Annotated in this window: 95 protein-coding genes and 1 pseudogene (1 of these 96 cut by a window edge); 38 read left to right on the plus strand and 58 right to left on the minus strand. The window is 44.8% G+C overall.

The window, feature by feature from the left end; translation table 11 throughout:
- The first annotated feature begins 57 nt into the window (after positions 1 to 57).
- The gene (locus FTW16_RS11110; RefSeq protein WP_146491101.1) at positions 58 to 456 is read left to right on the plus strand and encodes a DUF1090 domain-containing protein; all 399 of its coding nucleotides are present in this window, start codon (positions 58 to 60) and stop codon (positions 454 to 456) included.
- Positions 457 to 633: 177 nt separating this feature from the next.
- Here the strand turns inward: FTW16_RS11110 and FTW16_RS11115 are convergent, their stop codons facing one another.
- A complete protein-coding gene (locus FTW16_RS11115) occupies positions 634 to 1,728 on the minus strand; it encodes an HDOD domain-containing protein (protein WP_146491191.1) in 1,095 nt (364 codons plus the stop codon).
- A gap of 410 nt (positions 1,729 to 2,138) precedes the next feature.
- Positions 2,139 to 3,260, minus strand: coding sequence for a multidrug effflux MFS transporter (locus FTW16_RS11120; protein ID WP_146491102.1), 1,122 nt, complete (start codon positions 3,258 to 3,260; stop codon positions 2,139 to 2,141).
- A gap of 97 nt (positions 3,261 to 3,357) precedes the next feature.
- Between FTW16_RS11120 and FTW16_RS11125 the strand changes: the two genes are divergently transcribed.
- A complete protein-coding gene (locus tag FTW16_RS11125) occupies positions 3,358 to 4,131 on the plus strand; it encodes an AraC family transcriptional regulator (RefSeq protein ID WP_146491103.1) in 774 nt (257 codons plus the stop codon).
- Between the two features lie 100 nt (positions 4,132 to 4,231).
- Here the strand turns inward: FTW16_RS11125 and uxuA are convergent, their stop codons facing one another.
- The 3 genes from uxuA to FTW16_RS11140 form a co-directional block, all read right to left on the minus strand.
- Positions 4,232 to 5,419 carry a mannonate dehydratase gene (uxuA, locus tag FTW16_RS11130; protein WP_146491104.1) on the minus strand — a complete coding sequence of 396 codons (1,188 nt, stop codon included), beginning with the start codon at positions 5,417 to 5,419 and terminating at the stop codon, positions 4,232 to 4,234.
- A gap of 208 nt (positions 5,420 to 5,627) precedes the next feature.
- Positions 5,628 to 6,410, minus strand: a complete 783-nt coding sequence (locus tag FTW16_RS11135; RefSeq protein ID WP_146491105.1) for an FCD domain-containing protein — start codon at positions 6,408 to 6,410, stop codon at positions 5,628 to 5,630.
- A gap of 107 nt (positions 6,411 to 6,517) precedes the next feature.
- Positions 6,518 to 7,501 (minus strand): TRAP transporter substrate-binding protein, encoded by a 984-nt coding sequence (locus FTW16_RS11140; RefSeq protein ID WP_048610358.1) that lies wholly within the window; start codon positions 7,499 to 7,501, stop codon positions 6,518 to 6,520.
- Positions 7,502 to 7,800: 299 nt separating this feature from the next.
- On the opposite strand from FTW16_RS11140, the gene FTW16_RS11145 reads away from it, so the two are divergent.
- The 9 genes from FTW16_RS11145 (at position 7,801) to FTW16_RS11185 (ending at position 17,638) form a co-directional block, all read left to right on the plus strand.
- A complete protein-coding gene (locus tag FTW16_RS11145) occupies positions 7,801 to 8,313 on the plus strand; it encodes a TRAP transporter small permease (RefSeq protein ID WP_048609952.1) in 513 nt (170 codons plus the stop codon).
- Positions 8,314 to 8,328: 15 nt separating this feature from the next.
- Positions 8,329 to 9,636 (plus strand): TRAP transporter large permease, encoded by a 1,308-nt coding sequence (locus FTW16_RS11150; protein WP_048609953.1) that lies wholly within the window; start codon positions 8,329 to 8,331, stop codon positions 9,634 to 9,636.
- A 96-nt stretch (positions 9,637 to 9,732) separates the two neighbouring features.
- Positions 9,733 to 11,196, plus strand: a complete 1,464-nt coding sequence (locus FTW16_RS11155; protein ID WP_146491106.1) for a fructuronate reductase — start codon at positions 9,733 to 9,735, stop codon at positions 11,194 to 11,196.
- 12 nt (positions 11,197 to 11,208) lie between these two features.
- The gene (uxaC, locus tag FTW16_RS11160; RefSeq protein ID WP_146491107.1) at positions 11,209 to 12,621 is read left to right on the plus strand and encodes a glucuronate isomerase; all 1,413 of its coding nucleotides are present in this window, start codon (positions 11,209 to 11,211) and stop codon (positions 12,619 to 12,621) included.
- Positions 12,622 to 12,624: 3 nt separating this feature from the next.
- The gene (locus FTW16_RS11165; protein WP_146491108.1) at positions 12,625 to 13,602 is read left to right on the plus strand and encodes a sugar kinase; all 978 of its coding nucleotides are present in this window, start codon (positions 12,625 to 12,627) and stop codon (positions 13,600 to 13,602) included.
- Positions 13,603 to 13,611: 9 nt separating this feature from the next.
- Positions 13,612 to 14,238 carry a bifunctional 4-hydroxy-2-oxoglutarate aldolase/2-dehydro-3-deoxy-phosphogluconate aldolase gene (locus FTW16_RS11170; protein WP_060980716.1) on the plus strand — a complete coding sequence of 209 codons (627 nt, stop codon included), beginning with the start codon at positions 13,612 to 13,614 and terminating at the stop codon, positions 14,236 to 14,238.
- A gap of 130 nt (positions 14,239 to 14,368) precedes the next feature.
- On the plus strand, positions 14,369 to 14,872 hold the full coding sequence (locus tag FTW16_RS11175; protein WP_146491109.1) for a YgjV family protein: 504 nt from the start codon (positions 14,369 to 14,371) through the stop codon (positions 14,870 to 14,872).
- Positions 14,873 to 15,144: 272 nt separating this feature from the next.
- Complete coding sequence (locus tag FTW16_RS11180) at positions 15,145 to 17,193, plus strand: glycoside hydrolase family 3 protein (RefSeq protein ID WP_146491110.1); 2,049 nt, start codon at positions 15,145 to 15,147, stop codon at positions 17,191 to 17,193.
- A gap of 64 nt (positions 17,194 to 17,257) precedes the next feature.
- A complete protein-coding gene (locus FTW16_RS11185; RefSeq protein WP_146491111.1) occupies positions 17,258 to 17,638 on the plus strand; it encodes a hypothetical protein in 381 nt (126 codons plus the stop codon).
- 101 nt (positions 17,639 to 17,739) lie between these two features.
- On the opposite strand, the gene FTW16_RS11190 is transcribed toward FTW16_RS11185, so the two are convergent.
- Positions 17,740 to 19,194, minus strand: coding sequence for a glutathione synthase (locus FTW16_RS11190; RefSeq protein ID WP_146491112.1), 1,455 nt, complete (start codon positions 19,192 to 19,194; stop codon positions 17,740 to 17,742).
- A gap of 117 nt (positions 19,195 to 19,311) precedes the next feature.
- Positions 19,312 to 20,259 (minus strand): LysR family transcriptional regulator, encoded by a 948-nt coding sequence (locus FTW16_RS11195; RefSeq protein WP_146491113.1) that lies wholly within the window; start codon positions 20,257 to 20,259, stop codon positions 19,312 to 19,314.
- 127 nt (positions 20,260 to 20,386) lie between these two features.
- Between FTW16_RS11195 and add the strand changes: the two genes are divergently transcribed.
- Together add and FTW16_RS11205 are read left to right on the plus strand one after the other, a co-directional pair.
- Positions 20,387 to 21,385: an adenosine deaminase gene (add, locus tag FTW16_RS11200; RefSeq protein WP_146491114.1), complete on the plus strand. Its 999-nt coding sequence runs from the start codon at positions 20,387 to 20,389 to the stop codon at positions 21,383 to 21,385.
- Between the two features lie 167 nt (positions 21,386 to 21,552).
- Positions 21,553 to 22,137 (plus strand): sugar O-acetyltransferase, encoded by a 585-nt coding sequence (locus FTW16_RS11205; RefSeq protein WP_146491115.1) that lies wholly within the window; start codon positions 21,553 to 21,555, stop codon positions 22,135 to 22,137.
- A gap of 121 nt (positions 22,138 to 22,258) precedes the next feature.
- Here FTW16_RS11205 and FTW16_RS11210 read toward each other — a convergent pair whose 3' ends face one another.
- From FTW16_RS11210 to FTW16_RS11220, 3 genes and pseudogenes are all read right to left on the minus strand, one after another.
- Positions 22,259 to 23,092, minus strand: coding sequence for a hypothetical protein (locus FTW16_RS11210; protein WP_146491116.1), 834 nt, complete (start codon positions 23,090 to 23,092; stop codon positions 22,259 to 22,261).
- A 37-nt stretch (positions 23,093 to 23,129) separates the two neighbouring features.
- Positions 23,130 to 23,753, minus strand: a complete 624-nt coding sequence (locus FTW16_RS11215) for an HAD family hydrolase (RefSeq protein WP_146491117.1) — start codon at positions 23,751 to 23,753, stop codon at positions 23,130 to 23,132.
- A 223-nt stretch (positions 23,754 to 23,976) separates the two neighbouring features.
- Positions 23,977 to 24,160: pseudogene (locus tag FTW16_RS11220) on the minus strand (helix-turn-helix domain-containing protein); the annotation flags it as partial.
- Positions 24,161 to 24,836: 676 nt separating this feature from the next.
- Between FTW16_RS11220 and FTW16_RS11225 the strand changes: the two are divergent.
- The 3 genes from FTW16_RS11225 (at position 24,837) to FTW16_RS11235 (ending at position 29,597) form a co-directional block, all read left to right on the plus strand.
- Positions 24,837 to 25,601 carry a transcriptional regulator gene (locus tag FTW16_RS11225; protein WP_086714731.1) on the plus strand — a complete coding sequence of 255 codons (765 nt, stop codon included), beginning with the start codon at positions 24,837 to 24,839 and terminating at the stop codon, positions 25,599 to 25,601.
- Between the two features lie 263 nt (positions 25,602 to 25,864).
- Positions 25,865 to 28,555 (plus strand): alpha-glucosidase, encoded by a 2,691-nt coding sequence (ygjK, locus tag FTW16_RS11230; RefSeq protein ID WP_146491118.1) that lies wholly within the window; start codon positions 25,865 to 25,867, stop codon positions 28,553 to 28,555.
- A gap of 334 nt (positions 28,556 to 28,889) precedes the next feature.
- Positions 28,890 to 29,597 (plus strand): GntR family transcriptional regulator, encoded by a 708-nt coding sequence (locus tag FTW16_RS11235; RefSeq protein ID WP_146491119.1) that lies wholly within the window; start codon positions 28,890 to 28,892, stop codon positions 29,595 to 29,597.
- 120 nt (positions 29,598 to 29,717) lie between these two features.
- On the opposite strand, the gene FTW16_RS11240 is transcribed toward FTW16_RS11235, so the two are convergent.
- Positions 29,718 to 30,812, minus strand: coding sequence for a carbohydrate porin (locus FTW16_RS11240; RefSeq protein WP_146491120.1), 1,095 nt, complete (start codon positions 30,810 to 30,812; stop codon positions 29,718 to 29,720).
- Between the two features lie 755 nt (positions 30,813 to 31,567).
- Positions 31,568 to 32,767: an enolase C-terminal domain-like protein gene (locus tag FTW16_RS11245; protein ID WP_146491121.1), complete on the minus strand. Its 1,200-nt coding sequence runs from the start codon at positions 32,765 to 32,767 to the stop codon at positions 31,568 to 31,570.
- A 260-nt stretch (positions 32,768 to 33,027) separates the two neighbouring features.
- On the opposite strand from FTW16_RS11245, the gene FTW16_RS11250 reads away from it, so the two are divergent.
- The 3 genes from FTW16_RS11250 (at position 33,028) to FTW16_RS11260 (ending at position 36,171) form a co-directional block, all read left to right on the plus strand.
- The gene (locus FTW16_RS11250) at positions 33,028 to 34,461 is read left to right on the plus strand and encodes a PTS transporter subunit EIIC (protein WP_146491122.1); all 1,434 of its coding nucleotides are present in this window, start codon (positions 33,028 to 33,030) and stop codon (positions 34,459 to 34,461) included.
- A 107-nt stretch (positions 34,462 to 34,568) separates the two neighbouring features.
- Complete coding sequence (locus tag FTW16_RS11255; RefSeq protein ID WP_146491123.1) at positions 34,569 to 35,537, plus strand: sugar kinase; 969 nt, start codon at positions 34,569 to 34,571, stop codon at positions 35,535 to 35,537.
- 4 nt (positions 35,538 to 35,541) lie between these two features.
- Positions 35,542 to 36,171, plus strand: coding sequence for a bifunctional 4-hydroxy-2-oxoglutarate aldolase/2-dehydro-3-deoxy-phosphogluconate aldolase (locus FTW16_RS11260; protein WP_146491124.1), 630 nt, complete (start codon positions 35,542 to 35,544; stop codon positions 36,169 to 36,171).
- 98 nt (positions 36,172 to 36,269) lie between these two features.
- Here FTW16_RS11260 and melR read toward each other — a convergent pair whose 3' ends face one another.
- Entirely contained in the window at positions 36,270 to 37,274 is a 1,005-nt protein-coding gene (gene melR / locus FTW16_RS11265) for a transcriptional regulator MelR (protein ID WP_146491125.1), read from the minus strand.
- 327 nt (positions 37,275 to 37,601) lie between these two features.
- Between melR and FTW16_RS11270 the strand changes: the two genes are divergently transcribed.
- Positions 37,602 to 38,954, plus strand: coding sequence for an alpha-glucosidase/alpha-galactosidase (locus FTW16_RS11270; protein WP_146491126.1), 1,353 nt, complete (start codon positions 37,602 to 37,604; stop codon positions 38,952 to 38,954).
- Between the two features lie 72 nt (positions 38,955 to 39,026).
- Entirely contained in the window at positions 39,027 to 40,454 is a 1,428-nt protein-coding gene (gene melB / locus FTW16_RS11275; protein ID WP_146491127.1) for a melibiose:sodium transporter MelB, read from the plus strand.
- Positions 40,455 to 40,549: 95 nt separating this feature from the next.
- Here the strand turns inward: melB and FTW16_RS11280 are convergent, their stop codons facing one another.
- The 3 genes from FTW16_RS11280 to FTW16_RS11285 all read right to left on the minus strand — a co-directional run bounded on the left by FTW16_RS11280 (position 40,550) and on the right by FTW16_RS11285 (position 41,890).
- Positions 40,550 to 41,101: a disulfide bond formation protein B gene (locus tag FTW16_RS11280; RefSeq protein WP_146491128.1), complete on the minus strand. Its 552-nt coding sequence runs from the start codon at positions 41,099 to 41,101 to the stop codon at positions 40,550 to 40,552.
- Between the two features lie 9 nt (positions 41,102 to 41,110).
- Entirely contained in the window at positions 41,111 to 41,266 is a 156-nt protein-coding gene (locus FTW16_RS24490) for a DUF5993 family protein (RefSeq protein WP_017061085.1), read from the minus strand.
- 363 nt (positions 41,267 to 41,629) lie between these two features.
- Positions 41,630 to 41,890, minus strand: a complete 261-nt coding sequence (locus FTW16_RS11285) for a DUF5062 family protein (RefSeq protein WP_054542576.1) — start codon at positions 41,888 to 41,890, stop codon at positions 41,630 to 41,632.
- A gap of 449 nt (positions 41,891 to 42,339) precedes the next feature.
- Between FTW16_RS11285 and FTW16_RS11290 the strand changes: the two genes are divergently transcribed.
- Positions 42,340 to 42,555 (plus strand): hypothetical protein, encoded by a 216-nt coding sequence (locus tag FTW16_RS11290; RefSeq protein ID WP_086714724.1) that lies wholly within the window; start codon positions 42,340 to 42,342, stop codon positions 42,553 to 42,555.
- 109 nt (positions 42,556 to 42,664) lie between these two features.
- Here FTW16_RS11290 and FTW16_RS11295 read toward each other — a convergent pair whose 3' ends face one another.
- The 7 genes from FTW16_RS11295 to FTW16_RS11325 all read right to left on the minus strand — a co-directional run bounded on the left by FTW16_RS11295 (position 42,665) and on the right by FTW16_RS11325 (position 49,139).
- Positions 42,665 to 43,411 carry a phosphatase gene (locus tag FTW16_RS11295; protein WP_146491129.1) on the minus strand — a complete coding sequence of 249 codons (747 nt, stop codon included), beginning with the start codon at positions 43,409 to 43,411 and terminating at the stop codon, positions 42,665 to 42,667.
- A gap of 15 nt (positions 43,412 to 43,426) precedes the next feature.
- Complete coding sequence (locus FTW16_RS11300) at positions 43,427 to 44,161, minus strand: nucleoside/nucleotide kinase family protein (RefSeq protein WP_146491130.1); 735 nt, start codon at positions 44,159 to 44,161, stop codon at positions 43,427 to 43,429.
- Between the two features lie 10 nt (positions 44,162 to 44,171).
- Positions 44,172 to 44,690, minus strand: coding sequence for an MltR family transcriptional regulator (locus FTW16_RS11305; protein WP_186728053.1), 519 nt, complete (start codon positions 44,688 to 44,690; stop codon positions 44,172 to 44,174).
- A 52-nt stretch (positions 44,691 to 44,742) separates the two neighbouring features.
- On the minus strand, positions 44,743 to 46,014 hold the full coding sequence (locus FTW16_RS11310; protein ID WP_146491132.1) for a zinc-binding dehydrogenase: 1,272 nt from the start codon (positions 46,012 to 46,014) through the stop codon (positions 44,743 to 44,745).
- Between the two features lie 48 nt (positions 46,015 to 46,062).
- Positions 46,063 to 47,466, minus strand: coding sequence for a PTS mannitol transporter subunit IICB (locus FTW16_RS11315; RefSeq protein ID WP_146491133.1), 1,404 nt, complete (start codon positions 47,464 to 47,466; stop codon positions 46,063 to 46,065).
- Positions 47,467 to 47,495: 29 nt separating this feature from the next.
- Positions 47,496 to 47,939, minus strand: a complete 444-nt coding sequence (locus tag FTW16_RS11320; RefSeq protein ID WP_146491134.1) for a PTS sugar transporter subunit IIA — start codon at positions 47,937 to 47,939, stop codon at positions 47,496 to 47,498.
- A gap of 543 nt (positions 47,940 to 48,482) precedes the next feature.
- A complete protein-coding gene (locus FTW16_RS11325; RefSeq protein ID WP_048664479.1) occupies positions 48,483 to 49,139 on the minus strand; it encodes a Qnr family pentapeptide repeat protein in 657 nt (218 codons plus the stop codon).
- A gap of 320 nt (positions 49,140 to 49,459) precedes the next feature.
- Here FTW16_RS11325 and FTW16_RS11330 point away from each other — a divergent pair, with 320 nt between their 5' ends.
- Positions 49,460 to 50,038, plus strand: a complete 579-nt coding sequence (locus FTW16_RS11330; protein WP_146491135.1) for a TetR/AcrR family transcriptional regulator — start codon at positions 49,460 to 49,462, stop codon at positions 50,036 to 50,038.
- A gap of 112 nt (positions 50,039 to 50,150) precedes the next feature.
- Here FTW16_RS11330 and FTW16_RS11335 read toward each other — a convergent pair whose 3' ends face one another.
- The 21 genes from FTW16_RS11335 to FTW16_RS11435 form a co-directional block, all read right to left on the minus strand.
- The gene (locus FTW16_RS11335) at positions 50,151 to 51,398 is read right to left on the minus strand and encodes an anaerobic sulfatase maturase (protein ID WP_146491136.1); all 1,248 of its coding nucleotides are present in this window, start codon (positions 51,396 to 51,398) and stop codon (positions 50,151 to 50,153) included.
- 119 nt (positions 51,399 to 51,517) lie between these two features.
- Positions 51,518 to 53,263, minus strand: a complete 1,746-nt coding sequence (locus tag FTW16_RS11340) for an arylsulfatase (protein ID WP_146491137.1) — start codon at positions 53,261 to 53,263, stop codon at positions 51,518 to 51,520.
- Positions 53,264 to 53,338: 75 nt separating this feature from the next.
- Positions 53,339 to 53,755, minus strand: coding sequence for a tetratricopeptide repeat protein (locus FTW16_RS11345; RefSeq protein WP_146491138.1), 417 nt, complete (start codon positions 53,753 to 53,755; stop codon positions 53,339 to 53,341).
- Between the two features lie 160 nt (positions 53,756 to 53,915).
- Positions 53,916 to 55,121, minus strand: coding sequence for an iron-containing alcohol dehydrogenase (locus tag FTW16_RS11350; RefSeq protein WP_146491139.1), 1,206 nt, complete (start codon positions 55,119 to 55,121; stop codon positions 53,916 to 53,918).
- A 177-nt stretch (positions 55,122 to 55,298) separates the two neighbouring features.
- The gene (locus FTW16_RS11355) at positions 55,299 to 55,742 is read right to left on the minus strand and encodes a hypothetical protein (RefSeq protein ID WP_146491140.1); all 444 of its coding nucleotides are present in this window, start codon (positions 55,740 to 55,742) and stop codon (positions 55,299 to 55,301) included.
- Between the two features lie 43 nt (positions 55,743 to 55,785).
- Positions 55,786 to 57,201, minus strand: a complete 1,416-nt coding sequence (locus tag FTW16_RS11360; protein WP_146491141.1) for a coniferyl aldehyde dehydrogenase — start codon at positions 57,199 to 57,201, stop codon at positions 55,786 to 55,788.
- A gap of 289 nt (positions 57,202 to 57,490) precedes the next feature.
- The gene (locus tag FTW16_RS11365) at positions 57,491 to 57,973 is read right to left on the minus strand and encodes a MarR family winged helix-turn-helix transcriptional regulator (protein WP_017061075.1); all 483 of its coding nucleotides are present in this window, start codon (positions 57,971 to 57,973) and stop codon (positions 57,491 to 57,493) included.
- Between the two features lie 486 nt (positions 57,974 to 58,459).
- Positions 58,460 to 59,671, minus strand: coding sequence for a choline ABC transporter ATP-binding protein (gene choV, locus FTW16_RS11370; protein ID WP_146491142.1), 1,212 nt, complete (start codon positions 59,669 to 59,671; stop codon positions 58,460 to 58,462).
- Positions 59,672 to 59,673: 2 nt separating this feature from the next.
- Entirely contained in the window at positions 59,674 to 60,516 is an 843-nt protein-coding gene (gene choW / locus FTW16_RS11375) for a choline ABC transporter permease subunit (protein WP_048610272.1), read from the minus strand.
- A gap of 95 nt (positions 60,517 to 60,611) precedes the next feature.
- A complete protein-coding gene (locus tag FTW16_RS11380) occupies positions 60,612 to 61,589 on the minus strand; it encodes a choline ABC transporter substrate-binding protein (RefSeq protein ID WP_146491143.1) in 978 nt (325 codons plus the stop codon).
- 105 nt (positions 61,590 to 61,694) lie between these two features.
- The gene (gene betA / locus FTW16_RS11385) at positions 61,695 to 63,407 is read right to left on the minus strand and encodes a choline dehydrogenase (RefSeq protein WP_146491144.1); all 1,713 of its coding nucleotides are present in this window, start codon (positions 63,405 to 63,407) and stop codon (positions 61,695 to 61,697) included.
- Between the two features lie 72 nt (positions 63,408 to 63,479).
- Complete coding sequence (betB, locus tag FTW16_RS11390) at positions 63,480 to 64,940, minus strand: betaine-aldehyde dehydrogenase (RefSeq protein ID WP_146491145.1); 1,461 nt, start codon at positions 64,938 to 64,940, stop codon at positions 63,480 to 63,482.
- Between the two features lie 119 nt (positions 64,941 to 65,059).
- Positions 65,060 to 65,662 carry a transcriptional regulator BetI gene (betI, locus tag FTW16_RS11395; RefSeq protein ID WP_004732441.1) on the minus strand — a complete coding sequence of 201 codons (603 nt, stop codon included), beginning with the start codon at positions 65,660 to 65,662 and terminating at the stop codon, positions 65,060 to 65,062.
- A 427-nt stretch (positions 65,663 to 66,089) separates the two neighbouring features.
- The gene (locus tag FTW16_RS11400; protein ID WP_146491146.1) at positions 66,090 to 66,599 is read right to left on the minus strand and encodes a hypothetical protein; all 510 of its coding nucleotides are present in this window, start codon (positions 66,597 to 66,599) and stop codon (positions 66,090 to 66,092) included.
- A 9-nt stretch (positions 66,600 to 66,608) separates the two neighbouring features.
- The gene (locus FTW16_RS11405) at positions 66,609 to 68,291 is read right to left on the minus strand and encodes an LruC domain-containing protein (protein ID WP_146491147.1); all 1,683 of its coding nucleotides are present in this window, start codon (positions 68,289 to 68,291) and stop codon (positions 66,609 to 66,611) included.
- A 208-nt stretch (positions 68,292 to 68,499) separates the two neighbouring features.
- Positions 68,500 to 69,684, minus strand: coding sequence for a M24 family metallopeptidase (locus tag FTW16_RS11410; RefSeq protein ID WP_146491148.1), 1,185 nt, complete (start codon positions 69,682 to 69,684; stop codon positions 68,500 to 68,502).
- Between the two features lie 37 nt (positions 69,685 to 69,721).
- A complete protein-coding gene (locus FTW16_RS11415; RefSeq protein ID WP_146491149.1) occupies positions 69,722 to 71,065 on the minus strand; it encodes a TRAP transporter large permease in 1,344 nt (447 codons plus the stop codon).
- Entirely contained in the window at positions 71,062 to 71,604 is a 543-nt protein-coding gene (locus FTW16_RS11420; protein ID WP_017111213.1) for a TRAP transporter small permease, read from the minus strand. Before FTW16_RS11420 ends, FTW16_RS11415 begins: the two co-directional genes overlap by 4 nt.
- 121 nt (positions 71,605 to 71,725) lie before the next feature.
- Positions 71,726 to 72,769 carry a TRAP transporter substrate-binding protein DctP gene (gene dctP / locus FTW16_RS11425; RefSeq protein WP_146491150.1) on the minus strand — a complete coding sequence of 348 codons (1,044 nt, stop codon included), beginning with the start codon at positions 72,767 to 72,769 and terminating at the stop codon, positions 71,726 to 71,728.
- 171 nt (positions 72,770 to 72,940) lie between these two features.
- Positions 72,941 to 74,152: a M20 aminoacylase family protein gene (locus tag FTW16_RS11430; RefSeq protein ID WP_146491151.1), complete on the minus strand. Its 1,212-nt coding sequence runs from the start codon at positions 74,150 to 74,152 to the stop codon at positions 72,941 to 72,943.
- Between the two features lie 101 nt (positions 74,153 to 74,253).
- Entirely contained in the window at positions 74,254 to 75,048 is a 795-nt protein-coding gene (locus FTW16_RS11435) for an Asp/Glu racemase (RefSeq protein WP_146491152.1), read from the minus strand.
- A 295-nt stretch (positions 75,049 to 75,343) separates the two neighbouring features.
- On the opposite strand from FTW16_RS11435, the gene FTW16_RS11440 reads away from it, so the two are divergent.
- Positions 75,344 to 75,835, plus strand: a complete 492-nt coding sequence (locus tag FTW16_RS11440) for an Lrp/AsnC family transcriptional regulator (protein ID WP_146491153.1) — start codon at positions 75,344 to 75,346, stop codon at positions 75,833 to 75,835.
- Between the two features lie 153 nt (positions 75,836 to 75,988).
- On the opposite strand, the gene FTW16_RS11445 is transcribed toward FTW16_RS11440, so the two are convergent.
- Both FTW16_RS11445 and FTW16_RS11450 read right to left on the minus strand, forming a co-directional pair.
- Complete coding sequence (locus FTW16_RS11445; protein ID WP_146491154.1) at positions 75,989 to 77,188, minus strand: diaminopropionate ammonia-lyase; 1,200 nt, start codon at positions 77,186 to 77,188, stop codon at positions 75,989 to 75,991.
- A gap of 315 nt (positions 77,189 to 77,503) precedes the next feature.
- A complete protein-coding gene (locus FTW16_RS11450) occupies positions 77,504 to 78,598 on the minus strand; it encodes an alpha/beta hydrolase (protein ID WP_146491155.1) in 1,095 nt (364 codons plus the stop codon).
- Between the two features lie 279 nt (positions 78,599 to 78,877).
- Here FTW16_RS11450 and FTW16_RS11455 point away from each other — a divergent pair, with 279 nt between their 5' ends.
- From FTW16_RS11455 to FTW16_RS11495, 9 genes are all read left to right on the plus strand, one after another.
- Entirely contained in the window at positions 78,878 to 79,582 is a 705-nt protein-coding gene (locus tag FTW16_RS11455) for a response regulator (protein WP_146491156.1), read from the plus strand.
- Between the two features lie 37 nt (positions 79,583 to 79,619).
- Positions 79,620 to 80,939: a sensor histidine kinase gene (locus FTW16_RS11460; protein WP_146491157.1), complete on the plus strand. Its 1,320-nt coding sequence runs from the start codon at positions 79,620 to 79,622 to the stop codon at positions 80,937 to 80,939.
- A gap of 91 nt (positions 80,940 to 81,030) precedes the next feature.
- Complete coding sequence (locus FTW16_RS11465) at positions 81,031 to 81,306, plus strand: hypothetical protein (protein WP_146491158.1); 276 nt, start codon at positions 81,031 to 81,033, stop codon at positions 81,304 to 81,306.
- A 562-nt stretch (positions 81,307 to 81,868) separates the two neighbouring features.
- Entirely contained in the window at positions 81,869 to 84,253 is a 2,385-nt protein-coding gene (locus FTW16_RS11470) for a M4 family metallopeptidase (RefSeq protein ID WP_146491159.1), read from the plus strand.
- Between the two features lie 143 nt (positions 84,254 to 84,396).
- Positions 84,397 to 85,953: a M28 family metallopeptidase gene (locus FTW16_RS11475; RefSeq protein WP_146491160.1), complete on the plus strand. Its 1,557-nt coding sequence runs from the start codon at positions 84,397 to 84,399 to the stop codon at positions 85,951 to 85,953.
- 692 nt (positions 85,954 to 86,645) lie between these two features.
- On the plus strand, positions 86,646 to 88,538 hold the full coding sequence (locus FTW16_RS11480) for a methyl-accepting chemotaxis protein (protein WP_146491161.1): 1,893 nt from the start codon (positions 86,646 to 86,648) through the stop codon (positions 88,536 to 88,538).
- Positions 88,539 to 88,755: 217 nt separating this feature from the next.
- Positions 88,756 to 91,365, plus strand: coding sequence for a hypothetical protein (locus FTW16_RS11485; RefSeq protein WP_146491162.1), 2,610 nt, complete (start codon positions 88,756 to 88,758; stop codon positions 91,363 to 91,365).
- 12 nt (positions 91,366 to 91,377) lie between these two features.
- The gene (locus FTW16_RS11490; RefSeq protein WP_146491163.1) at positions 91,378 to 92,127 is read left to right on the plus strand and encodes an ADP-ribosyltransferase; all 750 of its coding nucleotides are present in this window, start codon (positions 91,378 to 91,380) and stop codon (positions 92,125 to 92,127) included.
- A gap of 15 nt (positions 92,128 to 92,142) precedes the next feature.
- A complete protein-coding gene (locus FTW16_RS11495; protein WP_146491164.1) occupies positions 92,143 to 92,916 on the plus strand; it encodes an ADP-ribosyltransferase in 774 nt (257 codons plus the stop codon).
- 84 nt (positions 92,917 to 93,000) lie between these two features.
- On the opposite strand, the gene lhgO is transcribed toward FTW16_RS11495, so the two are convergent.
- The 4 genes from lhgO to FTW16_RS11515 all read right to left on the minus strand — a co-directional run bounded on the left by lhgO (position 93,001) and on the right by FTW16_RS11515 (position 99,225).
- On the minus strand, positions 93,001 to 94,218 hold the full coding sequence (gene lhgO / locus FTW16_RS11500; RefSeq protein WP_146491165.1) for an L-2-hydroxyglutarate oxidase: 1,218 nt from the start codon (positions 94,216 to 94,218) through the stop codon (positions 93,001 to 93,003).
- Between the two features lie 26 nt (positions 94,219 to 94,244).
- Positions 94,245 to 96,422, minus strand: a complete 2,178-nt coding sequence (locus FTW16_RS11505; RefSeq protein WP_061021047.1) for a TRAP transporter permease — start codon at positions 96,420 to 96,422, stop codon at positions 94,245 to 94,247.
- A gap of 127 nt (positions 96,423 to 96,549) precedes the next feature.
- Positions 96,550 to 97,563, minus strand: a complete 1,014-nt coding sequence (locus tag FTW16_RS11510) for a TAXI family TRAP transporter solute-binding subunit (protein WP_146491166.1) — start codon at positions 97,561 to 97,563, stop codon at positions 96,550 to 96,552.
- Positions 97,564 to 97,884: 321 nt separating this feature from the next.
- Complete coding sequence (locus FTW16_RS11515; RefSeq protein WP_146491167.1) at positions 97,885 to 99,225, minus strand: sigma-54-dependent transcriptional regulator; 1,341 nt, start codon at positions 99,223 to 99,225, stop codon at positions 97,885 to 97,887.
- A 208-nt stretch (positions 99,226 to 99,433) separates the two neighbouring features.
- Here FTW16_RS11515 and FTW16_RS11520 point away from each other — a divergent pair, with 208 nt between their 5' ends.
- Positions 99,434 to 101,497 carry an ATP-binding protein gene (locus tag FTW16_RS11520; protein WP_146491168.1) on the plus strand — a complete coding sequence of 688 codons (2,064 nt, stop codon included), beginning with the start codon at positions 99,434 to 99,436 and terminating at the stop codon, positions 101,495 to 101,497.
- A gap of 119 nt (positions 101,498 to 101,616) precedes the next feature.
- Here the strand turns inward: FTW16_RS11520 and FTW16_RS11525 are convergent, their stop codons facing one another.
- The 7 genes from FTW16_RS11525 to FTW16_RS11555 form a co-directional block, all read right to left on the minus strand.
- Positions 101,617 to 104,067: a family 20 glycosylhydrolase gene (locus FTW16_RS11525; protein ID WP_146491169.1), complete on the minus strand. Its 2,451-nt coding sequence runs from the start codon at positions 104,065 to 104,067 to the stop codon at positions 101,617 to 101,619.
- Between the two features lie 77 nt (positions 104,068 to 104,144).
- The gene (locus FTW16_RS11530) at positions 104,145 to 104,798 is read right to left on the minus strand and encodes an oligogalacturonate-specific porin KdgM family protein (RefSeq protein ID WP_240699163.1); all 654 of its coding nucleotides are present in this window, start codon (positions 104,796 to 104,798) and stop codon (positions 104,145 to 104,147) included.
- Positions 104,799 to 105,014: 216 nt separating this feature from the next.
- Positions 105,015 to 105,644, minus strand: a complete 630-nt coding sequence (locus FTW16_RS11535) for a bifunctional 4-hydroxy-2-oxoglutarate aldolase/2-dehydro-3-deoxy-phosphogluconate aldolase (protein ID WP_146491170.1) — start codon at positions 105,642 to 105,644, stop codon at positions 105,015 to 105,017.
- A 19-nt stretch (positions 105,645 to 105,663) separates the two neighbouring features.
- The gene (locus tag FTW16_RS11540; RefSeq protein WP_146491171.1) at positions 105,664 to 106,611 is read right to left on the minus strand and encodes a sugar kinase; all 948 of its coding nucleotides are present in this window, start codon (positions 106,609 to 106,611) and stop codon (positions 105,664 to 105,666) included.
- A 92-nt stretch (positions 106,612 to 106,703) separates the two neighbouring features.
- The gene (locus FTW16_RS11545) at positions 106,704 to 108,218 is read right to left on the minus strand and encodes a sodium:solute symporter family protein (RefSeq protein ID WP_146491172.1); all 1,515 of its coding nucleotides are present in this window, start codon (positions 108,216 to 108,218) and stop codon (positions 106,704 to 106,706) included.
- A gap of 206 nt (positions 108,219 to 108,424) precedes the next feature.
- Positions 108,425 to 108,817, minus strand: a complete 393-nt coding sequence (locus FTW16_RS11550) for a RidA family protein (RefSeq protein WP_061016111.1) — start codon at positions 108,815 to 108,817, stop codon at positions 108,425 to 108,427.
- A 104-nt stretch (positions 108,818 to 108,921) separates the two neighbouring features.
- The gene (locus FTW16_RS11555; protein WP_146491173.1) at positions 108,922 to 110,355 is read right to left on the minus strand and encodes an N-acyl-D-amino-acid deacylase family protein; all 1,434 of its coding nucleotides are present in this window, start codon (positions 110,353 to 110,355) and stop codon (positions 108,922 to 108,924) included.
- A gap of 176 nt (positions 110,356 to 110,531) precedes the next feature.
- On the opposite strand from FTW16_RS11555, the gene FTW16_RS11560 reads away from it, so the two are divergent.
- Together FTW16_RS11560 and FTW16_RS11565 are read left to right on the plus strand one after the other, a co-directional pair.
- On the plus strand, positions 110,532 to 111,806 hold the full coding sequence (locus FTW16_RS11560) for an amino acid deaminase (protein WP_146491174.1): 1,275 nt from the start codon (positions 110,532 to 110,534) through the stop codon (positions 111,804 to 111,806).
- Positions 111,807 to 111,998: 192 nt separating this feature from the next.
- Positions 111,999 to 112,862 carry a MurR/RpiR family transcriptional regulator gene (locus tag FTW16_RS11565; RefSeq protein ID WP_017062019.1) on the plus strand — a complete coding sequence of 288 codons (864 nt, stop codon included), beginning with the start codon at positions 111,999 to 112,001 and terminating at the stop codon, positions 112,860 to 112,862.
- Here the strand turns inward: FTW16_RS11565 and FTW16_RS11570 are convergent.
- Positions 112,859 to 113,398, minus strand: a complete 540-nt coding sequence (locus tag FTW16_RS11570) for a hydrolase (protein ID WP_146491175.1) — start codon at positions 113,396 to 113,398, stop codon at positions 112,859 to 112,861. The genes FTW16_RS11565 and FTW16_RS11570 overlap by 4 nt on opposite strands.
- A 189-nt stretch (positions 113,399 to 113,587) precedes the next feature.
- Between FTW16_RS11570 and FTW16_RS11575 the strand changes: the two genes are divergently transcribed.
- Positions 113,588 to 114,169 (plus strand): porin family protein, encoded by a 582-nt coding sequence (locus FTW16_RS11575; protein WP_146491176.1) that lies wholly within the window; start codon positions 113,588 to 113,590, stop codon positions 114,167 to 114,169.
- A 226-nt stretch (positions 114,170 to 114,395) separates the two neighbouring features.
- Positions 114,396 to 115,343, plus strand: the 5' portion of a protein-coding gene (locus FTW16_RS11580) for a phosphoethanolamine transferase (protein ID WP_146491177.1). It continues 675 nt past the right edge of the window; the window shows 948 of its 1,623 coding nt (coding positions 1-948); the start codon lies at positions 114,396 to 114,398; the stop codon falls past the right edge of the window.

Below are 115,343 nucleotides of genomic sequence, written 5' to 3' on the forward strand. Positions count from 1 at the left end.
AAGTAATACTCAACAAAAAATAACACAAGCTAAACAGCCATAATAAGAAGGTAAACCATGACTCGACACTTAAAAGGCTCATTACTGTTTCTTTGCGCATTCTCTTTTAACAGCATGGCGAGCACCCAATGCGACGCACTAACTGGTTGTGAAAAGAAATTCTGTGAGATCGAATATCAAATAAAGAAAGCGGAGCAGTACGATAATCAGTACAAAGTGGAGCGATTAACCACGGCGTTAAAAGCCGCGAAAGAGAACTGCACTAATGAAGGCTTGAAGGATGATCTCCGTGAGAAGATTGAATCCAATGAAGAAGATTTGGCCGAATACAGAGCCGACTTAGAAGAAGCAAAAAGAGACGATAAAGCGGATAAGATTCAAAAATACCAACATAAGATCGAAAAAGAACTGCATAAAATCGATCGCTCAAAGCAAGAGTTAGCAGAGCTCCCTTAAGCAGCAATTGTTTTCAGCTAAGCCCCTTGTTCTAAGCTACTCCCTAGTTTTGATACATCATTTAGCTACCAATGATGTATCAAAACTAGAAACAAAAATGGCCTTACATATTAATAAGGCCATTTAAAGCATGCTGATTTAAACAACATCCACAATTAACAAAGCAAATTCGACAGCTTATCCCACCAACGCCAATTCAGACTCTTTATAGATGCGATTAGCTATCTTATACGCTGCCGGTGACGTCAGCCTCTCCTTGCATCGACTCTTAAACTGCTCGATGTCGATCGCCTGTTCTTCCAATAAGTACGTCAGCTCACTCAAAGAGTTAGCCTCAAACACAGCTTGGCCAAGTGGGGTGCATGCGTATCTGCTCGACTCTTGATAACCAATCACAGTCAGTACCGATTCAGGCAGATCCCAGAACTTTGCAATCGTGTAAGTCAGGCGAATAGAATAGCTATTAATCAAGCGCTTCAATGCCAACGAGTTAGGCGGAACTGAAGGGTCAACATGCTTGAAAGCTTCCACCATCATTTGGAAAATGATCATCTTGCCTAGGTTACGGATCAACCCAACAAAATATGCGGTAGCTTGGTCTTCTTGAGATGGCGACTCTTTCATTAACTCCTTAGAAAAAGAAGCAGTTTGAACACTGTGATTCCAAATTTTCTCACCGAAATGACGCCAGTAAATATTATTGCCCGGTGTGAAGTTCTTCATGTAAGAATTCACCACCCCCTCAACAAGGCCTTGAGAGCCCATATTTAAGAATGCGGTTTTTAGGTTCGTCACCTGCTTTTCATTACGTTTGTAGAACGCACTGTTAGCCAGTTTAATCACATCGGCCGCCATACTCGGCTCGCGCTCAATCACTCTTAACAGTGCATCGACATCAAATTCGTCGCTCTGTAATTCTGCCATCAATGTAGTCACTGAGGCTGGCATCACTGGCAATTCATTGAGCAAGGCTTTTGGAGAGCGAATCAAATGTTCGATCTGACAAGCGACAAAATCGCTAAATGGGTCTGACTCTGTTCGAAGGCGAGACTCTCCAAACAAGTAATCAAGAAACTCACCATCGTGAAGGCTCATCGCTTTGTCGACGATTAATGATGATGGTTGAGCTGACGAAGGCGGAACAAAGATTGAAGAGCGAACAGAATCAGTAGCAACGATTTGTTGTTGCTCTTTTTGGGCAGGCTCTGCAGAGGGTTTGTTTTTTGAATCAACAAAAGGCGAGAATAGTGCCTGCAATACCCTTTTAAACATCAATACGGCTCCTAGATGAATACAAAACAGAACGGGATATATAACGGCGGCGATTATTACATAGCAGACTCATAAACCATACAATGATAAATAAATCATTAATTTTTCAGCTGTATAGGATCTGTTACTCATCAAGTTGTTAAACCAAACTTACGTATCTCCCAGAAACAAAAAGAGCGAGCTATTAACGCTTGCTCACTCTTCCATCAATCTAAATCGTAAAGCTGACTAAAACTAGCGCTCTGCCACTTCTAGCACAATCTTGCCCATAAACCTCAGTCAAACAAGGCTCAATCAGAACACGTTCGCCAATACTTCGTTGCCAACGGCTACGAATCAAGAAAATGAAAAATTCCGCACCCAATAGAATGCGGAATTTATCGATATCGATCAGAAAGTTACCGTTTAAGCTAGAGTCGACTGCGTATCGTCACCAACACAGATAACGCGCCACAAAGTACCAGTACCACGCCTAGATCTTGAATCATTCCCGCTAAAGCGAGCCCTGTACCGATCAAGGTGTAGTACATCAAACCAAACAGTGCGCCAGCGCTTCCTGCTTGAGATTGGTAGCGAACCAAGGCACGGCTCAATACATTAGGAATCGCGATTCCAAACGCCATCACCACCAGCATCATCGGAAGTAAAAACCATATTGACTGCTGTGAAAAATAGACACCCACCGCACCTAATGTTTGAAGCCCTGCCGCTAAGCTAATCAAAGAGATAGATGACACTTTTCGTTTCAATAGTGCCTTATTAACCAAACTTCCCAACAAGGTTCCGAACCCAAGCACAACACCACTATAACCAAACTGCTCGATGCTGAATCCAAGCTGTAAGAAGGTGAATGAACCCAATTGGTAATACGAAAACAACGCAATATTGAACGATGCGACAAGCAGCGCTGAAATCCAAATACTGCCGTCTTTGGCCATGCGTATACCGAGCGATTTTAACTGCAACGGTTGCTTAGATTGCTGTGTTTCCGGCAAAGACCACAAACTGTGTGCTATTAGTGCCAACACCATAATTAGTAAGGCAGTAAATACGTATTGATGCCCGCCTGTTTGACTTAATTGACCACCCAGCAACAATCCGATGATTGGACTAATCGATAGCCCCATCCCCATGTAACCAAATACCTTAGCTAGCTCTGTTCCACTAAAAGCATCTCGAAGCATGGTTTGAGTGACGACAGAGCCAACTGCAAGTCCGAAAGCCCCCATCGCTCTTGCTATCATCAACCACGTAAAACTGTCGGTTTGCATGGCTATGAGTGCAGAACAGGCGAATAATCCCATCCCCAATAACATGGTGGGACGACGTCCCCATTTATCCGCTAACACGCCCCATACCACCACACCCAGCGCAAATGCAGAGAAGTAAATCGATAGAGTTTGAGCGGCTTGTGTGTAACTAACATCAAAGGATTTCGATATTGAATCCAGAGTCGGGCTATAGATGGTTTCTGCGATTTGCGGGAACATCAACAGCAGCACCATTTGCCACAAAGAAGGTTTTGTTTTCATCATTTTTCCAAGACCAGTGAACTTGACGCGAAGTCTAGAGGAAACTAACCTTGACCCGTTAACAACATTAAAACCAAAAACAACAAGATTGGGACAAATGGCATTAATTAGTGAGACCATCGAGTTTGATGCAGATAGTTTACCCGCGCCTGTAATTGGCATTGCCGCAGAGCTAGGCAAACATGACTCGGGTATACATCACCACGTTAAGGGGCAACTTCTGTATGCTCCGCAAGGCTGCATCACCTTGACCTTAGAAAACGCCCTTTGCATTTTACCGCCGACCAAGGCCGTGTGGATCCCGCCCTATACCAAGCACCGAGCGCAGATGACCAATGTGGTTGCCTATCGCTCGCTCTATTTCGACAGTGGTATTTACACATGCCCAGAAAACATAGAAATTGTAGAAGTAAATGAGCTACTAAAGGCTCTGATCAACAAAATGGCTTTTTGGGATTGGGACATTGCGTCCGAGCAAACCACCAATACTGCCAACCTGTTTTGGGAAGAGTTTTACAGCGCCAATCAACACTCGTTTATCTTGCCGCTACCAACAGATCGCCGCTTTAAAAGCTTTTGCAAACGAGTCCGAACCGCCTCGTTTCTTGCCCCAGCCCTGTCGACATTAGCGAGCTCGGTTGGCGCAAGCACCAAGACGATTACTCGATTATTCAAAGCCGAAACAGGCATGACCTATCAAGAATGGCGTCAGCAATGGCGCTTGTTTAAAGCGATTGAACTGCTTTCAGAAAACCGACAAGTTGGTGATGTGGCACATCTGCTAGAGTTCTCGTCCAACAGTGCATTTATCGCTTTTTTCAAACAGCAAACCGGACAAACGCCACTGGCTTTTACCAAGTTAGGGACGTGATCGCTGTAATACAAACTCTTAGATTTTACTTAGCTCAGATACAAAAAAACCAGAGCATGAGTTCTGGTTTTTAAGAATATTTTAAAGCTAGATGCAATCGTTATTTGGTGTAGAAAGCGCGTTTCAAGGCCATCTCTAAACCACGAACTTCAGCTAAGCCTTTCAACCGACCAATCGCAGAATAACCTGGGTTAGTGGTTTTCTTCAGGTCATCCAGCATTTGGTGACCGTGATCCGGACGCATTGGAATTAAGCGGTGATCGCCCACTTCTGCGCGACGATTTTCTTCATCCAAAATGGCCATCACAACATTGTACATGTCCACATCACCATCTAGGTGCGCTGCTTCGTGGAATGTCATTGGGTTGCTCTCTTCACGCTTAGTTGAACGCAGATGCGTAAAGTAAATTCGGTCACCGTGCTTTTTGATCATATTAACCAGATCATTGTCGCCACGAACACCGTATGAACCCGTACACATCGTCAAGCCATTCATTTTGCTCGGTACATGCTCGGTCAACCAATCAATGTCTTCGATCGTTGAAACGATGCGAGGCAAGCCTAGAATTGGACGCGGTGGATCGTCTGGGTGAACCGCCATCTTCAAACCACTCGCATCACAGATAGGCATCAGCTCAGCGAGGAAGTAAGACATGTGCTCACGTAGCTTGTCTTTGTCGATTCCCGCATACCGATCCAGCTGTGCTTGAAACGCTTCTAGTGTATAGCCTTCTTCAGCGCCCGGCAGGCCAGCGATGATGTTATTGGTCAGCTGTTGGATTTGGTCTGGCGTCATGTTGTTGAAGTAATACAACGCTTGCGCTTGCTCTGATTCTGAATAGTCCGATTCTGCCCCCGGACGCTTCAAGATATGCAGCTCAAATGCCGCAAACGCGATTTGGTCAAAACGCAGTGCGCGAGAGCCATCTGGCATTTCAAATTCTAAATCAGTGCGCGTCCAGTCCAACACTGGCATGAAGTTATAGCAAACTGTGTCAATGCCACACTCAGCAAGGTTAGCCAGAGTTTGCTTATAGTTATCAATCCATTGCTGATAGTTGCCAGTTTGAGTTTTGATCTCTTCATGAACAGGCACACTTTCTACTACCGACCACGTTAAACCTTTCTCTTCGATGATGGCTTTACGCTTCAGGATTTCTTCTTTTGTCCAAACTTCACCATTTGGAATATGGTGCAGTGCATTCACAATACCAGTTGCGCCCGCTTGACGAATATCGTCTAGCGAAACTTGATCATTAGGGCCGTACCAACGCCACGTTTGTTCCATGAGACTTACCTTTCTTTAAGACGCACTTAGCCGGCTCGAATTAATCAAGCTAAATGCAATAACGACTTCTTAATGACAGCAATGACAATTACTGCCCGAGATAGCACCGGTCTACGCCGGTCTAAAGACGATTACCTATCTACAACCTAGTGAATGAATCAGCTTTCAAGAGGAACCTTGTCGCTAAATTCAACGTTAGCTTTCAGAACTAACTTTCTGTGCTAAGCAGTACCACTGGGTTAGAACTAAATAAGTAGCCATCAAAGTTTGGGTCATCAATGTCTGACAGCGCTAACAAACGCTGTTTAACATTCTCAAGGTGTTGCCACATTGCGTTCTTAGCAGCGACAGGGTCTTTGCGCTGTAAGGCGGCGAGGATACGAGCGTGATCATCTAACCATTCTTCACGGTAATCTTGACCACTGATGTGAGAGTGGAGTTTATTCCACATTGGACTCTTTTCGCGTCGATCCCAGGATTGCTTCAACATGTCTACTAGCACAGAGTTTTGAGTAGCCTCTGCAATACACATGTGAAATTTTTCATCTCCGCTACAATCGGTGGTGCCGCTTGCAAGCTCTTCGCGCTCGAGTTCGAGTGCAGAGCGCATCTTAATGATGTCGCCCGGAGTGACCTGAGTTGCCGCAAACTCCGCAATATTACTTTCCAGCAATTGACGGGCTTGCAGCATCTCGAATGGACCAGCATCATCGCTGACCACATTCTCGCGAGAATGAGTAGGAATGTTCAGGACATAAACACCTGACCCTTTTTTTACCTCAACTAAGTTTTCAAGCTCCAGCATGATGATCGCTTCACGCACCACAGTGCGGCTTACATCTAGACGATCAGCAATATCGCGTTCTGGAGGTAACCTATCTCCGACCTTATACAGGCCTTCAATAAGTTCTTTTCTTAGTACTAACCCTATCTCCTGATAAGGTCTTTTCGGCTCGAAAGGCATCATGATGATATTGTCACTTCTTTCCATTGTATTTCTCTCGCCATCATAATGACCAAATATAATTGGTCAACCTCTATATCCTAAAATGCAGTAACACCTTGTTTTTGTATTACTCTTTTTTCTATATTTGCTCGTTATTCAACAGCCTGAATACGGTCAATCAATGCACTCAATTCTGGGTCCGCTTTATCTAGCGCGTCGTACATAGGTTGAACCGCTAGTGCGAACGCAGCCTTGTCTGGTTCCACAAAAGTAACACCCATTTCCTCGGCTTTAGCACGCTCTTTTGCTTCCGATTCAGCCCACAATTTTTTCATCAATTCAGATGAATCACTTGCCGCTTTCATTAGCGCATCTTGTTGCTCTGTAGTCAGTTTGTCGTATGCTTTGGTTGAGATAACCAACACATCCGGAACCATCGTGTGCTCATCTAAGCTGAAGTATTTAGATACTTCACTGTGACGGCTCAAGCTGAAAGAAGGAATGTTATTTTCAGCCGCATCCACTACACCTTGCTGCAGTGCTGTGTACAACTCACCGTAAGCTAGTGGCGTTGGGTTACCGCCTAACGCTTTCACCATCGCAATTGCTGATGGGCTTGGTTGAACACGAACTTTCAAACCTTTCAGATCTTCTGGTGTGTTAATTGGCTTGTTGGTATAGAAGCTACGCGCACCAGCGTCGTAGTAAGTCACACCAATAAAGCCGCTATCACGAGAAGAGTTAAGAATGTCACGGCCTACTTCACCATCAGTCACACTGTAGTAGTGCGCTTGATCGCGGAATAAGTAAGGCATGTTGAATGATGAATAAGCGGGAGAAAAAGCTTCTAGCTCAGCAGCATTACTTTTCACCATATCTAAAGCGCCGTTCTGCATCAGCTCCATAGATTCACGCTGTGTACCCAATTGAGCATCAGGGTAAATACGAATACGCACCTCACCATCCGTCAATTCACGTACTTCTTTCGCCATAAACGTCATCGCTTCATGTACTGCATGGTCACGAGGGTGGTTATGGCTCAGTTTCAATGTTGTCGCTGCATAAGCAGAAGCTGTTGCTCCAAAAGTGAAAGCAGCACCGACAACCGCACTAATCAAAGTTTTACGCGTCATCATCATTCTTATTCTCCGTGGATTGGTTATCCAAAATGTAGGGTGTTTTTTGTTATGGGCTCATATTGGGGCTCAAGAAAGGAACCGTCAAAGCGAAATTTAAAATTGATTGACCAATATCACAATAAAAACCCACAAATTGGTTAACCAAAATCATTTGTGAAGTTGCTCACGCCAACCAAAAAATGAATAGCTTATGATTCAGCCAGATTTTTGAACATCCCATCCCTACATAGAAACAATTTCTTACATTGGTAAACCAATTGTTATGAGATACGCAATTTTGTTGAAAGGAAATAAACATGAATAAATTGGTCAGTTACATAAATAGAGGGTTGGCCGCCTTTACAGTGTCTCTATCGTCTTTCTTAGTACTGTGTGTGATATGGCAGGTCTTATCCCGCTATGTTATTGGCAAACCAAGTACTGTTACCGACGAGCTCGCGCGTTATCTCTTTATGTGGGTAGCCTTAATTGGTGCTGCTTACACTACGGGTCTGAAACGCCACCTTGCCATCGACCTGCTTACGATGAAGCTGACTGGCAAACGCAAATTAATCAACGAAATCGTTATCCAAATAGCCATCGCTTCTTTCTCTTATATCGTTCTGGTACACGGTGGAAGCCAACTTGCTGCTAAAACGCTTGCGATGGGACAGCTGACTCCCGCTCTAGGTTTAGAAATGGGCTACATCTACTTCTGCTTACCGATTAGTGGCGCTTTGATGATTTTTTACTCCGTCGTATTTACCTACGAACGCGTTAAACAATTAATGTCAGGTGACGATTTGATCACCGACTCACAACTTGATTGATAGAAGGATTTCACAATGGAATGGCAAGTAATACTGACCTTATTCGGTAGTTTCGCTGTACTGCTTACAATCGGTGTACCGGTCTCTTTTGCGATTGGTTTATCGTCACTGGCAACCATCTTGATGAGCTTACCGCTTGAGCCTGCAATCGCTGTAGTTGCTCAACGTATGGCTGCTGGCCTTGATAACTTTGCTCTACTGGCAATCCCGTTCTTCATTTTGGCGGGCAACATCATGAACCAAGGCGGCATCGCGCTGCGTTTGATCAACTTCGCGAAAGTGTTGGGTGGTCGTCTACCGGGTTCATTGGCACACGTAAACGTGATGGCAAACATGATGTTTGGTTCTATCTCAGGATCAGCGGTTGCATCGGCTGCTGCAGTTGGTGGCACCATGTCTCCTCTACAAAAGAAAGACGGCTATGATGAAAACTTCTCTGCTGCGGTAAACATTACTTCGTGCCCTACTGGTCTATTGATTCCGCCAAGTAACACGCTGATCGTTTTCTCATTGGTTTCTGGTGGTACTTCAATTGCGGCGCTGTTCTTAGCGGGCTACATCCCAGGTATCTTGATGGGATTAAGTATCATGATTGTGGCGGGTATCATTGCGAAACGTCGCGGTTACCCAGTAGCAGCGCGTCCTTCATTATCAATGGTTTGGGATACCTTCCTAAAAGCGGCACCTTCTTTAGCACTGATCGGCATCATCATGGGCGGCATCATTGGCGGTATCTTTACTGCAACTGAGGCTTCCGCAATTGCTGTGGTATACACGTTTGTTTTAGCTGTGCTTGTCTACCGTGAAGTGAAATGGGGTGATATTCCAAAGATTATCCTTGAGTCTGCAGTAACAACATCTATCGTTCTATTACTTGTTGGCGCATCAATGGGGATGTCTTGGGCAATGGCGAACGCCGATGTGCCTTACATGATTGCTGATGCATTATTGGCGGTTTCTGATAACCCGCTAATGATTCTATTGATCATCAACATCATCCTGCTGATTGTGGGTATCTTCATGGATATGACGCCAGCGGTACTGATCTTCACTCCAATCTTCTTGCCAATCGCATTGGATCTAGGCATCGATCCTGTTCACTTCGGCATCATGATGACATTCAACCTAGCTATCGGTATCTGTACGCCGCCAGTAGGTAGTGCTCTATTCATCGGTTGTTCGGTTGCCAACATCGCTATCGACAAAGTCATCAAGCCGTTACTGCCATTCTATGCAGCACTGATTGCTGCCCTAATGGCCGTTACTTTTATCCCTGAGCTGAGCTTGTTCCTACCTGAATTGGTACTGGGCTACGGTTCGTAATTTGGTCACAGAGATATTCTAAGACTGCTAAACACTCAAACGTATAATCAAATAATAAAATCCCGTTGGCTCGCTGGCGGGAAAAGGAACTGAATAATGAAGACTGTTGCTAACTCTACGCTGCCAAACACTGTATTACGACCTGACTACGACCGTTCAGCACTCCAAAGCCGTATTGTGCACCTAGGTTTTGGTGCATTTCACCGAGCTCACCAAGCGCTATTCACCAATGAAATGCTCAGCAAAACCAACACTGATTGGGGCATTAGTGAGATAAACCTATTCGGCGGCGAAGACCTAATTAAATCACTTCGCGCGCAAGACCACCTTTACACCGTAGCTGAAAAAGGCGCTGAATCCACAGACGTTAAAGTGATCGGCTCAGTGACAGAATCTCTTCACCCAAGCCTAGACGGCATCGAAACCGTATTAAAAAAAATGGCAGAGCCTCAAGTCGCTATCGTGTCTATGACCATCACAGAAAAAGGCTACTGCGCTGACCCAGCGACCGGAAAACTCGACAAAAATAACCCATTAGTCATCGCTGACCTAGCTAACCCAACTCAACCAAAATCTGCGCTTGGCTATATTGTCCAAGCCCTAAAAATTCGCCGCGAACGTGGCTTAACACCATTCACGGTGATGTCTTGCGACAACGTGCAAGAGAACGGTCATGTAGCAAAAGCAGCGATCATTGAGTTTGCTCAACTGCTTGACCCAGAATTACGTGATTGGATTGAAACCAATGTCACCTTCCCATGCACCATGGTTGACCGCATCGTACCTGCAGCAACCGAAGAGACACTAACTGAAATTGCAGAACTGCTTGGTTGTGAAGACCCATGCGGTATCGCCTGTGAACCCTTCCGCCAATGGGTGATTGAAGATAATTTTGTTGCGGGGCGTCCAGACTGGAATGTTGCTGGTGCAGAGTTCGTAGAAGATGTAGTGCCTTACGAAGAGATGAAACTGCGCATGCTCAATGGCAGTCACTCTTTCCTTGCTTACCTTGGATACCTTGGTGGCTACGACCATATTTCCGACACCATGACAGATGCAGGCTACCGAAAAGCCGCTTTTGACATGATGATGAAATCACAAGCGCCGTCGTTAACGATGCCTGAAGGGACTGATTTAGAAGGTTACGCAAGCTTGCTGATCAACCGTTTCACTAACCCAAGCTTGAAGCATAAGACCTGGCAGATTGCGATGGATGGCAGCCAGAAGATCCCTCAACGTATGGGTGGCAGCTTACGATTCCATTTAGAGCAAGGCTCAGATTTCACATGGCTTGCAACCGCTATTGCTGGCTGGATGCGCTATGTATCTGGTGTTGATGAGCAAGGTAAGGAGATTGATGTTCGCGATCCAATGGCGGATACACTACGCCAGATCTGCGACCAGCATGGACTCAATGTTTCTGTGGTTCCGGCATTGCTTGCTGTTGAAGCGATTTTCCCTGCCGAGCTAGGCAAAAACCCGCAAGTCATAGATGCGGTATGTTCAGCGTACCAATCACTAATTGAACACGGTGCCGTTGCGACCGTGGCTGCGTTATAAGGAGTACAAACAATGAAGAATTTCTTATGTGAAGACTTTTTACTGTCTAATGAGACTGCACGCCGTTTGTACCATGAACACGCAAGCCACCAGCCTATTTATGACTATCACTGCCACCTAAACCCGGCAGAAGTGGCTCAAGACCGTCAGTTCGAAAATATGTCTAAGATTTGGCTTGAAGGTGACCACTATAAATGGCGTGGCATGCGTTCAGCAGGAATTGACGAGCGTCTGATCACCGGAGATGCAAGCGATTATGATAAGTTCATGGCATGGGCTAAAACTGTCCCTCAAACCTTAGGTAATCCTCTTTACCACTGGACGCACTTAGAGCTACGCCGCCCATTTGGTATTACTGGCACTCTATTTGGCCCAGAGACAGCCGACCAAATTTGGCATGAAGGCAACGAGCTATTAGCGACACCGGAATTTAGTGCTCGCGGCATCATGCAACAGATGAACGTTGTGATGGCAGGTACGACAGACGATCCGATTGATTCTCTTGAACACCATAAAGCGATCGCTCAAGACAGTTCATTTGATGTGAAAGTTCTACCGAGTTGGCGCCCAGATAAAGCGTTCAAAATTGAGCTTGATGGCTTTGCTGATTACCTGCAAAAGTTAAGTATGGTTGCTGACATTGAGATCACTCGCTTCCATCATCTACTAAGTGCTTTAGATAGCCGCTTAGCACATTTCAACGCTCATGGTTGCCGTGCAGCAGACCACGGTATTGAAGTGGTTCGCTACGCACCTATTCCATCGGAATCAGATTTAGATTCCCTATTAGCTCGACGCCGCGATGGCGAAACGCTCACAGAACTAGAATGTGCACAGTTTTCAACAGCGGTTCAAGTGTGGTTAGGCAAGCGTTACGCCGCAATGGGTTGGGTAATGCAGCTTCACATTGGTGCTCAGCGCAATAACAACACGCGTATGTTCCAACTGTTAGGCGCAGATGCAGGGTTTGATTCGATTAGCGATAAGACGTTTGCATTCGAATTGGCTCACCTATTAGACGAGATGGATCAAAGCAATGAATTGCCTCGCACCATCCTTTACTGCTTAAACCCTCGCGATAACGAGATGATGGCAACCATGATTGGTAACTTCCAAGGTGGCGGCATCGCGGGCAAAGTCCAGTTCGGTTCTGGTTGGTGGTTCAACGATCAGAAAGACGGCATGCAACGCCAAATGGAGCAGTTATCTCAACTTGGCCTGCTCAGCCAGTTTGTCGGCATGCTGACCGATTCTCGCAGCTTCCTGTCTTACACTCGTCACGAATATTTCCGCCGTATCTTATGTGACATGGTTGGCCGCTGGGCTGAAAATGGTGAAGTACCAAATGATATGTCACTGCTTGGTCCAATGATTGAAGACATCTGTTTTGGTAATGCTAAGCGTTACTTTGAAGAGAGGGCATAACTGATGAAACATATCGCCATTATTGGTGAATGTATGATTGAGCTGAACGGAAAACCATTTGGCTCAATGCATCAAACATTCGGTGGTGACACACTGAATGCCGCGATTTATCTAAGTCGTGGCTGTGAAGCCAATGTAAACCTTGGGGACGTTAAAGTCTCTTATGTCACTGCTCTTGGTACCGACCCCATTAGTAAAGGTATGCTGTCTCGCTGGCAAGATGAGGGCGTTGCGACGGATTTAGTACTCCTTGATGAAACTCGCACACCCGGCTTATACCTAATCCAACTTGATGACCAAGGTGAGCGTACATTCTTATACTGGCGCAACCAATCTGCAGCGCGATACCTGCTTCAACATCCAAGTTTCGCACAGATCAAGCAAGCATTAACTCAAGTAGACGTGGTTTTCTTAAGTGGCATTACCTTAGCTATTTTACCGGAAGAAGATCGTATCTCGTTGCTCAATCTGTTGGTCGAACTCAAAACACAAGGGGTTGAAGTCGCTTTTGATAGTAACTTCCGCCCAGCGCTATGGCCACAAGACGACAATCAGACCGTAAAAAACATTTACCAAGCCATGTATCAACTCACTGATGTTGCACTGGTAACGTTTGATGATGAACAGCTGATTTGGGGTGACAGCTCCCCAGAACAAACGATAAACCGCCTGAAGACATTAGGCGTAAACAAGTGCATCATAAAATTAGGCGCTGATGGCTGCCTAATTCAAGATTCCACGAATCAGGGTTCAGGTACGGTTTTGGCTCCACAACCCGTGCCAACCCAACCTGTCGCACAAGTGGTGGACACCACCTCCGCAGGCGATTCATTTAATGGTGGCTTCTTATCGGCATACCTTGTAGGCGCAGATTTAGCGACCGCATGCCAAAGAGGCAACGCAATGGCTGGCGCGGTGATTCAACATCGTGGCGCTATCATTCCAAAAGCATTCACACAACCGGCGCTTGGCGTCGCTTAAGGACCACACATGTCTAGTATTAAAGAACAACTAAAAGCACTGAAAGTCATTCCTGTTATCGCTATCGACAAGGCAGAAGACATCATCCCTCTAGGTAAAGTTTTAGCCGAAAATGGCCTACCAGCGGCAGAAATCACTTTCCGTTCTGAAGCGGCTGTCGAAGCAATTCGTCTACTTCGTGAATCGCAACCAAACATGTTGATCGGCGCTGGCACTGTGCTCAATCGTGAGCAGGCGATCGCCGCTAAAGAAGCAGGCGCAACGTTTGTAGTCTCTCCTGGCTTTAACCCAAATACGGTAAGAGCCTGCCAAGAGATTGGTATTGATATCATTCCTGGGGTCAACAACCCGAGTACAGTAGAAGCCGCTCTAGAAATGGGCTTAACCACATTGAAGTTCTTCCCAGCTGAAGCATCAGGTGGCATCAACATGGTTAAGTCACTTCTTGCGCCTTACACGGATATTGAGATCATGCCGACAGGTGGCATTAACCCAAACAACATCAAAGACTACCTAGCGATACCTCGAGTGCTCGCATGTGGTGGTACTTGGATGGTGGATAAGAAGCTAATTGAAGAAGGTAATTGGGAACAGCTGGCTCATTTAACTCGTGAAGCCGTTAAGTTAGTCAATTAAACCTAATGCAATAGCACCTTTAGCGTTATATCTAGCCCTCCTTTCGGAGGGTTATTTTATGGTTGAGCATTATTCTCTCAAAGTTAATTATTTAATCGTGCTCGATAGCATCTAAAAATAAAGGCTAAATATGGAAAACTGGATAACACAAGGAGTTGGCGGCCTGGCTTTTTGTATAGGTGTAATGGCCTTTTGGCAAAAAGATGATATGCGTTTTCGCTACCAGATGATGATCTTTTGTTTTGTTATGAGTATCCATTTCATATTAATGGGTGCCATAGTGGCTGCTATAGGCGTAATTATTAATGCTATTCGCAGTTACGTATCGATAAAAACTCAATCGCGCAAAGTGATGTGGTTCTTTATTGGCTTGATGTGGTGCATGACTTTGCCCAACATGAACCATTTCTTTGAGTTTATTACGGTTGTTGGTTCGTCCGTTGCGACATGGGCACTCTTTTCAAGACAAGGCATCGCCTTGAGATCATTAATCTTATTCAATTCCTTCTGTTGGGCTAGCCATAACATTTGGATTGGTTCAATTGGAGGCTCCTTTGTCGAAATCACCTTTATAGTCACCAATATAGTCACTATCTATCGTTTACATCAGCGCAGATTGTTAACTATAAAATAGGCAATAAATTTTTTATTCTAGATTTAAAATATGGAAGTAATACACCACTAATTAAATGGGGGATTAATTGGATATCAAAAAATCAAATCTAATTAAGTTTACGTTATTTAATCGTCGTCAATATATTTCCAGTACTAAATTGAATTAAATCACCAATTAAATTTATATGGTGATCCAAATCTTTAGTTTGCTTTATTTTGGTTAACCAATAATCCGTTAATTATTAAAATTGGTCATGTACTTATTATTATACTAACAATAGGATCGTGACCATGAAGCGTCTTACCCTGACACCTATAGCAATCGCGTTGCTTCTTGCAGGATGCAACTCATCTGATAGCGACAATAACCTCCAGCAACCCCAAGTTCACTCTCGTGTTCATGATGTATTGAACGTTGAGGGTTACCAATTCCGAGATTCTAACGGCAATGGAAAACTGGAACCCTTTGAAGACTGGCGATTATCTCCAGAAGAACGAGCAGCAGACTTGGTTAGCCGAATGACGCTAGATGAGAAAGCCGGCATGATGCTCATTGACACCTTAAACTCAGCCGAGGGTGGACTTGTTAGCAGTGCCGGACAAGACATGATTGCCGATGCCCAAATGACGCGCTTTATCTTCCGTAACAGCGTAGTTGAAACCCCAACTAACACACCTGATTGTGATGCTGGCCGTTCAGGCTGTCAGATAACCCCAACAGAAGCTGCCCAGTTCATGAATAGTGTTCAAGAACTGCGTGAACAGACGCGAATGGGTATCCCCGCTCTATTCAAATCCAATGCTCGTAACCACATAGATCCATCAGCTAAAGCAGGGATCAACGTTTCTTCAGGTGCCTTTTCTGCTTGGCCTAAAGAGGCAGGTTTAGCAGCCACTCGTGACATGGATTTGATCACTGAATTTGCTGGCATCATGAATGACGAATGGTCTTCAATCGGCCTGCGCAGTATGTACGGATACATGATGGATTTGGCAACAGAACCTCGCTGGTATCGAGTGCATGAGACCTTTACCGAAGATGCAGATTTAGCGTCTGACATTATGCGCTCACTGATCAAAGGGTTGCAGGATGGCGGTGAGGTCAACGAAGACAGTATCGCGCTAACCATCAAACACTTCCCTGGCGGCGGTCCACAAGAAAACGGCGGTGATCCACACTATGACTTCGGTAAGAACCAAGTCTATCCAAAGAACAATTTTGATTATCACCTAAAACCGTTTATTGCCGCAATTGAGGCTGGCGCTTCTTCAATCATGCCTTACTACGGCATCCCTGTAGATCAAAAGTGGATGCCAAATGATGTTGGTATGTCCTTTTCAAAAGGCATTGTCACCGATTTGCTCAGAGACGAATTAGGCTACACAGGTAACGTGAACTCAGATACCGGCATTATTGGCGATCGAGCATGGGGTGTGGAACACAAAACGATTGATGAACAGGTTGCAATGGCGGTCGAAGCAGGCGTTGATGTGCTTTCAGGTTTCCATGATAAAGAAGTCATCGTGAAACTGGTCGAAAAGGATCTGCTCACCGAAGAGCGTGTCGACCTATCCGTAACTCGCTTACTTGAAGAACAATTCAAGCTTGGCCTTTTCGAAAACACTTACGTTGATGAGAAAAAAGCCCAAGAGATTTTAGGCAACGAGAAGTACCAAGAACGCGCTGATTACGCACAGAAAAAATCTGTCGTCTTACTTCAAAATACCAATAAGACTTTACCTTTAGCTGAATCAACCGCACAAGCTCCTGTTGCTCTGTATGTCATGGGAATGGACGAAAACATTGCAGGAGACGACAAGTACAACTTTACCGTGACTTCTGGTGATTACGAAACGGGAGAAACACGTCCACCAGTTCCAGCCGATACGGACTATGCGGTTATTCGTGTTCGCGTATCTAACGAAGGTTCAGATCCTGACCTTATCTTTGGTGGTGCAAACCCAGATGAACTCGATATTCTTGCGTTCAGCGAAATGGCTACTGCCGCCTCTTGGCATATCGAACCAAGCCTAAGCGACATTAAAGCCGTCATGAACGAAGTGGGCGCAGACAAAACGGTATTGTCCATCAACTTTAGACAACCCTTCGTACTAGACGATCAAAGTAACCTTAAGCAAGCCGGCGCCGTGATAGCTACATTTGGTGTCTCGGACAGTAACCTAATGGAAGTGCTTTCAGGTAACTTTGCACCTCAAGGAAAACTGCCATTTGCTTTGGCTAATAGCGCGCAAGCCATTCAGAACCAAGACTCAGACTACCCTGGATATGACCAAGCTGACACGCTCTACCCGTTCGGACATGGTTTAAGTTACGAATAATATTTGAGCTAATTCAGGCAGTGTTGAGCACTGCCTTTCCTTCTTAGATACCAAGGACAAAGTCATGGAACATATCTTACAACTGAATTGGGATGATCACGCTATTCCACATAAGATCTGGATAGAACAATACTACGATGGGTGTCGTATCTGCTTGAAAGTCGTAAAGGACGTTGAGCCAGAAATGCTCTCACTGATTGTTCCAAATATTGATGTGCAAACCACTCATAAGGCATGGCAAGGTAAAGCGACGAACATTACACCGGCCTATGATGACGGCGTGTTGTTCACTCAAACTCGCTCGCTATTCAATTTACCTCACGGCTGCGTGATCTGGGCAGTAACACATATCCAGATGCAAAACGGCTTAAAGATGTCGGCAGACAAACTGTGCTTCGTACCAAAATACAGCAATCAAGATTCTTGTTTTAAGGTTCCGGCATAACGCGACTAAGCACTCGTTCAAACCACAAAATCGCGACCAACAAAAAGGCCAACGTTCACATGCTGGCCTTTGTTTTATCTGCTATCTGTCAGAATCAGGAGTTAATCAATCAACACCAGCGAATCGAGAATACCTTTGCCACTGTGGATTCCACCTTCATTTTCGCTAGCGGGTTTGCTGCGGATTAAATAGCCCGCGTAGCCGTCTAGCTCTGTTACTGGCTCACCTTTGTAGTAAGCGGTGAACAAACCCACTTCGCTGACTAAGTCTGTCACGAGCGTTTGTTGGGTATCACGCACTGCAATGGTCGGCACGTCACGCTCATGCGGGTACAAGCGCTGCATCAGAGCCCAAGCGTCGTATTCTTCCGGTTTAAGCTGGTTCAATTGTTCACTGATGTCATCACCAAATACGCAGTGACCGCCGCCCTCACCTTGGTTTTTCAACACCCACTCTTGCTTATTAGCTTGCGTGTTAAACCACTCTATTGATTCACTGGTGATTGGCTTCATATCGGCTAATACACTCTTGGCCAATTCGGCTTCTTCTAACGTTAAACTCCAGCGTGTGTATTCTGTTGCTGGCATCATGGTCAGCAGCATTTGCATGGTTTTACTGGTCGCTAACTGTTGGCTGATGGTCGCGTTCATTGCGACATGGTGTTGTTCCATAAACAAGCGAGTCTGACTTAGCGTGTGGCAACAAATCGATTCGTTGAGTTCTGGAGCCCAGTAATCTGAATACTGATAGCCAGCTCTTAGATACACCACATCGACCGCACCAACATCTTGCAGCAACAAACGTTGGTTATCTCCTGTTGAAAGCTGACAGCTCAATTGTTCAAAGGTACGACGAACCGTGCGAATGCCCTGTTTTTGCAGCTCAACCTCAAGCAAATGTTGGTCATATACATTGTCTTCGTTCTTCTGAACCACCATCAAGAAAACTGGTTTATCTTGCTCATCGAAATCGGTTTTCACTTGCCTTGCAGCATTAGCGATACCATCAGCCAACTGCGTTAAGCCTTGGTTTTCAGCTGGTGTTGCTGACAATTCTTCCAACCAATGGTTATAAACGTTTGGCCATTGGTTTTGCATGAATGAGTGGAACTCTGTAGCGCGTTGACCAAAAGGCGCCATTCCTGCCGCAATGCCATTAAACTCAATCACTTTTGCACCGTGTTGGCGATCGTCCATAAAATCAGTACGCATCAACAACAAAGGTTGTCGCGCTGGATTCAAGCGCTCATCCGCACTGCCGTGTGCTTGTCGGTGCAACTCCATCAAGCGACCAAAAAACGGGTCGGCTTTCGCCATATCGCTCAATGATGACTGTAAAAAGTCGTGGTCTTCAGAAACATTATTGATGAGCTTGGTGATCAGCGGCGTCACCTTCAACAGGCGTTCAAAAACCTCACGCTCAATACTCATTGGAGCAAGGCTAAAAGGGCAATGTCTCGCGGCATTGTCAGACTGACGAAAAGCGACACCGTGCATAATGGCCCACTCACAAGCCTCTTCAATTACTTGCTGCGGAATCAATGGCATTGAATTCATTTAGATATCTCATTCTTGGCGGGCATTTAGCACCCGTAGTAAGACGATGCTCATTCTAAAAAGACGAAATAAATTTCAAAAAGTTATTTCGCCGCTTTGATCATCGTAGCTTGAAGTTTACAGCTGAGGTTCTTGAGTCTTATTAACAATGAGGTCGCGAAGCCATTTGTGGCTTGGTTCAGAGTCAAAGTAACGATGCCAAAGCAAAAACAAACCACCGGGAACCAACTCAATGGGAATCGACTTCATCACCAGCTCGCCACTCTCAATATAGTCACGAACCGAGTTGTACGGATAACACATCAGCAAATCGCTTTGCTTACAAAGCTTTACTGCACTGGTGATGTCCGACACGTTGGCGGCTTTGTTAATTTGAAGCTGTTTGGCTTGTAAGATTTCCAGTAGCAACCAGTCGCCAACGCCACCGGTCACTAACTGAATATGACGGTATTTAAGGAAGGCTTGCAGATTCCACTCTTCTTGAAGCACTGGGTGATCATTGCGCATCAAACACACAGAGTAATCTTGCAGCAATTCGACATAGTTCAGCTCGGCAGGAATGTTTTGAATGTGGGTACTCGCCCTTTCATCGAGCTCAAAAATTCCAATCCCAAAATCGACCTCACGCTTTAGTAAGCGCTTAAAAGTTTCGCTGCTCCAAGTAGTGCTGTTTACCGTAATGTTCGGCGCATCTGCCAGCGCGTTAGGCATAAATTTAGGGTAAATCGCGGTATAAGCGGTTTCAACAAGATCGATATTAAAAGTGCGTTCGCTATCTTTCGGTTCAAAGATGTCCGGCACGGTTAGCTGTTCAACTTGCAGAAGGATCTGATGAATCTTAGGCGCTAAAGAGGTGGCTTTCGGGGTTGGAAACAGACCTTTTGACTCGCGTTCAAACAAAGGGTCATCAAACAAAGAGCGTAGCTTGGTGAGTTGCTTACTCACCGCAGACTGACTAAGGAACAATCGCTCTGCCGTTTTGCTCACACTGCGCTCTTCAAGCAACACGTGTAAACACAGCAGTAAATTCATATCACATTTGAGTAAGCTCTTAACATCTACCATGATATTCCTTAGATTCAGATTAATGATGACTTTATGTCACTTTAAATCATATCACAAACTTGTTAATTTAAGCCCATGTAACCTATGAGTTAATAACTCAAAAAAATAATAGACCTAAGGAATACTCATGAATTTTCTAGCACTCCCTAAGATTGATTTGCACTGCCACCTAGACGGAAGTGTTCGTCCAGACACCATTATTGATCTGGCGAAACAGTACGGAATCGAACTGCCTGAAGATCGCGATGCGGTTGTTCAATCTCTAACGGTGCCAGAAGATTGCAAAAACCTTGATGAGTACCTGGCTTGTTTCAGCTTGCCACTGCAAGTGATGCAGACTGAAGAAGCGATTGAACGTATCTCTTTCGAGCTTTACGAAGACGCTGCACTAGAAAACGTTAAGTACCTAGAAGTTCGCTTTGCACCAATCCTGCACGTAAATAAAGGTCTGTCTCTTGATACGATCATTGCAAGCGCAGTTAAAGGCATGAAGCGTGCTGAAGAGAAATACGACATCAAGGGCAACTACATCATGTCTGTACTGCGTATGTTCCCTAAAGATTCTATCAAGAACGTAATCGACGCAGGCCAACCTTACCTAGGTAAAGGCGTGGTTGCATTTGATATCGCTGGTGGCGAAAAGCCAGGTTTCTGCGCTGAATTCCCTGAATACACGCAATACGCTCTTGAAAAAGGCTACCGCATTACCGTGCACGCTGGTGAGCAATGGCATGGTCAAAACGTTTACGATGCAGTAACTATGTTGGATGCTGAGCGTATCGGCCACGGTGTTCACATCCAAGGTAACGAAGACGCGTACAACATCGTTAAAGAGAAGCAAGTTGCACTTGAGACTTGCCCAACAAGTAACGTTCAAACTAAATGTATTCACAAATTCAGCGACCACCCAATTGCTGAATTCAAGAAAGACGGCATCGTTGTAACGATCAACACAGATAACCGCACTGTGTCGAACACAACCATGACTAACGAAGTGAAGCGTGTGTGTGAAACATTCAGCTTAACAAAAGAAGATTACGTAGAAATCTATAAGTACTCTGTAGAAAGTGCGTTTGCTTCAGACGAAGTGAAACAACACCTAATGGGTTTCGTTGAGCAAATCTAATTTGGCAAAGCGCGCCTTTTACTGAATAGCTGGGCTCACTTAGCATTAGTGCTTAAAGCACAAAATAGGAAGAGAAAGGCTGAGGCTTTTCTCTTTTTTTATGCCCGAAAATCGCTAATCTTGCAGTATTCGTCATTTAGACCGAGACTCTCGGAAAGTGGGCAAGCATGAGTAATACAAACGTTAAAACTGAACTAGAAAAGATGCTATCTGGGCAAGTATATGATGGTGCAGACCAAGAAATTGAAACCGTGCGTTCCAATGCCAGAAAGTCGCTAATGGCTTTCAACAGCCACCAAGACCCAGACCAGCAACACACATTGCAAGAGCAGCTATTTGGTAAGGTTGGTAGCAGCAGCTTAATCCAGCCCCCTTTTCATTGTGAGTTTGGCAAAACCATCGAGATTGGTGACGACACCTTCATCAACATGAATGTGGTGATGCTTGACGGCTCCAACATCAAAATTGGCAACAATGTATTGGTGGGACCAAGTGTCCAGTTTTACACTGCCTCTCACTCACTGAACCACCTCAGTCGTCGCAAGTGGGAAACTTTCTGTCTACCTATCGCAATCGAAGATGATGTCTGGATTGGTGGAAACTCGGTGATTAACCAAGGTGTGACCATTGGTGCTCGCTCTGTGATCGCAGCCAACTCTGTGGTCAACAGTGATGTACCACCAGACTGCTTGTACGGCGGCACACCAGCAAAGCTGATTCGACACTTGAATGCCGAACAAGCCCACGACTAAACAAGCAAGTTGCGTATCCAAATCTAAAAACAAAAAGAGCCATGTTTCAATAACATGGCTCTTAATCTAATAAACAGCGTTGTTCTATCGTACGATTAACTTTCTACACAGTTCATCTCATTCACTGCTCTGAGGCCTGTAATAGGCTCCGTTCTAAAGCCTTCTCATACTCGCTTTGTGGTGAACTAAGATAGGTATTTTTCACAAAATCCTTCCACCCTGAAAATAGCAACTCTATCGGCTCATTCGTTATTCCAGATACATCACCGTTACTCTTTATGAGCTTGATAAAAGCCTCCTCCCCCCAAGAACGCTCGATAAACTCACCGATAGTATAACCGACTTCATAGATTGTTGAACCACCATTAGGGTTGATATATAACTCTTGAACAAGCCCATCAAAACGGGCTTTGATGGCATTCCTGTTATTCATGTGGAACCAATAATCTTCAGATTTATAGATAGCCACCGCTTCCCACAACCAACGAGGGTTATTCGCAAAATTGGGGTTGATTTGAAGTGTCAGTAAGTGCACAAATTCATGCAATGCTGTTCGTTGAATTTCACCACCAAAATAAAGCAGCCTGATTTCATTACTTTTAGGCTCGATGTAGCCTGTAGAAAACGCATATCGCTGTCCAATGCTACGCTCTTGCTCATCTAAGTAGGCCTTTTGGCTTTGCCATACTCTCACTGTTATGACCGGTATTGAGTCCAGGCCGAAGCTCTTCATCAAAGGAGCCTGCTTGAGTAATAGCTCGTTGTGAATACTTGGAATTATCGCAGGTGAAGTTCCATCGTAAAGGACAAACTTGAACTGTCCTTTATCTGATTCATAGCAACCATCACATGCTTGCTCACCGCGAATTTGAAGCACGAAAGCCACGACTAAAACCAGCACCGACATGGTCAAAAACAAGAATGTAACGATAGACTTAGGTGGGTATCTTTTCATTTTCTACATCCTCAAATTTAACTCATTTGCCAAGGTGTCAATCTATTAAATTAACGCCAAGCGCCTGCAAGCTGTTTTCACACTGAACGGCATCAGTAAACTGGATAGCAGCCATACCCACAGATCTCGCACCTTCAACGTTATAAGGCATATCATCGAGGAAGACGGTTTCTGAAGCTTTAAGCCCATAATTAGATAAAAGCGCTTGGTAGATTTCAGGTTGTGGCTTAAGCATACCAAGCTCAGCGGAGACTGCCGCACCATCAAACAACGCCCAAAATTGATAGGTATTTTTTAAGTAATCAACAATCTCGACCACATTGTCGGTAAGCGCATACACACCATACCCAGATCGCTTTACACGTTCGATGAGTTCAACTGAACCGTGCAGTAAAATCTGCGTTTGCTTAACGTAATAAAACAAGCGTTCGCACTCTAACGGGGATAAGTCGAGTTCTTGTTGATAACGAAGCTTGGCCTCACTTTCGGTCAAGAATCCTTTGTTCAAATCCAACCAAATCGTGCTTTGGAAAATAGAACGAGCTCGAGACTCCAAGTCTTCAGTATCACCAAAAGTAAGACGGGCAATTTCCAGAGGTGCCCAACGCACAATGACATTGCCCACATCAAACACCACATTTTTGATTTCATTAGAACTCATACATACTCCCGTGATCGCCATGTTATTGATGGAAAAAAGACACAAAGTGCCACACATCAAGATTCATAGCGAACGTTTATAAATTAAAAGTCTCGAGTAGAATATACAACCAATAGAGTACAAAAAAGACCATCATTACGACGGCCTTCTCAATATTCACTAACGAGTCAATCATCAACATAAATCAGCTTCAGATGGGAATATGGTCGGTGCTTTATAAGCGTTATACGTTTATGTCATCACCTGCACTCTTTTTGTTCTTTTTCCATTGAAGCGGTGTTATCCGTTCGATCGCTTAAACGCTCGTATAAATTGTGAGGCATCTGCGTATCCCAATTGAAGCGCAATATCTAAGATCGAATAATCTTGCTCTGTCATAACCCGCTAGCGAATTCAAAAGACAAAGTCATCTAAAAGCACTCACCAAGTTAAGAAATGAAAACTTAGCCATGTAGCTCGCGACTCAGAAAGCTCAAACATTCAAAGCACGTCCTATTGGATGTGCTTTTTTCTTATCTGCTTGCAGGTAATCTCATCCTTCCGCCTATCAAGCAAAGAGAGAAAGGTGAGATACCAAGTAATTTTAAGATCGAGTAATAAATAGGATAAATATATAGGAAGTTTGGGGAATAACTATATAATATGATTACGCTTCAATAATTACACTCTCCATTTAACTAACCTCCTTACTCCTTATAACAATATTTTTACTGGTCACCTCCTCAATAAAATACCAGTTAATCAAGAATACTTTGTGATATCAATCTAGACTAAATTCCCAAGTACAACTTATTGATACTTCCCACCCAACAAATTAATCTCTCGTAAGAAAACTTTTACTAAAAACCGATATGAACTTAATTTTACGCATCAAAACAATTATACTCACCCCCATACTGATAATGAGTTAAACGTTAGTAACATTGAGTAAAACTTGTTCAATAAACAACAAGTAAAATTCTCAAACTTGCAAAACTCAACTCATAGTTAATATTGAAAATATTTGGAACCAAAATCACAAGAGTAGGATTCTCTTGAATTTATTATCAGGGATGCTGACAAAAATAGAACAGGCATTGTTAGATGAATAATTCTGCAACGTATTTACTTGCTGCTTTACGAGAAAAAATCAAAGAGAAGGGGATTTGTTATTCCGATCTCTCTGCTGGGATGGGAATTCCTCTCTCAACCATTAAAAGACAACTGCACAACACGTCTTTAGGGCTGGATAAAATACTCTCGTACGCGACTCATTTAGATACTGACTTAGTAGAATTATCTATGCGAGGCAAACAGCTACAGCAAGAGAACGAACAGTTTATTACTGATATAAATAGTGAAATATTCCATCAATATCCGTACTTGTTTGATTTTTTGTATCTATTGCGACGAAAAAAATGGTCACCACAAGATATTGCCAATAAATATCAACTGAGTCATACGTCAGTAGCTATATATTTTCGAGCATTAGAAATGATGGACTACGTAGAATTAAAAGGCGAAGATCAATACCGCTTCAAAGATCAAGGCCGTTTTATTTTTGAAGAAGGTTCTAAGCTTGATACGTTGTTTGCTAAGCGCTTTAGAGATGAAGTATTCAGCCATGACGTGCGCCCTCCGATCTGTATAGGACGCATTGCTATTACTGAAGAACAAGAAGAGAAGCTGGCGAACGAGGTGTACAACAAACTGATTGAGTTTGATGTACAAAACAAGAATGGAGAAGGCAGTGAACGGCTCAGAAATGTGTTAATGACCTACACACCAGGCAATCAGATATTTCTTTCTGATACGATTCCAAATATTGACGGTGAATTATTAAAAGCCATATCGATGGCAAACGAATAATGATTAACACGCACTAATAACAAATTATATTTGATTGAGAAAGAATCTAGTCGTAATCCATCAAGGCTACAATATTATTCAATAATTAATAACTTGTTATTTAAACAAGTTGAATAAAGAAAGAATAGACGCAAATAGCGCTCTTTTCTCATACCAATAAGTGAAATAAATAAGGCTGAATCTTCTTCACGAAACTCGGCAGGGCATGTCTCGACCTTTTTTCGCCTGATCAGATTCAAAAACCAATAAATGAAGGATATAACATGCAGTTTAAAACGTCTTTATGTGCGATTGCTGTCGGGGTTGCTCTAACACTAAGCGGATGCAATAGTAGTGATAATAGCTCGAATGTGGATGCTCCACTTAAAGCAACCGAATTCCACAACACCATCGATCGTGCAGGTGTACCAGTGGCGTTACGTGATTTGCACGGCGGCCACCTGCGCTACATTCCAATGTTCGATAACGGCTCATGGCATGGCCACACGTTAGACACCAAAGGTGGTGAAATCACGCTAGGTGGTACAGCGCTATTGACCGAAGAATACGTATCATTCATGGCTGCACGTTTTGACCGTTTGGCTCTGACTGTCGACGGCCAGCCAATGCCGCTAGAACTGACAAACGCATACTCACAACCAGGTGCGTTGATTCAAACGTATACAGGCGATAACGGTATCGAAGCCGAGCTAGAAATGCGTTTTGTGACTAATCGAACTTCTCTTGTGAAAACCACCATCAAGAACCCAAATAAGCTGGATATTCAAGGTGAATGGGATGGTGAGTTGATGCAAAACTATCGTGCGGATGATGGCACGGCATACAAGAATGAAGACAGCACAGTCCGCAGTGTTGAAGAAGCTTATCCAACTTACTCCCGTGAAATTGCAGCGACAGACAGTGGTGTAGAAGTCTCTTTTGGCGCAGTTCGTGATTCATGGTCATTGTTGACATCTGGCGATTCAAAGTTCGAAGTAACGCGTTCTATCAAACCAGAAACTTCTACCATCAATGACGACAAGAAAGGTTTCGTGCAAACGGCCTCTCTAGGTGATGGCGAAGAGATCACGTTATACACGGCTTACACTCACGTTCAAAACACCAAAGAACAAGCGTCTGAGTTTGCAAAACTGTATAAAGTGATGGCCGATCCAAAAGGTTACATGCACGATTCAGCAATGCGTTGGGAAGAATACCTAGAAAACGGTCTCACCAACGATGCGGCTTCAAAAGAGCATGAGTTTGTTGCAGTAAAAGCAATGGAAACATTGAACGCGAACTGGCGTGGTGCTGCGGGTGCGATTGACCACGACACGGTAACCCCTTCCGTTACGGCCCCTTACTTCTCAGGCAACATGACATGGCCATGGGATACGTGGAAACAAGCTTACGCAATGTCACACTTCAACCCAGATGTAGCGATGGAAAACATTCGCACTGTATTCCAATACCAAGTGCAGTCTGATGATCCAGTCCGTCCTTGGGATGAGGGCTACCTACTTGATGTCGTGACTTACAACCTACCAGCTGAACGCTGGCAAGGCATGTCTGCAGAATACAAAAAAGTGTTCCCTCAAGCGACCGATGGCCTGAACTGGAACGAGCGTAATACTAAGCCATCATTGGCTGCATGGGCTGTTTGGGAAGTGTATACGGCACTGAAAGACGAACATAACCGTCCCGAAGAAGCGCAGAAGTGGCTAGAAGAAATGTATCCGAAGCTAGTGGCATTCCACGATTGGTGGTTACGCGCTCGTGATACCAACAAGAACGGAATACCGGAATATGGCGCAGCGAAAGACCCAATTCATACCGTTTTCGAAGATGATGTGAATAACGGTTCTTGGGGACCAGATGCGTTTGTGGACGACATGAAGTTCCAATATAAAGACGAAGCGAATGGCGATACGTGGATCAAAGAAACGAGTATCGAGAAGTACAATGAATTACTGACTTCTGGTGATTACACAGCAATGAGCATACCTGCGAAAGTTGCAGCGGGTTGGGAATCAGGGCGTGATAACGCAGGCGTATTCGGCTTTATCGACACTATCGATAACCTACAAGGATTATCTGAACAACCGACACAAGAAAAAGCGGAAGTGATAGACCAAATGGGTCGTTACGCTCATGACACTAATGGTTTCGACAATACGTATGACATCGCTATGGGCACAGACGGTTCAGTGGTGACTTACCTCGATGATTCAGTTGAGAATATGAACAAGCTGGCTCAGGCGAAGAAAGATTGGGAAGTGAAGTTCAACGAGAACACAGACGATTCAAACAACTTATCAGGTTACTCATTGATGCAAGAGTCAGTAGATCAGGCCTCTTACTGGTACTCAGACAACCTATACCTATCGCAAATCGCCGACGTACTGGGTAAAGCAGACAAAGCCGCTGAGTTTGCAGAAAAAGCAGCGGACACCAAAGAGTACATCAACCGTTGTATGTACGATGAGTCAACGGGCTTCTACTACGATATCGAAGTAATACCAAATGGACTCCCTAATCAATGTGCAGGTCCGGTGTTGGTGAAACGCGGTATGGGCCCTGAAGGTTGGTCACCGCTATTCAACAACGCAGCGACGCAAGAACACGCGGACAAAGTCGTGGAAAACATGCTAAATACTAGCAAGTTTAACTCACCTAAGATTCCGCTAGGTACGGCATCAATGGACAACCCGGCTTACGGCCCAGATATTTACTGGCGTGGTCGCGTGTGGCTAGATCAGTTCTACTTTGGTGTGCGCGGTATGGACAACTATGGGTACGGTGTAGAAGCGCGTCAAATGGTCGACAAGCTATTCCAAAATGCGCAAGGCCTAACAGAAGCCACCCCGATTCAGGAGAACTACAACCCAGAAACGGGCGAGGTTCAGGGCGCAAATAACTTCTCTTGGAGTGCCGCGCACCTTTACATGCTGTACAACGGTTTTGTGGGTAAATAGCAGCCACACTCATTAGATATTAGGCGTTGCAGATGATCCCCCTAGCATCTGCAACCGCTTAAGCCTCTTCAAGTCAGGTTTAAAAGTCACAGTAAATGCTGTGGCTTTTTATTATCTGCTTGCCTAATACCTCTATCTCCCCCTTATCTAATCGAGAAAGAGAATGAAGTCACACCCCTAGATATAACCCTCGAATTCACCCTCCAAAACACCCTATTTCTCATCATCTAATCAGCCTTCTATGTTAGAATTATCGGCTAGTTCGGAATGCGCTGAGTCTCTGATTTAGTTAACTATAATTTAATCACCATGAGTGCTTTTTTAAGTTTTTAGAATGAAAAAATATGAATTAGTTGTTCAAGATATTGTGAGCAAAATTTGTCAAAACAGTATCAGCCATAAGCTTCCTGCAGAAAGAGAACTGTCTGAAATATATGGATTATCTCGTTTCACGATTCGTAAAGCACTAGCCAAGCTAGAAGCTATTGGCATGGTGAAATCTAAAGTGGGTTCTGGTTACTTCGTCAACACTTCTCTCATTGGCACACCACTGGTGTACAACTCCATTACTGAAAACAGTTTTGAAGAGATCTCTTATAAAAAGCTCCAGCTAAATAAAGCGCTACCTAATAACCATGAACAGCAGATTTTCTCTTTAGACGACAATGACTACATTTGGAAAATTAGACGGCTTCGATTGATTAACAACAAAGTAGTTCAGATAGAAGAAGCCAAGATCCCTGTTAGCGTCTTTCCAGAAATGAATGCCGAGATCATTGAAAGTTCAATCCAGAAACATGCATTGGCGAAAGGCCTTCAGATCGATAGCTACTTAACAACGTATCAAGCGATCAACGTTTCTAAAGAAGATGCAGAGTTGCTCGGCTGCAAAAAAAATGCGGCAGCGATGAATATCACCAACCGAGGTTTCTTAGCATCGGGTGAGCTGTTCATCGTCAGCGATATCATTGACATCAACTACCAATGCACCTACCACACGCCTTTTAACAATGAGAGCATGAGCTTCCGAGACAAAAAGTAACAGTTTGATTTGTATTCAGCTACTTTGTCTTCCCACGTTTAATTTCTCTAGTTTCCGTATCTCCCTAAAAACAACAACCCGCACAGTGGCGGGTTGTCAGGAGAATTGAATCAACTGTTATTAGAATTCGTAGTACAAACGTACGCGAGCACCAAAATCATCGTCTTCAGAGAACGCAGATGTATTGGTCGTTTTGTTGTCGACCGTCGTGTAGTAAGTACCAAGAAGAACAGAGAAGTCTTGTACTTCGAGCACATTCTGGAACTCATAAGATGCGTAACCCGTGTTAACCGTCACATCACCTTTCGCCCATGTGGAATCATATTCGTTCGCACCATAGATGTAACCGATACCGAAGTTGTTATAAAGCGCGTTCAAACCCGCAGTTGCATTGGTTTCATCGACAGCATCTAAGTAAGCAAAGTTAGCGTTAACGCTCCAAGAATCATTAGACCAATTACCTGTTAGACCGTAGCCAGTTCGGTCAGAGATATCTTTACCCGAGGTGTCGACAACTGCATCGCTAACTAAGTTAGTTTCCATTGAGGCTGCAACAGTAAAATCACCCATTTTATATGACACAACCGGGCGAACAAGGAAGGCATCTTTGGCGTTGTCGTGGTCTACGTCCACACCATGGTAACTATCAGAGAACAAGTCAGAGCGATCGCCGATCATCGTTCCTACTTCGACATACAGATCCCCAAAACTTTGGCTATACATCAACTGACCATCAGAACCACGACCGCGAGCTTCTTTCATCTGGTACACATAAGCGCTGCCACCCGTATAAAGCTCATTTGAGGTATCACCTGAATACTCTAGGAAAACATCGAGGCCTACAGGGAACATATCGTAGGCTTCAAAACGACCCGCTTTGATCGCCCACCCGTCTTTTTTGCCGAACTCAAAGTAGGCATCATCGAGTGCGACATTGCCTGTGCTTTCAAATAGAGGCTGCGCTTTAACCCCAACATAGTGACCATTACTGGTGTACTTTTCGCCAGCGAACTCAATCAGAACTCGACCATCTTGGTTGAACTCTGCGTTACCATTATCATTCGACTCTCTATCTTGGTAGTTGAAGTTCAGCTCAACGTTACCACCAACAGAGAAGTTACCTTCTTCTGTATCAACAATGGCAATGCCTGCATGAGCCCCCATTGCAGAAGAAACTAAAACAGCAGCTAAAGACAGTTTGAATGTGCTTTTCATATAAACCCTAATATTATTTTATTGTTATTAGTTGCATAGCAACTTTTTGAATTTCAAGTTGAAATATATGGACAGTATTCGACTCGATTTCTAGGGCATATATTGACTAATTAACTCCTCACTCACAATATTATCCATCTGGAATTGCAGACCTAAATCACTGTTTTATATTTATTAAAATAACCTTTAAATTCAACACTTTAAATGTAAAACGCAAAGTTAAAAGCTAAAATAACCTCTATTGCACAACACAAGTTAAATAACAGTCAAACTTGGATGAATTTATAGCAATACGCTCAACTACTTAATTTAAAATCATATTAAACCGTTTTAATAACTATCAGGCTATTTATTTAAATTAATTAAAGGTTAACGAAGCTATATTATAAATATTAACAGTGATAATTAATGTACATCATTACTTTTCCATGAACCGATCAAATAAAACTTAAACTTAAACTTTTATCGAAAAGAAAACCCTAGTAAGTGGGTAAATTAATGTGCACTTATAATGAAGTATTTTCATGATAGTCAGCTTATTATTACTGAACTATTTAAAGTCAGTTAATTGAAGGCATGTGAGAGGTAATACTAATAGTTTGGATATGAAAATTCTGATTACTTGCTGATTGATTAGCTAGGCCAGAAACAGCAACACATCGGGAACGAAGACTGACAAAGAAGCTAAAACTAACGATAAGTTTCAGACAAAAAAAATGGCCGCTATCTGCGGCCATTTTGGTTAACTCAATGAGTTATGGAGTGTGAATCGCGCCATCAGGAAGGCGACTTTGAGTCCACTCGTGGGGGCGATACATAACAGGGAACTCGGCAGCAACCTCTCGGTCGATTTCAACACCAATACCTGCGATTTCCGACGCGTATAAGTAGCCATTAATTGGCTCTGCAGCGTTCGGGAATACCTTGTGCGTATTCTCGTTGTACTCGACATGTTCTTGAATGGCGGCATTGTGTAAATGCACATTCAAATGCGTGTTTACCGCTGCACCAATTGGCGTCATATCTGGTGGGCAATGCCATGCAATACGAACACCAAAGTTCTGACATAGATGGCCAAGTTTCAGAGCTGGCGTAATACCACCGATTTGTGAAACATGGCAGCGGATAAAGTCGATACGACGATTCGCGATCAGAGATTTCCACTCTTCAGGGTTATTAAATAACTCACCTAAACCTAATGATACCGAGCTTTGGCTACGAATGTTATCCAACCATTCCGTTTGATTTGGCGGCAGAATATCTTCAATGAAGTACGGCTTATATTGCTCGACTTCCTTCGCAAATTGTATTGCCTGATTTGGGAAAAGGCGCTCATGCACATCGTGAAGAATATGGAATTGATTACCATATTTCTCTCTCAGCGACTTAAACATCGTTAGAGTATTGTCCATGTACTGATCTTGATCGTAGTACGAACCTTCAGTCGGATTTTCAGTGGTATGCAAATCGGTTGGAACACCGCCATAGAAACCAAGCTGACAACGAATGTGCTTGTAGCCTTTGTCTAGGAAAGATTCCACCAGCTCATAAATGCCTTCCATCGTGTCGCTAGTCGCGTGTGTGTATACAGGAATAGCATCACGAGACTTACCACCAAATAATTGATGTAACGGCATACCCGCCAATTTGGCTTTAATATCCCACAGTGCCATATCAACACCGGAAATTGCATTATTGATAACAGGGCCATTTCGCCAATAAGCGTTGACCATCATCATTTGCCATAAGTCTTCAATATTATTGGCGTTTTTACCAATAAGAATAGGTTTTAAATATTCATCGACCATTGTTTTTACAGCAAGCGGTCTTTGTTGGAATGTCGCACAACCAAACCCAGTCACGCCTTCATTCGTTTCAACTACCACGGTAATGAGATTGTGCCTGTCTGGTTTAGTAATAATACAGTGGATATCAGATATAATAGTTTCTTTCACAATTAAATAACCTAAACTTAAGTCAACTCCTATTATCTAACCGCTTTAAAAACCACATTTCAAGCGCTAATTTTGCGTAAAAATAATTGGTACGTTAAGTGATTTTTTTTGATAAACAAAACATACCAATTGGCCAAAAACGGTGAAAAAATAATTTTTCGGATTTTAAGTGTGATTGAGATCTCTTTTTACTCCGTTGGATTTAAATTGGTTGTCGTTATGATTGCTCGAGTTAAATATATTCCAATAACAGGTGTAGTATGCAAATGGTAGAAAAGAATGATGCCGTTATTAATAACTCGAAGTCATCATCGAAGAAGAAAAATTTCAAAGAAAATATACAGTTATTAATCACTGCACTTGGTGGTGAAGACAATATCGTGAGTATCACGCACTGTATGACAAGGCTGAGATTCAAATTAGCCGACGAGTCTCTGGTAGACGAAGAGGCTATCAAGCAGATCGCTGATGTGAAAGGTGTGGTACTTCAACAAGGCCAAACCCAAGTCATCATCGGTGTTGAGGTCGAGAAGTGGTTCAACGCGCTATCAAACACTCAACAAGCTGACGCTAATCCGGCTGATGAGCTAGAGAAAGGCAAGCTGTTCCAGGGCGTAATGCGCATTGTCGCAGGCATCTTTGGCCCTGTCGTGCCTGCAATTGCTGGCGCTGGTATGTTGATGGGTCTGTTGTCTGGTCTTATTGCGACCAATGTTATCTCTGAAACCTCAGACACAGTTTATTTCTTCCGCTCAATCTCTGTTGCTGTGTTCTTCTTCTTACCTATGCTGGTTTCTTTCTCTGCAGCTAAAGTATTCAAAGTAAACGAATACATTGCGCTTGCTGTTTCCTCCGCAATGTTAGCACCCAAACTAGTAGATAAAGCGGCGATGCTAAAAGATGCTGGCGCTGCTCCTGAGCTGACGGTTTTTGGCGTAGTTCCGATTGAACTGCTCAACTACGGCGGCGCAATTGTTCCTGCGATTCTAGCAATCTGGTTATTGTCCAAAGTGACTCCGTTAGTTGACCGTCTAGTTCCTTCTTCTGCGAAGCCTGTATTTACACCACTGCTTGCTTTTACGGTAACTTCGACCATCACGCTATCATTTGTTGGCCCTGCTGGTATCTGGCTAAGTAACGGCGCGGGTTGGGTAATGAGTTCACTACTGGAAATCTCTCCGACGTTAACGGGCTTTGTGTTTGGTCTGACTCGCCCGATTACGATTGTGTTTGGTATTCACCACAGCATGACACCAATCAGTCTGAACAACTTTGCACTGTATGGTAAGGATTTACTTATGCCGATCATGTGCTTGGGTAACATGGCAATTGCAGGCGCGACAATGGCTATCTGGCATAAGCAACGTAAGACAGTTTCTAAAGAGCAATCTTCAATTACGATGGGCTCAAGTGTTACCGCTATCTTAGGCATCACGGAGCCAGCTCTATTTGGTGTACTAACGAAGTACACCAAAGCGATGATGACCGCGAGTTTGGCTGCTGGTGTATTCGGTGCAATCTCGGTAACAATCGATACGCACCTAACAAGCTACATTCTTTCTTCTGTCTTCAGCTTGCCGGCTTACCTTGCTGGCGGTACGCAAAACTTCATTCAAGCACTAATGGGCGTGGTGGGTGTGTTTGTACTGTCTTATGTTCTAACGCTATTGTTCGTAAAACTAGACAACAAATAACACTTCCTCCCAACCTATTGGGAACAGAATCAACGTGGCAACCTTCCTTGTAGCCACGTTCCATCATTTATAGCTAGCAATACCCATTCTTCTGTAAGGGCACACTTATGAGCCACATTGCGATTATCGGCGAGTGCATGATTGAACTGAACGGCGCTCCATTCGGTACCATGCAACAAACCTATGGTGGAGATACGCTCAACGCCGCTGTGTATTTGAACCGAAGTGCCACCAGCCATTCCAGTTCGACAAATACTCCTAGGATTCGTACCAGTTACGTCACGGCTCTTGGAGCAGATTCCATTAGCCAAGAGATGCTTAAGCGTTGGCAAGATGAAGGGTTATCAACCGATTTAGTGCTTATCGACGAACAGCGCTCGCCAGGCCTGTATCTGATTCAATTAGACGACGTTGGCGAACGCACATTCTTGTATTGGCGTAATGACTCTGCTGCTCGTTACATGGTGCAGCACCCAGATTTCGATAAGATAACCGCCCAACTTTGCGATGTTGATATGGTGTTTTTGAGCGGGATCTCTCTGGCGATCTTGCCACATAGCGATCAACTCAAATTACTCACTATCATCCAAGGCTTACGTGAACGTGGCGTTACCATCGCCTTTGATAGTAACTATCGACCAAAGTTGTGGGACTCACAAGACGCAACCAAAGAAGCTTATCAGCTTGCCTATAAAACGACAGATATCGCCTTGGTTACCTTTGATGACGAACAACTATTGTGGGGCGATACAACGCCGCAAGACACCATAAGAAGGCTGCATTCACTCGGCGTCAAAACCGTTGTTGTGAAGCTTGGTGCTGAAGGCTGCTTGATCAGCGAAAACCCCGAAAATGAGCCAGTAAAAATCACAACGACACCTGTCGAAACTGTGGTTGATAGCACCTCTGCAGGCGACTCTTTTAACGGTGGTTTCTTATCTTGTTACCTCTCTGGAGGTTCTGTGTCAGAAGCCTGCCAACAAGGTAATGCACTCGCGAGACTAGTGATTCAGCACCACGGTGCAATTATTCCAAAAGCCATCACCAATACTCTTTCAAACCCTATTAAGAAGTAAACCCATGTCTACAATTAACGAACAGCTAAAAGCACTTAAAGTTATCCCTGTTATCGCGCTTGATAACGCTGAAGATATTATTCCACTAGGCAAAGTATTGGCTGAGAATGGCCTTCCAGCTGCTGAGATTACGTTCCGTTCAGACGCCGCTGTTGAAGCTATCCGATTGCTTCGCGAAGCTCAGCCTAACATGCTGATCGGCGCGGGCACCATCTTGAACCGTGAGCAAGCACTCGCAGCCAAAGAAGCGGGCGCAACGTTTGTGGTATCACCGGGATTCAATACAAACACGGTTAAAGCATGCCAAGAAATCGGCATCGATATCATTCCTGGAGTGAACAATCCAAGCACCGTTGAAGCGGCATTAGAGATGGGCTTAACAACCTTGAAGTTCTTCCCAGCAGAAGCTTCTGGCGGTATCAGTATGGTGAAATCGTTAGTCGGACCTTATGGCGACATAAGACTCATGCCTACAGGCGGTATCACGCCATCAAACATTGGCAACTACCTAGCCGTTCCTCAGGTATTGGCATGTGGTGGCACCTGGATGGTGGATAAGAAGCTCGTCGAAAACAAAGAGTGGGACGAGATTGCCCGTCTAACAAGAGAGATTGTTGAGCAGGTGAATCGCTAGTCGATAACGATCTAGAGAGCACAAATTCTCTTGATTCCATAGCAACAAAGCCACAGCAGAAGCTGTGGCTTTTCTTTTATCGGGTTGTATCAATATCGCTAACTGTCCGTCGTCGTTAATGGCCTTTTACCGTCACACGCCCCTTTCTCAAGGTCGTATAGCGGGCTGGCTCCGTGGCTGCTCCATCGGTGATCTTCTCTAGCTAATTTTCTATATTGAGTCGGCGTGACACCAATGTACGTTTGGAAGGTTTCATAGAATCGGCTGCTCGAATTAAAGCCCACCGTGAGTGATATATCGAGAATGGTTCTATCCGTATCACTCAGCAAAGCACGAGCGTGGTTGATACGCATCGCAGTAATGTACTGCTTAATGGTCATCTGCATCGTGCGCTGAAATACGTTCATCGCGTAGTTGCTGTGTAACCCGATATGTTCAGCGATATCTTTAACGGTCAATGGTTGATTATGGTGAGTCGCAATATATTCCAACATCTGGCTGACATAGAATTGGGAGTGTTTCGATACCCCTTTCTTAGTCGACTTATCTTGTCGATTTACCAACAGTTGTTGCCAGCCATCAAGGCAGATTCGTTTAAGCATCAAGCCAATTTCATCCATAGCCAACTGTTGACGACTTTCGGACGAATGCTTTATCTCTTGTGCCCAACGGGAGATTTCAAACTCACTGATCAGCGAACAAGAATTCGATTGCAACACACTGCCGTGAGTGATCTGGTTAACTAAATCCCGACTGAGAGCCCACGACATAAAATGGTGAATCGGTATGTTAATGATCCCCATATTATGGCATTGGCCTGGATTCGTAAGTCGATGCGGTACCGATGCCCAAAACAAGCCAATCGATCCGCTTTTAACCACAACCGGACTGCCGTTAATAATGTACTCCACATCATCCCCAAAGGGTATATTCACCTCAATTTGACCATGCCAATGATAACCAGGCATGGAGTGAGGGGCTCTGAGTTCGATATCGATTTTCTCATAGGAAGAATATAGAGACAGCGGGCTTACCGACACGGTCTCGGACGAGTACTTGTCTAAAGTGATAATTCTCACCGTATCTGGGGCTGATTGCGGCATGTCTCGCTCCTTAGGAAATCGTATACCAGACTTTTATCAGCTCCTCGATAATAAAACTCAGAAGGCGATCATAGAGCCGTAATAGCCCATTTCATAAGATCAGAACTCTGTGATTAGAGTTCAAACCTTAAGTGTAAAACTGCCTTCATTGCACGACACCTCTCCTTAAAACCCAAGAAATTATCCCATTTCCTAAGATTTCCATTCACTAATTTAAAAATATTAGAAAACAGGAGAGCTATTAAGTTATCTGAGACGAATCGACATGGGTTCTAGGTGTAATTTATCTGCATCAACAAAGAACTAAGAGAGATAAAGGATTCCACTATGCAAAGCCCTAAAATCACATTCATCGGTGCAGGCTCAACCATTTTTGTTAAGAACATTCTTGGCGACGTTTTCCACCGTTCAGCACTACAAAATGCTCATGTCGCATTAATGGATATTGATGAGAACCGATTAGAAGAGTCTCACCTTGTCGTCAGTAAGTTGATGGAATCATCAGGCGCGACCGGCTCGATTTCATGCCATTTAGATCAAAAAGAGGCACTACAAGGTGCAGATTTTGTTGTCATAGCCTTTCAAATCGGTGGCTACGAGCCATGTACCGTCACAGATTTCGAAGTGTGTAAACGCCACGGTCTTGAACAAACAATTGCTGACACATTGGGGCCTGGCGGGATTATGCGTTCACTACGCACTATTCCGCACCTTTGGAGTGTCTGTGAAGACATGACTGAGGTTTGCCCGACCGCTACCATGCTCAACTACGTAAACCCAATGGCAATGAACACATGGGCAATGTACGAGAAGTATCCGCACATTAAACAAGTCGGTTTGTGTCACTCAGTACAAGGTACAGCTGAAGAACTAGCACGCGACCTAGACTTAGATTACGCAGATCTTCGCTATACCTGCGCAGGCATTAACCACATGGCTTACTACCTAACCCTCGAGAAGAAGACAGAAAGCGGTGAGTACGTCGACATTTATCCAGACCTACTTGAAGCCTTTGAGAGTGGCAAAGCGCCTAAGCCGGGTATTTATCACAATGGTCGCTGCACCAACTTAGTTCGCTATGAGATGTTTAAGAAGCTTGGTTACTTCGTGACAGAGTCTTCTGAACATTTTTCTGAATACACCCCCTATTTTATCAAGCCAAATCGTCCAGATTTAATCGAACGTTATAAAGTGCCACTTGATGAATACCCTAAACGTTGTGTCGAACAAATTGCAGATTGGAAGCGCGACCTTCAAGAGTTTAAAACAGCGGACAAGATCACTGTTGAGGAGTCTCATGAATACGCTAGTACCATCATGAACTCTATCTGGACAGGTATACCGAGCGTCATTTATGGAAACGTTAAAAACGAAGCCTTAATCGACAATTTACCTCAAGGTTGCTGTGTTGAAGTCGCCTGTTTAGTGGATGCTAATGGTGTTCAACCAATCAAAGCAGGGCGTCTACCAAACCACTTAGCTGCATTGATGCAAACCAACATTAATGTTCAGACTCTACTCACAGAAGCGATTCTCACCGAAAACCGTGACCGTATCTATCATGCTGCGATGCTTGACCCTCATACTGCCGCTGTACTTGGAATAGAAGAGATATACGCGCTGGTTGATGACTTGATTGAAGCCCATCAGGGCTGGTTACCAGAGTGGGTTAACAAGTAATTTCATACTAATAAAAACATACAATAACGTGAATATTAACGCCTTCTCAGTGAGGAGGCGTAAGGAGTGGTAATGAGTATCTCAATGAATACCAAGCTAAGTTATGGCTTTGGCGCATTTGGTAAAGACTTCGCAATCACCATCGTCTATATGTACCTAATGTTTTACTACACGGATGTAGTCGGTATTTCTGCTGCTACAGTCGGAACTATTTTCCTCGTCGCACGCATCTGGGATGCCGTCAATGACCCTATTATGGGGTGGTTGGTCAACAATACACGTACTCGATGGGGCAAGTTCAAACCTTGGATTTTAATTGGCACACTCGCTAACTCCGTGGTTCTTCTGATGGTGTTTAGTGCGCATTACATCGAAGGTCCTTGGTTAATCGCATACGCCGCTGTCACCTATATCTTGTGGGGCATGACTTACACACTAATGGATATCCCTTTTTGGTCACTGGTCCCAACACTGACTTTGGACAAGCGTGAACGTGAAGAGCTTGTGCCATACCCTCGATTTTTCGCGAGCCTTGCATGGATAGTAACCGCAGCTATCGCTATGCCTTTCGTGAACTACGTAGGTGGGGACGATAAAGGGTTCGGCTTCCAGATTTTCACCCTCTTGTTGATCGCTTGTTTCTTAGTCTCTACTTTCATTACTTTACGCAATGTGAAAGAGCGCTATTCAACGGCTAACCTCGACACAACACAACCGGAAGAAAAGGTTTCACTGAAAAAGCTTCTCGCGCTTATCTACAAAAACGACCAATTGACTAGCGTTCTGTGCATGGCGTTGTCTTATAACCTCGCGACCAACATTATTACCGCCTTTGCTGTGTACTACTTCACTTATGTTGTTGGTAATGAAGAACTATTCCCTTACTACATGGCTTATGCGGGTATTGCTAACCTAATCACGCTAGTGTTGTTCCCTAAACTTGCTCAGATGTTTTCACGCCGAGTTCTGTGGGCATGTGCATCCACTTTCCCTATCTTAGGTAGTGCGGTACTCATCTACGTTGGCATGTATGACACACAAAGCATTCTCCTGATATCAACGGCAGGCGTCTTCCTACAAATTGGTACAGCTCTATTCTGGGTGCTTAACGTCATCATGGTCGCTGACACGGTCGATTACGGTGAGTTCAAACTGGGGGCTCGCTGTGAAAGTATCGCCTACTCCGTGCAAACACTGGTTGTGAAAGCAGGCTCTGCATTTGCCGCTTTCTTTATCGGTATCGCGCTCACTGCCGTTGACTATGTGCCTAACGTAACGCAAAGCCCTGAAACAGTATTCGGCATGCAATGCATCATGGTCGGCCTACCTGCTTTTTTCTTTGCCATTGCATTAATCATCTACTTCCGCTTCTACAAACTGAACGGTGCCTATCACCAAAAGATTCAAGATCACTTAACAGAGAAATACGACCACATTACAAACGAAGGCTCAAATAAAGGCGAAAACCACAAGCCAACAGAACCAGCACAAGTCGTTTAGTATGAAGTCACATCAAACAGTTCGCTTATACAATTAAAAGCACAAACAACAAAGCCACAGTACATGCTGTGGCTTGTCTTATTAGTTAGTCAGCTTTAACCAGCACCTTGATTAAACAACCAATAACTCACGGGGTTATCAGGGCATTGATAAGGTCCACACTCAACGAACGTAGCAAGGGCATTGAGCGCAACGACGACAATTGCCAATAAGCACGCAATACGCCCTAGATTACTCATTTTGTATGGTTCTTGAGACTCTGCCTTATTGGTCAGTATCAAAAGAACAGAGACAGCAAATATAGTCGCAGTGAACAACACAAAAGCCCAAGTGTAGTAGTGCATCCCAAAGATAGGGCTACCATAACCAGGAGTTCCGGGAATAACATGAAGGGAAACCTGCCTTAGCGATGTCGCAACACCGTACAAGGCACCAATCATAATAACACCATAGTGGCGAGATTGAGGCCCATAAACCACATTCAACATGAAGCCAAACGCGACCATCACAAAGCCAATACGTTGCAATAAGCATAACGGGCAAGGCAACTCGTTAAGAACAAACTGAAGAATAAAGCCGGTCAACAGCACAGCTGTCATCCCTAGCAGCCCAAGAGTATTCAAGAGAGTTAACTGATTTCGATTCATGCTAACTCCTTACAATAAAATTGATAGTGGGTCGGTGGCATGGTGGTTAAACCAATACAAACCAAGGATCACTGAGCTAGCAAAAAAGCCATAAGCAGCAGTCTTCTTGTCGAAAAAGGCGCATAGCATCGCCACAAGTAACAACAAAAACAGTAAAGACATCATAAGAGGTACTTCCTTTCTATTTATCCTGTTCATTCAGATTGAACGTCATAATGAATATCCACACCGATGCTCTTAGTCATTCAACTCCGGTAAATCTATGGATTACGAATTGAAAATCATCAACTTAATAGTTGTAAGTAAGGCCCAAGCTGTCAAGCTTGAAGCCACGCACTAAGTGCATACCGGCACGTTAAAGCACCTAACAAACCGATAAAGTTCGTTGATGTTGATGTCAGGCAAGGTTGGCGAATATATGAATGAAGTTAAGCTTGGGGAGTACTAGGGCTATTTTTACTGCTCCCAAAAGCAAAAAACCTAGCGAAAGGTCGCTAGGTTTCAAATATAAAATGAGGTAATACAAGCTCACTTCAGCGGATCATTGTCCGGCAAAGCTTTGTGTATCCATAACGCCAAACGCTTTTTAATGTTCGCACCGTCAAGCTTACTTTCAGGTAGAGGCGTAATCTGATTCACTTCGACCAAAAATAAGTACACTGATTTAATTTTTATTGGTTGGGATGAGTGTGGCAAATCAAAACCTTGTAATTTCGCCATTTTAAAACCGACTTCCAGCGCCTTCTTGACCAATTTGTCTTCATTAATGATCTTCGCGGTTTTCGACATATCATCTCCATCATATTTATTGAACGAACATTGAGTATACCAAACAGAATCGCGGACAAGATTACCGCGATCTCAATTCGAAAACTCTATTTGGATAAATACAATAAAACGAATCACCTATCTAAAGCCAATTCCAATCTAATTAATATTTTCTAAATGAATAGCAATAAGCAAACGATTTCTTAATAGAATACTCAATAAATGAGATCCTCAGTCAAGAAACTAAAAACCGAACAATTTTTGACTTATCATTCCAAAGGATACGGAATACTATGATTACCATTAAAATGATACGCATTCTATAAAATAGCAATAAGCTTCTGTTATTTAATCAGTTTTATACTAAAACGACTCAGATCATATTTACAGAAACCTGTAACAAAACATTATTTACAAAACACTCACTAAGAAAATAGAATAAACCCACTAATATTATACTGGTGTTAAAAATGCGTTATCTATGGGCTTCATTCTGTCATAAAAACCCAATTCCCGGACGAATCGTTCATATCTTTGTTATGTTGGTAGCGTTAGCTTCTATCGTTGTTCCATTGATTTCAAAAGACGCGACTACGATCTTAGTTTCACTATGTATCGCTTTAGTCTGTTTCGTGCTGTTTGTCTTCTTTGCTCTTGCCGACAAAATGCGTTCAGGTATGCATTAATCTCAGATACTGGTTACTTTTAAGCCTTTAGAGAATTTAAAGAAAAACGCCCAACGCTATTCACTTTGGGCGTTTTTGCTTTAGCGACACATGACATCAAAAATAGTACTCAATAGAAATCTCTAAACTCTTCAATTCGATTCTTTCCTCTCAACAACAGAAAGTTAAGAAATCGCGATGTAGATGTCGTTATCACTTTATCTTCAGCAACTCCGTGCTTTTCAAGTAGTGCAATGGCGAGCTCTAAGCGCGCGATCTCCTCACAGAAGTGAGCATCAGATCCTGTCGAGAAGTAAACGCCTACTTCTTTACCGATTTCCACAATGTTACTGCAGCGAACATCACTGCCTTTACGGCTTTTTCCCGTCAAAGAGGTATTGTTCACTTCTATTGCCACATTGTGTTCTTTGGCACACTCAAGCACGGCACGAATATCAAATGGGTAATTCGGGTTGCCAAGGTGTCCAAGCACATCGACTTTCCCTCTTTTAATCACATTGATTAGCGCTTGAGTATGTACCTCTTCAGTTGAGGGTGGAAACACAGGTTCATGGAAGCTAGTAATGGTCCAATCAAGGTGCTGATAGGTTGAAGGGGCTAGATCTAAGTCACCTTCAATATTCAGGGTGTTAGCTTCCACTCCACGCAGGATTCCAACATCGTGAAGGAAACGGGGCAAAATTCTTTGGTTATTGAAAAACCAGTAGTGGGGGGCTCCCGGCATTTCTGGAGCATGATCCGTTGTGCAAAGAAGTTTTAGCCCCTTCTCCTGAGCTGCTTTAGCATTCTCTATAATAGTGCTGTAAGCATGGCCGCTAGCAAGAGTATGAGTATGGCTGTCGACGACGATCTTCATAGCGACCTCCTAAAATCAATTAATGTCAAAAGAACCATCTTGGTTCATGTACAGTGTCAGATCTGCTTTTACGGAGTGATTCAAAACCATGTCTACATTCTTAGAATCTGAGCTTTGATAAAACGCGAGTGCCTCTTCTGGTGTTGAACCACCGCGGATCTTTCGGTTCACCAAACGCTCTTCTAAAAATTTAGGATCGGTATCAATGAAGATGGTGAAATCAGCAAGTTCATTAAGCCCATTCCATACAGGCTCATTGAGCAGTAACCAGTTACCTTCAATCACGACAATTTCTTTCTCTACCGTAATAGCATCATCAACCGGATCATGTAGGTTACGGTCGTAGTATGGCCATTTCGGATCTTGGACTTTGAGCTTTTTTAGCTTGTCTATCAGAGATGTGAGATTAAAAGTCTCGTGGGCACCTTTAATACTACGCAGCTTTATCTTCTCGTCGCCGCGTATCGTGTAATTCGAATCAAGAATCTCATTTGGGTAGTGGAAACCATCAAAAGGTAAAACCTGTAATGGCACGGCATTAGGAATGGTTTGGGATAGATGTTCCCAAAATGCCGCTAAGGTCGATTTCCCGCTGCCGGGAGGCGCAGCCAGGAATATCACCGTTCGTTCGTTTTTTTCTTGGTAAAGGCGAGAAAACTTTTCAACCAATGGCTTATGAATTTGTTCGATATTGTTATCTGGGAATACAGCTTCAGTCTCAAAGCCACTGACATTTAGGGAAACTTTCATATGAAAAGCCTTAATCTAAAATTTCGTTCTCCACGGTTTCTAGCAAACCCTCACAAGCGAGCTTTAACACGGTTTTGACCAGTGACTCATAGCGAGCTTGAGAAAAGGAGTCGAATGATGAAAATTTTAATTGGTTAATCGAATCAAGATAGATACTGCTATCGGACTTTGAGAGCGTAGATTGGTTGCTGATGAAGTCGTAAATCACATCATCACTAAACGAAATCGGCTCTTTTTGTTGAATGACAAAGCCGTGCATTTGGTCAAACAAGTTAATGTCAGCGTAACTCTCTAGTGAGATCTTACCCATCGCAAACATCAGTTTGGATACCACATCAATCTCGACTAATGGACCATCTTCTTTGAGAAGAGGGGTCACGGCATACTCAATCACCAAAGGATCTTGTACGAATACCCTTGGTAACAAATGCTTCAACTTGGCTGTAATTAGCTTATGAGATGCTTGAATAAAACAAGTGGCGGTTGCGCACTCTTCTAACGCATCTAATAAATTGTCTTGCACCGTAATAACATGTTCCTTATTGGTCGTGGCAGCAGTCACGCTGCCACGAAATCATCGATTAAGCCGTTAGGCTAACGCCATAGAACTCCAGCAGTGCTTTCTCCGCTAGCTCGTTCCAAACGTAGTTATTGTCTTTCAAAATTCGGTCTAGTTCACCGAAGAACGGGTCTTGGCCTGCTAGCTTGTGGAATTCATCAATTGCCGTCAGTGGCAGGTCAATGTGCGGGTAGATTAACTTTTTACCACCAGGGATATCCAATTGATTTAGGATAGTGTGAGGTGCCGCTTCTAGTCCACCAACATGAGTTAACATAAATGATGGGTTGATCTTACCCGCTTCAGAAAGTTCAATGGATTCAACCATATCCCCCGTTGAACCGCCAGAGGTTCCGACAATATGCGTTGATTCATAGTGCACATTGTAAAAATTGAACGGTACTTTAAATTGCTTGTCCGTTGGGCCCGCAAAGAAGTTCAGGCAGCCATCGTTACCTAATAGCTCATCAGCTTGCTCAAGAACCTGTGCAACCGCCGCATATACCATGACATCATCGTAGCCATTGCCTTCGTTTAGGTCTTTCAGGTATGCGACAGGGTCATCAATTTTTGCCGTGTTTACATAATGAAGTTCAATACCGTTTTCAGCCGCTTTTGATACCGGAATTAGGCTCTCAGCGCGCGCCAGGCGAGCTTCATCAATATCAGTCACAACAATACGACTTGGCTTAACTGGGCCATTAATCGCGTAATCAATCGCGCCAATGCCCATAGGGCCAGCACATGCAAGAAGTGCTAGCGCACCACCTTCTTTAATACCCATTTGGTGCTCGTACACGTAAGGCGTGGTGTGGTAGCTCGCATGGAAAGCACCGATGATGCAAGACATTGGCTCCGCAAGTGAGGCATTTGCGTAGTAAGAGCTCTTGTATGGCAGAACACAGTCTAAGTCGATTGCAACTTTAGGAATGATTGAGTAAGTCGCGTTACCACCAAATGTTTCATAGCTGTAGCCTGCTGAGTAGCCTGTTGGTAGCCCCATTGCTGGTTGCAATACAAATGGTTCGCCTGGTTTGAAACGGTCTTGTAAGTTAGCGCCTACTTCTACAATTACGCCAGCGTACTCGTGGCCAGTCATTACTGGAACTTCTGAAATATTGTCTGGTACACGTTTGTGGTTGCTACCAAGTAACGCCGCTTTGTAAGTAGATAGACAGATGCTGTTTGAAACGTTTTTAACCAGCAGTTCATCATCTGAAATCTTTGGCAGATCGAAGGTTCTCAGTTGAACGTCTTTCTCACCACAAATTACTGCTGCAGTTGTTTGAACCATGATTTTTTCTCCGAAAAGTGGGGCCAGTATCTGACCCCTGAATATTGATTAAGCTTGCTGACCGATGGTGTCCATTAGGCTGTCTAATGCTGGGTCATGTAGGAAGTTCTTGATAGTCACCACAGGAAGACCTGTTGCTTTGATTGCGCGACTCTCAAGGCTCTCGTGGGTCACGACCACGTCAGCGTTGCTTGGAACTTTCTCGATTGCGAAGTTCTTCACTTCAACATTAAAGCCTGCCTTTTCGAGTTTACGCTTGAAGGTTGATGCCCCCATCGCGCTTGAACCCATGCCTGCATCACATGCAAAGGCGACGAATTTGATGTCTTTAGCTTCTGCTTTTACCGCTGCTGTTGGATCTTTAGCCACTACGCCTTCTGCTTTCATATCCTTCATGTCAGTCACAGATTGCTCGAACTCATCTTCAGATTCTGTCTTCTTGCTCACTTTCAGGATTGCACTTGCCACTAGGAAAGACACAATCGTTGCTGTTGTTACACCTGCGATGGTTGCGAAGAAGCTGCCTTTTGGTGTTAGTGCTAGGTAAGAGAAGATTGAACCAGGGCTTGGGCCTGCAACCAGACCACCATCAAGTAGGTTGAACGTTGCAATACCTGTCGCTGCACCAGCAATCATCGCTAGAATCATGATTGGCTTCATTAGCACGTATGGGAAGTACAGCTCATGGATACCACCGAAGAAGTGGATGATGATGGCACTTGGCGCTGATTTCTTACTTAGACCTTGACCAAATTTAGCGTAAGCCAGAAGCATACCTAAACCAGGACCTGGGTTAGACGCCACCATGAAGAAGATAGATTTGCCGGTTTCAGCTGCTGCTTGCAGGCCTAGTGGGTAATAAATACCTTGATCGATTGCGTTATTCAGGAAGAGAACTTTTGCTGGCTCGTTAATAATCGCAAGCAAAGGTAGGAAACCAGTCGCAACCAATGCTTCGATGCCAGATTTAACGAACAGGTTCGCTGCAGTCACAGCCGGGCCAACAATCGCATAGGCAAATAGACACATCAGCATGCCGAAGATACCTAGTGAGAAGTTGTTTACTACCATCTCAAAGCCGGAAGGAATCTTGTCTTGTAGGCGCTTATCGATTTGCACAATCACCCAGCCACTCAATGGACCCATGATCATTGCGCCAACAAACATTGGAATTTCAGCGCCGGCAATAACACCCATAGTACCGATGGCACCAGCCACAGCACCACGCTTGTCACCAACAATTTGACCACCGGTATAACCAATAAGTAACGGTAATAAATAGGTAATCATAGGGCCAACAAGTTCACCGAAATATTCATTCGGCATCCAACCTGTTGGGATAAATAATGCAGTAATAAAGCCCCAAGCAATGAAGGCTCCGATATTTGGCAATACCATGGCAGTCAAGTGACCACCAAAAGCTTGCACTTTGGCTCTTATATTTGTAGACACGTTATATTCCTTATTTTCAAAGGTTATTATTAGTAACTTTTAATAATTTCAAGCACTTCAGCTTTTGAAGAAGAGGCTGCCAGTTTGGCAATGTTTTCTTCATCGACCAGCATTTCGCTTAATGCTTGAATCACTTCAATGTGAGTATCTGAATCTTGTGCTGCTAGGGTCAGTAATACATGCGCTGGTCCCATATCTGAACCGAAGTCGACTGGGTTAGAAAACACATGGATACCAAGGCCTGTTTTTAGAACTCCAGCCTCTGGGCGAGCATGAGGCATTGCAACACCTGGACAAAGTACGTAATAAGGTCCATTATCATGCGTTGACTGAATGATCGCGTCTGCATACTTATCGGTTACATAACCTTTATCCTGCAAATAACGCGTCGTTTCTTTAACTGCATCTTCCCACTGATATTCTGAGTGGTTAATGACGTCAATTAAGTCATGGTCAATAAGGTCATAAAGCATAATAAATCCCAGTTATTCGTCTTCGTTGTTGTTGGGTTTATTATCAATGGAAGTGTAGAATTAGAGAAATGACCAATAATGTAGACAGGGGTCACTAAAAATATCGAGTCAATCACCAATTAATGCTGAACATCACGATAATCACATGTTATTTAATTACAAATTTAACATTAACAACAAGTCAATAATCTTAATTAGATATAGCCCTCAAATTTGATATTATTTAAAAATCCATAAAACGTGACAAAACTCAAATTAAACCTGTTGATCATAAATTAAACGTGATGATGATTAGGTTTATATCTAGTGATAATTAAATGTAGCACGTCAAAATGAGTGACCTAGATCGCGTGTGAAATCCAAGCACCACTCAACTGAAAGTTTACGTCATAACAAACTGCTAACTCACTCATCCAGCCTCACAACATGCAAACGACCTACATAAAAAAGTCAGACGAAACTCCAAGTACGGAAAAGCCCAAAGTTATTAGCTTTGGGCTTTTCTTCTAGCGACTGTGTTTGATTACAACCGAATGATAAGAATCAATCAGGCATTACAACAATACCCATACTTTCAAGCAGTTGCTCTTGCTGCCACGCGACGATTTTAATCCCCGATGTATCTACCTTGCGAGGATCTAACCCTTCTAATTCAGCATGGCATAAATTAGCACCTTGCATACTGAATTGCCCCCATACATCTTCCGAGAACACGCCTCGGCTGAGATCAGACTCTTTCAGTGACGCGCCGCCAAGGTAAGTCCCTATCCAACGGTTCTCAAACAGCTCGCACTTCTCTAAACAAGCTTGTTCAAAATTGGCGTATGACAGGTTGCAGCCCGTGATATACGCAGAGCAAAAATACATTCTATTGCTTACCTGATTGGCAAAGTTAGCACGAGTGAAGTTCGCCCCTTTTAAGTCGCAATCACGTAACTCAATACCGTAACAATTCGCGTTGCTAAAATTCGCCATCGCCAACTGGCAATTCTGGAAGCTTGCATCTCGTAAGTCGGCAATATCAAAGTGGCATCCCTCAAGATCGCCTTGCTCAATAAACTTACAGTTAATGAACGTTGCATCACGTAAGTTCGAACGTCTGAAATCACAACGGATAAACGTGCAGGCTGTAAATGTAAGCTCTGATAAATCTTGCTGAGCAAAACTGTGGTGATGATAAGTGCTGTTATTGGTGTCCATTTAGCCCCCTAAAGAAATTAAGCTAAGACTATCATTGCGATCTTAAGAAAACACTAAATTAAAAACCAACAAAAACAGCAACTTAAAGCACCCGAAATTAGTCATTTTAAGGCACCAAACAAGCTCTGTAAGGCTGTTATTTTTGTTTTATAGCATGCGCTTATCTTGAAAAAAGTTTTGTCGCTTAGAAGGGGGATATAAGAGAAAAGTCACTTTGACGAAGCGAGTCAACTATTGACAGCGTCCTAACGCGCTAGACTGGACGGTTGGTATGTTGCTGGTTACACTATTCCTCATTCTCAGCATAAAGAGTAAGAACAATGAAAGACATGCGACAAGCTATGCTCGATGCAGGGTTTAGCCTTATTAATGAACACGGGTTTGCTGGTGTTGGCCTGATGAAAATCATCAACCAAGCGGAAGGCACCAAGGGTTCTTTTTACCACTACTTTAAATCCAAAGAGCACTTTGGCGAGATCCTTCTTACTAACTACTTTGATGAGCACCTCGCTAAGCTGGACGACTTTTTAAGTGATGAATCGCTTTCTCGTCGTGATCGCGTTAAAGCCTATTTCGATTTTTGGTGCGCGTCGAAGCTGACTGAGGGCTTCAATATCCAATGTCTTGTCGTAAAACTGGCTGGAGAAGTGTCTGGGTCTGCTAACCCGCTGCAATCGACCATGGCGGAAGGCGCAGAAAAGATCATCCTGCGTATGGCAAAGCTGTTTGAAGAAGGCAATGAGGACGGTGATTTCACTATCGCAGAGCCAGAATCGCTATCTCGAACGCTTTATGGCTTGTGGCTAGGCTCAACGCTCATGGCCGCGATGCAGCGCAACCGTTCGATTCTAAACAATGCCATGGATGAAACCATTCTTGCCATGAGCCCAGCACAATAATCGGCTGACTAGATACCCCCGTAACCAGAAGCCAAATACCAAAAGGCTCGCACAATTTAGCGAGCCTTCTATCTAACTTTAAATCTTGATTGAATCGATTCACGCCAACTCACTACCCCAGACGAGACGCAATATTATTGGCTTTGAGTAAGCCCTTAATAACCGGGTCGATATACTTGAAGAAGCTGAGCCACCCTTGACACAGGTAATTTAGTCCGGCTTCACCATCACGACTGTTGATAATTCGGTTCTTAGGGCACTCCCCATGGCATGCGAACTTAAACTCACAGGTTTGGCATTGTTTCGGCAAATACTTCTGTTTGGCGAACCCAAAACTCTGTTGCTTTGGCGAAAAGGCTAAAGATGAAAGTTCTTGTTCCTGAATATTACCCAACTGAAATTCAGGAAAGACATAATGGTCACATGAATACACATCACCATTGGGCTCAACCGCTAACCCTTTTCCGCAGATCTCACTCAAGGTGCACATGGTACTGTCTCTTCCCATCCACACGCCGACGAAATTTTCAAAATAAGGCACGAGTACTCGACCAAAATCGTGTTCGAACCACTCATCAAAAACCGTCGAAAGAAACTCTCCCCATTGCGTTGAACCGACACTCCAAGGCTCTACTTCACCAGAAACAGGAATGATCGCTTGTTGGTTGCTCAACCATTTATTGTTGGTATGAGCCTCGTGCTTATCCACCACAGGGATAAACTGCAGCTGCTTTGAACCGACTTCGTCACGCAGAAAACGATAAACCTCTAACGGGTATTTGCCCGTCACATCATTCACACAGGTAAGGGTTGCAAACTCAACGTTATGTTTTTTTAGATAGCCGATTCCCCGTATGGTTTGGGAAAAAGTGCCTTTGCCTGCGCGATTAGTGCGGTAATGATTATGCAGATGCTCTGGACCATCAATGCTCACACCGATGATAAAATCATTGTTCTTGAAGAACTCACACCAATCATCATTCAACAAGGTGCCATTGGTTTGCAGGTCATTGCTAATCTTACTGTGGCTAGGGCAATATTTTTTCTGTAATGCCACGACCCTTTCAAAGTACTCAATGCCGAGCAGAGTTGGCTCACCACCATGCCAAGAAAAGATAATCTCCGGCGTATTCTGCCCCTCAATATACTGCTTGATATACAACTCTAGCAGTTCCTCATCCATCACATATTGAGTGCCCTTAGGGTATTCAAGCAGGTGTTGCTTTTCCAAGTAATAACAGTAGGTACAGCTGATATTGCATACGGCACCAATGGGTTTTGCCAACGCTTGAAGCTTGCTGTGCGCCTTGCCATTAAACTGCGGAACCGAACTCAGGTTTGATAGTGATAAGGTCGTCATGAAGAATTCCTCGATGTAAAAGTTATTGTATTAGCCAAAACAATTCGTAATTCCTTTACATGGTGTTCATCGGCCAACCAAGCCTGATGGCATTAGGTTGGCCGAGTGGTTTGTTTCCTCTATTTCACGTTCTCAAACGGGTTCCACGCTTCATCAACTGGCACAATGTTTTGCGCTTTTTCGTACTCTTGATACTCAGCAACCATCTCTAGGAACAAGTCTGGCATTTGATTTCTTAAGTCATGCTGCTCAGCCGGATCCTGTTTGGTGTTGTACAGATGCCATTCACTGTCACCGCCCATGCCTGTAGAGATTCGGATGATCTTGTAATCCCCTTTGAGCAAAATGCCACTACCGAACAACTCAAATGGAATCGCATTATCGGCACTGTGCACCTCTGTAGTTTCTCCCTTAAAGTAAGGCAACAAGCTCACACCACTCATCGGGGCCACTTCACGACCTTGATACTCTGTTCCTGGATGTTCTACATCGGCAATTTCAAGAATGGTGGCAGCGATGTCTTTTACTTGTGACAAATCATCAGTTTGAGTACCAGGCTCTAACGCTTGCTCCCCCTCTAAGACGGCTTTCGCAGGTTTAACAATGAACGGAACTCGGATACCACCTTCCGCGGTATAGGCTTTGTACCAAGACAAGCCACCGGTAGACGCACTCGCCCACTCAGGACCAAGTGACACACTAGAGTTTGCTTTGCCTAAGTTTTCAGTTGAGTTATCAAAGTGATGCGCCGTCCATGTTCGAATCAGATCACTGATGTTTTCACCGGTAATATCTGCAGCTTCTGGGCCGTTATCTGCCAGATACATGATGTAAGTATTGTCGTATTCCCCAATGTCTTTTAGGTAGTCGACAATCTGGCCAACTTGCTGGTCTTGCATCTCCATCATGCCCATCGCGACAGCCATCTTCTTGCCATACCATTTTTGTTTTTTCTCAGAGAGTGAATCCCAAGGGCGACTCAATGAATTACGACCTGAGATATCCGCATCTTTAGGAATCACGCCCATCTCTTTCATGCGTTGAAAACGGTCTTCTCGAACCGAGTCCCAACCATGCTCGACGTAGTAATCGACTTTATCTTGATACGCTGATTCTGGTGCTTGCAGCGGAAGGTGTATCGCAGTGAAAGGAAGATAAGCAAAGAAAGGCTTACCGTCGTCTTTCTTGCCATCGATCATCTTGATGAGTTCGTTGGTGTAGACTTGGTCGGAGTACTCGCCTTTGTATTTGTCCTCAACCACTTCACCGTTTCTGTAGGTAGGCTCAACTTCAACACCGGGAATGTCACCTTTTTGCAGCGCATCTGCTGTCGCTGCATTTTTGGCTGGGAACATCATGTCGCGGTTAAAGTGATTAGAACCGCCCGCTAAAATGCCGTAACTCTCCGAAAAACCTCTGTCGTCTGGTAAAAACCCATCATCATGACCTAAATGCCATTTGCCCGATAAATACGTGTTGTAGCCATTTTCCTTGAGCAGCGTAGCCACTGTTACGCCCTTCTTGGTCAGGTAACCTTCATAACCCGGCTTACCAATCGCACCTGGATAGACAGCATAATCAAAGGTACCTAGCCCAACCTCGTGGCTGTTCGCGCCAGTTAGCATCATTGAGCGAGTGACTGATGAGGTCGGTGAAGCGTGAAAGTTAGTGAATTTAACCCCCTCTTCAGCCAACGCCATCAAGTTCGGTGTTTCGACTTCTGAACCATAAGGCTGGGTATCAGCAAAGCCAACATCATCACCGACAATAACAACGATGTTCGGCTTGTCTGATTCGGCGGCGAAGGCGGCGCTACTTGCGGCGGCCATCGCGGTGAATAGTAGGGATTTCTTGAATGTCTGCATAAGACGTCTCCAATAGCTGTGAATAATTTTTCTGTGATTAGCTTTTTCTGTGACTAACTTTGGTTAGAATCTGAATTAGTGCGCGGCTTGGGACATCCAATGTAATAAGTCGAGCGCAGGGTCATAATCTTGAGCTGCTGCCAAACCGATCCAGGTGACAGCTTCCGCCTGGCTAACCTGAACACCACTTCCAGAGAAGTACATTAGGCCAAGCTGTGTTTGAGCTTCAGGGCTACCGGCACTGGCTGCGGTTTCAAACCACCGCGCCGCTTTCTCGTCATTTTGCTCAACACCATCACCGCTCAAATACCGATAAGCGAGAGCAAGTTGTGCTTCAGACTGTCCTCCATAGGCTTCATCCAACACCTGAACAACATCTCGGAGCTGTTCAGACAAAGCCGCGGAGCTTTCACTTCCAACGCTTGCCTTGGCAAAAAGCAGAACAGCCAAAACACCAGTCAGAATCACGGTAGTTAAACGTTTATTGAACATTTATTTCCTCCTCAGGAATAAAGGTCACAACGTCCCTGTCGAGTGAATTAGGTGAAAAGTAGGAATGGCGCGATGATGCACAAGCTCGATAGCAATACGTTTTCAATCTTCATAATTTGTCCTCGATTTTCAGTAAATTTTGGGATGCTTAATCAGACGACTAAATTGATTTTTCTATAATCTGTTCAATCGTTTGTTTTGAGATTGGGTAGAACTGGAAGCAGATATCTTTCTCAATCGCTTGAGCAATATTGCGCTTCTCTTGGTCATCAAATTCCCAGCTACTGAAACGCTTCATCGCACCAACTTGGGTTTGGAAGTTGTGTAAGAAATCCAACACTCGTTGGTAAATCATCTCGTCCGTTCCAGTGCTCTCTAGCGAGAATGCTTGAGCCAATTTAATTGCGTTCGGCATATAGAACTCGGGCAGAGCCTCAATCACAACTGGCATCAGTACCGTGTTAGCGTCGCCATGTGGAATATGGCTAATCGCACCAAAGGCATGGGCGCAGTTATGAATTGGGATGCCACCTAACGATGAATAAAATGCAGAAATCGCCATGGTGCTTGCCTGAAGTAGATTGCCTCGTGCCGTTAGGTTTTCAGGCTCCTCAAGTGCCACGGGTAAGTTTTCAACAATCAGTTTTGCAGCTTGGATACCGTAAGCATCGGTAAAGGCATTGCTCATAGGAGAAACAATGGCCTCAACGGCGTGCGTTAATGCATCCATTGCTGTTGAGCGAGTAAGGTGAGCAGGTAATTTGGTCGTAACTGTAGGATCAAGTATTGCGATGTCAGCTTCTAAACCGGACGCGACTAAACTTGCCTTAATGTTTTCATGCTCGTTGTAAAAAACAGCAATCGGAGAGGCTTCCGCGCCAGTTCCCGCGGTTGTCGGTACGGCAATGTGAGGAACTCGAATGTCTTCATTGTTTGGCCAAACATCCATAAAGCCACCGCCTGCAATCACGGTACGGATATCATCAATCTGCTTATGGAGTGCGTATTTCACGCCCTTAGAAGCATCAATCACGCTGCCCCCACCGACAGACAAAATAGCGTCGGCATTTAAGCTATTAGCAAACTCAATCGCAGCGTTGATATTGTCGCAAGTCGCGTCTGGCGCAATATCTGTATACACACCAGCGAGCTGAGTCGTTTGTTGATTTGCTTCTTGATTCACCGTCTGGTTTGCAAACAACGCTGAAAATTGCTCAACAAAGCCCAAAGACTCCAAACCTTTGTCAGAAAAAAGCACGACTCTTTTTGCACCTAAGCGAGCAAATAAAGAAGGGATATTTTCGATGCCGTTCTCTTGCGCATGAACAATGGTTTTCAGTTGAAAGTTAAAGTTATTGGTAGTCATGGTGTTTACCTCGTTTATGTTTGATGACTAAACAATAATCAATACAAACCGGTCGGTCCAGGGTGGTAATGTCAAAGATATGTCAATTAAGATCGTTGAGGATCATTTGTCGAAAACGAAAAAAGCCCGCAAATGCGGGCTTAGGAATATTAGATTCAACGAGCTGAACAACAGAGGTTAACGCAAGTGAGCGGGTACCTTTGTTTTGTCTCGATTGAGATAGTAGTAGAGATAAACCAAAGAGTAGACGGTTACAAACGCATCGAGCGCAAACACACCACTCCAACCATAAAACCACTCATAGTCATTAATGCAGACGTTGTATAAGAAGATGCCAACAAACATCGACTTCTCAAATGCGCTGTAAATCATGGTCGAAGTGCGCAGCGATTTGTACTTGGCCGAGAACATCAGCAACACACCAATACAGCCAACCATCACACCCCAGTGCTGATATGTCCCCATCAAATACGTACTACTGCCCAACATCGTATCATTGTAAGAGAACAGGGTCTGCATGCTCCAATCAGGCGCAAGAAAAGTAGCGAAAGCCGTAGCCGTTAAGAAACCAGTAACCATCAAATACGCTTTCATGGTTCGTTCAAAAAATCGTTCTAACATAAAAATAACCTCTCAAAATAAACAGTGTCATACCAACAGTGATTTACTGACCAAGCATGCTCATCACTGCTGTTTTTAATTCGTTTTCTTCTTTTGCAAACAGATGCTTAACTCGATGATCTAAGCCCGTTTCCAAGACTGTTTTGGCATGGGAGAAAGTGATAAACCCTTCTTTACCGTGATAATTGCCCTGCCCTGATTCACCAATGCCACCAAACGGCGCGTCGTCTACCGCCAAGTGGAAAACACAGTCATTGATACACATTCCACCGGAATGAACTTGGTGCTTAACCTGAGACTGTAAACTCAAATCAAAGCTCATCAGATACAGCGCCAAAGGCCTTGGTTTGCTATTGATGATTTGGAACGCCTCTTCTATATTGCGATACGTAATCAACGGTAATAGTGGGCCGAAAATCTCTTCGTTCATCACCTTGGATGACAAGCTTGGTTCAACAATCAGATGCGTCACTAATCGATGAGTATCTAGGTCCATCGCGTCGTCATGGCACGCTACGGTTCGAGTTCCGGCTTGTTGTTCTTCATTCAACAAACCCACTATACGGTCGCATTGGCGAGGGTTGATTAAGGACGTCAAATTCTCGGAATAAACCCCTTCATCAAACAACAGTTGGTACTGTTTTTTGTACTCCAAAATGAAAGCCTCGAGTTTGTCTTCAGGCAGTAACACGTAGTCTGGAGCAACACACACTTGGCCGTTATTGAGGCTCTTGCCGTAAATGATTCGCTCGACCGCAATATCGATCGGCATGTCTTCTGCCACGATAACTGGAGACTTGCCACCGAGCTCAAGAGTGACGGGAGTTAACGTGTCAGCCGCTGATTTCATCACTTGACGACCCACTTGGGTTGAACCTGTAAACAGAAGATGATCAAACGGCAACGCAGAAAACGCAGCAGCAATGTCAACCTCACCTTCAACCAAGCACACCTCATCGGCATTGAAAACTTCATCCAATAACTGTCTTAAAACGTCATTGGTTGCTGGCGTAAATTCACTCATCTTGATCATGGCGAGATTGCCCGCCGCTAAGGCTGAAATGAGCGGGCCAATCGACAACATGATAGGGAAGTTCCACGGGGCAATGATCCCCACTACGCCTTTAGGCTGATAAACCACTTCAACGCGAGAAGTTGAAAGCAAAGGGCCAGAGTGGCGAATTGAAGATGTCGACCAATGCGGCAAACACTCGATGGTGTGATCAATATTTCCTAAGCAAGGCAATATGTCAGCCATCAAAGTGTCTTGTCGGCTACGGTGACCATAGTCCTCACTCACCGCGACACACAAACGGTCTGTGTAATCGATAAGAGCAGATTTCAGCGCAAGCAACTGTTCAATTCTCACCGGCACAGTGGGCATCGGATCATCTGCAAAAGCTTCCTGCATACTCTTCAACGTCGCTGTCATTTGTGTAGCCGTCAATTCATGTTTCATACATCACCTCGTGGTTAAGAGATGCACACAATAATACACAACAAACCGGTCGGTCTAGTATTATTTTGTCAGAGAATCGTCAATGCTGTCTGAAAGAAGTGGCTAGATATTGAATAAATAACAGGTAGTAAATTTGAAAAAGTGGGAAGAAGAAAAGGATAAAGAAAAGACAAATCAGGCTGATATAACCAGAGAAATGGGGAGTAACAGGTTCAAAAATAGCCGCTTAAAGCGACCATTAAAAATTATCTTAATACATTGTTTTTAAACAATAAGTTCAGCTAACTAACTAGCTCTTAGCAACGTTGGCAATGCCTTCAAGCTGTAGAACTGGTGCAGCGTCGATGTCTTCTGCATTCATCATTGACGACACGCGTTGCATCGAAGAAAGCAGTAGGCTTTGTTCCCACGGCTCTAGGTTTTGGAATTTTTTAACGAAGTTATCTTGCAGCGGCGGTGGCGCATTGTTTAGCAGCTCTTGGCCTTTTTCAGTCAGATTTGCGTGTACTTTGCGGCGATCTGACGAGCTGCGAACACGTTGTACATAGCCGTTCAGTTCCAAGCGATCGATGATCGTGGTTGTGGTGGCTTGGCTTACATTGGTGTGATTAGACAATTCTTTGATCGTCACATTACCCATTTCTTGGATTGCTCTCATTAAGATTAATTGAGGGCCAGTCAAACCATACTCTTTACTCAGCTTTTTCGAGTGTAAATCGATAGCGCGAATAATTTGGCGAATAGCGACCAGGATTTCGTCATGTTTGTCCAAGATGCAGACCTTTGTACTAATATACTGTGAATGGTTTTACAGCGTCGAAGCGATGAAATATCCTGATTATTTACGTCAGGTGAGCTCGGATTACACTGTAAATTGATAAATTACTTCATTGATTTTTCCGCATTGTACTGATGTTCATACTATTCTCAATCTTTTATATGCCTCTGAATTTGCGCATGGCAACACTTTTGTACAATGAGTAGCGATCTTCAGTCTTAAAGTGGCAAACAAGGCAAGAAAAAGCGAGATATTGTCGGTAAATAAAAAGCCGCATACTCAAAATAATTGGATTTGCTGCTAGGTAACAAGTAAGTTCATCCTTATGAGCATAGAAGTTCTATGTGATTAGGGTGCACTTAAGCAGTTACAACGCTGTAGCTTCAAGTATGAAGAGTATAGATTCATCTAGGTAGCGAGATTTGAACACCTCACTACCTATTTTATTCGTTAGAGAACGAATTATTTCAGTTCAAACCACTAAGCGGCATTATTGAGTTGAAAATTACCCGTTAGCGCGTTGTAAAACTCGCTGTTATCCAGAATGCCCACCAATTGGTTGTCTTCAACGAGAAGAATTGGGTGGTTACTGATCTGCTTGAGCTTAATCGCATCACGCATGCCAATTTCCGGGCTTGCCACGACCACACTCGACGCGCTGATCGCAGCTAAGCCATCTGACTCGCTCCACTCGACAAGCGCCAAAGTAGATTCACCTTTTACTGATAAAGCACCTTCACTCTGTTCAATCCAGAGGTCTTTAGAATCGCAGATCTTCCAGCTTTCATTCTCTTGTGTCAGTGAATCAAGAGGCTGCATTAAAGAACGACCTTTAAGCACATTCAATGGATTGGTGTGAGCAACGAAGTCTTTTACGTATTCGGTTTTTGGCGTCAGTACGATCTCTTCAGGCTTACCGTGTTGAATCAGTTTGCCTGACTCCATGATCGCAATGTTATTGCCAATCTTCAGAGCTTCATCTAGGTCGTGACTCACGAACAGAATCGTCTTGTTGAGTTTGTTTTGCAGCGTGATCAGTTCATCTTGCAGTTGAGCTCGAATCAATGGGTCAAGCGCCGAAAACGGTTCATCCATCAACAGGATATCGGTGTCCATTGCAAACGCACGCGCCAAACCAACACGTTGCTGCATACCGCCAGAAAGCTCATGTGGAAATTTGGTTTCCCACTCTGCTAGGCCGACCATTTCTAATTGTTCACGCGCTTTGGCACGACGAATATCTTTCGCCACGCCCTGCATTTCAAGACCAAATGCCACGTTGTCTAATACGTTAAGCCATGGCATCAAAGCAAACTTTTGGAACACCATAGATACGCGGTGAGTACGAAGGTGACGCAGAGTCGCTTCATCACATTGCGCTAAATCGACTTGCTGGTCACCGTCTTTGATTGTTAGTGAACCACGGCTGATCTCATTCAAACCGTTAACTGCGCGAAGCAAAGATGATTTACCAGAACCAGACAAACCCATCAATACACAGATCTCGCCTTCTTCCACCGTCAGCGACACATTATCCACACCAACAACTTGCCCAGTTTCATCGATGATCTCTTGGCGAGTTTTACCTTGGTCGAGTAGATCAAGCGCTTGATTGGCTTTGTTACCGAACACAACATCAAGGTTTTTAATGGTAATCGCGTCCATTGGCTTTTGTTCTTGAGAGGTAGACATGATTAAGCTTCCTTCTGGTTTGGTGTTTTGCACAAGCGGTCAAGGATGATTGCGACTAAAACAATCGCTAATCCGGCTTCAAAACCTTGTGAGATATTCACTGTGTTCAATGCACGAACAACAGGTTTACCAAGTCCGTCAGCACCGACAAGAGCGGCGATAACCACCATCGAAAGCGACAACATAATACATTGGGTTACACCCGCCATGATGCTTGGCAGAGCGGCAGGTAATTCAACTTTGAGCAGTAACTTCATGCGACTTGCACCAAAGGCTTTACCCGCTTCAATCAACTCTTCAGGGACTTTCGTTACCCCTAAGTAGGTCAAACGAATCGGAGCAGCTATCGCGAAAATAATGGTCGAGATTAAGCCAGGAACGATGCCCAAGCCAAATAGAACCAGAGTTGGAATCAGATAAACGAAAGTTGGGACTGTCTGCATCAAATCAAGGATTGGACGCAAAACTGTATAGAGCCAAGGACGGTGAGCAGCCATGATGCCAACCGGTACGCCAATTAATACGGAAATCGTTGTCGCCGCAAAGACGAGAACAAAGGTTTCCAGCATTTCTTGCCAATAGCCAAGGTTAAGAATAGTCAGCAGTGCTGCAACCACAAAGATCACTAGCGAAGGTTTACGGTGTAAGTACCATGCAATCGCAGCAGTCATCACGATTGGCAGTGCAGGCGGCATCCACTTAAATACATCGACTAAAAACATAATGACGGTTTCTAAAAAGATAGAAATAGCATCAAAAAAGCCTGCTGCATTGATTGTTAGCCAATCAACACCCGCTTCCATCCATTGTCCGACAGGGATTTTGTTTTCCGTAATAAAATTCACAATATTGCCTTTTATTATGGGTGGGCTACTTCAAACCAATCGATAAATTGGCAAGCCCACCTTTATTATTTATGTAGCTGTTGAGATAGGTAGAACTAAGCTTTTACTTGCTTTAGGTATTCAGTAACGGCTTGAGTTGCTGATTCACCTTTATGTGTTTTTACATTGTCTAACCAAGCTTCAACTTGTTGAGGGTTATTGTTCAACCATTGTTGAGCCGCTTTTTCTGGCTTCACTTTTTGGTTAAGAATCTCTTCCATCAACTGGTTTTCCATCTCTAGAGTGAATTCTAAGTTTTGTAGAAGTTGACCGACGTTTGCACACTCAGACAGGTAGTTTGAACGAACGTTAGTGTAAACATTCGCGCCACCGTAGTTAGGGCCAAAGAAATCGTCACCACCTGATAGGTATTCCATCTCAACATTGCTGTTCATTGGGTGCGGTGCCCAACCAAGGTAAACAATCCACTGGCTACGACGAGCAGCGCGAGATACTTGCGATACCATGCCCGCTTCACTTGATTCCACTAGGCTGAAATCTTTCAAGCCAAACGCGTCAGAATCAATCATTGATTGGATTAAGCGGTTACCGTCGTTACCCGGTTCGATGCCGTAGATGCGGTCTTTAAATTTGTCGGCATGTTTTGCTAGGTCTGCGAAGCTTTTCACGCCAGAGTCGTACACGTATTTTGGTACGGCTAGTGTGTATTTTGCCCCTTCAAGGTTGGCACGCACTGTCTCAACCGTTCCCGCTTCGCGGTACTTAGCGATGTCGCCTTCCATAGTTGGCATCCAGTTACCTAGGAATACGTCAATATCGCCGTTCGCCATTGAAGAGTAAGTCACCGGTACTGAAAGTAGGTCGGTTTTGGTTTGGTAACCAAGGCCTTTTAATAGTTCTGAAGTAACGGCGGTTGTTGCGGTAATGTCAGTCCAGCCTACATCAGCGAAGCGAACGTTTTCACATTGCTGTGGTTCTACTGAAGCGTTGGCGTAAGCACTGAACGCGAATGAACTGATTGCTAGCGTTGCGAGCGCCTTTTTTGTAGCGGTTTGTTTATGTTGAGTCGTCATAATGATTCCTTTTTATCTTTCCTTTTTCTGCCCTAACTCATACTCATCGGGGCTGTTTTGCTGACTTTTGACTAATTTTGCTATTTTTATCTCAATAACAGAGGCTTACGCATCTCTTGCTGGTTTATTTATTCTTTGCTTCTCTTCCCACTCAGGTGCAATCCACACTGGAACGTCTTGCGCTTTGAGCATTGGTTTACCCAAAATCAAATCGGATGCGCGCTCGGCAACCATGATGGTCGGTGCGTTAAGGTTGCCGTTTGGAATAACAGGGAAAACAGACGAGTCGACAACACGCAGGCTATCAATGCCGCGAACACGACACTCTTCATCAAGTACAGCCATAGGGTCATCATCAGCGCCCATTTTGCAGCCACAAGAAGGGTGATAAGCACTTTCAACATTTTGCTTAACCCATTCGTCGATCGCCTCATCAGAAGTTACACTCAGACCCGGCTGAATCTCTTCGCCACGGTAAACATCCATCGCAGGTTGCGACAAAATCTCACGCGTCAGACGAATACAATCGCGCCAATCTTGGCGATCTTGCTCAGTCGAGATGTAATTGAAAATGATCTCTGGCTTGGCATGCGGATCAGCCGAAGTGATCGCCACCGTACCGCGACTCTCTGGCTTGTTAGGTCCAACGTGTACTTGGAAGCCATGGCCATCAAAGGCTGCTTGTCCGTCGTAACGCATCGCTGCTGGCAGGAAGTGATATTGAATGTTTGGCCACTTCAATCCTTTGCGAGAACGAATGAACGCGCACGATTCAAAGTGGTTAGTGGCACCCAAACCTTTGCGAGTCAGAATCCACTCTGCGCCAATCATGCCCTTGCTGACTAAGCCCAGCTTGCTGTTGAGCGTGATGGGTTCGTTACAGTGATATTGGAAGTACACTTCTAAGTGATCTTGTAGATTTTCACCGACGCCGCTCAGTTCGTGTTTCAGCTCAACACCCGCCTTTTCAAGCACCGCTTTCGGGCCGATACCAGATAATTGAAGCAGTTGAACAGAACCGATAGAGCCCGCAGAAGAGATCACTTCTTTGTTCGCTACCGCCACTTGGGTATTGCCTGACTTTTCAAACTCGACACCAACGGCTTTCAAGCCTGATTGGCCTGTTGAGTTTTGTGCTTCAAGTAAGAAACGACGCGCCACGATGCCTTTCTTCAATGTTAGGTTTGAACGCTTCAATGCACGGCGTAGGTAAGCGTTAGAGGTTGAGGCTCTAACACCCTTGTCTACCGTCATATGCATGGTGCCGAAGCCTTCTTGCTGGTAGCCGTTATAGTCTTGTGTTTCTGGGTAACCGGCATCTTTACCTGCATCTATGAATGCTTGGTAAAGCGGGTTAAGCTCCATATCGTTACCATTACAAGTACCTACAGGGCCATTGTCACCACGATATTCGTCACCACCTTTATTCCATGATTCAGCGCGGCGGAAGTAAGGCAAGCAAGCTTGGTAATTCCAACCAGCAGCGCCCTCTTCTTCCCATTGGTCGAAGTCACAAGCGTGGCCTCGCACATAAACCATGCCATTGATTGATGAACTACCACCTAATACCTTGCCACGTGGGCAATGCAGTTCACGTCCATCAAGGCCCGGTTCTTGCTCTGTTTCAAATTGCCAAGCGTACTTTTCAGTATTCATTGGGTAAGAAAGTGCGGTTGGCATCTGGATAAAAATGCTCTTATCCGTGCCACCAGCTTCCAGTAATAAAACGCTATGTTCACCGCTTTCCGTTAGCCTATCCGCTAACACACAGCCGGCCGAACCCGCGCCGACGATAATATAATCGTAGCGTTGTTCCATGTTTTGATTTCCCTGAGATGAGTCAGTAGGGCTAGCTCTGTTAAGCTAACCCATAAAATTGAGTGTTACGCGTTAGGCATAAGGGCTGGCGTAGTCGCCAAGTTCAATAAGAATGCTCTTAGTCTGCGTATAGTGGAGTAGAGTCTCTGGCCCGTTTTCGCGGCCAACCCCTGAAAGTTTGTAGCCACCAACAGGCATTTCTGCCGGTGAGTCACCCCACGTGTTCACCCAGCAAATACCCGCCTGCATTTGATGAATAACACGGTGAGCGCGAGAAAGGTTTTGCGTGAACACACCAGCAGCAAGGCCGTATTTGGTATCGTTAGCACGACGAATCACATCGTCTTCGTCCGAAAACTTCAACACTGACATCACAGGGCCGAAGATCTCTTGTTGAACGTGAGGCATGTTGTCTTCGCAATCCACAAATACGGTTGGGATAACAAAGTTGCCGTTTGCTAAGCCGTTGTCAGTCACTTGATAACCGCCAGTCAGCAGAGTTGCACCTGACTGTTTAGCTAACTCAATCGCTTCAAGGACTTTTGAAAGATGTTCTTTAGATATCAACGCGCCGATCTGAGTCTCCATGTCCATTGGGTTACCAATGATCAGCTTCTCAGTGCGTGTTTTAAGTTGATCGACGAATGCGTTGTAGATGTTTTCGTGTACATAAACACGAGTACCGTTGGTGCACACTTCGCCTTGGGTGTAGAAGTTAGCAACCATCGAAGCGGAAACCGCATCATCCAATTTCGCATCATCAAACACTATCATTGGTGACTTGCCGCCAAGTTCCATTGTGACTGATTTAAGCGTCTCAGCGCTGTCTGCCATTACCGCTTTACCGGTACCGGTTTCGCCCGTGAACGACACTTTCGCGATGTCTGGGTGAGCCGTTAGCATCTGACCAACACGGTAATCGCCCTGAACCACGTTAAACACGCCATCAGGAAGACCAGCTTCAGTAAAGATTTCTGCAAGCTTGAGCGCCGTTAGCGGCGTTTCTTCTGAAGGTTTGAAAATCATCGCGTTACCCGCGGCCAATGCCGGAGCCGATTTCCACATCGCGATTTGAATGGGGTAGTTCCACGCGCCAATGCCCGCACAAATGCCTAGCGGCTCGCGGCGAGTGTAGAAAAATTGAGATTCGCTCAGCGGCTGTTGGTCGCCTTGTAGCGTTGGAGCCAAACCAGCAAAGTATTCAATAACATCAGCGCCAGACGCCACATCCACTTCAATCGCTTCTTGCAGCGGCTTGCCCGTATCAACAACCTCAAGATTTGCAAGGTCATTATTTCGAGCTCTAAGTATTTCCACTGCCTTCAAAAGAATGCGGCTGCGTTCCACAGCGGTCATTGCTGACCATACCGCAAATCCGCGCTTCGCAGATTCAATAGCACTGTCGACATCCGCTGAAGATGCTTGGCCTAACGTCGCGATAGGTTCGCCGTTTGCAGGGTTAATGCTATCAAAGGTTTCACCAGAGGTTGCTTTAACCGCTGCGCCATCGATGTATAACGAGTTCATTTCCATTTGAGATTCTGACTTAATTATTGTTATTAGACTCTACTGGTCTATATGTGAGTATTAGGTGCGAATAGTGGTCGTTCTAGTTCTTTATCTTGATCTAGGTCTAACGCTACCACTGCGATCTATTTGCTGTGACACGAGTAGAACGTAAGTTGTTTATCTAGATAATCATTGATGATGGCACGCGCCTTTTGAGCATCGATACCATCTGGGTTTAGTGTGCCTCTCAGCCACAAACCATCAATCAGAGACGCAATCCCGTGAGCAACGAGATCCGCTTGTTCATGATTCAAAATACCTTTCAACTCAAGACGTAAGTGTGAAATCAAACGTTTTTCATTCACACGCTGCAGTCTTTTCAGTTGCTCGTCATGCATTGAATATGACCAAAATGCCAACCACGCCTTCGCGACCTTATTTTCTGCTTGGTAACCTTCGAAGTTACCATCGATGATCGCGTTAATTCTCTGTTGGTGAGCATCAACAGGAAGTGCTTTTAGTGAAGTGGTGATGGTATTGGAAAGTTGGCGAAGGATTTCACGCATGGTCTCTTCGAGCAGCCCATGCTTTCCACCAAAATAGTGATTAATAATGCCAGTGGAGACTCCCGCTTCTTTGCTGATCAACGCAATACTCGCGGCATGCAAACCCACTCGATCAATCACCGTCATGGTGGCTTGAACAAGCTGTGGTTTACGTATATCAGGCATCCCAACCTTCGGCATTTCTTAGTCCTTTTATTTTATATTGAACGTTCAGTTAAATATAAAATGACAGAAATTTAGTTAGGGTTCAAATGATTATTTAAAACAAACTCGTAACAACACGGCATTCAAAACAACAAAAATCATTATAAAACAACAAATTAAATATCATTTAGAGCACTAACGAAAACAATTAAAGATTTGAGGTGTGATAGTTATTGGTCAAATGTTTTTACTCAATAAGCACAAAATTCAACCACACCTACTCCCGAAAAACTTGGGGTGAGTGATGTACAACTGGCTTTTAGGGTAGGAATTGAAGACCAAACAACAAGAATGAGAACAGATAGGAGAAGTAGAATAAAAAGAACTAGAGCACCCTCACTTATTCGGATGCAATAGCTCTAAGTGCGCCATCAATAGGCAATGATTGACTGACTCAAAACATCTAAAACGCTAGGTGGTAACTGTTGCTCGCTTGGTCCAGTTTAATTACCCAACTCTGCTCTTGTACTTTGCTGCTCATCGGTACCCAACGGGCATAGATTTGCTCCCAATTACCATTGACCTCCAACTCCACGACATCAGTATGAGTTGGGTAAACCGTGGTAATTCTGGAAGTGGGTTCTGCCACCACATCGCCATTACTCATGACGAATGCTGATTCAGAGTACAAGTGCAAGGCACCGGGCGTCACACCGGTGTAATCCATCGACAAACTGATTTTCTCACCGATATCAAATGAGAAGCCGACGGGGGCCACAATATCCGAGGTGTTGATTGCCGCAGCCGCAGCAGGTTGAGAGGGCGTTGCGGGTGATTGAACCGGCGTTGGGGTAACAGCTGGCGTCTGCGCAGGTGATGCACTGGTGTTACCACCGCCACCTCCTCCACCGCCACAAGCACCAAGTATGAGTGAGAAGGATGTCATGGTGATTAATTTACTTATCTTATTCATGGTACTCTCCTACTCATCCGTCGCTGATATAACTTTGTTGGTGGTTGATGCTTTGTACCATTCACCCTCAGTCTCACCGCTGCTGGTTACCCATGTAGGGAATGATGTATACGCATCACTGATATCAACCAGTTCTACAGGGTGATCCCATTCGTCACGAATATTAATAACCCATGGCATGTTGTTGCTGGTTTTGAAGGACTCAGAACCTGAAGAGCTATCATCATGGCTGTTGAATAAGGTGTTATTCATGTCACTGGTACCAGAAAATGTTTTGAGGTGAGTTTGCCAAGTCATGCCCGGTGGCGTTCCAACAAAGTCACCGTGATAAATTCCGTCAGCGGCAAAAATGAATGAATCATAAGGCGGATAACCGATGTCATCACGAGACACAGGAGTCGTAAACTCCACATACAACTGATAGTTGAGAACATCAGCATTTTGCTGATCAGAACACGCACTTTGGGTTCGGTAGAAAACGCAGCTTTCTGAAAGTTCTCCTAGGTTATCGAGGTCCGCCCTTAGATCCTCAGATACCATCAGAATCGTCTCACTGTCCCCTTCCTTGAGAATAGTATGAGCAACCGCCACACCATTTCGAGTCAAGGTTGTAGATGCCACATTGGCAGGCAGGACGTTCGGTAGCTTAACGGCATAGCCATTAGAGTAGCCTGCTCCCATGGCTTGGAGTGTGTAGTCTACGGTCAAATTTTTAAGTGCTCGCTGTCCATTGAGCTGCTCCGTGACTTGATAACGCCAAACCACATCATTGAAGTCGTAGTCACCTTTTAGTGGCCAGTTATCCTCAAAAGCAATCGTTGCGTAGCTATTGGAACTTGGGTAGACAGTTGTCACTGTCACATCTTCATTGTTCTCTTGAACAAGCACCTCATATTTTGAGTCTGTTGTGCCATCTTCATTGACCCCATCAACAGCAGAAAACGGGGTAACATCAACCGTGAAGATCAAATCATTGAAATCATTGTCTCCGCTCGGTCGATAGATATCCTCAAAACCAAGCACTAGAAACTCATTCTCTGTATCAAGAAAAGCGACATTGTGTCTTCTATTTTCAATGGTCGCTTCTGGATTTATCGCAGGATAGCTGTAAAAAGGCGTTCCCCAACCTCCAAGCCAAGAAATGTTGTTATAAGACCCCTCCCAACCCCACCCATTAGAAATGATGAAAAAGGCTAATGTTTGACCCGCCGTAAGTTGGACACTTAGGTCAATGGAGTCACCTTCTTGCATTTCCCCTACGTCAGCAACGGACGTATTTGGAAACACCACTATGTGTGCGTTGATATCGTCTTTAGTTGCTGGAGGGTTGTTGGTATCAAAAACGAAGTAACCAAGGGTGTTGCGGTAACCAGCCCCTTCATTCAAGAAAGTGATTGTTGCTGTGGCATACTCCGCACCATTGAGTTCATCGTCAATATCAATACTTGAATAACGCTCCGGTGCAATAAAGGCACTGTTCACAGTAGTACCCTCTGGCAACATCGAATAGACATTAGTTAAAACGTCTTGAGGAAGTGACTCCGCGATCGAGTAAGTATTATTGGGTTTACCTTTGGCCGAATAGTTGGACGCATCCGCTCCAGACTCAAACGTTAAGTCCGCAGTGGTCAACGCCAACGCAACACATGGCATCAAGCAACTAGGCAGTATGACTGAATTCCAATTTCTCATTATGTTCCCTCTTCACTAGCCTTAAACGTGTAAAGAGATAAGGAGCAAAGATGGTGCCGGAAATTAATCTATTATTTAACAGTGTGTTAGAGTTTAAGTTTTCGTTTTTCTCATTTTGAGAATGAAGTTGATTTGAAAAAGGCCGCAGATTTATTCGCGACCTTAATTTTAGTGTGGGGGGTGAGACTAGAAAGCAATGAGTACCCGATTATTGAGTAATAATCGGCATCGATTGCCAGGCTCTTTGATGCAGTATCTCACAGCCAGATTCTGTGATAACAATGTTTTCCTCGTGCACCATCATGCGGTTCTTCGCAAATGCCATGCCCGGCTCAAGGGTTAACACCATTCCGGGTTTTAATATCACATCACCGTTAGGCACATGTGATGGCCACTCGGTTAGCTGCATACCCAGACCATGTCCCATGCGACCCACATCGTTGCCGAGTGCACCGTTCTTTTCGAGCACCGACCACATGGCTTGCCACACGTCTCCGGTTGTTCGTCCCGGTTCAGCAATCGCTAACCCTGCTTCTGTCGACTGATACACCGCGTCATAAGCCGCTATTGTATCTGGCTGCGCATATCCAAACGCATAGTTCCGGTCAAAGTCACTGAAGTAGCCATCAAAGTTAGCACCCGTATCGATGATCAAAACATCTCCTTCAGAAAGCACACGATCGGTTGGTCCCATGATGATGTTGTCATAACCACCTTGGCCGGATGCCGAGATCAGATAAGGACATGCATCAGCGCCCAAGCGTAGCATTTCCAAATGCATGGCTTTACACGCCTGTCGCTCTGTCATACCTATTGCTAAATTTTGGCGAAGATACTCAAAACCCGCCGCCGTGACTTGGCACGCAAAGCGCACTTTATCGATTTCTGCTTGAGACTTAACACTGCGCAGATCGCGAATCATCAGCGATACATCCACCACACTATGTTGGCTTAGTTTCTGCTGTAACAATGCATAGTTAATGGCTGGCATACGCAGATGTGTTTCTGGGCCGACCATCGAACCGATTCGACGAGATCCTCTCGATACTTCAGACAACGTAGCCGCTAGCAAAGAGATACCGTCGTCTTCTGGCCTTGGTGATGGCCAACTGCGCACGTCGTCAATCCATGTATCATCAAAGCCAGCGACACCAATCTCTGGCACCACAGCGATAGGCTTGCCAACCGCAGGCACCACCAAAAACCAAGGTCGAGTTGGACTTTCCCAGAACTGCGATTTAAAGCCACTGAAATAGCGAAACTCAGGTTCGGTCGTAAAAAACGCAGCATCGATGTTTTGAGCACGTAGACGTTGTTGTAACTCGACAGTACGTTGCTCTAGTTCTGCTGATTCAAACCCTCTCTGCGGAGGTGTTAACGGCAATATACTCATATCTCGATCCTTGATTGAATTAGGGTAACTCGGCGAATTAATTGAATAAAACATCTCTTGGTAACAGAGCGATACTTGGGAAGAAAATCAGCAAAGCAGACATCAATATCAAGATGAGGAAAAACGGCAGTGTTCCGCGGATAACTTCCATATAAGGACGTTCGAAAATCGCAATCGCGGTGAAGATGTCACAACCGAATGGAGGCGTGGCCGACCCAATCGCCATTTGTAGCGTCACCATCACGCCGACCAAGATTGGGTCGATGCCCGCTGCATCAACAATCGGCATGAAAATCGGCGTCAAGATAAGAAGAACCACCAATGAATCCACGAACATACAACCGACAAAGAAAGTCAGTGCGATAACAAACAGTATGAATTCAGGCGAAGCGTCTTCTAGATTGAGAGGAGCTAACAACTCTTGAGGGATTTGCTCAAACGAGATGTACCAAGAAAACGCCTGACCGACACCCACCAGCACAAACACAACCGCCGTAATCAAGCCGGTATTTAACGCTGCATCACAGATGTCTTTTACGCCAAGTTTGCGATAAAAAATGCACTCAACGATGATTGCATACAACACGGCAAATGAGGCTGCTTCGGTAGGTGTGACTACGCCAGAATAAATACCACCGATGATCAAAGCAGGGAAACCAAGAGGAAGAATCGCTTTCTTGATCGCTTCAATACGTTCTGCTGTGTTGGCTTTTTCAACCAAAGTGATGGTGTCGCTGTGTTTCACGCTGTAGGCATAGCTGTACAAAGAGAACAGGCTCGCGAGTACTAAACCTGGGCCAATACCAGCAATAAACAACTCCCCTACACTGGCGTTGGCTAAGGTTCCGTAAAGAATCAAACCGATACTCGGTGGGATAAGAAACGCGATATCACTGGCATTGATGATCAGCGCCATCACAAAGCTGTCTTTGTAGCCTGCTTGCAGCAACTTCGGACGCATGATCTGGCCAACCGACACCACGGTCGCTTGGGTCGAACCGGAAACAGAACCAAATAAAGTACAGCTGATACACGTCGTAATCGGTAACCCACCACGCAGATGCCCGACAAACGCTTGGATTAAACCAAGTAAGTTATAGGCCGTGTGTCCACGCGTCATGATATCGGCTGCCAAGATAAACATGGGTACCGCAATCAATGCGTTCGGCGAAATGCCCGTGACCATCTGCTGAATCAGTACTCCCGGCTCAACCTGAGAGAAATGAATCAAGCCAATTAAGGCCCCAACCGCTAACGGTACAATCATCGGGAAGCTCAAAAACAGCAAAATCACCATCACAGAAACAAGAGTAAATGTGATGACATAAATATCTAATTCGCCCGCAATAATGTCCGAGAAAAACTGTGCAACATCGCTCATTCGAACTCACCTACTTTTGTGTTTCTATTTTCAATCACGTCAAATGACACGTAGATCTCTTTGTGCAGTAAGTTCATCAAGAAACTCATGCTGTATTGCAATCCGGCAATGAAAAAACCAATTGGAATGATCGCGTATACCCAATACACAGGGAACTGTAAGGCTGGACTTAACCGATTGATGTCTTTGAGCTCTTTGACATAGAAGAACGCATGGTAAGTGAGATAAAACATCAACATGGCGGTAAGTAGCGCAATGATGGTTGTGAGAACTTTTTGAGCTTTCGTGCTCAGTGAATCGTAGACTGCGGTCATACGAATATTTCGACCTTGGCGCACCGCGTAAGCGAAGCCAATAAAGGTGACAGAGACAATCAAAAACTGATTGAGCTCTTCTGAGAAAAATAGGCTTTTATTGAAGGCGTAACGACCAATCGCATTGGCAGTAGAGTTGATCATCATCGCGAGAATAGCGGTCATGATCAGAAAGCGCTCAAGCTTTTCTGTCGCGACACTTATTTTATGTAGCAGTTCTTTCATAGCAGGCAGTGCTCCATACTTCGTTCAGTGACACGAGTCCATTGCCACAATTTGGAGAAGGTGGGGATAAGCTACCCGCCGCCAATGAACAGTGGATAGCATTCATCCTTACTAACGCTTTTTATTGCGTTGCTGAAGCAGCCTTCACTTCACCTAGGATTTCTTCGAGAATGTTTTTCGCACCCTCACGAGCTTCACTCTGCTGACCTGCTGGGTAGGCATTTGCCACTACGTCATAGTAGGTGGTGTGCAGTTTTTGGCTGAGTGTTTTAAAACGCTCACGCTCTTCATCCGTCAACACAATCACTTGCATGTTTGGACGCTCTTTCAGGATCTTGTCCATGTTCTCTTTGTTGATGCGAATCTGGTAGTCATAAGCAGCTTGGTCTGCGGCTTTGATCGCTTTGTCGACCATCGCTTGCTTCTCCTCTGACAAACCGTTGTACCATTTGCTGTTGGTTGAAACGGTGCTCACATAAGGTTGCTGACCTGGGAACATCAAGTAGTCTTGAACTTCATGCCACTTCGCGTTGTAGATGAAGTAGATAGGGTTAACCATGCTATCGATAGTCTTAAGTTGCAGTGAACCGTACACTTCACCCCAAGAAAGAGGAGTAGGTGTTGCACCAAACGCTTTGTAGGTTTCAACAGGAATGGTTGAAGTGAAAGTACGGATTTTCTGGTTAGCAAAGTCCTCAGGTGTACGGATAGGTTTGTTACCACCCCACACCATTTCGCCTTCCGACATCATCGACAACAGCTTTAGGTTTACGCTCTCAAACTTGGGTGCCAGCTTGTTGTAGATGGTTGGGCTTTCCGTTAAGACCTTATGCGTGATCGCTTCGTTAGTACCCAGAACATACGGTAAGCTCACCGCTTGTACCTCAGGAACATAAGACCCTAAGTGACCCGCGCCTACAGACACAAATTGAATGGTGCCTTTAGCAGCCAGTTCTACGATGTCGTTCTCTGTACCCAATTGTCCGTAGTAATAGATTCGAACACGGATGTCGCCATCAGATTCCTTCTTAATCACTTCCGCAAATTTTTGCGCATAGATGTCTTGAACGTCTGTTTTGTCCTCTTCTGAAGCAAACTTCCATGTTTCGGCATGAACGCCAAAAACCATGCTCAAACTTAGCAGTGCTACGCCTAATCGTTTCATCCTGTCTTTCCTTTTATTATCCTAATTTCACGCTGATGACTTTGGTCAATTCACGCGCTTCAGTATTGGCTGTATCGACAATAAACTCCGTTTAAAGTCGGCCATCTTGCAGTGCCAAATGCGTCACTGCTGAATCTTTTTCTCTACTTGTTACTTATCATTGAGCCGTTTCTAAATTGATCTTGCTAAACGGTCGTTCACCAACTGAATCCAGTAGCTCGCACCGAGCTTTAAGATGCCGTCGTTAAAGTCGTATTTTGGGTTATGCAATGCGCAGCCACCGACCGATTCCGTGCCATTACCCAGCAGCACATAGCAGCCCGGCTTAACGCGCAACATGCTTGAGAAATCTTCCGAAATTGTCAGTGGATCGCAGGTGTCATTAACGTTCTCGACACCAAGCACCTTCTGCGCGGCGGCAACCGAATATTGGGTTTGTAGCTCACTGTTGATGGTTGGGTAGAAGGTATTAATAAACTCAAATTCGTAGGTCGCACCTGCAGCCTGACAAATGCCCGCCACGATTCGCTCCATACTTTGCTTGATTCGGTCGAGAGAAGATTCAGTAAAACAACGGCAATCTCCCTTAATAATCACTTGAGTCGGGATGACGTTAACCGTGCCGTCTGTAATAAACTCGGTCGCAGAGACTACAGCCGTATCGTGGATCGCACTAAGATTGCGAGAGACGATGGTTTGCAGGCCAAGGATTACTTGCGAGCCAACGACTAGAGGATCGACCCCTTGATGCGGCAGAGCGGCATGCCCACCCACACCGTTGATCGTGATCTCAAAGCTGCTCTCACTGGCCATTAATGATCCAGGACGAACCATCAATTCACCTTCCGCTAAACCGGGAAAGTTATGCACGCCATACACTTCATCAATCGAGAATCGCTCAAACAAGCCATCATCAATCATCGCTTGCGCGCCACAGCCATGCTCTTCATCGGGTTGAAAAATGAAATACACCGTGCCATCGAAGGTTGGGTTCCCTGCCAATAGGTTTTCGGCTAAATAACTTGCTGCGCCAAGCAGCATTGCAGAGTGTCCATCGTGGCCACAAGCGTGCATCTTTCCATCGTGTTGTGAGCAATGTGCGAAGCTGTTTTGTTCATGAATATGCAGAGCATCCATATCAGCTCTTAGGCCAATACTCGCTTCACTTGATCCTGAACGAAGTATCCCTACCAATCCCGTTTTGCCAATATTGCGCACCACTTCGATACCAAAACTGTGTAACTTGTCGGCGATAAAATCGGAGGTCAGGTTTACGTCAAAGCCGCACTCAGGAAAGCGGTGTAAGTGTTGACGCCATCCCGTCATGCTTTGAATAAGCTGCGAAGACAGTTGGTCTGGTTTTATCAAGAAAGTAGACGACATAGTAGTGATCCCAAAGTGTAATTCTTTGTATTAACGTGAAATGTAGAGTTAGCTTGGCTGCTGAATGTAAACGTGAAGCGAGCAGCCTTAATCAAAGGTCGTTACAACGACTGCGACCTTCGGCAATTATCTGAGGATGGCTTAAGATGGTGCTCTAGTAGTGCACCAAAGCCTTTAATGGGTATGGGGTAGTTCATCAACTGAAGTGAGTGCCAAGCCAGCACCTGATTGCTGCTCACAACAGGTTTATCTAATTCCGCTTCAATGGATTCGATGACTGATGCAGCACGTAATGCAGTACAAGAGATAAACAGTAAATCGGCATTCGGATCACAGACTTCAATCGCGGCTTGTTTAATGTCCTGTGGTGAAATGAACGTCATCGCGGTGTCATCTTCAAAGCCGAAGCCAGCAATGCTCAACACCTCAATGCCTTGCGACTCAAAAAATGCGGCCACGTCTTGATTCACAGCTTCGGTATAAGGCGTTAATACCGAGATGCGCTTAGCTTTAAAGCTGTCGAAAGCCGCTAAGGCAGCGGTCACAGGATTCGTTACCGCAGCGTTTGGGCGAGACTGATGAATGAGCTGGGTAATTCGCTCACTTCCGATCGCCACCGTGCCAGAGGTACATGCATAAATCACAACATCCAACTCTGTGCCCGGTAAGATAGTATCGGCACAATCGGCAATTCCCGGCTCCATTCTACGTAAATTATCTATGGTCAAAGGATTGTAATTTCGAACACGGCTAGTAAAAGATTGCACATCACTTGGGTACAGTTGGGCGAGATCTCGCTCAATATTAAAGTCGGTTGCTAACGCGATCACACCGACGCGTCCTGCTGGTGCTAATGCTTCTAATTCAGACTGTAAAGTAGCGATTCCAGATCTCATACTTACCGATTCCTTGAACTCATTAAGTGTTAATAAAATGTGCACTCACAACTAACATCTTTGCCAATTGACTCTTTACATTTTGTTTACAAGGTTAATAATGCCCCGATAAGTTTAAGGATTATCATCAAATAACGTCTTTATTGTGCAGAAATTCCGCATTTTTATTACGTTATAGTGATTTTTTGTTCTCCCTGGTAGCTCACGCATTGCTAAGGAAAAATACCTTAATCTTGATCACACAATGACCTAAAAGTAACAATTCACTTACAAGCAAATATTGGGAAGCGTTGGTATGGCACAGCAACCGGAAATGACGGTCGACAGTTTTGACAGAAAGATCCTCAACATCGTACAAGACTCAAATCGAGCAACTTCGGACAACATCGCAGAAAAAGTAGGTCTCTCTCCCGCGGCCGTTCAACGGCGTTTAAAACGCATGCGAACTCAAGGAGTCATTCAAGCGGATGTCTCGGTCATCAATCCAAAAGCGGTGGGTCACGGAATGACTTTTATCGTCCAAGTGACCTTGGAGCGTGAACGCGTTGATTTGATGCATAACTTCAAAAAAGAGATGAGTGCCAATCGATCTGTACAGCAGTGCTATTACGTGACGGGCAGTTCTGACTTTATCTTGATCGTCACTGCGGCAGATATGGAGGGGTACGACAACTTTACTCGTGAAGCCTTCTTCGATAATGCCAATATCAAGAGCTTTCAAACCAATGTGGTGATGGATAACGTTAAGGTAGGGCTGACAATTCCAATTGATGACCGGATCGATTAGCAAACAAGGCGTGTCGTAAAAGGAAGTCAAAAAGAGAGTAAAAAAAGACGGTATGAAGAAACCTTACATACCGCCAACCTTGGGGCTTACTTTATTATTTGTGGTTCTCGATTAGCTATTAACTATTAACTGCTAACTATGTACTTTTCGATATTAGATTTTATTGTCGATGATCTGTTGGTAGAGATCCGGGTCGGTTGCCCCTTCAGTACCAATCACTAGCACTCGACTGTCTTCCGTTAAATTCAATTTTTCAGCGAAGTTCGGGGCTTGCTTAGCGATGATCGCTGCAGCAAAACCTGGGACTGCAGATTCCCCCCCTTCTATTGCCACTTCCGTTTGTTCGCCACTTGCCAACATGCGCATCGCTTGCGGAATAGCTTCTTCGCTCAACGTCATGAAATCATCAGCGCCGTTTTGTAGAATCGTCCACGCCAAGCTTGAAACCTCACCACATGCGAGTCCTGCCATCAGCGTCTCTAGGTCGCCCGTAACCACAATCGGTTTTCCAGCTTGAGCACTCTTCTGTAAGCAGTTGGCTTGTTCTGGTTCTACAATTACAAAGCGTGGACGATCAACGCCCCACAGATCCCAGAAGTAGCCGCAAACTGCTGAAGCTAGACCACCCACTCCCCCTTGTACAAAGACATGGGTTGGGATTTCACCATCGAGTTGCTCGACAATTTCAGCCAACATCACGGTGTAGCCCAAAGCAACGTCTTTAGGGATTTCCATGTAGCCTTCGTAAGAGGTGTCCGAAACGATCACGCGATTTTGCGCTTTAGCTTCTGAGTCGGCCAAACGAACAGATTCATCGTAGTTACCGGTAATGCGTACCACTTCTGCACCGAACGCTTCCATGGCTTGCTTGCGGCCTTCCGATACGTCACGGTGAATGTAGATAACACAACCACAACCAAACATTTGTGCGCCCCATGCGACGGAGCGACCATGGTTTCCGTCTGTTGCACAGCTGACAACGATTTCAGCCACTTCTGATTTCCACTCCCCGTTGAGCAGCTCACTGATGGCCGGGGTCTTCCCATAGCGATTGGCGATCTCAATCTGAAGCTGACGGGCAACAGCATACGCGCCGCCCAGTGCTTTAAAACTCTTTAGGCCAAAACGCTGCGATTCATCTTTATACCAAAACTTGTTTACGCCGATCTCAGCAGAAATACGATTCAATTCATGCAAGGGAGTGACGGAATAACCCGGCCATTGTGAAATATCCTTAATTGCCTGCTCAGAACTCGCAACACTCAGAATATCAAGTTGCTCACTTGAGTACTCCAATTCAGGGTGTGCTTGAGGGTTAGCATAGTGTGTCAGAGTGCCTGCCAGTAACTGCATAAATGATCGTCCTTATTAGTCATTCACATTGCTCCTTACATCACCAAGCATAATCGTCTTCGGCTTGTAAGGCTTGCGGATATTAAAGTTTATCGGCATCAAAGTGCTGTGATTGTGCTTTCTAAAAACCAAATCTGCAGAAATTAGTTGTTACTTAGCGAATAAATGCGGTTTTTACTCACATTCATGATCTCACGTTGAATTCATGAGCATTACAAGCGGTACCGCCTTCAATTCCAAAACAAAAAAGGCTGGTGATGACAAAGCACAACCAACCTTTCAACATACACACCTAATTTTTAATGCGAGTCAAAGCTACTCAATACGAGTGATGAAACCGTATCTATCTGAATCGGCCTTAGTCACCCAGTGTTCACCAGAGGCAGGAGCTGAATCTAAAGTGAAGATATAAAAATCGATTCCTTTGTCTCCCATCACCTTTTTAAAGTAGGTCGCTTGCTTACGATGGCTTTCATTGGTGTATGGGAATTCTTTGGCTTTTTTATCACCCTCAGCCCAACTGTGCACACCAACCTGCTTATTAAGCTCAATAGCTTTGGTGGTATCAGCGCGTTGCAAAACTCGTGGATTACCCGCTGCGAACAGATCCGTGCCGCCAGAGAACACCGAGCCTGTTGGGGTAACCACCGTCGTCATATGGTTGTTGTTGATCACCCGCCCGGTGTACATATTGATATCGTCGTCAGCGCTGCCACCGATATGGTTAGTGAACTTCAATGTCATCTCACTGCCTTGATACAATTTCACGATATCAAAAAGCTGAGAATAGGTTGATGCCCCCAGAGTAGACCGAATTCGATCAACAGCACCTGTCTCGTTCAGCACATCGCGGTAAAAAGCGTTGAAAGCAAACGATGTGGTAATGGTTACCTTGTTGCCAGTTTTGGTGTTACTCAAAACCGTAGACCCGAGACTAGTCACGTATTGCGACAGCTCGTTTTGGTATTCAAGCTCAACTGCAAGCTTTCTATTGCCCGTTGTCGTTTGGATTAACGTTGTATCATTACTAATTGAACGTAGAGCCGTACCACAATCAAATGAATCAAAATAATTACCCTCGCTGTAAATTGCACAGTCATCGACTCCTGCATCTGGAAAGTACAGGTCAACGCTTTGGCCTAAGCGATCTACAAGCCTAACTACTTTTTGCTTATCACTAATATCTTCAGCAAACTGAATTTTTTCATACTGAACACCATCATAAGTAAGCTTCATTGCTTCTTGGAGCTCTTGTCGCTCTTGATACAACTCACCAAGCTTAGCCGATGAAAATACGTAATCAGCTTTAGGCTTCGTTTGCGCCTTGGTGTCAGCCTTGCTTGAGCTTGAATTACAGCCAGCTAAAAAAATCAAAGGTAACGCCAGTAATGCCTTTCGATAGTCGTTCATAAAATCATTCCCATAATGTTTTGATGGAAGTGATTCTATTATTTAAACCCGCAAGCATCTGTCCTGTGAATGTATGAGAGTGTAATTCTTTTTGAACGTTGTTTTTTATTTTCCCTAAAAGTCAAAATCATCATTGAACTGACGTAGAAAGTGTTTAATCATTCACGTTAGGTATTTTTCGTGAAGCGTTTAAATTTAATATGCGATATCGACTTGCATAAGATGAGAATCGCTCACGTCATCTCGATAAGTGAAATGCATGATAAGGCTGGGAGTGGAATGACAAAACCTAAAATGATCATCGTGGAAGACGATTTAAAACTTCAGAAAATGTTGCAGGATTACTTTGTCACGCAAGATTTTGATGTCTCCACGTTAGATGATGGCGGTGATGCCGCACATACTATCCTATCTGAGCAACCTGATATCGTACTCTTAGATCTAATGCTTCCTGTAAGTGACGGACTTACAATCTGCCGACAGACGCGTACACACTACAAAGGTAAAATCCTGATGCTCACCGCTAGTGATGACGACTTCGATCATGTCGCTGGTCTAGAGACAGGGGCTGATGACTATGTCACCAAGCCAATCAAACCAAGAGTTCTGCTGGCAAGAGTTCGTTCACTATTACGTCGCCAAGATACCAATACTGCTTCAGCCGACGGTTCAGACAACCTACAGTTTGATAAACTGGTCCTGAAAAACACCTATAAGAAATGCGAACTTTCGGGTGAGGTTTTGTCACTCACAGACAGTGAGTTTGACCTACTTTGGTTATTGGCAAGCAACCCCGATACTCCACTATCACGTGACTACTTGACGAAAACGCTGCGTGGTATTGAGTACGACGGAATCGACCGAACAATTGATAACAAGGTGGTACGTCTAAGAAAAATATTGGGCGACGACCATGCGCCAGCAGAGAAAATTCAGACGATTCGCGGAAAAGGCTACTTATTTGTTTCCACCGCCTGGCATTAAACCTCGCTCAATACGAGCGTAATGAAAGAGAGTGATTATGCGACGTATCTATTTGGAGTCCCTACTAGGGCTATTGATTTGTTTTATTAGCGGTATTGTCGCCTACGAAATTTGTGTTTATCAACTCAATACCGACTACGAATATGTACTGCAAGATTATGAAGCAACAGCCCACCAACAACTGATAGAAAACATCGCCAAGAATCAAGGCCTTGAAGCGGCTCATCAAGCGATAAACCAGTTTGTAGAGACCACACGAAATAAACTGGTTACGTTCAGCCCTGAAGATGAAATTCCAGGCCCCGTTTCTAAGTTTTTCAGTACCAACCCAAGTACCTTTATCTTTCATGATGAAGAGCGAGATCTTTGGTTTCGCTTAGCAAACAGTGATAACACCTATCACTACCTGCCCAACAGTGAAGCATTCGTTAGGCAAAAAATCGAGTTAGAAGATGACCTCATTTGGTTGTTCTTTTTAGCGAGCTTTATCTTATATGGTTTATGCCATGTACTGATCATCTTCCGCCGAGTAAAAAAACTGGAATCAGCCACTCTGAGTTTTGCAGAAGGGGATCTCTCCTCGCGAGCTGAGACTTCAAGTGGCATTGCGATCGGTTCACTGAACAAATCCTTCAACCTAATGGCCGACCGAATTCATCGCTTAATTGAAAGCAATCGCTCACTCACTAATGCTGTCGCTCATGAACTGCGCACGCCAATATTTCGTATTCAGTGGCAAGCTGAAATGTTGAAAGACACCCTGCTAAACGAAGAGCAAGAAAGTACGATTGAGAGTATTGTCGAAGACACTGAAGAGATGGAAAAGATGGTTGATGAGCTATTGTATTACGCCAAACTTGACAGCTGTGACCTAGAAAACTTGCAACAACCATTAGAGATAAGAGACCTTCTCGACCACGCTATGGCGCGCTGGAACAAAGATACAGAGCTCGACATAAACCTATCACTGCCAGAGCAACCTTATGAAATTCTTGCGGATGAAATACTGCTGAACCGCGCCCTAGATAACCTCGTCCGTAACGCCATGAAATTCGCACGCTCTCAAGTGTTGATTGAAGCCAGCGCGCATCAAGAACAACTACAGATTGCAGTACATGATGATGGTGATGGTGTGGCTCAAGAACATCAAGCGCGCCTATTTGAACCCTTTTACGTTGGCGACAAAGCGCGCAATAAAGCTAAGAGCGGCCATGGTTTAGGGCTCTCTATCGTCGATAAGATCTGCGCTCAACACGGCGCTACCGTGGAAGTAGGTCAAAGCCAAACCTTAAATGGTGCAGTATTCACTATAACCATTCAGCTATGTAATGATTCAGATGACAAACCCATACAGTAACGACAAAACACCTCTGGAATAATGTTCAACATCGGCCGGGAGATGCTGTCTCCCTATGAACCTAAACTCCAACCATTCTTAAGGTGTGTTTATGAAAAAGTTATTAGTTATTTTGGGTATTGTCTCTCTTGCTGGTTGTTCAGGTATTAGCCACAACGATGAAGTTTACACAGCGCACGCTGAGAGCTTCAACATTGTCGGTTTCCAAGTTCCAGGTAACACACAAGATCGTGCAATGGAATTAGTACCTGAAGGCGCTACGGTTGAGACTATTCACTCAACAAACTCTGATACGAGCTCTGTTCTGGGTATCATCAACCGTATTATCGGTATCGACTACGTTCAAGTTGGCGGTAAGAAGCAGTAATTCGCTTTAGTTACAAACCATAGTTAAGTGTCTTCGTTACGTACCTTATCAATAGCCTGTACAAACTAAGTTAATCTAAGCCAGTGACCCGTCGCTGGCTTTTTTCATCCAGCAGATTTTGTGCTCTGTGCCAAAGAAGTGCCCAATTCCCCTTCACTCTTGTAACTAACAATTCGAAAAATAAGCCTAAAAATCTTCAAACTCTTATCAAAACTGCCCTTAAATTCGCTTAATAACCTTCAGGTTAAAATGATACTTTCAAATCGTTGATCCTTCTATCAGCTCGGAACACCTTAACTGAGGCACAGATCAATTTACTCGAAAATCTTAATTTCCATAAAAAAATAACACTTAATAAAAGTGTCATGATTTTATAAATAAAACCTATGAGTGCGTTCAAAAATAAACAGAAACGATAACTATCTGTAAATACGAGAAATATAAGTTTCATGAATAAAAGAGATCATTGCCATGCTACTAATTAATCGGATCGAATGATGTAAATTCGTTGTGATAATTTTGTTATTTTTTCATGGATTTTACATGGAAAGAGAAAATAACAATGAAAATGAAAAAGCGTTTAGTTGCCGTTGCTATAGCGAGTGCTATGTCTTTATCAGTGCATGCAAGTGAATCCGTTAACATCGATCAACCGATCAACTTTACTAGCTTTTCTGGGTTGAACACTCAGTTAGGTGTCAGTAACGCCTCTAGCTTTAAGATGGTGAAGGAAGTTAACCTCAAAAAGCGTGGTATCTACAAAGTTAAGATCCAGCAGAACATCTGGGGAACACCCGTTTGGGGGCATTACCTAAACGCCACTCAAAGTGTACAAGGTGGCGCACTTAAATCCGTTCAAGGCAGTTACCTCAAAACAACAACCCTTGAGCGTTCTTTTGTTAAGCCATCCATCAACAGCGCTCAAGCGATTGAACTGGCGAGTAAAGATCTTAAGACTCAAGGCTTAACCAGCAAATCTCTAGACAACGTACAACATGAGCTGTTTATTTATCAGGGCACCTCTAACCAAGGAGCCGATAAACAAGGCATTGGCAAACAAGGTGCAGATAAAACACGCCTAGTCTACGTTATCTCTTATCTCGTTGAAGGCAGTGAACAGCCGACCCGACCGTTCACCATGCTAGACGCGCACACAGGCGAAGTCATCGACCGCTGGGAAGGTATTGCCCACGCTCAGATCGGTACAGGCCCTGGCGGTAACGAAAAAACAGGCATGTACGAATACGGCACCGACTACCACTACCTTGATGTTCAAGAAGTGGGCACAGAGTGTGTGATGGAATCGGAAAACGTGGTCACGGTTGACCTGAATGGTGCAACAGACGGCGACACCACTTACAGCTATGAATGTCCTCGCAACGAACACAAAGCCGTGAATGGCGCATTCTCACCACTCAACGATGCCCACTACTTCGGTAACATCGTGTTCGACATGTATAAAAATTGGTTCGACACAGCACCACTCTCCTTCAAACTCATGATGCGTGTCCACTACGGTAACAACTACGAGAATGCATTTTGGGACGGCAGAGCCATGACCTTTGGTGATGGTGAAAGCTTCTTCTACCCACTTGTAAGCCTGGATGTATCAGCGCACGAAGTAAGCCACGGTTTCACAGAGCAAAACTCAGGTTTGATCTACGCAAACCAATCGGGCGGCATGAACGAGGCTTTCTCTGACATGGCTGGTGAAGCGGCTGAATACTACATGAAGGGCACCAACGACTGGATGGTAGGACGCAATATCTTCAAAGGCGAAGGCGCTCTACGTTACATGGACGATCCATCACGCGATGGCTCTTCAATCAACAACGCATCTGAATACTACGATGGCTTGAACGTGCACTACAGCTCGGGTGTATTCAACAAAGCGTTCTACCACCTAGCAACCACGCAAGGTTGGGACACCAAGAAAGCGTTCGAACTGTTCGTGCTAGCCAACCAAATCTACTGGTCTGAAAACAGTGATTTCTGGCAGGGCGCTTGTGGCGTGAAGAACTCAGCAACCGACCTTGGTTACAGTGCCGATGACGTTGTTTCTGCGTTCAACTTAGTGGGCGTATCACCTTGTGGCGAGCCACCACTTCCGCCAGAACCGGAATACCAACGTCTTGAAAATGGTGTTGAAGCTGCAGTTGCTGGTGAAACAGGCTCAAAAACTTACTTCGATATCGAAGTACCAGAAGGCCAAGACAAGCTGACGATTGATCTTGCTGTTTCTACGGGTGACCCAGATATGTATGTCGGCCTAGATTACGCACCAAGCCCTCAAGACAACATCTGTAAGAGTGAAAGCGTGACTGACGAAGTGTGTGTGATTGAGAACCCAACCTCAGGTCGCTACACAGTGAACATTCTAGGCTACTCAGATTACGCAGGTGCAAACCTAAAAGCATCGTACGAATCAGGCAACGCTAACGTACCGCCAATTTCTTCTTTCGAGCATACGGTTGTAGGCAAAGAAGTAGAGCTGCGCAGCACAAGTTCGGATAGCGATGGCCAAATCGTTTCTTACCAATGGAACCTAGGCGATGGCAATACGCAAACAGGTGAAGTGACTAGTTATACCTATGCTGAAGCTGGCGACTACGTGGTTACCCTAACCGTGACTGACGATGCAGGTGTTGCGACATCAACAAGCAAGTCGATCACGATTGAAGGTGATTCAGCGGAAGGCTTCCCACTAAAACTGAAGTTTGGTAACAAAAACCCGAACGGCAAGGCACGCGTTAAGCTGGCGTGGGATTACGACACCAACGACTACTTCGTGATTAAGCGTAACGGCAAGAATGTTGGTGCGACAGACTTCAACTCATACGTCGACAAGTTCCGTCACAACGGCACAGTAGATGTGGAGTACCAAGTATGTACCTCAAGCGATATCTGTTCAGAAACCAAGCACTACCGTTTCATTAAAGCACAGTAATCAATAGCAAATTCAGGGCTCCGAAAGGGGCCCTTTTCTCTATTGTATGTTTAGCGCATGAAACATCTACACAAAAACATCCACGCATTACACAAAAATCACACCCATTAACATAACAATACTCACCATAAAAAGGACGACAAATGGCTATTCAAAAAAGCATGCTAACTTTGGCTGTACTCGGAGGTTCTCTAGCCTTAATCAACAGTACTTCGGCTTACGCATCCCTAGGCATCACACCACCAGCGAACGAAGAGGTTTGGATCACCACCGATGCTGACGCACAGCATATAATGACTCAGCATGGCGCAACGGTTTACCCAAGCGTGACGGGAAACAAGCATTCCATCGTCGCGAAAATCAACCAGGAAGAGCTCGCGAAACTATCCAGCCACATGCACGAAGAGACTCACCGTTGTGGTGGCTACATGGTGCACGAAGACAAAGCTAGCGCACTCAAAGCCGCAGCGATGCCACTGACAATGAGCAGCTTCGAAAAGCCGGTGATCAGCCATCAAGACACAGTGAACGACCTACTCGCACAGGTCGAACCGAACAACATGGTCACAACCATTGAGAATCTAACCAACTTCACCAACCGTTTTTATACTACTTCTACTGGTGTCGCTGCTTCAGATTGGCTTTTAGAGCGTTGGGAAACCGAGATTAAAGATGTGCCGTATGCGTCTGCACGCCAAATCACGCATGCCGAATATCCGCAGAAATCCGTTGAAGTGACACTGCTTGGCGCTAAATATCCTGAAGAGATCGTCGTTGTTGGCGGACACCTTGATTCGACCGTTGGATCTTGGACAAGCGAAGGCACCATCTCACCGGGAGCCGATGATGATGCGTCTGGCATTGCAACGGTAACAGAGTCGCTTCGCCTGATGATCGCCAGCGGTATTCAGCCAGACAAAACTATCAAATTCTACGGCTATGCTGCGGAAGAAGTGGGGCTGCGCGGTTCACAAGATGTCGCCAATGCATTAAGGGATAAGCAAGCTAACGTTGTGTCAGTACTGCAATTAGACATGACCAACTACAACGGTTCAGCGCACGATATCACCTTCATCACAGACTATACCGACAGTAACTTAACCGCCTACTTGAGCGAGCTGATCGACACTTACGCTAGTGAGATCAGTTACGGTTTCGATGATTGTGGCTATGCCTGTTCTGACCACGCCTCTTGGCACAATGTTGGCTACCCAGCTGCCATGCCATTCGAGAGCATGTTTAACGACTACAATCCAAGTATTCATACAGAGCACGACACGCTTGAGAACTCCGATCCAACCGCGACACATGCGACCAAGTTCGCCAAACTGGCCATTGCTTACCTTGTCGAAACCAGCCTTGATTCGCCCGTTGCAGGGCCAACAGAGCTTCAATATGACGTCCCTGTAGAAGGGCTATCCGCTGGTTACGGTGAAGAGCAATTCTTTACCGTAACAACAGAGTACTCTGGTCAGTTAACCGTAACCATGACAGGCCCTCGTAGTGGCGATGCCGACCTTTACGTGAAACATAATGGTACCGTATCGAAAGCAAGCTACGATTGCCGCCCATACCAGAACAGCAGCAACGAACAATGTGTATTGAACAAACCTGCGGGTGAATTCAGTATCATGGTGCGCGGCTACCGTAACTTTAACGATGTCACCATCGTCGCTAACTTTGTGCCGGATTGGCTGTAACTAATCACTAGGTTTACTCGGCCAACCAATTGGCTAACCACTTAGGCAAAAAACATAACGCAGCTGACTGGCTGCGTTTTTTGTCAGTGGCAACATAGATGTAGATGAAAATAGTTACTTCACCAAAAACTAATTAAGCATCCCAGAATATAAATAAAAAGTTATATTTTAATTAAGTAATTTGACCACCTTACCACAATACACCCACCTTATATTCAATTCTATAAATAACCAACACGAATAATAAAGCGTTCACTTAATTAGTTAATGCTTATTCTATTACTCTCTAACCACGAGAACATAATACCCGCCACCTAAGTCTCTAAATAATTTAAATATAATTACACAAACTTTCATTTAATGATTTATTTAAAGTAAGCCAACGCTATATACCTATTATAAATAAGGGTAAAACCAAGAAGCGAACTCAAGACAACAACGAAATAACCAATACAAACAACAAGTAAGACCAGTTCAATTACGAGACACCGGTCCAATTAAAATAAGCACTCCATACACCAAATAAATAGGACCTCAATGCATTTAATAAATATTGCATATATTAACTAGATGTATATTATCTATAAATAATCCAGAGTTATATGCGCATTTTATAAGTGTTATATTATTTACATTCAGGAATAACCCTGAATTATAAAAATAATCAAACACTGCTTATATTGGAACTAGTTATGAGTGCTAAACTAAAAATCATTCTTTCTATTATGGGGCTGACTGTCATTTTAATCATGGCGACAAGTTTCTTAAGCTGGAAGAACTTCGAAACATCATCGACCATAAGTTACAAAAAACAGTTAGGGTACAAGTCTCAACTTATCGCAGACACTATTGGACAGAAAATCAATCGTTACTTTGATGTTCTAACTTTGGTAAGCAATGAACTTTCGTTCACTGAGGATGGTCAAGTCGATACTTTGCGTGCAGTCAAAACACTCCAAAGCGCAATGCACTCAACAAATGTCATCAACGTCTACTTTTCATTAGCAGACGGAACCTCTTACTCATCAAAAACCAATGGCATCATCGAAAACTTTAATGCCAAAACCAAACAACGTGAATGGTTTTTGAAAGGTATGAGCGGCCAAGACAAGATCATTACTCGCCCTTATCTAGCGACAACAGGTGATCAAGTGATGTCCCTCGCCATGCCGATCTACAAACAAGGCAAAATTGTGGGTGTTGTCGCGCTTAACATCTTGGTTGAAGATCTCAGCAAGTTCACACAACACCTCACCACGAACAACAAGATCTTTGTCACTCGTGAAGATGGTTTTATCTTGGCTGCACAAAGCTCATCCGTGGTAGGCAAAAACATCTTCAACGAAATTCCATCTTTCAAAAATCGAGATACCTCTCGTGAAGAAAGCTTTGAATATGTTTATCAAAACACTGAGTTCTTGGCATCAGCCGCTAACATTAAAGACCTTGGTTGGAGTGTATGGGCATGGGACAAAGAGTCTAGCGTCAATCAAGACTCACAAGATAACCTTACTGAAACGCTGATCACCTCTTTGACGCTATTGCTTATTTGCGCAGGCTGCGTGTACTACGTTGTCGAAGTATTGGTTTACCGCCCATTAGGGGGAGAGCCAAGCGAGATAGAAGCAACGGTTGCCAAGGTAGCTTCAGGTGATTTTACTGCGATTAACCAGCAACAAGGGAAAGCGATTGGTATTAATGCTGCAGTTAACGATATGGTCAATGAGCTGAGCACCACGATCGACATGATTCGTAGTTCATCAAACGACCTGTTTAAGTTTGCAGAAGGTATCACGACCGCCGCAGACAGTGTGAATTCGAGTTCCGCTTCCCAAATGGAGCAATTAGAACAAACCTCAACGGCAATGAATGAAATGTCGGTCGCCGTCGATGAAGTTGCACAGAACGCTCACCGAGCTTCAGAAGCTGCGATGCAAGCTGCTCAAGAGGCACAATCGGGCAACCAAACCTTCGATACTGTGAGTATCAGTATTGTGAACCTTTCACGCGGTATTGAGGAAGTCTCAGATGTCATTAATACCGTTGGCGAAAAAACCTCGAGTATCGGCACCGTACTGGATGTCATCAAGGATATTGCTGACCAAACCAACCTACTCGCGCTTAATGCTGCGATTGAAGCTGCACGTGCAGGTGAACAAGGGCGAGGCTTTGCCGTTGTCGCTGATGAGGTTCGTAATCTCGCAAACCGCACTCAACAAAGTACCAACCAGATTCAAGAAGTTATCGTCTCACTTCAGCACGAAGCCAATAACTCAATGGAAATGATGCTGACTAACCGAGAAGCTTCAGACCTCACAATGCAAAATGCGAAAAAAGCCCAGGCATCACTCCACGAAATATCGAATTCAATCACCGTTATTGAAGATATGAATACTCAGATAGCCACTGCGACGGAAGAGCAAACCCTTGTCGCAGGCGAAATCAACCAGAGTATCGTTGACGTCAATGACAAAGCCCGTGAGACACACAGCTTGTCTGCATCGAACCAAGAGAAAGCGTCGGAGCTTATTGCACTGTCTGAGAAGCTCACGCAAGCAGTCAGTACCTTTAAGCTAAACAGTTAACCTCAACAAGATTCAATAAAGACTGATTAGGGGAAACGGCTCCCCTAATCACAACACCATAGCTAAACCTCCAATCACCAACTGGGTGATTTGAGTAAACGATTTTTCGAAGTACCCCACACAACAACATCTAGTTTTCTCTTTGCCATATCGGCAAGGAGAGGCTTTTTGCTTTCTAAAATAAGCAAACAACTTTGCAAAAAACAAGGATAACTCTATGAAGTTAAAAAGATTAGCGCTCATTACGACCATGATTTCATCCAGCGTCAATGCTTTTGAAATCTGTAAGATTGGGGACGAATATAACGTCTTAGATAGCGAGAGCTTCCACCAAATCCGCAAAAAAAATTACGATTCATTTAGTGATGGCATTACCCCTGAAAACCTTTTCCCATCGGCGCCGGAACACATTATCGACTTAAAACCATCTCTATCCGAAGCCAGTGATATTTTGCCAGAAACCGCCACATTACTGGAGACAGGGCCAGCCCCGGCGATTGCGATTGAACCGGTAGAAGCGACACGATTAATGGAAACCTTGGGACGCTCGACCAGTGGCATGGCAAAAGGCGCGTTAGAAGCTTTGGGGCCAATTGGTGATGCGGTTGCTGTCGGCCTTTGGGCAAAAAGCGTTGCCAATAGCTTTCAAGACGAATCGCGCACCTCTTATGATAGGTTTGCCACCGTTATGGAGTTAGTCGATTGGTTTGGCGTATTAAAGCTTCCAGCTAGAGAAATAGATCGTCAAATATTGAGTAGCCGTTGGGATAGGATTGCGGCGGGTGACCATTATAGTTATCGCGTTCATGATGACCTGATTACTCAGCAAGATCTAAGAGACAAAAACCATTGGGCTGAACTCGCATCCAAACAGCAGGCCATGTTAAACGCAGTAGCACAAGGCTTCGCGACCGATCTTGCACTCAAATACCAACAGCATTATCAAGAAGTCGTTCAAGCTCAAACCATCATGGCAGAAGAGCTGATTACAGGTGTCGAGCATGAACTGCGCAAAACTCTCTTTAGCCAGCTTGCAATCGACCATCAAGGCTCTCGCCTTTTCGCATCAGACATTGCCTTGAGCTGTAATGAAGAAACCCAAGCATTGGCAGAGCTTTACCCTCAACAAGATGTTGAAGAAAACAATAACCGCCCACCAGCGGTGCCGTCAAAGCGCCAAGCCAATCGAGCTCTTGCCAAACTCCAACACTGCCAGCAACAACTACTGGATGAAGCTATTGCCAAACTTGATGCCTTACGAGCGGGACAAATTCCAGGGCTTGACCAAGCCGCTGTGGAACAACTTTATACCCGAACGCTAGCAGCAAAGACGCAGATCATTGAAACCGCGGACAACCATGTCAATTTGCTCAAGAGTAAGTTGCAAAAAGAGATGTTTACACAAGGCGAAATCGCCGTTGAACGACTATTCCGTTCAGGCTCTGTAGAGACCATGCATAACTTCTTTAAGGCGCAAGCTGAGCGCAATGCCATTGACGAAATGACACGCAGTATTCTAGGACGTCCAGCAACGTCACAAGAAATACGCAACAAAGAGATTGTTCTCCAAAGCGGTTACAGAAAGTGCGTTCGTATTGGTATTCTCGGAGGAGACCCGAATTTTCGTGGCTGTGTCGAATATGCTTGGATACCAGCGGAAACTCGCCCGTTTAATCCATCTGAAGATACGGTTATTGCGCAAATCTATCCGCCGAATAAAGAAGCGGTGAAGCGAGTTCTTTTCGATACGTTAAGCACCTTAATTGCCGATGGCTGGAACTCAGAAGACGAGGAGTATTGGTTAGAGCAACAGATCTTGAACTTTTCTGCGCAACAGCGCCTAAAACAACAAGCCGAATTCGATAAACAGCAGGTTTATCACTGGTTACTGGACTCCAGCGCAATGCTTGAAGGTGAATGTGGTGGCGGTAGCGCGTGTGCTGGGTGGAGCTTGTCTTACCTTCAAAAAGAGAATCTTTCACGACAAGCGTCGCTGCATCACATCAATAATTGGCACGCTAACTACTCCGGCAAAAGCGCCTATGTGCACTCAAAGCGTTATCAAAAACTTGAAAGCCTCATAGCTGTCGCACTGGCAAGTGAATGGCAGGCCAAACAAGCGGTAGAGTTTTTTAGTTTTACTTATCCAGGCAGTGCCGATCTCGAAACTAACGCGCCATTAATTTACTCAGCACTCAAGTCTTCATCGCTAGACATTACTAACCTGCAAGGTAATACGCTACAGCTAGCGAAAGGGATAGTGAAAACTCGACTTGCCGAGGCGATAAGCGTCTCAGACAGCAACGGTATTGAGTGGCTACATTCGCAAGTGGGCCAATTCCAGCGCTATACGTCGATCATCCACTCTCAACATATCTCTACGGGACATTACGCCTCTGGGGAAGGGGAAGGGGAAGGGGAAGTCACCGCTCTGTTTTCAGAGATGCTGCCTGCGCACCTGATGCGTTACCTGATTTCAGACATCATCCCTGATAGCTATGATGCCCGTATCGAGCGCTCTATTGACGCCATCTTTAACCCAACGTCTGAACTCAATCAACAGCTCGATAAATTAAGTAACACCAACGAAAACTTTACCAATCAACCCGGCCGTAGCTGCATGATCTACTATCCGCACCTTAAGAGCGCACTACTTGATGTTGCGGCAGATGAGCACCTGTACTGGCTTTCACCGCTCTCTGAATGGTACGACGCAGTCACTCGACAACAACTCAATATGTTTGGTGCTCTGAAGTATGCCGTGATCAATCAGAACACTTTCGGCATTCCATGTGATTTAAGCCCTAACAGCTACCAATACCAATAAAGGGCGGACACTATGAATACTCGATTTTTATTGCTGCTCTGTTGTCTGAGTTTTACTGCCTTCTCTCAACCGTTTGATGCGCTCAAACAGCCAAACCGTTTAGAGGAAGAGGTCACCCAGCTAGCAGAAGACTTCAAAGACTGGTCAAAGGCTTCCAATGGTTGGCGCTACTCCTTCATAACTGCCAATGAAAAGGAAGCAGTAGAAGACTTTTCCATTTCCGGCTATCAGACCGCTAATGACTACCTAAGAGCAACTGACACCTCAACATGGGGTGTCGCGGGGGCGGATGCGAGGCAGTACATTCGCACGGTTAAATCGGCTCTCAACAAGCTGCCAAAATACAAAGGGACCGCATACCGAGGGACTTGGGTAAAACTATCTCTGCTTAACAAGCTCGAAGAGGGGGACGTGTTGGTCGAGCCAGCATTTACTTCAACCTCTACTCTCCCAGAAGTCGCTAAGCGCTTTTCGGTAGTGCATCCCAACTCCCCACAAAGGCTCAAGCGAGTGCTGTTTGAAGTCAAGATCAATCAAGGGGGTCACACCATTGCAGGGCTTTCGGAATACAGCAAAGAAGCAGAGGTTCTGTTTGCGCCAAATGCACACTTTCGAATCACCCAGATAGAGCGAACCTCTACCCATACCTACATCGGCGTGGAAACGGTGAAGGCATCTGCCGTCAAAAACACTCAGAAATATAACCTCTATTCAGGCGAAGAAGTAGAAGCATCATTTTGGCACTCTCTCGTTTGTACATAAGCTAAGGATCAAGCAATGAAAAAATTTATTGGAGTGCTTTGCCTCTCTTTAATGACAAGTTTTTCGGCACAGAGTGAGGAGTTTCCTGAGTTTAAAGGGCGTTCACTCTCCTATCAGGCGCAACAACAAATTGCGGATAACCTGATGGATTGGGCAACGACGCACCATGTAAAAGCTGAAAAAAAGATGATCAGTGAAGAGTACTCTGCTATCAAGAATTACGGCCGAGTGGATCACGACGTGGTCAATGAATACATGCGAGCTGGAGAGCCTGAAGGGTATCTGTCGGAAATGTTTGGTCGTACATTAAAGTCGCGAGTCTTTCATATGCGGAATGTGATGAATAAACTACCTAACTACAAGGGTACGGTTTACCGTGGATCATCAATCAAGAACTCGCTACTGGAAAAGCTCAACATCGGTGACATTCTGCATGAGAAAGCTTTTTTATCGACATCGACACTGCCTAGTGTTGCCAAGAACTTTTCGTCAGCTGGCGTTTACGAAGGCGCCTCTGCAGCTCAATTCAAAATTGAGTTAAAGTCAGCAGGTCGAGCGATCAATGCTTACACGTTTAAACCGGATGAAGCTGAAATACTCGCTAAACCCAACACTTACTATCGAGTAGAAGCGATTGAGCGAGTATCACCCAACAAAAACTACATCAAGATGCGAGAAGTAAAGAACCCCGCTCGGTACCTGAAAGCGGAACCTGACATCCACATTTATGACAGTTACAGCGGTGAAGGAGTCGCGGTTCGCAACCGTAGTTCACTCTATTGCCTATAGTGCAGCGTGCCTGCTACTTTGTAAGCGGCTGATAAAAAAGACCATCATAATGATGGTCTTTTTTATTATTGAAGCAGGGGTAATTTAACTACTTGTTTTACGCATTATCTTGCCACAAATATATTCGCCAATAGGCATCGCTGAAGTCGCCGCTGGCGATGGTGCATTGCACACATGCAAGCTTCTTGGGCTTTCGGCAAACAGGAAGTCATGAACCAAGGTACCATCCTTCAGTACCGCTTGAGCACGAATGCCTGCTGGGTAAGGTTTGAAATCTGACACCGTAATGCTCGGGCAATATTTGTTCACTAACTTTAGATAACCCGGCTTCCACCACGAGTTTTTAAACTCGACCAAACCGGTTTTTAGATTATTCGCAGTCACTTTCCAAAAGCCCGCAAAACTCAGCATCTGCCAAGTGTCCTTAAAGCTAAAGTTCAGTTTGCCATAACCTTCTCGCTTCCAGCCTTGAACTGCATTTGGCCCTACTGTTACGGAGCCATCAATCATGCGTGTTAAATGCACGCCCAGGAAAGGCAGTTCTGGGTCAGGGATCGGATAGATAAGGTGATTCACCACTTGGTTGTGTTTAGCGTCCAACTGATAATACTCACCGCGATATGGGACGATTTGAAAGTCGGTTTCGATGCCAAGCATGCTGGTCATTCTGTCCGCCATCAAACCAGAACAAGTGATCAAGAATCGACTATTCAGTTGAAGAGTCTGACCATCTACTTTGCACGTTAACTGCACCTCATCTTCCTGCTCGTCAGCCATAATCACTTCAGTACCAAGGCTAAGTTTGCCACCCGCTTCAACAAACTCTTGAGCCATCACTTCGGTGACTTTTTTGTAGTCCACGATACTGGTGGTTTTGACATAAATCGCGCCCAAGCCCGTGATGTTCGGCTCGGCTAGTTTCAGCTGCGCTTGATCTAAGAGGTCGACATCAATGTCGTTATCATGACAACGTTGATAGAGCGCGTTCATGCGCTCCACTTCCTGCTCATTGGTCGCGACCAACAGCTTGCCACAGTTTTCGACAGGGATATCGTGTTGGCTGCAAAAGGCGATGGTGCGCTCTACGCCACGCTTACAAAAATCCGCCTTTAAACTGCCCGGAGCATAGTAAACGCCAGCGTGAATTACACCACTGTTATGGCCAGTTTGGTGCTGCGCGAAGCCACGCTCCTTTTCGACTAAAAGGATACTTTTATCAGGGTAAGCTTGCTGTAATTGCCATGCCGTCGACACGCCAACAATGCCACCACCAACGATAATATAGTCGTATGTTGAGTTCATAATATTCCTACATTCAATCCTTTTAATTATAGGGAAGACGCGACAGTGTCAGGTTCGGTTTGAGGCAAAGATTCTTGCTCATCTTCCGATTCCTTTTTCACTTGATTAGCATCGTATTGACGAGCCGTGTGAATAAAGAGACCAACGAAAAGTGCAACGCACACTAGGCGAATCACAACGGAAATGTCAGGCCAAACCAATGCCACACCCAACACGATTAACACAGCACGAGTCAGCAGATTAATTTTATTTTCTAGATAGCCTTCAATCGCAGCAACAAACGCGTAAGTACCAATAATAGCAAAGCCTCCCGTGACCAAAACCGAGGTCACATCCCAACTTACTAAATTGGTGTAGGCAATCAACAATGGCACTAAGTACAGGCCTTTGGCGATCTTCCACGCCATTAAACCAGTTCTCATTGGTGGCGTTTTAGCAATGGTCGCAGCCGCAAATGCGGTTAAGCAAACTGGCGGGGTTACGTTGCTGTCTTGCGATAGCCAGAAAATGATCAAGTGTGCAGAAAGCAGTGCAAGACTGATCGCTTCTAAGCCCAAGCTTTGCTCAAGCAGAGTTTCGACAAAATCAGCAGGGACTAACGCAATCATCTCTTTGGCGGTTTCGAGTGCCATTGGCGCATTCAGTAAATCTAATTTTTCTGGCGCCGCCAACATGAAGATAGCTTTTGCCTGTTCAGGTAACTGGCCCGAAACCAACAAGTCTAGCAACTGACTTTCAGCAATCAGTTTGTATAAGGCAGGAGCCGACAGAGTACCCAACACGATGTAAGCCGCGGTTACCGGTAAGCCCATACCCAGAATCAAAGATGCCAGCGCGATTAAGGCTATCATCACCAACAAGTCGCCGTTCGCCCAGCTGTTGATCATCAATGAGAAGGTATTACCGATTCCGGTCGTGCTGATCACGTTGATAACTAATCCAATGCCTACCAACAACACCGCCGTGGTCGCCATATTTTTTGCGCCTTGAGAAAGCGCTTCAATGATCGCCTTTGGACCCATTTTGTGATTTTTAGAGAACCATGAAGCCACGACGACAGACAGAATCGAGATACCCGCTGCGTAAGTCGGCGTAAAACCCTTCACCAACAGAGTCACCAACACCGCTAATGGGATCAGGTTGTGCCAGCCCGACAGCAATACCTTCAATAGAGGTTCACAGCCAGAAGTAACTTTTTGCACGCCACTGCGTTTTGCTTCAATACGCACAAAAAATGCCACAGACAAAAAGTAGATAAGCGCAGGTAAGAAGGAAACCGCAATGATGTCGACATAAGGGATCTGGGTGTAAGACGCCATGATAAACGCACCCGCACCCATCACTGGTGGCATCAACTGCCCGCCCGTCGATGCAGCCGCTTCAACACCGGCCGCGAAACGCGAAGGGAAGCCTGCCTTTTGCATTAACGGAATACTGATCACACCCGTCGATACGGTATTTGCTACGCTCGAACCAGACACCGATCCCATCAAGCCTGAGCCAATTACGGCGATAAAGCCCGGGCCACCAATCACTTTGCCAGCTGCTGCGCGAGACACATCAATGATGTAATCACCGACACCCGAACGCACTAAGAATGCGCCAAATAGGATGAACATAAACACGAAGGTCCAGCTGATTCTAGAGATAGAACCGAACATCCCTTCTGATGAATAAAAGCTTCGATAAAGCAGTGTTTCAAGGCTCAAACCCGGAAAGTGAAAGATGCCACTGGTCCATTGCCCCCACAGCACCACATAGCTCAAACACACCAAGATAAGCACCGGAATAAACCAGCCCATGGTACGGCGAATCAGTTCAATAACGATGGCAATCGCCAAGATAGAGAAGAACCAATCACTGGCGATGAACTTAACCCCTCGCTCATACAAAGCATCTTCTGCAAAGGGAATGTAGATAAGACAAGCCAAAGCCGCCAAGGCAATTCCGATGTCGACAGCCAAAGCAATTTTGCTTTTTTTCAGTGAGATATGGGCGGGATACCAAAGTGCACAAATGATCGCAAAGCCAGCAAAGTGGGTCGCCGAGATCCAAAGTTCTGGCAAAGTAGATAAGGTGTTAAACCAAATGTGTAATAGGGAGAGGATTACTCCCATTGTCGTTATCGCTTTGCCCACCCACGGAAAATCCGTTCGGGTCGGCAGTTCAAATTTTTTCAGTTCCTGCTGCAGCGAATCGCTCATAGAAAACTCCTGCTCTCCGCAGCAAACACGAAGAGAAAATCCATAAAGTGAAGAGGGGCACGAACACATTCTTAAGCGAACGTGCACCAAGCAATTAAGTCACGAAGGGGTAGTTGATGGCAAACAGCTAGTTAACGATCAACTCAGAAGGGATATCGATGCCCACTTCTTGGTAGTAACGTGCAGCGCCCGGGTGAAGTGGAACAGGCAGACCTGCGATCCCTTTCTCGAGTGCCATTGCTTTGGTTGCTTTGTGGATACCTTGTAGGAAAGGTAGGTTTTCATAGATAGCTTTGGTCAGCTGATACACGTCTTCTTCAGAAATGTCTTCACGAACAGCTAGGAAGTTGGGTTGAGCGATAGTGGTGATCGGCTTATCAACACCTGGGTAAGTGTTTGCAGGGATCTCATATTTAGTCCAGATATTGTAATCGCCGTTCGCTTGTTTGATTTGCGCATCGGTAAACGACAGGATTTGAATGTCTTCACCCAAGGCTGCAAACGCTTGAGTTACCGCGCCAACAGGCACGCCAGCAGGCGTATTCATACCATCAATGGTGCCATTTTGTAGTGCGCTGGCACTGCCGCCGTAACCCATAAAGGCGAGTTTAAATTGTTCTGGGTTAACCGACAGGCCTTGCATGATCTGGCGTCCTGAATTCTCTGTACCTGAGTTCTTCTTACCGATAGAGAATTTCTTGCCATTTAGATTTTCTAAATCACTCATGGTGCCCGTTTCTGTCAGATCAGAACGCACAATAAAGTGTTCAACGTTTTGCCATAGCATAGAGACTGAACGCAGTTGTTTTTGACTGCCTGACTTCTCATATGGACCAAGCCCTTGCCACGCCCACGCGCCATACAAACCCTGAAGAATGGCAAACTGTGCTTCGTTCTCATTGAGAAGTTTCACGTTCTCGCCCGATCCTGCTGAGCTGATAGCCGCCAAAGAAAAGTGCTGCTTTGGCGCAAGCTTAACTTTACTCAATGTCGCTAAAGCCACACCCACTGGATAGTAAGTACCACCCGTTGAGGCCGTCGCTAAAATGTAGCTACGCTCTTCTTGAGCGGAGGTGTTACTGATAAGGCCAATAGAGGCCATTGCGATTGCTAAAGTTTTAACTAGCTTGTTGTATTTCATTATTACTCTCCATGTAGAGTTATTCAGGTTATATTTTTGTTAACAACAATTGCTAGATAGCAAGCACAATGCCAGATTTTAAATGACTGTTTTTATTGATATTTATTTCAAAACCTACCTGAAGTAAGCCATTTCTTGCTTATTTGACTACGAATCAATGAGCTATTTTTTGCTTATCCCAAGCAGCGAATAACATCAGTTTAAAGGTAGCCAAGTCACACTGTGTTACATTTGCGTGATCAATGTTTATAAAATGATAAATATCTGATGAGCCATTTTTTGCTCATTGATTCCAGACAACACTTCTAATCTCATCATCAATTACGAATCGACATAATCGCTTCGGTTCAACGCATAACGCACCATCTTTTGGTTCAATGTTCGACGAGGTAAATCCAAGTCTTGCATCACATCATTGATGCGCCCCTGATAACGCACTAGCGCATCATGAATCACTTTTCGCTCAAAGCTCTGCACTTGAACCGCCAACGGGATGCCTGCCGTTGTGGACTCTGTGACAGAATTGGGGCGACACGCCAAAATATCGCCGACGGTCAGGCTTTCATCCAACGCAAAACGAATCGCCACGTTACGCAGTTCGCGCACATTACCCGGCCATGCATACGACAACAAGGCATAACGATCAGCCTCACTGGCAACTCGAGTTTCGCTGTTCGCTTCTTGAGTAAAGTGTTCAAAAAGGATCAAAGCATCGTCTTCTCGTTCGCTAAGGGGAGGTAAATGCAGTTGGGCAACGTTCAAACGATAGAAAAGGTCTTGGCGAAAATCGGGGTGATTCAGTAGATCGCTTTTCGAGGCAGAGACCACTCGTAGATCAACATGTTGTTGCTGATTACCACCTACGCGTTCGACAACATTATCTTGCAAGGTACGCAGCACTTTGACCTGCATCGACAGCGGCATACTCTCGATTTCATCAAGAAACACCGTGCCTTTGTCGGCAAATTCAAGCTTACCAATCCGTCGCTTGGCGGCACCAGTAAACGCACCAGCTTCGTGTCCAAACAGCTCACTTTCAAACAGGTTTTCTGGGATCGCGCCACAGTTCAGCGGTACAAAAGGGTGACTTTTTCGCTCGCTAAACTCATGCAGACAAGAGGCAACCAGTTCTTTACCACAGCCGGTTTCACCATAGATGATCACATTGGTATCAATCGAGGCGACTTTTTGTATTTGCTCTCTCAATTCACACATTACTTTACTGCGACCAATCAGCACCTGTTCAATGCCTTTCAGATTATCCAGATAGTTCTGACGACTGTTTCTGTCTTGGCCACTTTGATGTTTTTCAACCGCTTCCGAAACCGTTTGAGAGAGGCGCTCTGGGTCGAATGGCTTCTCAATAAAGTCATACGCGCCTTGCTGTAACGCTTTCACGGCCATATCGACATCACCGTGCCCAGTGATCAAGATGACAGGCACCTCAGGTACTAACTGCTTAAATCGCGCAAGCAACTCAACGCCGTCTATATCAGGTAAACGAACGTCGGTGATGATGGTTTGGAAATCACCCTGCTCTACCGCGTTTAACGCACCTTGCCCAACCTCAAATGCGGTGACATCGAAGCCCGCTAATTGCAACCATTGGCTAGTTGCTTGACGCACAATTGCATCATCTTCAATCAAAGCTATACGCTGCATGGTTTGGTTCCGCCACTTACCTCTGAATAATGTCGCCCACGGTATGTAAAAAATCCGCAGACGAAAAGGAGCTAGCTCCCACTTTGAATAACACTCCTTTAACAGTTTTATAATGTTTGTTAGCTTCAACTTGTCTCACTCTCCATTCGCTTAAAAAGCAAACAGAAAACCTTCTCAAGTCACTAGTTTTAAAAGGATTTGATCACCAATGATGAATAACAATCGATATTGGTTATTCCTATGTGCCTGTTTATTAATTGGTTTGGTTCAGGTAACCACCAAAAGTGGTATAAGCCAATGGAAGCTCGAACAAGCCCAACGCTATGCAGAACAGCGCTTCCTCGGATACATTGCTGAAGCAAGGCGAACCCTTAAACGTTTCTATTATTTGCCCTATCTGGTAACCAACGATGAGACCAGTGTCCGTTTCATTGATGGTGAACAACGACTCGAAAAACGCATCAAGAAACAGCTGATTCAATTGGATAAAGCCGCCAATACCAAGGGTTGGTATCTACTTTCTGGCGAAGGTGATTTGTTGGTATCGAGTGTCGAAAGAAGCAAACTGAGTAAAAAGAACGCCAGCACGATTGTGTCTAAAATCCACCAGCAAGGTGGTGCTATCTCTGTAGTGACAAAAAATAAAGGGGTGACACCCGATTATTTTATTGCCGCGCCGGTTTATCGAGCCTCTGACGTGGTGGGTATTGTCGCGGTACAAATCGACTTGTCGTTACTGACCGATCAATGGTTCGCCGATGGTGAAGCCATCTTATTTCAAAACCCTCGCGAGCAGTTTTTTCTGTCGAGTGATAAACGACTGAGCGCAGACTGGTTCAACGACACGTTCAACTCACAACCAAGCACAACAAAACGCGAGCTGTATGACGAAACTCATATTCGCGTGTGGCGACTGCAAGATAAAGACTACCTTATCCAATCCATTAAGTTAGATGACCTTAATTGGCGTTTAACCTACCTGACGCCATTAACCAGCCTCAACCAGACAACTAACTGGATCAGCTGGAGTGTGGCGGTTGGCTGTCTTTTCATTCTGTTGTTGCTGGTTATTCTTTATCAAAGACGTCAGAAAAAGCTCAGTAATCTGCGAATCCAAAAACTCATCGAAGAGTCAGAAAAACGACTGTCTGGAATGATCAATAAAACCCACGTTGGGCTGGTGCTGATCGATAAACATGGTCATATCCACGATATTAACCTGATGGCGAAGAACTACTTTTGCCTTTCTGATTCGATGATCAGCAACATTAAGGCATGGCAGTTATTTGAGGCAGGTAACCCGAATTCAACCACCTTGCAGTTGCTCAAGAACTTAGATCAACACCAAGAGCTGGCCGAGATCACCAGCGTCGAAACCATGGCAAGACGCAGCGATGGCAGCTACTTCCCGGTGTTGTTCTCTATTAGCGCCTTTCCTTGGCATGCCACGACCTATTACTTGTGTACCGTGATTGATATCAGTAAACGTAAGAAAGCGGAGATCGCGGTTCAGGAAGCCAATAAAACGCTGCAACTGCGAGTAGAAGAGCGAACACAAGACCTCAAAGATGCGCAGCAAGAATTGGTGGAATCAAGCAAGCTTGCCGCACTAGGTCGCATGTCGAGTGCGATTACTCACGAACTTAATCAGCCTCTTACTGGCCTAAAAACCCTGCTTTCAAGTAACCAGTTACTGATGGAAAGAGGCGAGACTAAGATGTTGAAAGCGAACATGGACTTGGTAATGAGCCTCATCGACAGAATGGCTAACATGACCAGCCAGTTAAAGTCGTTCGCCTTCCAAAGACTAGAAAAACCTTACCCAGTTTCGCTAACAGACGCGCTTCAAGAAACCCTGCGTATTCACCAAGCAGCATTAGAAAACGTCGATATCCGCGTGCGTGTCGCCTCTAATATTTCGATAGTAATAGGAGAAGAAGCGCGACTAAGACAGGTACTTGGTAATCTCTTAAAAAATTCCATCGATGCCACGCAAAATCAGAAACCAGCAACCATTGTGATCAGTGCTCATACCGAACAAGAGCGTGTGATCATCAAGGTGCAAGATAACGGTTGTGGCGTATCCGAAGACCAACTCGAAACCATTTTCGAACCCTTCCACACCAACAAAAAAATGGGCGAAGGCTTGGGGCTAGGATTAGCCATCACAGCAAACAACGTGCGTGATATGCAAGGTACCCTGATAGCGAAGAACAACTCAGACCAAGGCATGACATTTACGTTAACACTGAAAAATGTCGATAGTGAGTAATCACTCATATAACTTAGACACCACATTTCATTTGAGTGCTACAACTAAAAAACCGCCCACATGAGGGCGGTTTTAATTCGCGTATTGGCGTATGCCTTATTAGCTAATCCGTTAACGACTTACTCCGCTAACTGCTTCAACAGTAGCTCTGTCGGGCGAACAATCGCGATGATCGATTCATCATAAATTTTCGCTGATTCAGACAATATCGCTTGGTAGGCATTCACGTCTGCTGCTCGAACTTTTTCACCCGCTTGTGCTTTCGCAATCAAGGTTAACGCCAAGTCTGCAACTTCCGCCGTTTTCTCTGCAACAACCACAGTCTCGACCGAAGACACATTACCTGCGAAGACAGTCTCTGCGGCGAGAGCTGCCGATTTTGCTTGCTGATAATGCTCAGCAAGTTGCTCCAATGCCTGTTGATTGCCTGTCGCTACTTCATTGACCAAATCTTGCATCTCATACACCGCGTAGCTTTCCACTGGCAGCGCATCAACAAATCGGTTTAGGCGCTCGTATTGGCTGTACAAAGTACCTTTAGGTTCAGTAGAGTTCCACTTCTCCCAGTTACGTGCGTAGTACTGTGCTGGTTCGGTGTATCTCGCTAACACGCGCAGATCGTGAATATCTTGACCTTTAGCAATGCGTTTTAACAGCATATCGGCGTCCGCATGATGACGTAAGCCAACCGACACTTCAGACCATGTATCCATAGCCTTCATACGTTTGTACATGCTGCGCTCATCCGTTAGTTCCGCATCAGACCAGAAACGCTCTGCAATCGCATAACTACGCGGCCATAGGTAGTTTTCTACTGTGAGGCTATCTTTGTTCTCTAGCCACATAGTGATCTCGCCACCTAAGATAAGCTCTTTTTCTTTATCTGTTAATTCCGCAGGGTAGCCGCCATTAGGCTCAGGAATCACGCTGCCTTCTACATCGCTGCTCGCAATCACTTCACCTGTGGTTGGCCAACGCACGTTACCAATCAACTGATAACTGCCTTCAGCAAAGCCATTCGGATTCAGGTTCAAGTTAAATTCCGTGTAAGACATGAAGTTATCAAAGTGGCCGACAAAAGTTTTACCCGGCACATAATCAAGAATGTAGATCTCTTCGCGAGACTTGCCGTTGTAATCACTGAACGCTCGGAAAGTACCGTCTTTCGCTTCAATGATAGTTAGTGTTCCCTTACGTGGGCTGCCCTTAGAGCGAGGCTTTTGCCATTGGTAAGTCACAAACTTCTCGCCGCTGTGTAGCTTATCGTCGACAGTAATGCCGCTTGGCATTGGGTCATTGCGGTAGTGGTAACTGGTTGGCTGAGGCTGATCTAAGTAGTAGCCGGTAGAAAGAATCCCTGGGTAGCCCTCTTTGGCCGCACGGCCAATGCTGTCATGGCCTTGCCAGCTTTGAATCACGATCGAAGTTGGCAAATCTTTGTGCCAAATTTCATCCCAACCAGTCATCTTCTTACCGCGTTCTTCAAGCATCTTCTCAACTTTTACATTGAGGTAAGACTGTAGACCGCGTTCACCATCGATATTGTTCTCTTCGATAAACTGTTGGTGCTTTTCGCTGTTTTTCCATTGCGCATAGTTCGGCTCATCGCCGCCGATATGGAAATACTCATCAGGGAACAACTCGGTCACTTCGTCAAACACATCACCTAGCATGTCATATAGCTCTGGATTCAACGGATCCATCAGTGGTTCAAACACGCCCCAGCCACGCTCTTGATCATAGCTTTGACCTTGTGCGCCAGACATCAGGCGCGGGTAAGCATGAGCCACGGCAGAAGAGTGACCCGGTAGAGAGACCTCAGGGATAACACGGATACCAAGATTACGGGCGTATTCAACTAGGTAGCGAACTTGGTCTTTGGTGTAGTAATTACCATCAGCGGTTTCAGACCACAGACGCGGCCATGATTCGGTTTGAATGCGAATGCCTTGGTCGTCCCAGAAGTGCCAATGGAACACATTCATCTTCGCGGAAGCCATCGCATCTAACTGACGAATTAGCACATCGAATTCAATAAAGTGACGTGAAGTATCGTAAGAAACACCACGCCAGCGGAAGCGAGGCTCATCGACAATTGTTACGGCAGGAATATGGTAGCCAGTCGCTGTCGTTTCAACGAGCTGTAAAAGGGTTTCGATGCCGTGAATTGCGCCATAAGGGCTTGGTGCGCTCAGCGTGATTTGCTCACCCTGAGTGGTAATTTTGTAGGACTCTTCGGAGTCGATATTTTGTACTTCAGACTTTGGGGCAGCGTCAATATCAATGATCAGGTTCGCTTCGTCTTCACTATCAACCTGCCAGTCTAGAATCGGCACACCCGTCTGACGCTCAAGGCGATCAATAAAGCGTTTCGCTGTATATTCGACACGGTCAGAGTTAAAGCCTTTGATATAAACTTTAAAATTACCATCTACTTTCACTTGGCCTGATTTTAATTCCACAGTTTGTGGATAAGGCATTAAATTCAAGTCTGTATTTGGAGCCATTGCTAAAGCCATTGGAGAAACTACTGAACCGGATATCAATAGTGACAATATAGTTTTTTTCATTATTAATTTTCCTATGTAACTTTCATTGTATTTTATTTATCAGAGCCTATTCACAAAAATAACTAGGCTATGTTGTTTTAGAATGAGAAATTAACACCAACTCGGAAACGCCAATCCGTTTTATCGTTTTCTGATTGCACCGTATCCGCATCAACCACTTCAGCGTATGGCCTCACTGTTGGTTTCCATTTGTAGACTGCTTTGACGGTATGCTCGCGGGCATTTAGATCGCCGGTTGCAAGCTCTGTCGTATGATGCGTAATCTGATCGAAATACGTAAAGGCATACGAAATCATGTATTTGTCTGTATTGTATCCCGTCCAAATATCATAACGGTTTCGCTTTGCTGTCTCTTCATTGCCATAGTCATTCACTAAAGCTTCGGTCGAAAAGTCATAACGATAACGGCCATGTACAAAGAGCCCATTGTCAAAGTTGTAATTAAGCTTTAGATAAGGCATCAAGAAGGTATTTGAGCCTTGAAAATTCATCACTACGCCAGGGTTCAGCATAAAATTGTCATTGATGGCATAGGTGTAATAATGGGTAAACTCGGTATTAATCACCTTCGTTTCGTCATACGCTCCCGCTGCATGTCGAACATTCGTCAGTGTTTCTAAACCATACCCATTATCAAAATGGTGACCAACAATAAAACGACTTCGATACTGATCTGTCGTACTTCGATACTCTGCCCTTAAATCGACATAACCCCCGGCAGTTGAGGTCATTGGTAATAATGCTAGTAGTGTTAAAGGAAGTAATTTTTTCATAGTTCACCGATATTATGATTATAAAAACCCACCGCACATTGATATATGCAGAAAGGTGTAAATTCGGAGACTACCTTTTTATTTCTTATTAATTATTTTGATTGTATGAAGTGTATTTATAGCTACTGCTCATATTCAGTAGCTATTATTTATTTTTATAAATGCTTAATTTGACTATTTCACCAATTCAACGGCTTCACGAACCAACACTGCGATCTCATCCCATTGCTCGTTCTCAATCATCTTCGGAGAAACCATCCAAGTGCCACCACAACACACCACGCGATCCACCGCTAAGTAATCATTCACGTTATGCTTGCCGATACCACCTGTAGGCATTAGTGACACGTCAACATATGGCGCTAACAAAGATTTCACCATGTTGATGCCACCAGAGGCTTCCGCTGGGAAGAACTTCAAGAAGTTAAGGCCCAGTTCCAGCGCTTGCTCAACTTGGCTTGGGTTGTTTACGCCAGGAACGATTGGCATACCGATCTCTTGGCAACGCTTAACCGTGTTTGGGTTTAGGCCCGGCGCTACGATAAACTCACTGCCCGCTTCTTTTGCAAGGTCGATCTGTTCTGATGTTAATACCGTTCCGGCACCAATACACATCTCTGGGTAGGCGTCACGCATCGCACGAATAGCATCTGCTGCTGCTTCAGTGCGGAATGTCACTTCAGCGACTGGCAGGCCGTTTTCTACCAACACTTTGGCTAGTGGAACCGCGTGCTCAACCTTGTTGATTTGGATAACAGGGATAACTTTGAATTGCTTAAGTGTGTTGATCATTTCTTGAGACATAATAGTTCCGCTTTTTATTTTATTTTTTAATCAGTTGGCTCATAGCGCTCATAGGGATGATTGCGCCTGAGTATTGAATAACGATTGAAGCCAGTTTGTGGCCGAGTTCAGCCGCTTCAGTAGCGCTCTCGCCCGTTAGGCGTGCCGCTAAATAGCCCGCTGCAAATGAATCGCCAGCTGCGCAAGTATCGACAACGTTCGCTACAGCTGTAGCTGATACGTAGTACTCTACTACCTTGCCGCTTTCTAGCTGAACGATTTTGCATGGCTCACAGCCACGCTTGATAACGATCTCTTGGCAACCCAAACGAAGGCAGCGTTGCTGAACGCTCTCTAAGTTGCCCCATACAAGCAAGTCGTCGTCTTCGGTTATCAGCGCGATATCCACCAGCGGCAGTAACTTAGCATACCAATGTTGTGCTTGTTCGGTTGTCCAAAGCTGTGGGCGATAGTTATTATCAAAAATAACCTTGCCACCTTGGTTTGAGAAAACGCTAATAGCTTTAAGCAAGCGCTCACGAGAAGCGTTATCCAGAATCGCGATACTAATACCGCTGATATAAACTGCGTCGACTTGTTTCTCTGTCAGGGCAATTTCAAGCTTGTTTAAGTTATCGATTTGAAAATAAGATTTTACTGCCGCATCGTTGCGCCAGTAGTGAAAATGTCGCTCACCCGTTTCATCGGTTTCGACCATGTAGAGTCCAGGAAGCTTGTTCGCGATGCGTTCGACGAAATTGGTTTGAATGCCTTCTAACTGCCAGCTATCAATCATATTTTGAGACAGTTCATCGCTACCAAGGCCCGTTGCGTAATGCACCGATAGATTTTGATGTTGAGTTAAGCGAGAAAGGTAAAGCGCGGTATTAAGCGTGTCACCGCCAAACTTTTTGGTTAATGGAGAGCCGCTTATTTCGACCATACATTCGCCAAAGAAAGCAATATTGAACAGAGAAGATGCCGACATAGCCGCTCCTAAAAATAGAGGTAATTAACTTTAGAAAAGGCCCTACCGCTAAGCAGGGCCTGAATTAACCAAACCAGTTGTGGAGACTAGGTTTAGCTTGTTTGATTTGCAGGACGTTGTGGTGCCGCTTCTTCTTCAAGTACACCTGATTCAGACATTTCCATCTCCATAAGAGCACGCTCATCATCAAGAATCGCTTTTGCCATTTCTGGTGTTACTTGGTTAGCCGGAGTACATAGGCTCACTGCCACACCGGCTGCTAGAGCAAACAAACATGAAGGAATCACAGGGTTGCCCCAGAATGCTGTGTAGTCAGCGTTTAGCATTACTACGAATGAAGCCACAGAAGCACCCGCTAGCGTCGCAAGCGCACCTTGCCAGTTGTAGCGTTTCCAGAATTTACCCAACATACCGCACACGAACATGCCCGACATTACCGTTGAAATCATCTTAGTGATGTAGCCAATGATGTCGTTTGACGTAAGGGCGAACAGCAATGCAAAACCAATGACCACAACCAGAGCTAAGCGAGAGTAGTTCAGCATCGACTCTTTATTTGGTACACGGCCTGTGAACATCACGTAAACATCACGCAGTAGGATAGACACGCCCGCAATCGCATCAGAGCTTGCACTCGACATCGTTGCAGAAAGACCGGCGATAAGAACAATCATGCCAACGCCAACCGGAAGCACCGTTGCAGCTACGTAAGGGAATGAGTAGTTCGGGTTATCCAATGATGGGTCGATTGCGTGCGCAGCCATACCAATGATTGCAGGGATGATTGAGAAGAATAGGTACAACACACCCGATGCCACAAATGAGCGACGAATGGTTTTAACGTCTTTGCCTGAATAGATACGTTGGCGGAATGAAGGCGTTGCAAGTACACCCACACCGATAACCACAGCCAGAGAAACAGCAGGCAGAAGACCCAGTTTATCGATTGCTAAAAAGCTCGTAGCAGCAGGGTCCATCGCAGCATAAAGGTTATCCATGCCACCGATGTGATCCACAGACATTACCGCCATCAAGATGAAGCCAGCAAAAAGGATGATAGCTTGGATAGTATCGGTCCACACAACCGCTGTGTAACCACCGATCACTACGTAGATAGTGAATGCCGCAGCAATAATGATTTTCGCAAGGTTAAGGTCGATGTCAGCAATCCACGCTAGGTACATGCCACCACCTAGAATGTGCGCACCCAACCAACCGATTGACGCGATAAAGATAAGCAGACCAACCACGTTTTTCACGATGCGGTTAGCGCCTACATAGTAAGCCAGCTCTTCACTCATGGTCATGAAGTTCAACTTACGAACCGGAGCAAACCAAAGGGCTAGCAATAGGATGCCTATAGCACCACCAATGCCGTACAGAGCGCCTGCCCAACCATTCGCATAGCCGAAACCAACCGCACCCATACTTGAGCCCGTACCGACCATTGTCGCAACGGTTGTACCGAGTACTAAGAATAATGGCAGACCACGACCGCCCAATAAGAAATCTTCGCCAGATTTTTGATTACGCGAGACAAACCAGCCTAACCAAATTAAAAAACATACGTACACGCCGAAGCCTGTAAGAAAAAGTGTGCTGTTCATTTGACACCTCTCAGTGAAATATTAAGATCATTCCTGAACTTTTATTTATGATTCATTCATTTTATATTTCATATAATTACTTTATTTGTTTTGTATATTTTAATTAAAGTAATTTTTATAAATGTAGGGTGAGAGTATTAAAAGATAATAACAGGGATGACTACCCTCTAATACTCTCTAAGTAGGTTATTGTGATTAGGTTATAACTAAACGCGATCAGCGCGGTAGCAAGTCACATCTACTTCAACTTTCACGTCTACTACTAAGTCACAGACCATGCAAATACGTGCCGGTGGGTTAGCACCGAAGAACTCTTTGAATACCTTATTAAAAGATTGGAAGTAACGAGAATCCGTTAGCACAACCTTTACGTGTACTACGTCTTCTAGGCCGTAGCCCGCTTCAGTCATGATATCGACACAGTTTTGGATCGCTAAGCGAGACTGGTCAACAATACCGCCCTCAACCACTTCACCATCTGTCATCGGTGTCTGGCCAGAAACGTACAGGAAACCACCCGCTTCAGTTGCGCGTGCAAATGGTAAATGTTGTCCGCCTGTACCTGTACCGCCTTCAACACCGTAACGTTTAATAGTCATTTTTTAGCTCCACTTCTTTATAGATAATATTGGTTCTGTTCCAACATATTTAAATTAATTCGTCATTTTTATATTTACCGCAAATTTAATTTGATAATTAAACTTTAGTTTCGGTAAATAAAAATGCCTGAACGATTATCTTTTACTTTTCCTTGCTGGTAAGTTAACTCACCATTTACAAATACGCTTTCTATTCCCGCAGCAACTGAAATAGGATTTTCAAATGTTGCTGTATCTTTAATATTCTTTGGATCAAATAAAACTAAATCAGCAAAAGCACCACAGCGAACTTCGCCTCGGCCCGCTAAGTTGTATCTCTGAGCCGACATTCCAGTCATCTTGTGAATCGCTTCTGGCAACGAGAACAGTTTTTCATCTCGGCAGTAGTGACCTAACACTTTCGGGAAAGTGCCCCACAACCTTGGGTGTGGATGCGGGTCATTAGGTAAACCGTCTGAACCGACCATAGTTAGTTTATATTTCAATACGCGCTTTACGTCGTTCTCATCCATGCAGTGGTAAACCGCACCCGCAGGTTGAAGCGCTTTTCCTGCATCCATCAGGGGTAGGTTCATTTCATCAGCAATCTGCTTCAGCGTTTTGCCTGCATGTTCTGGTTTTGCTTCAGACCAAGTAATGAAGATGTCGAAATCATCGGTCACTTGTTTCAAATCTAATGTCGAAGAGCTCGCAGAGTATGGGTAGCAGTCGCAAGACACATCTTGATGCTCAGAAACCTTGTCCATCAAATCGAGTACTTCAACCGTTCTTCCCCAGTTGCCCGCACCTGCACATTTAAGGTGGGAGATAACCACTGGAACTTTCGCATATTGCCCTGTCTCAAACGCTTCTTCCATCGCGCTTAAGATCTCTTCAAATTCGGTACGCATATGCGTGGTATAGATGCCGCCATGGCTAGACAGCACTTTCGCTAACTGCATCACTTCGTTAGCGTTCGCTTGTTTAGCGCTTGCGTAAGCCAGGCCTGAACTCAAACCTAATGCGCCTTGCTCCATTGCTAAATCAAGGTTGGTTTGCATCTCTGCAATTTCTTCTTCGCTTGCAGTGCGTTGCAGATCGTCCATCACTTGGTTACGCAGTGTGGTGTGACCCACTAACGCTGCTACGTTTACTGCGGGTTGAGCTTGCTCTACCGCTTGCGCATACGCCGCAAAGGTTGGGTATTTAAAATCAGCCTGTGCGCCTAAAAGGTTCATAGGATCAGGCGGGTCGCCAGCCAAAACCGTTGGCGATGCACTGATACCGCAGTTGCCAACAATCACGGTTGTGACACCTTGGCTGATCTTAGGTAGGCAGTCTGGGTAACGAATTACGTTGGTATCGTCATGTGTATGTACATCGATAAATCCAGGAGCCAATGCTAAGCCTGCTCCCTCAACCAATTGGCCACAATCTTCGTGATCGATCTGACCAATTTCGGCGATTTTTCCATCGCGGATTGCTACATCGGCACAAAACGATTGTTCGCCGGTGCCGTCAAACACCTCTACATTTTTGATTATCGTATCGAACAACATTTTTCACTCTCTCAATCCACTGCGTTGATGGAGCTATATTAAGAATCCAGCCGATTATTTTCAGTGACAAAACACACATAATATTTTAATTTGTGTGATAGTTTCTATCACAAAACAAACGAAAGATAGATTTAAACATTAAATAACAACCACTTAAATCATGTTAGGAATCAGCAATGAAACATAACCCTGCACAAAAAGATGTTATAAAGTATCAAGAAGATTGTTTCGTCTTGACTGAAAGAGGCCAAAAAGGGAGAGCAATATCACAAACTGAGAACGGCGTTTATCGACTGGTTGATGAAGATATTTCGCTTCCGGTAGCAATTATCAAACAATCAGCGTTGACCAATAACCTAAATTGGATGCAATCATTCGCCGATCACCATCAGGTTAAATTGTCGCCGCATGGTAAAACATCAATGACCCCTGCATTTTTCCGCCAACAACTAGAAAATGGCGCTTGGGGTATTACAGTAGCGACGCCTGCACAGGCAGAAGTTGCCGCTATGGCGGGTGCAAAACGAATCATCATGGCCAACCAATTGGTGGGTAAAACCAACATGGCGATCGTTGAACAACTTATTCGTGAATTCAACGTCGACTTTTACTGCTGTGTCGATTCACCAGTGAACGTGCAACAACTGAGTCAACACTTCGCTAATACCGAGCAAACACTAAAGGTTCTGATCGAGTTTGGAGTACCAGGCGGGCGCTGTGGTTGTCGTTCACCTCAAGAAGTTCTTGAACTGGCTCAAGTTATCCAGGATACACCTACCCTTTCACTCGCGGGAATTGAGGTGTACGAAGGTGTTATTCATGGAGATAATGCAGAGCAAGATATTCGTACCTTCCTAAATCAAGCTCTAACCTCTGTAGAAAGCCTCGCATCAGATGGCCTAATTACAGGGCAACCTATCATCACTGGCGCGGGTTCTGCTTGGTATGATGTGGTTGCAGAGTGTTTGGCGAATTTAACCGATTCTTTGGCAATCATTCGTCCGGGTTGTTACGCCATTCACGATACTGGGATCTACCTAGATGCCCAAAGTAAGGTGTTGCAGCGCGCACAAGTAAACCAAGGTTACGCGTGTGAACTGGGTGGTGATTTAGAGTCGGCACTTGAAGTGTGGGCATATGTTATCTCTCGCCCAGAGCCGACCAAGTTAGTGATTGGATTAGGTAAGCGTGATGTTGCCTTCGATGCCGGTTTACCAATTGCAGAGCGCGGCTATCGTAACGGCGAAGCTATCTCAGTAAAAGGGCTCACTGCTACCGCGGTAATGGATCAGCATACCTTTGTTGAAACAGACGGTTCTTCTGAGATTGAAGTCGGCGACATGATTGCTTTCTCGACATCACACCCATGTTTAACCTTCGATAAATGGCGCTACATTGCGATCAGCGATGATGAACATCAGGTAAGCCATTGGGTAGAAACCTGCTTCTAGTTCGATTTTTCGATAAGCTAGAATCAGCGAAGCAATCAGATATACTAACGGGGCTAAGGCTGAGTTTTATATAGGTTAGTGCTAAATGGCTTAATGCCAAATAGCCTAGTTCTAAATAGCTTGGTTCTTACGAGCTAGGTTCTTAAAAACTAAGCCATAACGGTTAGCCCCATCAACAAAGGATCAGGATTCTTGAGTTTAGAAGTAGATATCATTTCACAGATAACAGAGCGTTTTCCCGCTCTTCGTGATGCAGAGAAGAAAGTGGCTAAGCTAATCATGGACGACATTGATTTTGCTGCCAATGCCAGCATCACAGAGCTTGCTGAAAGTGCTCAAGTGAGTGAAGCCACCATTACGCGTTTTGCTAAGGCTATCGGCTGCAGCAACGTACGTGATATGAAGATAAAGCTTGCTCAAACACTGACAGTCGGCCAGCGTTTTATTCTCGAACCGGTTGACCAAACGGGTTATCAAGGTATCTACGAATCGATCAAGCAGAGCCTAGACATCAACCGCACCTTGTTCAAAGAGCAAGACGTTGAAACCGCTGTCAGCTGGCTGCATAACGCGAGACAAATCATTGCTATCGGCATGGGTGGTGGCTCGACCATCGCTTCTCAAGAGTTGCAACATCGACTGTTCCGACTGGGCTACCCAGTGGTCTCTTACAACGATGGATTGATGTCACGTATGGTTGCCGCAACAGCCGATGCCAATGATGTTATGGTGATGATCTCAGCAACCGGTTTTACGCCAGTAATCACTGAAACGGCAGAACTGGCCAAGCAGTATGGCCTTAAGATCATCGCAATTACCCCACAAGATACACCGCTGGCAAAGATTGCCGATATATTGCTACCCATCAAACACATGGAAACAGACTTCATCTACAAACCGTCGGCGTCTCGCTACGCAATGTTAGCCTTAGTAGATGTGCTTTCTATGGGGATAGCAGTCAATCACAAGAACCGATCTCGCGACAAACTACGCCGCTTGAAGGTTGCGCTTGATTCCTACCGAGGCGGAGGCGATAGACAGCCCCTAGGTGACTAACGAATTAAGGATAAAATGAGCTTAAATTCTGGCGAGCGGCAGTCCCTTACCAGCTCGTATAAGCTCATTTCTAACCCTGTAATTTGCACGCCTACAGCTACTAGTCGACGGATAGCCAAATTTTTATTCTGGGCTGCTCGTGAACTAATACAATCACTAACCACCTGAACCTTATACCCAAGTTCCAACAAGCCCATTGCGGTTTGATAAACACAAATATGAGCCTCAATACCACACACCAACCACGTATCCACATCTTTGGCTTTCACTGCCTCAACAAACTGGGGCTCATTACACGCGTTAAACGTAAATTTCGGTATCGGCTTAGCATCGCTCAGCAGGTCATTCAGCTCGTCGACCGTAGCACCTAACTTCTCTGGGTTCTGCTCCAAGCTAACAATTGGCAGCCCCAAAACCTGCGCGCCCTTAATCAGCTTCCGACAGTTAGAAATAAGTGTCTCACTCTCATCAACAAGGCGTGCGAGCTTGCCCTGAACGTCCACAACCACCAAGCCTGTGTTTTGTCTCATTAGCATGTGTATTCCTTGTTTTGGCAGCCTAACTTACTAAGCAATCTGATGGGTATGTTTTCTACTATGTAACGATTTAGCTTACAAAGCCATACAGTAATACGTATAAGACTACGGAATAATACTCACCAACGGTCGAAAGGCCGAAAACAAAAATAATTGATACTGCATGACATTAAAGAGTGAGTAAGAACAATGAACAAATTCGCGAAATCAGCATTAGCACTGGGCTTAATCGGCGCGGTTTCTCTTCCAGCATTAGCAGCAGGCACTGACGGCGGTGCGTACATCGGTGGTGGCCTTGGTGTGTACCAAGATTCTGATACAGACGGTCAAGGCAACCTAGACTCAGACGGCATGGGTTACAACCTATATGGTGGCTACCAGTTCAATCGTATTGTTGGTGTTGAACTTGGCTACAACGATTACGCTGACTACAAAAAAGGTGCAGAAAAAATGTCTCCGACGTCTGTTTCTGTATCTGCAAACCTAGGTTACACGTTCGACAACACAATTCGTCCGTTCGTATTGGCTGGTCTTAGCTCTGTTGACCTAAACGCAAATAAGAGTGCTGGTTACGCTGATGACAGCGGTACAGGTTTCCACTTTGGTCTGGGTGTTGAATACACGCCAATCGAACACCTAACGCTACGCTTGATTTCGCAAGCAGACGCAGTAAGTGTCGATGACTATTCTTATGGCAATGGGTCACTCAAAAATGATGATCACACATTAGCCTTCAACAGCATTAGCTTCGGTGGTTCATACAACTTCTAATGTGATTGAACCACATAGAATAAGCTGAACATACTAATTCACTTTGCTGTTCCACCTTGTCATGAAGGTCACTCAGTAAAGTGAATTTTTTGTTTCTACACACCTATCGCGTCATTTCACTTTAGTCGGTTTATCGCCGCCTATCTGAGCTTTATGCGTTGATATTAGAGCTTTCTTGGTAGCCAGACTAAAATAAAGGGATAAGAGACGCAGGAAAATAAGACCTATGAATCTACCAAGCTTAAACATGTCGATAAACAAGCTGCCTTTTGTGTTGGCCGTGTATTACCTGCTTGTAATCAACCTACCTCTCACCCAAGAGCTGTTTAGTATTGTTCAGGCATCCAAGTCTGAAAGCGTTGCCTTTCTTATATCCATCCCTATCTTCTTCCTTGCTGCCTTCAATTTTATCTTCCAAGTCTTCAACTGGCCGATATTCTCCAAGCCATTTTTTATCGTCTTGCTGATCACCTCAACACTCGTCAGCTACAGCATGTTCAATTACGGCATTTATGTAGACTATGGGATGATAGAGAACGTCTTCGAAACCAATAGTGGCGAAGCAGCAAGCTATGTAAGTACCCACTCCATCTTGTGGTTATTTGCGATGGGGATTGTCCCGTCACTGCTGCTACTCTTTACCAAGCTTAAGCGAGAGTCATGGAAAGATTTCTTTGTCTGGAAGTCGATTGGATTGCTCTCTTCATTGATTGTCATCGCGATTATTGCAGGACTGTTTTACAAAGATTACGTCTCGTTTGGCCGCAATAACTCGCACATCAAAAAGATGATCATTCCGACTGAGTATGTGGCATCAACGGTGAAATACATCAATAACACCTACATCAAACAGCCCATCCCATATCAAGAACTGGGCTTAGATGCTCAACTCAAACCACAAGCAAAAACGGCAAGCAAGCCGACCTTATTGGTGTTTGTACTTGGCGAGACTGCTCGCGTGTATAACTACCAGTATTATGGCTATGAGAGAGAAACCAACGCTCATACCAAGCCTTACAACCCGATATTTTTCTCTGATGTTCAGTCGTGCGGAACAGCCACCGCGGTTTCTGTACCGTGCATGTTCTCGAACATGAATCGCAGCAACTACGATCGGGACAAAGCCTACAACCAAGATAACGTAGTCGACATTATGAACCACGCGGGCATCCAC

This window comes from Vibrio sp. T20, assembly GCF_007858795.1.
Classification (GTDB): Bacteria; Pseudomonadota; Gammaproteobacteria; order Enterobacterales; family Vibrionaceae; genus Vibrio; species Vibrio satsumensis.

Excerpts from the sequence above, each read along its gene's own strand:
- FTW16_RS11110 (WP_146491101.1), top strand. The coding sequence starts at position 58 with ATGACTCGACACTTAAAAGGCTCATTACTGTTTCTTTGCGCATTCTCT.
- FTW16_RS11115 (WP_146491191.1), bottom strand. The coding sequence starts at position 1,728 with ATGTTTAAAAGGGTATTGCAGGCACTATTCTCGCCTTTTGTTGATTCA.
- FTW16_RS11120 (WP_146491102.1), bottom strand. The coding sequence starts at position 3,260 with ATGAAAACAAAACCTTCTTTGTGGCAAATGGTGCTGCTGTTGATGTTC.
- FTW16_RS11125 (WP_146491103.1), top strand. The coding sequence starts at position 3,358 with ATGGCATTAATTAGTGAGACCATCGAGTTTGATGCAGATAGTTTACCC.
- uxuA (WP_146491104.1), bottom strand. The coding sequence starts at position 5,419 with ATGGAACAAACGTGGCGTTGGTACGGCCCTAATGATCAAGTTTCGCTA.
- FTW16_RS11135 (WP_146491105.1), bottom strand. The coding sequence starts at position 6,410 with ATGGAAAGAAGTGACAATATCATCATGATGCCTTTCGAGCCGAAAAGA.
- FTW16_RS11140 (WP_048610358.1), bottom strand. The coding sequence starts at position 7,501 with ATGATGACGCGTAAAACTTTGATTAGTGCGGTTGTCGGTGCTGCTTTC.
- FTW16_RS11145 (WP_048609952.1), top strand. The coding sequence starts at position 7,801 with ATGAATAAATTGGTCAGTTACATAAATAGAGGGTTGGCCGCCTTTACA.
- FTW16_RS11150 (WP_048609953.1), top strand. The coding sequence starts at position 8,329 with ATGGAATGGCAAGTAATACTGACCTTATTCGGTAGTTTCGCTGTACTG.
- FTW16_RS11155 (WP_146491106.1), top strand. The coding sequence starts at position 9,733 with ATGAAGACTGTTGCTAACTCTACGCTGCCAAACACTGTATTACGACCT.
- uxaC (WP_146491107.1), top strand. The coding sequence starts at position 11,209 with ATGAAGAATTTCTTATGTGAAGACTTTTTACTGTCTAATGAGACTGCA.
- FTW16_RS11165 (WP_146491108.1), top strand. The coding sequence starts at position 12,625 with ATGAAACATATCGCCATTATTGGTGAATGTATGATTGAGCTGAACGGA.
- FTW16_RS11170 (WP_060980716.1), top strand. The coding sequence starts at position 13,612 with ATGTCTAGTATTAAAGAACAACTAAAAGCACTGAAAGTCATTCCTGTT.
- FTW16_RS11175 (WP_146491109.1), top strand. The coding sequence starts at position 14,369 with ATGGAAAACTGGATAACACAAGGAGTTGGCGGCCTGGCTTTTTGTATA.
- FTW16_RS11180 (WP_146491110.1), top strand. The coding sequence starts at position 15,145 with ATGAAGCGTCTTACCCTGACACCTATAGCAATCGCGTTGCTTCTTGCA.
- FTW16_RS11185 (WP_146491111.1), top strand. The coding sequence starts at position 17,258 with ATGGAACATATCTTACAACTGAATTGGGATGATCACGCTATTCCACAT.
- FTW16_RS11190 (WP_146491112.1), bottom strand. The coding sequence starts at position 19,194 with ATGAATTCAATGCCATTGATTCCGCAGCAAGTAATTGAAGAGGCTTGT.
- FTW16_RS11195 (WP_146491113.1), bottom strand. The coding sequence starts at position 20,259 with ATGGTAGATGTTAAGAGCTTACTCAAATGTGATATGAATTTACTGCTG.
- add (WP_146491114.1), top strand. The coding sequence starts at position 20,387 with ATGAATTTTCTAGCACTCCCTAAGATTGATTTGCACTGCCACCTAGAC.
- FTW16_RS11205 (WP_146491115.1), top strand. The coding sequence starts at position 21,553 with ATGAGTAATACAAACGTTAAAACTGAACTAGAAAAGATGCTATCTGGG.
- FTW16_RS11210 (WP_146491116.1), bottom strand. The coding sequence starts at position 23,092 with ATGAAAAGATACCCACCTAAGTCTATCGTTACATTCTTGTTTTTGACC.
- FTW16_RS11215 (WP_146491117.1), bottom strand. The coding sequence starts at position 23,753 with ATGAGTTCTAATGAAATCAAAAATGTGGTGTTTGATGTGGGCAATGTC.
- FTW16_RS11225 (WP_086714731.1), top strand. The coding sequence starts at position 24,837 with ATGAATAATTCTGCAACGTATTTACTTGCTGCTTTACGAGAAAAAATC.
- ygjK (WP_146491118.1), top strand. The coding sequence starts at position 25,865 with ATGCAGTTTAAAACGTCTTTATGTGCGATTGCTGTCGGGGTTGCTCTA.
- FTW16_RS11235 (WP_146491119.1), top strand. The coding sequence starts at position 28,890 with ATGAAAAAATATGAATTAGTTGTTCAAGATATTGTGAGCAAAATTTGT.
- FTW16_RS11240 (WP_146491120.1), bottom strand. The coding sequence starts at position 30,812 with ATGAAAAGCACATTCAAACTGTCTTTAGCTGCTGTTTTAGTTTCTTCT.
- FTW16_RS11250 (WP_146491122.1), top strand. The coding sequence starts at position 33,028 with ATGCAAATGGTAGAAAAGAATGATGCCGTTATTAATAACTCGAAGTCA.
- FTW16_RS11255 (WP_146491123.1), top strand. The coding sequence starts at position 34,569 with ATGAGCCACATTGCGATTATCGGCGAGTGCATGATTGAACTGAACGGC.
- FTW16_RS11260 (WP_146491124.1), top strand. The coding sequence starts at position 35,542 with ATGTCTACAATTAACGAACAGCTAAAAGCACTTAAAGTTATCCCTGTT.
- melR (WP_146491125.1), bottom strand. The coding sequence starts at position 37,274 with ATGCCGCAATCAGCCCCAGATACGGTGAGAATTATCACTTTAGACAAG.
- FTW16_RS11270 (WP_146491126.1), top strand. The coding sequence starts at position 37,602 with ATGCAAAGCCCTAAAATCACATTCATCGGTGCAGGCTCAACCATTTTT.
- melB (WP_146491127.1), top strand. The coding sequence starts at position 39,027 with ATGAGTATCTCAATGAATACCAAGCTAAGTTATGGCTTTGGCGCATTT.
- FTW16_RS11280 (WP_146491128.1), bottom strand. The coding sequence starts at position 41,101 with ATGAATCGAAATCAGTTAACTCTCTTGAATACTCTTGGGCTGCTAGGG.
- FTW16_RS24490 (WP_017061085.1), bottom strand. The coding sequence starts at position 41,266 with ATGATGTCTTTACTGTTTTTGTTGTTACTTGTGGCGATGCTATGCGCC.
- FTW16_RS11285 (WP_054542576.1), bottom strand. The coding sequence starts at position 41,890 with ATGTCGAAAACCGCGAAGATCATTAATGAAGACAAATTGGTCAAGAAG.
- FTW16_RS11290 (WP_086714724.1), top strand. The coding sequence starts at position 42,340 with ATGCGTTATCTATGGGCTTCATTCTGTCATAAAAACCCAATTCCCGGA.
- FTW16_RS11295 (WP_146491129.1), bottom strand. The coding sequence starts at position 43,411 with ATGAAGATCGTCGTCGACAGCCATACTCATACTCTTGCTAGCGGCCAT.
- FTW16_RS11300 (WP_146491130.1), bottom strand. The coding sequence starts at position 44,161 with ATGAAAGTTTCCCTAAATGTCAGTGGCTTTGAGACTGAAGCTGTATTC.
- FTW16_RS11310 (WP_146491132.1), bottom strand. The coding sequence starts at position 46,014 with ATGGTTCAAACAACTGCAGCAGTAATTTGTGGTGAGAAAGACGTTCAA.
- FTW16_RS11320 (WP_146491134.1), bottom strand. The coding sequence starts at position 47,939 with ATGCTTTATGACCTTATTGACCATGACTTAATTGACGTCATTAACCAC.
- FTW16_RS11325 (WP_048664479.1), bottom strand. The coding sequence starts at position 49,139 with ATGGACACCAATAACAGCACTTATCATCACCACAGTTTTGCTCAGCAA.
- FTW16_RS11330 (WP_146491135.1), top strand. The coding sequence starts at position 49,460 with ATGAAAGACATGCGACAAGCTATGCTCGATGCAGGGTTTAGCCTTATT.
- FTW16_RS11335 (WP_146491136.1), bottom strand. The coding sequence starts at position 51,398 with ATGACGACCTTATCACTATCAAACCTGAGTTCGGTTCCGCAGTTTAAT.
- FTW16_RS11340 (WP_146491137.1), bottom strand. The coding sequence starts at position 53,263 with ATGCAGACATTCAAGAAATCCCTACTATTCACCGCGATGGCCGCCGCA.
- FTW16_RS11345 (WP_146491138.1), bottom strand. The coding sequence starts at position 53,755 with ATGTTCAATAAACGTTTAACTACCGTGATTCTGACTGGTGTTTTGGCT.
- FTW16_RS11350 (WP_146491139.1), bottom strand. The coding sequence starts at position 55,121 with ATGACTACCAATAACTTTAACTTTCAACTGAAAACCATTGTTCATGCG.
- FTW16_RS11355 (WP_146491140.1), bottom strand. The coding sequence starts at position 55,742 with ATGTTAGAACGATTTTTTGAACGAACCATGAAAGCGTATTTGATGGTT.
- FTW16_RS11360 (WP_146491141.1), bottom strand. The coding sequence starts at position 57,201 with ATGAAACATGAATTGACGGCTACACAAATGACAGCGACGTTGAAGAGT.
- choV (WP_146491142.1), bottom strand. The coding sequence starts at position 59,671 with ATGTCTACCTCTCAAGAACAAAAGCCAATGGACGCGATTACCATTAAA.
- FTW16_RS11380 (WP_146491143.1), bottom strand. The coding sequence starts at position 61,589 with ATGACGACTCAACATAAACAAACCGCTACAAAAAAGGCGCTCGCAACG.
- betA (WP_146491144.1), bottom strand. The coding sequence starts at position 63,407 with ATGGAACAACGCTACGATTATATTATCGTCGGCGCGGGTTCGGCCGGC.
- betB (WP_146491145.1), bottom strand. The coding sequence starts at position 64,940 with ATGGAAATGAACTCGTTATACATCGATGGCGCAGCGGTTAAAGCAACC.
- betI (WP_004732441.1), bottom strand. The coding sequence starts at position 65,662 with ATGCCGAAGGTTGGGATGCCTGATATACGTAAACCACAGCTTGTTCAA.
- FTW16_RS11400 (WP_146491146.1), bottom strand. The coding sequence starts at position 66,599 with ATGAATAAGATAAGTAAATTAATCACCATGACATCCTTCTCACTCATA.
- FTW16_RS11405 (WP_146491147.1), bottom strand. The coding sequence starts at position 68,291 with ATGAGAAATTGGAATTCAGTCATACTGCCTAGTTGCTTGATGCCATGT.
- FTW16_RS11410 (WP_146491148.1), bottom strand. The coding sequence starts at position 69,684 with ATGAGTATATTGCCGTTAACACCTCCGCAGAGAGGGTTTGAATCAGCA.
- FTW16_RS11415 (WP_146491149.1), bottom strand. The coding sequence starts at position 71,065 with ATGAGCGATGTTGCACAGTTTTTCTCGGACATTATTGCGGGCGAATTA.
- FTW16_RS11420 (WP_017111213.1), bottom strand. The coding sequence starts at position 71,604 with ATGAAAGAACTGCTACATAAAATAAGTGTCGCGACAGAAAAGCTTGAG.
- dctP (WP_146491150.1), bottom strand. The coding sequence starts at position 72,769 with ATGAAACGATTAGGCGTAGCACTGCTAAGTTTGAGCATGGTTTTTGGC.
- FTW16_RS11430 (WP_146491151.1), bottom strand. The coding sequence starts at position 74,152 with ATGTCGTCTACTTTCTTGATAAAACCAGACCAACTGTCTTCGCAGCTT.
- FTW16_RS11435 (WP_146491152.1), bottom strand. The coding sequence starts at position 75,048 with ATGAGATCTGGAATCGCTACTTTACAGTCTGAATTAGAAGCATTAGCA.
- FTW16_RS11440 (WP_146491153.1), top strand. The coding sequence starts at position 75,344 with ATGGCACAGCAACCGGAAATGACGGTCGACAGTTTTGACAGAAAGATC.
- FTW16_RS11445 (WP_146491154.1), bottom strand. The coding sequence starts at position 77,188 with ATGCAGTTACTGGCAGGCACTCTGACACACTATGCTAACCCTCAAGCA.
- FTW16_RS11450 (WP_146491155.1), bottom strand. The coding sequence starts at position 78,598 with ATGAACGACTATCGAAAGGCATTACTGGCGTTACCTTTGATTTTTTTA.
- FTW16_RS11455 (WP_146491156.1), top strand. The coding sequence starts at position 78,878 with ATGACAAAACCTAAAATGATCATCGTGGAAGACGATTTAAAACTTCAG.
- FTW16_RS11460 (WP_146491157.1), top strand. The coding sequence starts at position 79,620 with ATGCGACGTATCTATTTGGAGTCCCTACTAGGGCTATTGATTTGTTTT.
- FTW16_RS11465 (WP_146491158.1), top strand. The coding sequence starts at position 81,031 with ATGAAAAAGTTATTAGTTATTTTGGGTATTGTCTCTCTTGCTGGTTGT.
- FTW16_RS11470 (WP_146491159.1), top strand. The coding sequence starts at position 81,869 with ATGAAAATGAAAAAGCGTTTAGTTGCCGTTGCTATAGCGAGTGCTATG.
- FTW16_RS11475 (WP_146491160.1), top strand. The coding sequence starts at position 84,397 with ATGGCTATTCAAAAAAGCATGCTAACTTTGGCTGTACTCGGAGGTTCT.
- FTW16_RS11480 (WP_146491161.1), top strand. The coding sequence starts at position 86,646 with ATGAGTGCTAAACTAAAAATCATTCTTTCTATTATGGGGCTGACTGTC.
- FTW16_RS11485 (WP_146491162.1), top strand. The coding sequence starts at position 88,756 with ATGAAGTTAAAAAGATTAGCGCTCATTACGACCATGATTTCATCCAGC.
- FTW16_RS11490 (WP_146491163.1), top strand. The coding sequence starts at position 91,378 with ATGAATACTCGATTTTTATTGCTGCTCTGTTGTCTGAGTTTTACTGCC.
- FTW16_RS11495 (WP_146491164.1), top strand. The coding sequence starts at position 92,143 with ATGAAAAAATTTATTGGAGTGCTTTGCCTCTCTTTAATGACAAGTTTT.
- lhgO (WP_146491165.1), bottom strand. The coding sequence starts at position 94,218 with ATGAACTCAACATACGACTATATTATCGTTGGTGGTGGCATTGTTGGC.
- FTW16_RS11505 (WP_061021047.1), bottom strand. The coding sequence starts at position 96,422 with ATGAGCGATTCGCTGCAGCAGGAACTGAAAAAATTTGAACTGCCGACC.
- FTW16_RS11510 (WP_146491166.1), bottom strand. The coding sequence starts at position 97,563 with ATGAAATACAACAAGCTAGTTAAAACTTTAGCAATCGCAATGGCCTCT.
- FTW16_RS11515 (WP_146491167.1), bottom strand. The coding sequence starts at position 99,225 with ATGCAGCGTATAGCTTTGATTGAAGATGATGCAATTGTGCGTCAAGCA.
- FTW16_RS11520 (WP_146491168.1), top strand. The coding sequence starts at position 99,434 with ATGATGAATAACAATCGATATTGGTTATTCCTATGTGCCTGTTTATTA.
- FTW16_RS11525 (WP_146491169.1), bottom strand. The coding sequence starts at position 104,067 with ATGAAAAAAACTATATTGTCACTATTGATATCCGGTTCAGTAGTTTCT.
- FTW16_RS11530 (WP_240699163.1), bottom strand. The coding sequence starts at position 104,798 with ATGACCTCAACTGCCGGGGGTTATGTCGATTTAAGGGCAGAGTATCGA.
- FTW16_RS11535 (WP_146491170.1), bottom strand. The coding sequence starts at position 105,644 with ATGTCTCAAGAAATGATCAACACACTTAAGCAATTCAAAGTTATCCCT.
- FTW16_RS11540 (WP_146491171.1), bottom strand. The coding sequence starts at position 106,611 with ATGTCGGCATCTTCTCTGTTCAATATTGCTTTCTTTGGCGAATGTATG.
- FTW16_RS11545 (WP_146491172.1), bottom strand. The coding sequence starts at position 108,218 with ATGAACAGCACACTTTTTCTTACAGGCTTCGGCGTGTACGTATGTTTT.
- FTW16_RS11550 (WP_061016111.1), bottom strand. The coding sequence starts at position 108,817 with ATGACTATTAAACGTTACGGTGTTGAAGGCGGTACAGGTACAGGCGGA.
- FTW16_RS11555 (WP_146491173.1), bottom strand. The coding sequence starts at position 110,355 with ATGTTGTTCGATACGATAATCAAAAATGTAGAGGTGTTTGACGGCACC.
- FTW16_RS11560 (WP_146491174.1), top strand. The coding sequence starts at position 110,532 with ATGAAACATAACCCTGCACAAAAAGATGTTATAAAGTATCAAGAAGAT.
- FTW16_RS11570 (WP_146491175.1), bottom strand. The coding sequence starts at position 113,398 with ATGCTAATGAGACAAAACACAGGCTTGGTGGTTGTGGACGTTCAGGGC.
- FTW16_RS11575 (WP_146491176.1), top strand. The coding sequence starts at position 113,588 with ATGAACAAATTCGCGAAATCAGCATTAGCACTGGGCTTAATCGGCGCG.